This is a genomic window from Cupriavidus sp. 30B13 (genome assembly GCF_049059565.2).
GTDB lineage: Bacteria > Pseudomonadota > Gammaproteobacteria > Burkholderiales > Burkholderiaceae > Cupriavidus.
Genome location: NZ_CP188224.1, coordinates 283,066 through 396,176, shown reverse-complemented (window position 1 = coordinate 396,176; position 113,111 = coordinate 283,066). Strand labels below are relative to the sequence as shown.

The window sequence follows — 113,111 nt, the reverse complement described above, 5'->3', positions numbered from 1 at the left end:
AGCGCTCCACTCGGCGGATGCCGGCCTGCTGCGCGGCATGCCAGGCTTCGGGCGAGCCCAGCAGGCCGATGGCCTTCTGCGCCAGCGCGGCCGGGTCGGCGATGCGCACCACGTCGCCCGCGGCGCCCAGCGCGGCGTCCTCGCCGGGCAGGCCGAAGATGAGCTGGCGGCACGAGCCCACGTCGGTGGTCACGCACGGCACGCCGGCGGCGAAGCCTTCGAGCACCACCAGCGGCAGCGCCTCGGAGATCGAGCTCAGCACCAGCACGCCCACCTTGGGCAGCAGGTCGTCGATGCGCTGGAAGCCGAGGAACTTGACGCGCTCGCCCAGCCCCAGGCTCTCGGCCAGGCTGCGGCATTCGCGCGCGTATTCGGGATCCTCGTCCTCGGGGCCGGCGATCCAGCCTTCGGCGTCCGGGTACTGGCGCACCACCGTCAGCATGGCGCGGATGAAGGTCTTGATGTCCTTGATCGGCACCACCCGCCCGATCAGGCACAGCACCGGCGGCACGCCCGGCGCGCGCCTGGCGCGCAGCGCGGACAGGCGCGGCAGGTTGATGCCGTTGGGAATGTTGCAGGTGCGCTCGTCCGCGGCGCCGTCGGTGACCTGGCGCAGGCGGTTGCCTTCGTAGAGCGCCACGATGGTGTCGCCGGCGTCATAGCACACGCGGCCCAGCGTTTCGAAGAAGCGCACCCACAGCTCGCGGAAATAGCTGATCTGCGAGATGTCGCGCTCGAACACGTTGCGGTTGTCGCGGATCCACTGGCTCTGGAACAGGTCGATCTTGCGTTCCTTGGTGTAGATGCCGTGCTCGGACACCAGCAGCGGGCGCCCGGTCTGGTAGTGCAGCATGGCGCCGAGGAAGCCGGCATAACCGGTCGACACGGTGTGGTAGACCTTGGCCGGCGGCAGGTTCCCGGCGATGCGCGCAAGCTGCCACAGCGGCTTGTGCATGATGCGCACGGTCCAGAAGTAATCCGTGAACGACGGGTCCGTGCAGTACTGGCGGTACTGGTCGGTGATGGTCTGCCATGCGTGGCGGCTGTACAGGAAAGCATCCTCGGAGAGGCTGCCGCCGTCGTCGAGCTCGGGCATCAGCTCGCGGATCAGCTCGCCGGCCTCGGCCTCGCGCCCGGGCTGGCGCAGCACCTCGTGCAGGCGCGCCGAGGCGGCGAAGGTGATGGCGTCGCCCTCGCTGCCCTGCACCAGCGGCGGCGGCGCGAAGTCGTAGAGGAAATGGGTCTCCAGGTGCACGACGTTGTCGGGCAGCGCGTAGACCATGCCGCCGTAGTCTTCGCGGCGGCTGCCGATGAAGACGATGCCGAAGCGGATCTCGGGGAAGGCGCGGATCATCTGGTTGACCCAGCTCGACACCCCGCCGCTCACATAGGGAAAGGTGCCTTCGAGCAGCAGGCAGACGTCGGCCGAGTCGGCGCGGGGCAGAGGGGTATCGCTCATGATTGCCAGTAACGCAGCATGGGCCGCACCAGGGGCAGCGGCGATGGACTGTCGAACGACAGCAGGATGGCGCGCACGGCGGCGTAGTCGCGCTCCAGGTACGCGGCTTCGGCCAGCAGCGGCAGCGTGCGCTCGCGCGCGAAGCCGAGCCGCTCGGCGCGCTCCAGCCACTCGCGCGCCTGCGCGGGCTCGTTGCGGGTCAGCGCCAGGCGGCCGCGCATGTACCACAGGCCGGCCTGGCTGGCGTCCACCTGCAGCGCCGCGCGCGCATGGTGCTCGACCTGGTCGGCGGTGTAGCGGTAGACGTCGCCCTGCACCAGGTTCTGGTAGATCAGCTCCCAGTACAGGTCGGCCACGCGCTTGTGGATCTCGGCGCGCTCGGCGTCGTCGCGGGCTTCGTCCAGGCGCGGCAGCTCGGCCAGGATGCGCTGCGTGAGCTGCTTCTCGGCGCCGTCGAGCATGCCGTAGGCCAGCAGGCGCACGTCGTCGGCGCTGTCGGCCAGCAGGTCGCGCAGCACCGGGCTGGAGGTGCGCGCCGGCATCGACTGCATCGCCACCAGCGCGGTCATGCGCTCGGGCAGCGGCGCGCGCGTGTTGCCGAGCTGGGCGCGCAGGCGCGCGCCGCCGCCGTGCGTGACGCGCGAGATCAGGTGGGTGACGAACACCGGCAGGTCGACCGTGCCGATGCCGGTCTCGCCGTGGCGGGCCGGGAACAGGCGCGCGATCAGCAGGCTGCCCAGGCAGACGATGGAGCCCGCCAGCGGCACCAGGAAGCAGAACGCGAACAGGTAGCCGTAGGTCCACGCGAACGGCACGCGGAAGCGCCGCGGCAGCAGGCGCCACAGCACCATCGCGATCATCGCGGCGGACAGCGCCTGCGCCCCCAGGAAGGCAAGCAGCATCACGTTGCTGTCGCCGGCGCGCGCCAGCAGCGCCAGGGCGGCGATCTGCGCGGCGAGGCCGCCGATGCCGAGCTTAAACACGGCCAGCCTCGCCCAGCGCGACCGGCACCGGTACCGGCGCCGGCTGCACGTCCACGTGGCAGCGGTGCAGCAGCCGCTCGAGCGGCTCCACCGGCGCGCTGGCGGGCACCGCCAGCGTATGCACGCCGATGCGCGCGGCCTCGAAGTCGGTGCCGAACTGGGCGCGCAGCATGTCTTCGATGCGCACCAGGTAGGCCGAGGCCGCCTCGCTGCCGGACAGCGGCATCAGCGTGAGCAGCGCGCGCTGGTGCGTGCTGGTCAGCGGCCATGCCACGTCGAGCGCGCGGCGGCTGCGGATGACCTGCTCGAACAGCGCGTCGCGCGATTCGTCGAGATCGAACACCAGCGCCACGATCGTGCTTTCGATGCCGCTGTCGCGGCGCAGGCGCGACAGCCGCGCGTAGTCGAGCGCGAAGTCGTACGGCACGCCCGGAATCCCCGCTTCGATGGCGCGCGTGGAGGCGGCATGCTCGATGCCGTCGGCGTAGTAGCCCATCAGCACCATGAGCAGTTGCAGGTTCTCATAGTTGAGCGACAGGAACGGCATGCGCTCGACCACCAGCAGGCCGACCAGCTTGTCGGCGCCGGACAGCACCGGCGCGACCGCCAGGTAGCGCGTCTGCGGGTGGTCCGGCGACTGGCCCGCCAGGCCGCCGGCCCGCAGGTGCGCGAGCTGGCGCGTTTCCAGGCAATGGCGCACCAGCACGTCGCCGGCGTCGAACTCGAAGTCCGCGCCGATCTGCGCCGATGCCGCGCCGGCGACCGTGCCGCCATGCACCGCGTAGAGCGCGGCCGCCTCGAGCTGGCAGGCCTGCGCCACCACCTGCAGCATCGGGCGCGCGCCGACCAGCTGGCCGCTGGCGGCGCTGCTGTCTTCCAGCGACACCGCGCGCATCTGCGAGAGCGTGTCGCGCAGCGTGGTGGGCTTGGCCAGCAGGTCGTTCTCCAGCCGCGCGTGGGACACGCGCAGCAGGTAGTGGTTCTTGGTAAGCGCGGCCAGGCGCTCTTCCAGGTAGCGGTTGACCGCGCGCGCGCGCGCCAGCCGCGTGCCCCACACGTCGCCGAACTGGCCGGCCACCAGCACCGTCAGCAGGCCGCCGAGGAAAAACAGGCGCGGGAACCCGCCCGGCTGCGCGCCGATCTCGTGGAAGAAGAACCAGCCGCCGAGCATCATCAGCACGCTGCCCACGCCGATCAGCGTGCCATAGCGCAGCGCCAGGATCAGCGGCAGCAGCCAGGCCCAGGGAAAACCCAGCCCGAGCAGCAGCGGGTTGTCGGGCAGGACCAGGTAGCCCAGCCCCATCGCCACGATCATGGTCGCCACCAGCTCGACCAGCGATACCGGTCCGCTCGTGGCGGGCGCGATCAGCCGCAGATAGCGGCCGCCTGCGCCAATGCCCTGTCCTTCCCGTATCTTGTCGGCTGTATTGGCCACGATCACACCCTCCCCCGGCTCAACCCTGGCGCAGCGGCGCCAGCAGGCGGCGCAGCAGCTTCTGCGCCGTGCCCGACAGCGACTCGCGGCTCCAGCCGCTGTCGCTGCCGGTGGCGGACCACACCACTTCGCCGGTGCTCACGTCCAGCAACTGCAGCGAGATGCCCACCGCCGGCTCGCCGTCCACGCCGACCTTGTAGCGCCATTCCTGCACCGCGCCGGTCAGCGCGTAGCGCAGCTTCTGCGTGCGCGCCCATTCCAGCGCCTTGCCCACCGATTCGCGCTCGGCCGGCTCGAACAGCGTTTCCGGGTTCAGGTTGGCCGGATAGCGGCGCACGTTGGCGATGCCGCCGGTCTTGAGCAGGCTCTCGGCGATGGCCTCGGCGCGCAGGCCGGCCTGCGGCGTCTCGGTGTAGTTGACGATCGGCAGCACCGCCAGCGCTTCGCCGGCGGGCAGCGCGGGCGCGCGGCCCACGTCGGTCACCGCGCAGCCTGCCAGCCACAGGGCCGCGCCCAGCGCGCCGCACCAGCCCAGCAGCCGTGCCGCGCGACGCGGCTTCTTGCTCGTTGTTTCCATGATGCTTCTCCCCTTCTCGATTGAATCCGATTTCATGCGATGGACCGGCACACCGTGCCTGCCCGGATCAAAAAAGCCATTTGTAACGCACCCCCACTTCGGTCAGCGGCGTACCGCCGTTGCGCGCGGCGGTTTCGTGCTGCAGATACATGGACAGGTGATCGTTGCCGAAGACCGTGCCCGCGATGCCCAGTTGCGCGCGGAAGTTCTGCCCCGCGCGGGTGTCGTGCAGCAGGCCGAGCTCGGCGAACGGCCGCCATTTGTGCGTATAGTCGTCGAGCAGTTCGGTGCCGAAGCCGACCGTCACGCCGGCCTGCGTGAAGCCTTCCGGCATGTAGAACGCCGGGGTGGCCTCGTCGTCGGCGGGGACCAGCGTGGCCAGCTTGCCGCTGAGCGTGCCGCCGCGCGTGTTGTAGCGCGCGTGGGTGCCGACCAGGCGCACCGTGTAGTCCGGGTACGCGGTGCGGATGCGGTAGCCGAGCTCGAAGTCGTACACCATGCCGTTGCCCAGCGACGAGCCGTCCTGGCCGCGGAAGCGGTTGTACTCGACGCGCGCGCCGGCGAACTCGCGCAGGCTGAAGTTCCAGGTGGCGCCCAGGCCGAGCACATCCTTGGCGCCGCCCACGCGCAGCGCCGCGGAATCGTCGGCGTTCTGGTTGAGGCCGGCCACGGTGGTGATGCTCAGGCGGCTGTCCTCGCGCCACTCGCCGGTGAAGCGCGCGGTGGTCATGCTGTCGAGGCCGTCGCGCCGCCCCACCGCGAGACGCCAGCGCTTGTGCTGGTCGCGGTAGCCCAGCGACAGCTCGCCGCGCTGGTCCGAACCCGGCACGCCGGTCAGTTGGGTCTGGTCGGTGCTGTGCTGGCTGCGCCAGACACCGCGCAGGTTGAGGTCGTAGCCGTCCCACAGGCGCACGCCGCCGGACAGGCTGTAGTCGAAGTAGCTCAGCGGGCTCTGGCGCTGGTAGGTCACGCGCGGCTCGATGGCCTGCGCGTTGAACAGCAGCGTGTCCTGCACGGTTTCCTGCAGGCTGTCGTCGGTGCGCGCGATGTCCTGGGTCTCGAAGGCCTGGGTCTGCGCCGCGCCGAGGCGGCCGAGCTGCACGTTGGCCTCGATCTGGTTGTCCACCGGGATGCGGCCGGCCTGGCGCTCCAGCACGCGGTCGAGCGCGTTCAGGTCGCCGCTGGCCAGCGCCAGCGTGACCTCGGCATAGGCCGGGCGCAGCAGCTGGCGGGCGTACTGGCGGGCCAGCCAGGCGCGCGCGAGCGCGTTGGATTCGTTCGACAAGGCCCACGCCAGCGCCACTTCCTTGGCGGCGGCGGACACCACCGCCTGCTGGCGCGCCTCGCGCTGCGCCATGTCCCCGGGCAGCTTGAGCTCGAGCGGCGGCAGGCCCGGAATCTCGCCCAGGCGCGACCTGGGCGCGGCCGGGCCGGTCCAGTCGGCGGCGCGGGTGCCGGCCATCACGGTGCGGTCTGCGCGCAGCATCTCCATCACCAGGCGCCGCGAGACGTCGCCCGAGGCGAAGATCTGGCCCAGCGCCACGGTCTGGCGCTGCAGCTCGGCCGGGGCCGGGCCGCCCTGCGCGTCTTCCTCCTCGGAGGCCGGGCCCAGCGCGCGCGGGTCGGAGGCGCGACGCCCGCCCGGGCTCTTGTCGCTGTGCAGGTCGACCCAGGCCTGGCGGCGCAGGCGCCAGCCGACGTCGGTCTGGCCGATGGCGTCGTAGGCGTCGGCGGTCAGGCCCAGCCAGAGCGGGTCGGCATTCTTGCCGCTGGCCATCTTGCGCAGGTAATGCAGCGCGCCGCGGCCGTCCTGGAAGCGCATGCTGCCGGCGGCGAACGCGCCCCACAGGTCGGGGTTGCCTTCGGCCTCGCCCTTCAGGCGCAGCATCATGGCGCGCACTTCGGTGTCCGAGCCGAGGTCCACCAGCGACCACATCAGCGCGGCCAGCGTTTCGCTGCCGGCGTCGGGCAGGCCGGCGGCGCGGCGCAGGTCGGCCAGCGCCTGGTCGCGCTCGCCGCGCGCGCGCAGGTACTCGGCGCGCATGGCGAGGAAGCGGCTGGCCTGCTCGGCCTGCCGCAACTGCGCGGGCGTCATGGCCTGCAACAGGCTGGCGATGCGGCCGTAGGCGCGGGCGCGGGTGTAGTAATTGATGGCGAGCTCGAGCGACTCGATCTTGCCGCTCTTGCGCCAGCCCGCTTCGGCGATGCGCCCGGCGTCGATGGGCGAGCTGTCGTAGAAGTCGATCAGGTTGGAGAAGTCCGATTCCTCGGTGTCGCGCACTTCGGCCAGGCAGTCGTTGCGCCCGGCGCCCGGCGGCATCTTCAGGCAGTGGTCGTCGTGCGTCTCGGCCATGGCCAGCATCAGTTGCCGGTAGCCTTGCTCGAGCAGGTCGTCGCGCTGGTTCAGGCGCGCCAGCTCGGTCAGCGTGCGCCAGAACTCGATGTCGGTCGGGCGCGCGGCGCGCATGGACGGCACCATGGCCCGCAGCGCCTCGCGCAGCGCGCCGCGCACATAGAGCAGGTTGGCCTGCTTGAGCGCGTATTGCGGGCGCGGGCCGAAGCGGTCCTGCAGCGCCGTGTACAGCTCGAAGGCGCGCGCGTCCTTGCCGGCGCGCTCGGCCAGCTCGGCCTCGCGCTCCATGACCTGGCGCGCGTTGGGGCCGTGGCTGAGGCTCTGCAGGAACGCCATGGCGTCCTCGGGCTCGCCGAGCCGCTCGTAGGTGGCGACCACCTCGTCCACGGTGGCGAGGTCGCCGGTGCCGGCGCGATGGCGCAGCGCGGCCAGGTAGGCGCGGTCGTCGTTCAGGGCCGGCGCCAGGCGCAGCACCGCCTTCCACGCGGCCTCGTCGTTGCTGGCCTGCGCATATTCGAGCCAGCTCTTGAGCGCCACCGTGGGCTGGCGGTTCCATTCCGCGACCTGGGCCAGGCGCTCGCGCCAGCGCGCGGAGCCCGGCAGGCGCCTGACCGCGGTCTCGGCGACGCGCTGGGCGTCGTTCAGCTTGCCGGCGGACAGGAAGACCTGGAAGGCGAGTTCGTAGTCGTCCGCGTTGAAGGCGCGGTCGCCCGCGGCGGGATCGGCGGCGGGCGTGGCGGCGGCGGGCGCCGGGGCAGCCGATGGAGCCGACGGGGCCGATGCAGCCGGCGTGTCGGCCACGCGGCGCAGGCGCGGCATGCCCGCCTCGCCCATGGCGCGGCGCAGGGCCAGCCCGCGCGGGCCGTCGAGGAACACCACGCCCTGCGCGGCCCAGGGCTGCATCGCGGCGACGCGCCGCGCCTCGGCGCGCTGCGCGGCGGCGGACGGCGGCATGCCTTGCACGCTGGGCGGCTGGCGCAGCAGGCGCTCGACATAGCGCGCGGCCAGCTCGGGCCGGTTGGCGGCCAGCGCCAGCCGGGTCAGGTAGCGCAGGACTTCCGCGTTGTCGAGCAGCTTGCCGCCGCGCTGCTCGGCCTGGGCCAGCGCCTGGTCCAGCAGGTTGCCGGACTGCAGCGTCTTCAGGCCGGCCAGGAACAGCCGGCGCTGCTCGGCCGGGTCGGTGGCGCGCGCCTGGGCGGTAAACAGCGCCTCGGCGGCCTGCTGGTAGTCGCCGCCGGCCAGCGCGGCCGAGGCGGCCTGCGCATTCCACAGCTCGGCGCGGGCCGGATCGCTCTTGGCCAGCGCCCGGTAGAACGCCTGCGCCGGCTTGAGCGCGTTCACCGCGCGCGCGGTGGTGGCCAGGTCTTCGAGGTCGCCGCGCGACCACTGCATCTGCGCGGCCTGGTCCAGCAGGCCGGCGAGCCGTTCCACGTACTGCTGGCGCTCCGGCGTGTCCGGCAACGCGGCGAAGGCGCGCTGCTGCATGATCTCGATGCGGGTGCGCAGGACCTGGCCGGGCAGGTCGGCATCGGCAGGATTGCGCACCGGGCCCCGACGCGCGGCGTCGTAGCGCGCCTCGAGGCGGCCGAGCATGCTTTCGGCCTCGTCCAGGCGGCCGGTGCGCGCGTACTGCTCGGCCAGCACCGCCATGAAGCCGCTGTCGTCGGGCGTGGCGCGCCACCAGGCTTCCAGGTAGGCCATGCTCAGCCCGTCGACCGCGCGGGCCTCGCCCAGCAGGCGCTCGCGCAAGGTCTCGCGCGGGAACATCAGCGCCAGGCCGATCCCCACCATGGCGGTGAAGGTCAGCACGAACGCGGGCGGCAGCAGCCGCTCGCGCTCAGGCCGCGCAGGTGATTTCGACACTTTGCTTGGCATTGTTCGGATCGGAAACTGGAGTGGTATCGATACGCAGCGTGCCGCGCTCGCGCACGCCCTGGACCGCCTTGCCGTCGATGGCGACCCGGCAGCGGTCCGCGCCTGCGAGGCGGAAGAAGGGCTTGGTGTAGCCGCTGAAGTCAAAACGGATGTGCTCGGCGTTGCGCTGCCAGCCGCGCACGAAGCCGTTGGCCTCGACGATCTGCGGCACCGCCGGCGCCTGGGCCGCGCCGTCGCGCATCACGATGCGCGAGTCGCCGTCGGCCAGGTGCACGTAGACCCCGCCGCCGGGCGCCGGCGAGGTGCCGGTCACGTTCAGCGAGCTGCCCACGTCGGGCACGCCGGCGCCGGTCCAGCGCACGTTGCGCAGGTTGCCGTTGCCGCGCACGATCCAGGCGGCGGGCTGCTTGCCGTCGCCGTTGCCGACCTCGCGCGCCACCGCCATGCCTTGCCAGTCGATCACCTTGCGCACGTAGTCGCTGGAATGCACCGGCATCAGCGGCTGGCTCAGCACGTAGTCGTAGACCTTGCGCAGCGCCTTGAGGGAGGCGGCCTTGGTGCCGGAATAGTTGTGGTAGTAGATGTTGACCGACTTGAAGCGGTACGGCCGGTCGGTCAGCTCGTAGGTCTCGATCACGCGCTCGAAGCCGTAGAACGGGCCGTGCCACAGGTTGGTGTAGATGTTCTCGTTCTGGTTGGGCGCGAACACCTGGAAGGTGTGGTCGCCCTTGTTCACGCCGAGCGGCGAGATCGCGGTCCAGGTCGGGTTGCTGCGCGTGATCAGCGTGTCGCCGCCGTTCATGTTGAGCACGCCGGCCTGGTCGGTCAGCTTGATGGCCTCGGGCGGGGCCTGGCAGTCGCCCGACCACAGCAGCATGCTGACCGGCTTGTTGGCCGGGGCGAGCGTGCGGTTGATGTAGTCGATCGAGCCGCCGATCTCGCGCCGCAGGTCCATCTGGTAGCCGGGAATCGCCAGGTGGTAATCGTCGTCGCCTTCGGTGGGGTTCTCGGCGTGCGTGCCGTTGGGCACGGTGCGGCCCCAGTCGAACGGGTGCGAGAAGGTGTGGCTGGCCACCTCCACGTAAGGCTGCGCGAAAACCTTGCGCGCGATCGGCTCGAGTTGCGCGGTCAGGTTGGGGTACATGCCGTCGCTGGACACCTCGCCCTGGATGATGGACATCGTCATCGGCAGGCGGTAGCGGTCCCAGATCTCGCGGAACAGCACCTCGCCGGAGAAGCCGCCGCCGGGAATCTCGGCGCGCGAGGCAAAGCCGTCGCCGTCGACGTGGATGGTGAGCAGGCGGCGCCCGTTCTCGGTGGTGACGTCCGGCACCGGCATGGCGGGCAGGCGCAGCGCGGCGCGCAGGAAATCCAGCGGCTGCACCACCCAGCGGTCCTGGTCGTTGGCGCTCTGGCGCACGGCGTAGGGGCCGAGCACGTAGCCGCCCCACGGCGTGATGGCCGCGGCGTCGTAGGTCAGCGTGCCCGAGCGCAGGCGCAGCAGCGAGCGGAAGCCCGGGCCGTCGCCGACCTGCACGGGGGCGGCCTGGGCGCGGTCCGGCGCCACCGGCATCTCGAAGCCCATCATGGGGTCCTTCGACACGATCTCCGCGCTCTTGCCGACCTTGCCCTTGACCGGCTCGAGCTGCAGCGACGCCGCCAGCGAGCCGCCGATGCGCGCGCCGAAATCGTTCAGGAACGCCACCGGGATGCCCTGGTCGATATTGCGCTGGATCCAGTTGAAGAAGCGGCCCGGCTGGTCGCGCACGTTGCCGCCCATCCACACCACCACGCCGGCGTAGCGGTCCGGCCCGATCTCCGGCAGCGGCTGGCTGGCCTCGGCGAAATCCACGCGGTAGCCGAGGTAGTTCAGCGGCATGGAGACGAAGCGCACGCCGGCGGAATCGTCGATCGACACGCCGGCCTCGCGGTCCTGCACCACCAGCACGCGGCGCGGCATGACCTCGATGCTGCCGATGCCGACCGTCTGCAGGCCGGGATCGGCCACGTAGGGAATGATGTCCAGCGCGCGGATGCGCGCCGCGGTGTCGCGCGCGCACTTGCGGTCGGCGGGCGGACAGTAGTCGATGGAGATCACCGGCAGGCGGTACTGCTCGCGGATGGTGCGGGCCTGGCCGAGCAGCCAGTCGCGGTCGGCGCCGCTGACCTCGGTGTAGCGCTTGTTGCCCTGGTCCCAGCCGCGGTACAGCGATTCGAACGCCACCGCGTAGGCGAGCTGGCTGACCTGCGGCAGGATCTCGAAGCCGCGGTTGAAGATCAGCCGGGCATCCGGATAGCGTGCCTTGATGGCGCGGATCACGGCGACCATGCCGGCCTCCTGCCGCGCGCGCTCGGCGTCGGTCTTGGCCACCAGCTGGTAGGAGTCGAGCGTATCGAGGAAGAAGCCGCGGTAGCCGCGCTCCCACAGCGGCGCGATGACCTTGTCGACGTAGAACGCGGGCCAGCCCGGCGCGGCCTGGTCCACCACGCGGGCGCCCCAGGCGTCGTTGTTGCCGGTCAGCCAGGCCTTGGGCATGTCCTTGAGGTAGGGGCGCGACGGCTCGACCTCGCCCACGCTGACGTAGGCAAACCAGGCGGTCCCGGGCGTGGCGGCGCGGCGCGGATCGAAGCCGCTGTCGGGCTCGACCACCGCGATGTCGAATGCCTGCAAGGCATCCACCGGCGGCTTGCTGCCGTAGTGGAAGGCGATGTTGGGAGCGCGCGCGCCGTCGAATGCGGACACCTGCGCCTGTGCCGGGCTGACCCAGGCGGCAAGCAGCGCCAGCAACGCGCCGAGCCAGGCCCTCGTCATCGTCGTATCCCGGCTGCCTCCTCGCAAGACCGGCACGCGGCGCAAGACGCCGTCCAATCGCAACAATTTCACCTGTTGGCCCCTATTTTTTTCTGGCTTTTCTTATGCCCGTCCCGGCAACGCTCGCTTCGTCTGCCTTGAGGCACCGCTGGCGGTGCCGGAGCGGCGATGCGTCCCGGTATGACTGCTTCCGTCTACTGCGCCGCGCTGCCCGGCATCGGCCGGTCAGTCCCCCGCGGTCAAACCAAAGTGCAGATTCAAGCACTATGGCCGCAAATTCTGAGGCATGCGGATGGTCATGCCTATAAGCATTTCGGACTAGGGATTACGCACGATAGGCGAATGTAGTCCGTTGTCACAGTTGGCGGCGCTTCCGTTTTCAAGCGGAAAACCGCGGCGCGCAAAACTACCGTGCGCGAGTGCGATACGTTGATAAACCAAGGCGCGCAGGCCATGTCGCCTGTCTCTGGCGCCTGTCTCCCGGCACCGGCATGTCGCTTGCCGGACGGCTTCCGGGCCGCGATCGAAGGGCTATGCCAGTCCGAATATTTTCTGCATTTTTGTTGTTTTCGGCACCGACAACCATAGCACAGTGCTGTAGCGCCAAACGTGCGGATGGACGATAAACGACACATCAAACGCAGTCCGCAAGCCGGAGGCAACCGCCGGCGTCAGCGGGCGGCGCGACGAAGCGAATGTTAAGTCGTCCGTTTCAAACCCAATGTCAACAATTGTCATACTTCGTGACGACCGGTTTTTTACGGACCGACGCTGTGTAGAATTTTCCCAAACAAGAAAACGACTTCATGGCGGCCACATCGCCCCGGACCACGCTCCGGCCGCGCGCCGCACTCGGGAATGTCCCAGACCAGGTCACGGTGCAGACCAGCCGTGCGCGGACACGCACGGCTACCTTCGAAGGCAAACTCCGGCGCATCGGCGATGCGCCGCATCCGATGGGAATCTCATGCTGTCAGATGAGAGCGCCGCCATGATGGCGCTGCTGGTCCTGTTTACTGCCGTGCAGTGCATCCTGGCGGCACTGATGCTGGCCCTGCGCCGCAGCGCCGCGGGGCGGGCCTGGGTGGTGGGCCTGGCGCTGGCGTGCGCCGCCGGCCTGCTGGTGGCCAACGGGCGCGGCGCCCCCGCCTGGCTCCTGCTGGTGGCGCCGGCACTCGGACTGGCCGCCCAGTTGCTGATCCACCGCGGCATCGTGCTGACCGGCGGCAGCCACGCGGCCGCGCCGGGCGCCGGCGCCGCGGGCGCGGCCGCCATGCTGGCCGTGCTCGGCGCCGCCGCGCTGGGCGAAGGCAGCCGCCCGGCGGAAGCGGCCGGCTACGCCGCCGCCGTGGCCGCCGCCTTCACGCTGGCCTGGCTGCTGCCGCGGCCGCAGGCGCCGGGCCCGCGCGCGCGCCCGCTGGTGCTGGCCGCCTGCGCCCTGCAATTGCTGGCGCAATGCTGCGGCCTCTACGCGGTGTGGGGCGTGAGCGGCGCCGTGGCCGCCCGGCATGCCGAGGCGCTGCTGCTGCTGCGCCTGCTGCCGTCGTTCGTGGCGATCCTCGCGGGGCTGGCCGCCTTCACCCTGATGACCATGGACGCCATGCTCGCCGCGCAGGAAAGGCGGGCCCGGCTCGACGCCCTCACCGGCCTGCTCAACCGCGGCGCCATCGACAGCGCGGCCCGGGTGCTGGCGGCCGAGTACGCCCGCCATGGCCACCCGATGAGCTGCCTGGTGATCGATATCGACCGTTTCAAGCGCATCAACGACAGCGGCGGGCACCGCGCCGGCGACCTCGTGCTGCGGCAAATCGCCGCGGTGGTGGAGCGCACCCACCGCGCCACCGACCTGGCCGGGCGCTATGGCGGCGAGGAGTTCTGCGTGCTGTGCCCGCATACCGGCGAGGCCGATGCCGTGCTGCTGGCCAACCGCATCCTGCACGGCATCCGCGCCATCGCGCTGCCGCCGGAGATGGGCGGCTTCGCCAGCGCCAGCATCGGCATTGCCGAGATCCGCGATGGCGCGGGCGGCGGCGCGGCGGCCTGGGACCGCCTGTTCGGCAGCGCCGACCGCGCCTTGTACGAGGCCAAGCGGCGCGGGCGCGGGCGCGTGGTGAGTGCGTCCTCGCTGGAGGTCCGGGCGCCGGCGCCCAGGCCCGCGCCGCGCGTGCCGGCGCGCGCCGAGGCATGCCATTGAGCAGGGTCATGTGAATCCGCAGGCACGGCACGGAAATCCCGATGCCGGCCCGGCGGCCAGCTAGAATCCTCCCGTGCATGTGTGCGGACCCGCCCGCCGGCCCGCATCGAAACCATCCCTGGAGATCCTGAATGAAGGCCGACAACATCCTGCAGACCATTGGCAACACGCCGCATATCCGCATCCAGCGCCTGTTCGGCGATACCCACCAGGTCTGGATCAAGTCCGAGCGCGCCAACCCGGGCGGCTCGATCAAGGACCGCATCGCGCTGTCGATGGTCGAGGCGGCCGAGCAGTCCGGCCTGCTCAAGCCCGGCGGCACCATCATCGAGCCCACCTCCGGCAATACCGGCATCGGGCTGGCCATGGTGGCCGCGGTCAAGGGCTACAAGCTGGTGCTGGTGATGCCCGACAGCATGTCGGTGGAACGCCGCCGCCTGATGCTGGCCTACGGCGCCACCTTCGACCTGACCCCGCGCGAGAAGGGCATGAAGGGCGCGATCGCCCGCGCCGAGGAACTGGTGGCGGCCACGCCGGGCGCCTGGATGCCGCAGCAGTTCGAGAATCCCGCCAACATCGACATCCATGAGAAGACCACCGCGCAGGAAATCCTGGCGGATTTCCCGCAAGGCATCGACGCGCTGATCACCGGCGTGGGCACCGGCGGCCACATCACCGGCTGCGCCCGCGTGCTCAAGCAGAAATGGCCGCAGCTGAAGGTCTTCGCGGTGGAACCGGTGGCTTCGCCGGTGATCTCCGGCGGCGCGCCCGCGCCGCACCCGATCCAGGGCATCGGCGCCGGCTTCATCCCGCGCAACCTCGACACCACGCTGCTCGACGGCGTGATCCAGGTCGATGCCGAGCCGGCGCGCGAGATGGCGCGCCGCGCCGCGCGCGAGGAGGGCATGCTGGTGGGCATTTCCTCGGGCGCCACGCTGGCCGCCATCGCGCAGAAGCTACCCGACCTGCCGGCCGGCGCCACCGTGCTCGGCTTCAACTACGACACCGGCGAGCGCTACCTGACGGTGGAGGGTTTTCTGCCCGCCTGAGCGGAATCATCCGCAGGCGGCAAGGCGCGCGGTGAACCATACTAAGACGGACGCCATTCTTCACCGGCCCTTCCAACCATCCCATTACAAGCGGCACGTCCGCGGCCCGCGGGCTGCGACGTGCCGGAACCAGGAGCAGAGATGACCATTCCCAGTTATGAAGTTGCCCGGCTCGCGTCGCTCGCGGTGCGGCTGGCCCTGTCCTCGGGGCTGACGCACGAAGAGATGCAGGCGGCGCTTAGCCTCGCGGCCACGATGATCGAGCAGGACGAGGATGCCACTCCCGGCGGCAGCGCCGCGGCCAAGGCGGCACACACCAAAGTGACGCGCACGATCCACTGACCTCCCCCGCCAGCCCGCGCGGGGTCCCGTCCGGCCGCGCGCCTCTTACGCCAGCGCGCCTCCCCAATAGAGTTCCGCCGCCGCCAGCACCGTGCGCATCTGCGTGGTGTGGGCCAGGCGGAAGGCATCGTCGTAGATGGTCTGGTCCGGGAACTCCGTGACCAGCATGAACGGCACGGTGGAACGATGGTCCTCCACGATCATGCACGGAATGCCGTTGATCACCGGGAACGGCACCGCGCCCGCGTGCGCGCCCCAGGTGGCAAGCTGCCGCGCGTTGAAAGCGGCCAGTTCGGGCGAGGCCGCGATCTGCGCCGTCAGCGCCTGCATGAATGCCAGCGCCTTGTCCTCGACCCCGCCGTGATGGCGCAGGATCAGGAAAAACCCCTTGGGAATGGTCCAGGTCTCGAAGCCCGGCGGCACGTAGCCGGTGAGCGGCCGTGTCCATTCGTGGGCGGGATAGCCGTGCAGGCTCATGTGCAGGCCCGCGCCGGTGCGCTCGGCCGCTTCCAGCCGCGCCCCCTTCTCGACGAACGGCGCCGCGGTGCGCGCCTCGAGGTCGTCGCCCAGCGCGGTGTAGCGCGCGGCGTGCGACATATGGCGCGGATTGTCCTCGCGCAGTTGCGCGTGCAGCGCGGCGCCGTCCGGGTTCTCCAGCGCGATCACGGCGAAGTTGGCCTGCGGGCGCTGGCGCAGCGCATGCGCTGCGCGCAGCGCGCCGACCACGCCCGAGCTTTCGTTGGCATGCTGGCCGCCGGAGATCACCAGCCCGGGCAGCGTGCCCTCGATATGCGTGCCGTGCACCACGCGCCCTTGCGTGGACACCACGCTGAAGCGCCGGCCGCCTAGCGCCTCCATCTCGGTGGCGGCCTGCTCCGGCGTGAGCGGTTGCGCGAGCGCTGCCAGCCCCGCCGCGGACAACGGCGCGGCGCTCGCGCCCGGCGCCGGCCGCGGATGCGGCAGCACCTCCACGCGCACGTGCGTGGCGCCTTCGCTTGCGCCCGAATGCACGTCCGGCACGATCTGGCCGGGCTGCAAGGTGCGGTCGCCGCGCGGCAGGCCGGCACGGTCCTGGAAATATTCCAGCACGGAAAAATACAGGTCTTCGTGCAGCGCTTCGCGCGTGCTGATGCATTCGTCCTGGTACGCCAGCCGGCGCTCGATGCCGCCGGTGCCGATGGCGATGCGCAACACGTCGAAATACGGCGTGCGCGCGCCCCAGTCGTGCGCGCGGATCGCGTCCATCGCCGCGGCGAAGGCAAGCTCGTATTCGGTGGCCAGCGGCCCGTCCTCGGCCAGGGTCTCGCCTTGCCACAGGCGCAGCCATCCGCACGGCGCGCCCGAGGCCGCGAGCGGCACGAACACGCGGCGGGCCTCGCCGCCGGCCTCGACCACGTAGTGCGCCGCGTCGTCGCCGTCGACCAGGCTCAGGCCGCCCGCGGGCAGCAGGCCGGCGAGCGGATAAGCCTCCAGGCGGAAGCGCTGCGCCTCCTTGGCCGTGGCGGCCGCGGGCAGGCGCACCGTCGCGCCGTGGACGGCGGCGCGCTGCGCCACGCCCGCTTCGTCGAGGAAGAAATGCACCAGCGGCTTGTACGCGCTGCGGATCTCCGCCTGCACGCCGGCGGCGGCCAGCCGCTGCTCGGCCGCATGGCGCGCGTCGGCGTCCTCGAACACCCACGCCTGGGCCCGCGCGCCGGGCATGGCCGCGAGGCGTTCGACCAGGGTGTCGAGGGTGCGGGCGAAGGTGGTGTCGAGCAGGATCGTCATGGCGTGGGCGGAGCGTGAAGGCGATTGGAAGGCAGGGCGCGATGCCGGGCCGGGCGGGCCCCGAAGCGGGAGCGGCCATTATAGGGAAGGCCGCCGAAACGCGCCGGCGCCCCCCGCCGGCACTTCCGCGGCCGTGCACATTTCCTTACAACCCGGACACACGGCGGCGCCGCGCGCTCGCTAAGCTGCACCGTTGTGCAAGCGCCGTCTTGCCCGTCTGAGGAAGTCCGCATGAATGAGCTCCGTCCACAGTCCCCGCCATGGCACCCGGCAGCGGCCCCGGCGCACCGCCGCGCCACCCCTGCCGCGCCGCGCGCAGCCCTTGCGGCGCCGCGGCGGCAGCCCCGATGAAGTGGACCACCATCGTGCTGGTCCTGCTCGGATGGCTGGGAGCCTGCGCCGCGGCGGGATGGCTGCTGATGGCATGTTCCAGCCTGCTCGCGCGATGAATGCCCGCGGCGGCATGCATGCGGCCCGCGCCTCATGCGCGCGCCGCGCCGGGACCGATCGGGCACCGGCGCCCGCCCAATTCGTAACCGCGTATTTCAGCCGTCCCGCGCCGGCCCGGCCCGGACGCGCACGCAGACGCGCCTGCGCGCCGGCCCGCCGCCGGCCAGTTTGCGCCTGGTAAGGAGAAACCATGTACGACCACGCCACCGCACACCAGCACCCGCCCGCCTCGTCGCATACGGGCCATACGGGCCATACCGGCCACGCGGGCCACGCCGCCCATCCCACGCATGCCGCCGGCGACGTGCTGATGTCCGATATCGGCCCCCTCAAGCTGTGCCGCAACTGCGCCGAGTACTGGCCCGCCGACGGCGAGTTCTTCTCGCGCGACGGGCGCCGCCGCGGCGGCCTCGAGCATGTCTGCAAGGCCTGCCGCAAGGAGCAGCGCGTGACGCGCTGAAGCGGCACGGCCCCGTCTATCCGCCATCGGGATGGACGGCGCGCCCGCTTGGTTCGCTGCCCCACATACCCTGCGGCACCCCGGGCCGGAAACGGCGGCGCCGGCCTTGCCTGGCGCGAGCGCGCGCTTACCATGCAGGAACACGCCCGGCGACAGGGCGGAAGCACCGAGAGAAATCGTGGCAAGGCGGGGACATTTTGGCGAACTATCTGGAAGAGTATTGCTCGCGCATCCGTCGCGGGACGGCGGCGGCCGTGATCGACAAGCCGGTACTGGTTGATCGCGATCGCTTCTATGCAATGCGCTACGTGCCGTTCGAGCACACGCACGCGGACGCACGGCTGGTGCTGGTGAGCACCACGCCCGGACATACCCACGTGCAGCTCGCCGCGGAACTGACCGAGCGCCTGCTGCAAAGGCACGCGCCCGGGCGCGCCATCCAGCGCGAGAACAAGCGCCAGGTGGAGCTGGGCGGCCGGCTGGTGCGGCCCAACCTGATCCGCATGCTGGACCATTTCGGCATCGCGCAACTGGTGGGCCTGCCCAATGCGGCATCGCTGTGGGGCGACGGCTTCGCGCGGCTGCAGCCGCTGGCCCTGCTGCCCTACGCCACCACGCGGCGCGGCCTGGCCTTCGACGGCGACCTGGAAGAACTGATGGCGGTGCCGATGCTGCGCAACGTGTTCGAGGCGCTCTTCCTGGAGCGGCTCGGCCAGGGCGGCGACGAAGTCCTGTACGTGGCGCTGGGCCGCACGGCGTGGTCCGCGCTCGGCCACGCGGTCGGCCTGGGCCTGCTGCAGCGGTGGCAGTTGCTCGGCATGCTGCCGGTGCCCGCGCGCGCCGGCAGCATGGTGAAGTATTTCCTGCGGCAGGTCGGCGCGGAAGCGCTCTCGCCGCGCGACCCGGTACGCCACCGCACCGCGTGGCTCGACGCCGCCCATGCCGAGATGACCCTCGGCGTGCGGCGCCAGCGGCAGCGCCAGAGCGCCAGCGAAGCCGGTCCGCAAAATGCGCCGCTGAGCTGCCTGGAAGCCTGAGGCGCGAAACAGTCGGCGCGGCGCGTATGCGCTGGAAATCACCCCACCTCGGAGGGGTGAATGTGGCACTTTTGCCGGCCGTTAGTCATCCCTGAGGGAATTGCCTCCCTCGTATTCCCGATCGGCGGCCCCTCGTGGCCGCCTCTTTTTTGCGCGGCGCCGGTGCGCCGATGCACTCACGCGCGCAGGTGCCAGGCGCGCAGGTAATGCAGCAGGTCCAGGCCGTGCGTGCCATGGAACCACACATGGCGCGACAGCGTGAGCGCCCCCGCCCAGGACGCCGCCACCACCAGCAGGTCGCAGCGTCCGCTCTTCCACCAGTTCAGCGAATGCCGCCGGAAGATCCACGGCACGCCGAGCGGATTGGGCCAGTCCGCCAGCAAGTGCATGAGGCCGCCGCAGGCAAAGCCGAACGCCGGCGCGGCCAGCGCATGGCTGCCCAGCGCGCGCTGCGACAGCACCAGCAGGGCGAGCCACGCCACGCCCCAGTGCGTCCAGGTCCGATGGGTAATCCACAGGCGGCGCGACCTCGACCACCACGCCACTTCCAGCCAGTCGGGCGCGCCCCCGCCGGCCACGCCCGCGGCGAAGGCGAGCGCGGCGCCAAGCTGGCAAGGACCGCCCGCGCCGGCGCGGGCGACGATCGCCGCCGCGATCAGTCCCGCCGCCCATCCGGTGGCGTGGTGTGCTTTGCTGGAAGCCATGAGTGGAGCGCGCTGCAATGCCGTGAAAACGAAGGGGCGCAATGGTGGCAGATCGGCGCGCGGTTGAACAGCGGGAAGCAGGCGCGGCGAGCGGCGGGGCGAGCGGCGGGGTGAGCGGCAAGACCGAGCGTGGCGGCGGCCGGAAAAGCGCGCCGCCGAGGATGGCAGTCCCGCGCGGTTCTTTTTGCATTTCGATAAATTAACGCTTCACAGCCGCAATGAAGGGCGCTACAATTGCGCCCCTCGCGACATAAAACCGCAAGGTGTTGCAAGCAGGTTTATGTCCCCTTCGTCTAGAGGCCTAGGACATCACCCTTTCACGGTGAGTACAGGGGTTCGAATCCCCTAGGGGACGCCAGTTTCGAAGGCATGCCAGTCAGTCATGGCAGCTTCGGCAAGCGTCGGAGCCGGTCGCACCGGTTCCTGCAGCAGCCAATGTGGAGCGGTAGTTCAGTTGGTTAGAATACCGGCCTGTCACGCCGGGGGTCGCGGGTTCGAGCCCCGTCCGCTCCGCCACAGAAAAATGCCCGCCGCCAGGCGGGCTTTTTTTCGCCTTCCGCTTTCCTCCGTTTCCCCGTTGCGCCGTTGCGCGTTCCCTGCGCGGCCTCACGCGCCCGCGCCATCCAGCCCGCGCGGCAGCCTGACGTCGAAGCACGAACCCTGTCCTTCCTTGCTGCTGACGCGGATCTCGCCGCGGTGCAGGTCCACCGCCAGCTTGACCAGATACAGGCCCACGCCCGCCCCGGCCGTGCCGGCCACGTTGGCGCCGCGCACGAAGCGCTCGAAGATATGGCCGCGGTCCTTGTCCGGGATGCCCATGCCGCGGTCCGCCACCGACACGCTGACGGTGTCGGCGTCGCCGCGCACATGCACGGTGACCGGCATGCCGGCGGCCGAGTACTTGATGGCGTTGCCGATCAGGTTGCTGAAGGCCTGGAACAGCAGCTTGGCGTCGCCGTGGAAGATCTCGGCCACGCCGGGGTCGACGATCTCCTCGATCACGGCCGCCGGCGAGCTCTCGCGGTGCATCTCGCAGACTTCGTGCACCAGCAGGCCGAGCGAGAAATCCACGCCGCGCAGCGAGGCCAGGCGCCCGCCGTCGAGCCATTGCGAGGAGTCGAGCAGGTGGTCGATCAGGCTGGTCATGCGCCGCACCGCGCCGCGGATGCGTCCGCAGCGCTCGCCCAGCACTTCGGCCGACGGGCTTTCCTTCATGCGCATGAGACGCTGCGCGTGGCCGTCGATGACGTTGAGCGGGGTGCGGAATTCGTGCGAGGCCATCGAGACGAAATTGCGCTGGAGCATGGCCATGCGGCGCTCGTTTTCCAGCGTGTCCTGCAGCATGGTGGTCTGCGCGGCCAGCGCGGCCTTGCTGCGCTCCAGCTCCAGCGTGTTGTCGCGAAAGCGCACCACCGCGCGCGCGATCTCGCCGATCTCGTCGCGGCGCCCGGCACCCGGTATGTCGACGTGCGGATCGTTGTCGGTGATGCGGTGCATGCGCTCGACCAGCGCCGCGATCGGGTTGGACACCGCCCGGACCAGGTAGGCCACCGCGGCGATCACCAGGCAGCACGACACCAGGATGGCCCCGGTGATCAGGCGCTGCGCCTCGCGATAGGCGAGCGCCTCGCGCTCGGTTGCCGCGGCCGCGCCGGCCACGTTGCGCTCGGTCAGCACGCCGAGCGTGCCGTTGGCCTGCTCGAACGCGCGCCGCGATTCGCCCCGGTACAGCGCCACCGCCTGCGTGGTGTCCTTGCGGCCGGCCAGCGCCACCACGTCGTCCACGCGCTGGCGGTAGGCGGACCATTGCGCCATGAACTGCTCGTAGAGCGCCTGCTCGCCGGCGTCGTGCGCGATCTTGCCATAGCGCCCTTCCACCTCCTTGATCACGTCGTCCAGCCTGGCGATCTGCTCCTGCGCCGCGCGCAGGTCGGCGCCCGTGGTGGCGATCAGCGCATCGCCTTCGAAGGCGCGGTAGTCGGAAATATAATTGTTGAGGTCGCCGAGGATGCGGTTGCTCTGCAGCCAGCGCCCGCTGATCTGCGCCGACACGCTGTGGAAGTTGCTCAGGCGGTTGAGGCCGAACAGGCCCACGCCGGCCACCAGCAGCAGGAACAGCACGAACACGAGCGACAGGCGCACGCGGATCGGCCGCAGCATCGGCACCGAATCGGGCAGCCCGGCCAGGCGCCGTCCGAGCCCGCGGCGCACGCGCCGGGTGCCCGGCGCCGGGTGAGTCGGGTGATTCATAAGACTTTTATCCTGGAATTCGCTACGCTCTGCCTGTGGGGCCCGCCGCCCCGCCCGCCACCCAGGAACATCATGAACGACGCCAGCCGCAAGATCCTTTGCATCGAGGACGATGCCGAAACGGCCGCCCTGATCGCCGAGGAGCTGGTCGAGCGCGGCTTCGCGGTGCGCATCGCGCATGACGGCCAGCAGGGCCTGGCCAGCATCCTGCGCGACGCCCCGGACCTGGTGCTCTGCGACGTGAGTATGCCAGTGATGACCGGCTTCGAACTGCTGGAGAAGATCGTCGCGCTGGCGCCGCGCTTTGCCGACATGCCGTTCGTCTTCCTCACCGCGCTGGCCCAGCGCGAGGCCGAGCTCAAGGGCCGCCGGCTGGGCGCCGACGACTACGTGACCAAGCCGGTGGATTTCGACATCCTCACCAGCATCGTCGAGACGCGGCTGGCCCGCGTGGCGCGCACCCGGCACGGCCTGCCCGACGTGCAGTTGAGCGAGCGCGAGGTGCAGGCGCTGGTCTGGTCCGCGCGCGGCAAGACCTCCGGCGAGATCGCCACCATTCTCGGGCTGTCCAAGCGCACGGTGGACTTCCACATCGACAACGCCCGCCAGAAGCTCGGCGTGGCCACGCGCATCGAGGCGGTGGTGAAAGCAGCCTCGGCCGGCATCATCAAACCTTAAGCCGGGCCCGTCCCGGGCCCCGTCCGCGCAACCCACTGTGATCAATCACAGTTTCGGGCTTGCCCCATCGCCCCTAGAATCTGCCCACTTTCATCGCTCCCGGAGCCTGGGCCGGTTAGCCCGCGCCGACGTTATGAGCAGATTCGCCCCTTCCCGGCCGGCGCTGGCCGGGCACGATTCCGGCGGCACGCAGCCGCTCGCCCGCGAGCCGCGCCGCGCGACCACGCTGATCCATATCGGCGCGCGCGCCGCCAACGCCGCCGGCGACGAAGGCCTGGCCGACTACCTGATGTCCGCCTGGCGCCGCCTGCACGTGGCCAGCCGCCGCGCGCCGCGCTGCCCGCGCTGCGGCGCGGGCGCCGCCTTCCACAGCACCGACGAGAGCGGCTTGCCGCAATTCCAGTGTGCCGGCTGCCGCCAGCCGTTCACCCGCCTGACCGGCACGCCGATGGGGCGCCTGCGGCTGGGGGACAAGGCGCAGACCTTCTTCCAGCTGGTGTCGCACCAGATCACCACGGCGGAAGCCGCGCGGCGGCTCCTCATCAAGAGCGAGACCGTCAGGCACTGGTCGCTGCAGACCCGCCTGTGGCTGCTGGCGCTCGATCCGACGGGCGCGTGGGAAAGCCGCGTGCTGCTGGGCGTGCGCTACGCGGTGCTGCCCGAAGGCGCGCCCGTGAAACCGCTGGCCGCCTCGCCCGCATGCCGCTGCGCGATGGCATCGGACGACAGCGATGCGCTCGCGGAAATGGAAAATCCGCCCTTGCTGGTGCGGGTGTGTCCGTTGTGCGAACTCAAGGCGCACTGAACGAAGGCGCACTGACTTTCTCGCCGTCCTCGCCGGCATCCGCCGCCCGCTGAACCTGCGGCGCTGCGCGCGGCGCTAGCCGCCGGCGTTCTCGAACACTTCGCGCAGCCACTGCACGAACACGCGCACGCGCGAGGAAAGCTGCCGGTTCTGCGAATACAGCACCGACACCGGCATCGGCGGCGGCGGCAGTTGCGGCAGCACGATGCGCAGCCGCCCGTCGGCCAGTTCGCTGCCCACGCGGTAGCGCGGCACCTGCACCAGCCCCAGCCCCGCCACCGACGCGCCCGTGTAGAGATCGGCCCCCGTGACCGACACCGCGCCCGGCAGCTGCACGGCGCTCACGCGGCCGTCCACGGTGAACTCCAGCGGCACCGCCTTGCCGGTGGCACTCGATATGTAGTTGACCGCGCGATGCGCCGCGAGCGCTTCCAGGCCATCCGGCTCGCCATGCCTGGCCAGGTAGGCGGGGCTGGCCACGGTGACCTGCTCGAGCAGCGCCACGCGCCGGCCCACCATCGACGAATCCTGCAGGTTGCCCGCGCGCAGCACGCAGTCCACGCCTTCGCGCACGAGGTCGACCAGGCGGTCGTCCTCGCCGATGTGCACTTCCAGGTCCGGGTACTGCGCCAGGAAATCCGGCAACGCCGGCACCACGAAATGCCGCGCCAGCGTGCCTTGCAGGTTCACGCGCAGCATCCCCTTCGGCGCGGTGTCGCGGAACGACCCTTCCGCTTCCTCCAGGTCGGCTATCAGGCGCACGCAGCGGCGGTAGTAAGCCTCGCCGTCATGCGTGAGGCGCACCGTGCGCGTGGTGCGCTCCAGCAGCCGCGCGCCGATGCGCGACTCCATGCGCTTGATCAGGTTGGTGATGGTGGCGCGCGGAATCTGCAGGTCCTCGGCGGCCTGGGTAAAGCTCTGGCGCTCGGCGATGCGCACGAACGCCTGCATTTCCTGGAAGCGATCCATCTGGATAGCCGACCTATTGTTAAAGAAAACGGAGCAATGATACCAATAAAGCGCCAATTATCTATCCATAGGAATGGTCCATGATTCGTCTCACCAACCCGCGTCACTCACCACCGCAAGGAGAACGAATCATGAGCACCACCAACACCACCCTCGGCAACGGCAACGGCGGAAGCAAGGGCAAGGTCGCCATCGTCACCGGCGCCTCGCGCGGCATCGGTGCCGCCATCGCGCGGCGCCTGGCCCGCGACGGCTTCGCGGTCGCCGTCAACTACGCTTCCGGCGCGGCCCCGGCCGAAGCGCTCGCGGCGGAACTGAAGGCAGCCGGCGCGGCGGCCATCGCCGTGCAGGCCGATGTCGCCAAGGCCGAGGACGTGCGCCGCATGTTCGAGCTCACCGAACAGCAGCTGGGCAAGGTCGACGTGCTGGTCAACAACGCCGGCGTGCTCAAGACCCTGCCGCTGGCCGACACCAGCGACGCCCTCTACGACCAGACCTTCGACATCAACGTGCGCGGCACCTTCAACACGCTGCGCGAAGCCGCCGCGCGCCTGAACGAAGGCGGGCGCATCGTCAACTTCTCCAGCACCACGCTGGCGCTGAACATGCCCGGCTACGCCATCTACAACGCCACCAAGGCGGCGGTGGAATCGTTCACCCACGTGTTCGCCAAGGAACTGCGCGGACGCGACATCACCGTAAACGCGGTGGCCCCCGGCCCGATCGCCACCTCGCTGTTCCTCGACGGCAAGACCGAAGAGCAGATCCAGGCTTTCGCCAGGATGCCCCCGCTGCAACGCCTCGGCCAGCCCGACGACATCGCCGCCGTGGTGAGCTTCCTCGCCGGCCCCGATGCGGGCTGGGTCAACGGCCAGATCCTGCGCGCCAACGGCGGCCTCGCCTGAGCGCCATCGCGCGCGCACGTACGGAGAAAACACCATGCACAACACCAGCCAGCAAGTCATCCTCGTCACCGGTGCCGGCACCGGCATCGGCAAGCTCAGCGCCCAGGCGCTGGCCGAAGCAGGCCACATCGTCTACGCCACCATGCGCGACGTGGAAGGCCGCAACCGCGAGCGCGCGCAAGCACTGCGCGCGCTCGCCGCCCGGCGCGGCATCGCGCTGCATCCGCTCGAGCTCGACGTGCTGTCGCAGGAATCGGCCGATGCCGCCGCCGCCCGCGTGGTGCGTGAACAGGGCCGCATCGACGTGGTGATGCAGAACGCCGGGCACCTCGTGGTCGGCCCCACCGAGGCCTTCACGCCCGAGGACATGATGCGCGTGTTCGACACCAACCTGTTCGGCGCGCAGCGCGTGAACCGCGCGGTGCTGCCTTACCTGCGCCAGCGGGAAGCCGGGCTGATGCTGTGGATCAGCAGCACCACGACCAAGGGCGGCTTTCCCCCGTTCATGGGGCCGTACGGGGCGGCCAAGGCGGCCATGGATTCGCTGGCCGTCACGCTGGCCTACGAAGTGGCGCGCTTCGGCATCGAGACCTCCATCGTGGTGCCGGGCGCCTTCACCCGCGGCACCGCGCACTTCCCCAGCGCGGGCAAGCCGGCCGACGCGGCCACGGCGGCGCAATACAGCCGCTACGACGGCGTGATGGACCAGATCGGCGCGCGCCTGAGCGCGCTCACGCCCGACGACGCGGATCCGCAGGCAGTGGCCGATGAAATCGTGCGCATCGTGGGGCTCGCCGCCGGCACGCGGCCGATGCGCTCGGTGATCGACTTCGTCGGCGACGGCGCGCGCGAAGTGCTGGCCGTGTCGGAACGCGTGCGCATCGCCTTCGCGCAGCGCATCGGCATGGGCGACCTGCTCGAGGCGCGCGTCTCGCGCTAAACCTGCGCGCTCCCGGGAGGCATGATGAAACGATGGATCCGGCTCGCCTTCGCCATGCTGCTGCCGGCCCTGCTCGCCGCGTGCGAAGCCGGCCCCGCCGCGCCGGCCAATGCCGCGCTCACCCAGGGCAAACCCATGAAAGCCTCGAAGACCTACCTCTACCTGCTGCGCAAGACGCCGTTCTTCACCGGCCTGGACACCGCGCAGCTGCGCTGGACCATCGGCCATTCGCGCGAGTGGGAAGTCGACGCCGGCACCGTCATCGCGCAGTGCCAGGGCACGGGCGCCGCCAGCACGGACATGTGGGTCCTGCTCGACGGCGGCTGGCAGCTCGAACATGCCGGCCACGCCTATCCGGCCGGCCACGCCGCCCCCGGCAAGTGGTTCAGCGCGGACCGCGGCGCGGGCGGTTGCCGCGTGGTCGCCACCGGGCACAGCTACGTCATGCAGATCGCCCGCGCCGAGTTCGACGCCATGGTGGCGCAAGGCTTCGCGTTCGGCCCGCACCTCGATGCCGGACGGCGCTACTACGACGGGATCTTCAGCGCCGCGATGACAGCGCGCGCGGACAACGCCGGCCACGCCGGCCGCGCCGGCCGCGCCGCCCCGTAGCGCCCCGATCCACCGCGCCAGGCAAACCCCGGGCCGCCTGCCTACAATGGAATCCCCGTCACACCGCCGGCAGGCCTCCACACATGACCATGCTCCGCGCTTCGAGGTGGCTTTCCCGGACCCGCCGGCTGGCGGGCCTGCTGGCTTGCGGGCTGCCGCTGTGGGCCGCGGCCCAGGGCGCGCCGCCCGGCGTCGCGTTCTCCACGGACACGCCGGGCGGCGCGCTGCCGGCCGGCTGGAAAAACCTGCCGGTGGCGCACGGCAAGATGAGCACGCGCTACAGCCTGGTGGCCGACGGCAGCACCACGGTACTGGAAGCGGATGCCGACGCCTCCGCCTCGGCGCTGATGCACGACGGCGACATCGATCTCGCCGCCACGCCGCAGGCAAGCTGGCGCTGGAAGATCGAACAGCCCATCGAAAACGCCGACAACCGCGTGGCCGCGCAGGAAGACGCGCCCGCGCGGCTGGTCTTCCTGTTCGACGGAGACAAGGAAAAACTCTCGCTCGGCGAGCGTGCCGCCATGCAGCTCGCGCACACGCTGGCCGGCGAGGACCTGCCCTATGCCACGCTGATGTACATCTGGTCCGACAGCGCGCCGGTGGGCACCATCATCGACAACCCGCACACCTCGCGCGTCAAGATGATCGTGGCCTCGGGCGGCCCCGGCGACGTCGGCAAGTGGCTGTCCCTGAGCCGCAACGTGGCGCAGGACTACGAGCGCGCCTTCAAGGAAGCACCGGGCCGGCTCACCGCCTACGGCCTGCTCACCGATACCGACAACACCGGCGCGGTCGCGCGGGCGTGGTACGGGGATATTCGCTTTTCGGCGGGGAAATAGGGCAGCAGGCGAAAGCGGGGGGATTTACGCGAAGGGGTTCAGCAAGCGAGCGCCGCAGCCCGCGAAGTCATCGACATTGCGGGTCATGAAAATACATGGACGGCCCCGGACGATGGATCGGGCCGCTCGAAATCGCTGTCCTCGCCGACAGGGCCTGCGCGAGGATCTCGCGGTGTTCCGCCTCTGCGCTGCGCCCGTGCGCGGCGGCGCGCTCGCGCAGCCGCTGCACCAGTGCCTCGTCAATCCCGCGAACCAGGAGAGTGGCCATGATTTCCCCTTCCGATACTGTCACGCAAGAACGATGGCACTGCTATCGGCAAGGGGCAATCGGCGCACCGCCAGGAAACACGGTACCCGCCGAGAAGAGGCGGCAGCGACACTCAAATGATCAATCCGCGTGAATCCCCCGCTCGCGGATCAGCTTGCCCCACTTCTGCGTTTCCTCGGCCAGGTGCTTGCCCAGTTGCGCGGGCGTGCTGCCGATCGGCTCGGCGCCGATGCCGGCCAGGCGGGTACGCACCGACGGCTTGGCCAGCGCCGCCACCATCGCCTGGTTCAGGCGCGCGACCACGGCGGGCGGGGTCCTGGCGGGCACGAAGGCGGCGAACCACGGCGACAGGTCGTAGCCCTTGACGCCGGCCTCGGCCATGGTGGGAACGTTGGGCAGCGTGGTGGAGCGCCGGGCCGTGGTGACGGCGATGGCCGTGAGCTTGCCGGAATCGATATGCGGCTTGGCCGAAGTGATGCTGTCGAACATGTAGTCGACCTGGCCGCCGAGCAGGTCGGTCATGGCCGGGCCGCTGCCCTTGTAGGGCACGTGCAGCATCTTGACGTCGGCAAGCGAGGTAAACAGTTCGCCGGCCAGGTGGATCGAGGTGCCGTTGCCGGCCGAGGCGTAGGTGTACTTGTCCGGGTTGGCGCGCGCCGCGGCAATCAGGTCCGGCACCGTGGCGGGCAGCTTCCTGGCCTTGTTGGTGACCAGCACGTTGGGCACCACCGCCAGCAGCGAGACGGGCGCGAAGTCCTTGACCGGGTCATAGCTCAGGCGCCCGTACAGCGCCGGGTTCACCGCCATGCCGTTGGCCACGATGATCAGCGTGTAGCCGTCCGCGGGCGAGCGCGCCACCATTTCGGCGCCGATGTTGCCGCCCGCGCCGGGACGGTTTTCCACCACGATGGCCTGGCCGAGCGAGGCCGACATCTCCTCGCCCAGCGTGCGGGCGATATTGTCCATCGCGCCGCCGGCCGGGAACGGCACGACCCAGCGGATCGGCTTGTCCGGATAGTCGCCGGCGTGGGCCGCGGGGACGGCGGCCAGGGTAGCCAGTGCGCAGGCAGCGCCGACGGCGAGGTTGCGCAGGAATGGCAGGCGCATCGAAGTCTCCTCTTGGGATTTATTGAATTTATCGGGTCCGGCGCGCGGCGGCGCTACCTGATCGACGACGGATGTTGCGCCAGCGGCGTGACATGGATCGCCATGTACGGGAACAGCGGCAGGCCGGACAGCATGGCGTGCAGCGCGTCGTTGCTTTCGGCATCGAACACGCTGTAGTTGGCGTACTCGCCCACCACGCGCCAGAGATGCGGCCACTTGCCCTGCCGCTGCAGGTCCTGCGAATAGGCCTTCTCGCGCGCCTTGATCTCGTCCGCCAGCGCGGCGGGCATGTCGGCCGGCAGCTTCACGTCCATTCTCACCAGGAAAAGCATGTTGTCGTCCTCGTTGTACCGATGGGCCGCGCGGCGCGCTCAGGCGCGGCGGTAGTGTGCCAGCTTGTCCTCGTCCAGCGTCAGGCCCAGGCCCGGGCCCGCCGGCAGGTGCAGCGCGAAATCGCGGTATTCCGGGCGCGCGGTCACGATGTCGTCCTTGAGCAGCAGCGGGCCGAACAGCTCCGTGCCCCAGGCCAGCCGCGGCAGCGTGCAGAAGCCGTGCGCGGCGGCGATGGTGCCCACGCTGCCTTCGAGCATGGTGCCGCCATACAGCGCGATGCCGGCGGCGTCGCCCACCGCGGCGGTGCGCAGCATCTCGTAGATGCCGCCGGACTTGGAGATCTTCAGCGCGAACACGTCGGCCGCGGCCTGGCGCGCCAGGTCCATGGCGTCCTCGGGGCCGCACACGGCCTCGTCGGCCATCACCGGCACCACGAAGCGGGCCGCCAGGCGCGCCAGCGCGCCGCGCTGCTCGCGCGGCACCGGCTGCTCCACCAGGTCGATGCCGGCGGCTTCCAGCATGGCGATGCCGGTGGCCGCCTCGGCCTCGTTCCAGGCCTGGTTGACGTCCACCGTCACGCGCGCGCGGTCGCCCAGCGCGCGCTTGATGGCCGAGACGTGCGCCACGTCGTCACGCACCGGGCGGCGTCCGATCTTGAGCTTGAAGGTATTGTGGCGGCGCGCGGCCAGCAGCGATTCGGCCTCTTCGATATCCCGGCCGGTGTCGCCGCTGGCCAGGGTCCACAGGCAGGCCAGGTTGGGACGGACCGCGCCGCCCAGCAGCGCCGACAGCGGCAGGCCCAGGCGCTTGCCCTGCGCGTCGAGCAGCGCCGACTCCAGCGCCGACTTGGCGAAGCGGTTGCCGCGCGCCACCGAGCCCAGGCGCTGCATGGCGGCGTGGACGTTGCTCGCGTCGAGCCCGGCCAGCGCGGGCGCCAGGTAAGTGTCGATGGTCAGCTTGATGCCTTCGGGGCTTTCGTCGCCGTAGCTCAGGCCGCCGATGGTGGTGGCTTCGCCGATGCCTTCGATGCCGTCGCTGCAGCGCAGCCGCACGATCACCAGGGTCTGGCGCTGCATGGTGGTCATGGCCAGCTGGTGGGCCCGGATGGTGGGCAGGTCGACCAGGATGGCTTCGACGGAGGTGACGGTGGCTTTCATGCTTGAGTGACTACCTTGATGTCTGCCGGGCCCGCGGGTGTGGAATAGCCCGGATTCGCTGCGTGCAGTATCCAGCTTGACAGCGGGGGTGTCCAAGACCGAGTATGTCCCGATCCATACCTTTAAAGTATAGAAGGAGGCGCCGTGGAGCTTCGCCACCTGCGCTATTTCCAGGCCGTCGCGGAAGAGCTCAACTTCACCCGTGCCGCCGAGCGCCTGCATATCGCCCAGCCGCCGCTGTCGCGCCAGATCCGCCAGCTCGAAGACGAGATCGGCACGGTGCTGCTGGACCGCTCCTCGCGCGCGGTGCGGCTCACGGAAGCGGGCCGCTTCCTGCTGGAGCAGTCGCTGCAGCTCGGCCAGCGCATCGACGAAATCGTGGAGGGCACGCGGCGCATCGGCCGCAACGAGAAGCGCTGGTTCGGCATCGGCTTCGTGCCGTCGGTGCTGTACGGCTTCCTGCCCGAGCTGATCCGGCTGGTGCGCGGCTCCGACGCGGCGCTGGAGGTAGGCCTGTCCGAACTCACCACGGTGCAGCAGCTCGAAGCGCTCAAGGCCGGCCGCATCGACATCGGCTTCGGCCGCATCGTGCTGGACGACCCCGCCATCACCCGCACCGTGGTGATGGCCGAGCCGCTGATGGTGGCGGTGCCCGGCGGCCACCCCGCGCTGGACCGCCCGCCCATGACACCCGACCAGCTCGCCGCCCACCCGTTCGTGCTCTACCCGGCGCGGCCGCGGCCCAGCTACGCCGACCACGTGCTGGCGCTGTTCCGCACGCGCGGCCTGCAACTGCGCGTGGCGCAGGAAGCCAACGAGCTGCAGACCGCCATCGGGCTGGTGGCCGCCGGGCTGGGCATCTGCCTGGTGCCGGCATCGGTGCAGCGGCTGCACCGCGACGACGTGGCCTATATGCCCATCAACGCGCCCGGGTTCACCTCGCCGGTGATGATGAGCTACCGCACCGACGACCGCTCCGCGCTACTGGCCGAAGTGATCGCTCGCGTGGGCAAGCTGGCGGCGCACGGCGCCGATACTGCTGCGGCGCGCAAAAAACCCCCCATTTATCCCATGAATGGGTGATGCGCGGCCGCCGGCCGGTTTGTACAGTGTTTACATAAAAAAGATACGGGGGAATCATGCCGCTGCACTCAGCGCTGGTGCCGGGCCAGGGCGCCGGCCTAAGGGGATGGCACCTGGCCGCCGCGCTCGTCCAGGCCAGCCTGCATGCGCTGCGCCAAGGCTGGCAAGACATGCAGGGTAAGGCAGCGCTCACCACGGCGCCGGCGCCGGACAGTCGCGCCGCACTGGCTCGCCACAGCGCCCCGCGCCTGCACCTGCGCTACAGCGACGTGCCGCTGACGCCCGGCACCCCGCGCCTGACCGTCACCGCCGCCCTGCTGCGCGAAGATGGCACCGACATCACCGACACCCTGCCCCCCGCGGCATGGTCCTGGCGCCCGGCCTCCGGCATCGCGATGCGGGCCGGCTACGGCGCCGTCACCGTCGACCCCGAAGGCGAAGCACACGCCATCTCCGTCTGCCCGCGCGGCACCAGCCTGTCGCTCTCCGGCACCAGCCACGCCGACTGCCGCAGCCCAGTCGCCGGCATCGAGGTCACGGTGCAACTGCCCGGCGGCGAACGCCTGAGCCAGCGCGTCCAGCCAGCGCTGGCGGGGCTGGAATAGGAAGAGAGAAAAGAGAGAAGAAGCCAGAACAGCAGGCACCCGGGACAAGCACGATGTCCCCAAAACACCCGTACGCCCGTACGCCCGTACGCCCGTACCCGCGCACCCGCGCACCCGCGCACCCGCGCCCCGGTCCACCACGCCCACCACGAAACCACAAAGGCGCTACGCCGTGGCCGCCAAAACCGGTAACGGCAGATGGCCGGACAAGCAGTGCACCCGCCATCATAGGTCTGGCCCCGAAACCAATACCACCAGCAAGATCGCGGACGCCCGCACCGGTAACGGCAGGATGCCAGCAGAACCACAGGCCCCACCACGAAACCACCAACAACCAGAAACCCCAACGTTTCTGCCCCTGCCGGCCAGGCAGTCCGCTTTCTTTGCCTACTTTCTTTTCGGAAAAAAGAAAGTAGGTCGCTCCGGGGGAGCGAAAGCCTTTGACTTTGAAGTTGACTTTGACTTTGAAGTTAAAGCCTTCAACCTGGAACCCCCTCACCCCTTCAAATACATATTCAACCTCTTAGCCGCATTCCGCAGATGCGTCTCCGCCGCCTCCGCCGCGCGCTCCGCATCGCCCGCCACGATCGCCTCGTAGATCGCCTTGTGCTCGTCCTGCACCGCCTCGACGAGATTGGCGTGGTGGCTCTTGGTATTGCTCCTGGCCTGCCGGATCACGCGCCGCGCGCCGTGTTCGAGATGCTCGCTGAGCGCCTGGAAATGCGGGTTGTGGGTGGCCTCGACGATGGCCTGGTGGAAGGCGAAATCCTCCTCGTCGCCCAGCCGGTCGTTGGCGATCTCGTACTCCATGCCGATCAGCGCGCGCCGGATCCGCTTGAGGTCCTCCGGCGTGCGGCGCATGGCCGCGAACTTGGTGGCGGCCACTTCGATGGTCACCAGCAGTTCCATCACCATCGCCAGCGAGTCTTTCTCGTCGATGGCCACGTCCTGCATGCGGAACGCCTGGCGCTGGCTGCGCTCGGTCACGAACACGCCGCTGCCGGCCTTGGGCGCGACCAGGCCTTCTGACTTTAGCTGCGAGAGCGCTTCGCGCACCACCGCGCGGCTCACGGAAAACTGCTCGCACAGCACGCGCTCGCTGGGCAGGCGGTCGCCCACGGCGAACTCGCCCGACTGGATCGCATGGATCAGGCGCCTGGCGATTTCGTCGGGCAGATGCTTGGGCTCCGGATGGAACATGGTTCCCTCCGGGCGCTGGATCAACGGTGGCGAGGCACCGGTCATGGTCTTGTTCACTGCTTGCTCCCTGGCGTCGGCCGCCCCGCGGCTGCGCGTGATGCTTGGATTCTTGAATTGGCCTTACAGGTCAATGTAGCACGTCTTGAGCGGGGTGAAACGTGCGGAATGCCCGGATACGGCACATGCAATGTTTCCTTTGATCTCCCGCAGATTCAATCCACGTATAGGGAAACGGCGAGGATGCCGTTTTCTTGAGTCACGCGCCCGCGGCGCTCTTGGTAGAAACCCTCGCACCGCGCACTTCGTCGTTGACGGCTTCCGCACATCTCCCTATAGTAAACCTGTCAGACCACTTTATACACAGGTCAGACCGCCATGGCGAGCCCGTATCAGCGGCGCCAGACGACCCCAACAAAGTAAGGAGACACACATGAGCGGTAGCCGTATCACCCGTCCTTTGTTCGCAGCCGCGGCACTTTCCCTGCTGGCCGGCGCGGCATCGGCGGCGCCGGTAAAGATCGCGCTGGTCGAAACGCTGTCCGGGCCGCAGGCCTCCACCGGCCTGATGTTCCGCGCGGCGGCGCGCTATGCGATCGACAAGATCAACGCCACCGGCGGCTGGAACGGCGAGCCGCTGCAACTGGTCGAGTACGACAACCAGGGCGGCCCGGCCGGCGCGGCCGACAAGCTCAAGGCCGCGGTGGCGGACGGCGCGCAGATCGTCATGCAGGGCTCGTCGTCGGCGGTGTCGGGCCAGATCACCGAGGACGTGCGCAAGTACAACCTGCGCAATCCCGGCAAGGAAATCCTGTTCATGAACGTCGGTGGCGAAGCCATGGAGCTGACCGGCGAGAAGTGCCACTTCTACCATTTCAAGTTCGCCACCAACGCGCAGATCCGCGTCAAGGCGCTGGTCGGCGCCATGAAGCCGCTGCACGCGCTGGGCACGCGCGTGTACTCGATCGACCAGAACTATTCCTGGGGCGTCGACATGGAAAAGGCGACCACCGACTACGCCGGCCCCGGCGGCTACACGGTGGTCGAGAAAACCCTGCACGACGTCAACAAGGTGCAGGACTTCTCCCCCTACGTGGCCAAGATCTCCGCGGCCAGGGCCGACAGTGTCATCACCGGCAACTGGTCCAACGACCTGCTGCTGCTGATGAAGGCCAGCAAGGCCGCCGGGCTGAAGACGCGCTTCGCCACGGTGTTCCTCGACCAGCCCGGCAACATCGGCAACGCCGCCGACGTGGCGCTCGGCCACTTCGTCGCTCACCCCTTCAATGCCGAGGCGGGCGGCGCCGACAGCGAGCGCTTCGCCAACGACTTCAAGGCCAGGCAGGGCCATATGCCCGCCTACATCGAGCCGCAGACCGTGTTCGCGGTGGAAATGCTGGGCGAGGCCCTCAAGACGGTCAGGCCCGAAGGCGGCAAGCTCAACACCAGCACGCTGGCCAAGGCACTCGAAGCGGCCAGGGTCAAGACCTCGATGGGCGAGATGAGCATGCGTGCGGCCGACCACCAGGTGCTGCTGCCGATGGTGGTATCGGAAGTCTCCAAGGACGCGAAGTTCAAGGTAGACGGCACCGACATGGGCTTCAAGCCGGTCAAGACCTTCTCCGCGGCCGAGGCCGCCACGCCGCCGCAGGCCAGCTGCAAGATGCTGCGCCCCACCTGATCCGCCGCGCGGGCCACGCGCCCGCTTTCGGCTAGCACCCCGCTAGCACCGCGCCAGCAAGTCCGACCCGGTTCCCGCCGCCACCGAGCGGACCGGGCCGGGCGCGGCCGGCCGGACTCCGACGGGATTCCGGCCGCCGCGCGCCGTACCGGCTCGTTCCAAGGAAAGCCTTCATGGAATACCTCATCGTCTCACTGCTCAACGGCGCCATCTACGGCCTGCTGCTGTTCATGGTGTCGGCAGGGCTGACGCTCATCTTCGGCATGATGGGCGTGCTCAACTTCGCCCACGCCTCGTTCTACATGCTGGGCGCCTACTTCGCCTACACGCTGCAGGGCACGCTCGGCTTCTGGCCGGCCATCGTGGTCTCGCCGGTCCTGGTCGGCCTGGTCGGGGTGGCGGTGGAGCGCTTCTTCCTGCGCCGCGTGCACCACCACGGCCACGCGCACGAGCTGCTGCTGACCTTCGGCCTGTCGTTCATCATCGCCGAGCTGATCAAGCTGTTCTTCGGCAATTTCCCGGTGGACTACCGCATCCCGGCGGCGCTGGATTTCCCCGCGTTCCAGCTGGGCGCCTCGGCCTACCCTGTCTACCGCGTGTTCATGGGCGCCGTCGCGCTGGCCATGTTCGCCGTCATCTACCTGCTGCTCACGCGCACGCGGGTCGGCATCGTGGTGCGCTCGGCCATCTACAAGCCGCGCATGGCCGAAGCGCTCGGCCACAACGTGCCGCTGGTCTTCATGGGCGTGTTCGGCATCGGCGCGGCGCTGGCCGGCCTGGCCGGCGCGGTGGCCGGCGCGTTCTACACCACCAACCCCAACATGGCGCTGGAGCTTGGCGTGATGGTCTTCGTGGTGGTGGTGGTGGGCGGCCTCGGCTCGCTCGGCGGCGCCATGCTGGCGTCGCTGCTGATCGGGCTGATCACGTCGTTCTCGGTGGGCATCGACCGCAGCCTTGCCGACCTGCTCGCGCTGTTCGGCGCGGGTGCCTGGGCCGAGCACGTCGGCGGCCTGTTGACCCTCAAGCTCTCCAGCCTGGCCGGAACCATCCCGTTCGCGCTGATGCTGCTGATTCTGCTGGTGCGTCCGTCCGGGCTGATGGGCGAGAAGGAGTAAGCATGACCCACGTTCCCCACGCTTCCCCCACGCGGAAGATCCTGCTGCTGCTCGGCACCGCCGCGCTGGTGGCGCTGCCGCTGGTGCTGTCGCCGTCGCTGGTCAACGCCTCGATCCAGATGCTGATCGCCGTGCTGTTCGCCGCCGCCTTCAACCTGCTCAGCGGCCAGGGCGGCATGCTCTCGTTCGGCCACGCGGCCTACTTCGGCATCGGCAGCTTCGCCACCGTGCACGCCATGAACGCCTTCGGCGGCAACGGCCTGCTGCCCACCCCGCTGCTGCCGCTGGCCGGCGGCGCCATGGGCCTGCTGGCCGGGCTGGCCGCGGGCTGGTTCGCCACCAAGCGCACCGGCGTCTACTTCGCCATGATCACGCTGGCGCTGGCCGAGCTGCTGCATTCGCTGGCGCCGCACCTGAAGGGCTGGTTCGGCGGCGAAGCCGGCCTGTCCACCATGCGCATGCCGGCGTGGGGCCTGAGCTTCGGCGACAGCAACCAGGTCTACTACCTGACGCTGGCCTGGGTGCTGCTGTCGCTGGCGCTGCTGTACCTGCTCACGCTCACGCCGGTGGGCCGCCTGACGCTGGGCCTGCGCGAGAACGCCAACCGCCTGCGCTTCCTCGGCTACGACACGCACCGCCTGGGCGTGCTGGTGTTCGCCGTCTCGGCCATGTTCGCCGGCATCGCCGGCGCGCTGCAGGCCATCAACATGGAGGCGGCCAACTACGTGGTGTTCGAGTCCTCGGCCTCGGCCGCGGTGGTGCTCAACAGCTATATCGGCGGCGTGAAGCTCTTCCTCGGGCCGGCGCTGGGCGCGGCGGTGATGACCTTCTTCGGCTACGCGGTATCGGACCTGACGCGTTCGTGGCTGCTGTACCAGGGCATCGTCTTCGTGCTGGTGATGCTGTTCATGCCCGCCGGCCTGGCCGGACTGATCCAGTCCTTCGTCGCCCATGGCAAGACCTACGGACTGCGCGCGCTGCTGCCCGTCACGCTGGCCTTTCTCATCGGCACGCTGCTGCTGGCCTGCGGCACGGTGTTCACGGTGGAGATGCTGCAACGCTTCTTCTCGCAGGACTACCGCTCGATGGCCGCTCTCGACGGCAGCGGCGGCGGCTGGCCCGCGATCCCGCTGTTCGGCCGCGACTGGAATCCGGTCGCGCCGCTGACCTGGCTGGTGCCCGCGGCGCTGCTGCTGGCCGGCGTCGCCACGGCGCGGCTGGCCAACCGCCGCTGGCTGCGGCTGAAGGAGGCCGCGCCGGCCGCGGAGGCCGGGTCCGAAGCCGCCGGCTCCGTCACCACCGCCCGGAGGAATCCGGCATGAGCACCCACATGCACACCCAACCGATCCTTTCCCTGCGCGGACTGCGCAAGTCCTTCGGCGACATCGACATCATCCGCGGCGTGGACCTCGACCTCATCGGCGGCGAGCGGCATGCGCTGATCGGCCCCAACGGCGCCGGCAAGTCCACGCTGTTCCACCTGATCTCCGGGCGCCTGCCGCTCACGCACGGCGAGATCGTGCTCAACGGCGAGCCGATCCAGGGGCTGTCGCCGCAGCAGATCAACCACCGCGGCCTGGCGCGCTCGTTCCAGATCACCAACATCTTCGCGGGCCTGAGCGTGTACGAGAACCTGCGGCTGGCGGTGATGCGGCGCCACGGCCTGCAGTACACGCTGTGGAAGTTCGCCCACAAGCTGCGCGCGGTGCGCGAGGAAACCATGAACCTGCTCGATCAGGCGAGGCTGGCCGCGCGCGCGCAGGCCATCGCGGGGGAGCTGTCGTACTCGGAGCAGCGCTCGCTGGAGATCGCCATGACGCTGGCCTCGGACCCCAAGGTCATCATGCTCGACGAGCCCATGGCCGGCATGTCGCAGGAAGAAACCGACTACACCGCCGGCCTGATCCGCGAGATCGCGCACGGCCGCACGCTGCTGATCGTGGAGCACGACATGGACGTGGTGTTCTCGCTCAGCGACCGCATCAGCGTGCTGGTCTACGGCGAGATCGTTGCCACCGGCACGCCCGACGAGATCCGCAACGACGCCCGCGTCAAGGAAGCCTACCTGGGCGAGGAGGTCAGCGTATGAGCAGCAGCATCGGCAATATCGAGGCCATGCGGGGCGGCGCCCCGCTGCTCGCGGTGCAGGGCCTGCACGCACACTACGGCAAGAGCCACATCCTGCACGGCGTGGATTTCCACGTCGGGCACGGCGAGGTGGTCAGCCTGCTGGGCCGCAACGGCTCGGGCCGCTCCACCACGCTCAAGGCCATCATGGGCCTGGTGCCGCCGAGCGCCGGCCAGGTCAGGCTGCGCGGGCGCGACCTGGCCGGCGCGCAGTCCCATGCGATCTGCCGCCGCGGCATCGCCTACGTGCCGGAAGAGCGCGAGGTGTTCGCCAACCTGACCGTCGACGAAAACCTGCGCATGGGCGAGCAGCGCGCCACCGACGGCGCGCCGCAGTGGACGCTCGAGCAGATGTTCGACTACTTCCCGCGCCTCAAGGAGCGCCGCAACACCAAGGCCGGCAGCCTCTCCGGCGGCGAGCAGCAGATGCTGACCATGTGCCGCTCGCTGCTGGGCAACCCGCTGGTGATCCTGATCGACGAACCCACCGAGGGCCTGGCGCCCAGGATCGTGGCCGTGGTCGGCGAAGCCATCCAGGACATCCACCGCCGCGGCGTCTCGGTGGTGCTGGTGGAGCAGAAGCTCGCCATCGCGCTGAAGGTCTCCAGCCGCGTCTGCGTGATGGGCCACGGCCGCATCGTCTACGAAGGCACGCCCGCGCAACTCACTTCCAATACCCAACTTCTGAAGGACTGGCTAGCCGTATGAGCACCTCTTTGCCGACTGGATATCCCAACGCGCAACCGTTCGCGCGCGCCACCTACCCCGGCCTGGCCGGCAAGGCCGTGCTCAACACCGGCGGCGCCAGCGGCATCGGCCGCGCGATGGCGCACGGCTTCGCCCGCCACGGCGCGCGGCTGATGCTGCTGGACCTGGACGCGGCCGGGCTGGCCGCCACCCGCGCCGAGCTGGAGGCGGCGTATCCGGAAGCCCAGGTCGATACGGTGGTCGCCTCCATCACCGACCCCGACGCCGTCGAGCAAGCGTGCGCGGCCACCGAGGCGCGCTTCGGCCGCATCGACATCCTGCTCAACAACGCCGGCATCTCGATGAACAAGCCCGCGCTGGAGCTCACGCCCGAGGACTGGCGCCGCGCCATCGACATCGACCTGTCCGGCGTCTTCTACTGCGCGCAGGCGGCGGCGCGCCGCATGGTGCGCCAGGGCGGCGGCAACATCCTGAGCACCGCCTCGATGTGGGGCCTGGCCTCGTCGGCGCGGCGCCTGGCCTACTGCGCGGCCAAGGCGGGCGTGGTCTCGCTCACCAGGTCGCTGGCCGCCGAATGGGCCGAGTACAACATCCGCGTCAACGCGGTCTGCCCGGGCTACACCAGCACCGCGCTGATGGAAACGCTGCTGGCGCGCGGCGCCATCGACGGCGCCGCGCTGCTCGCGCGCACGCCGCTGCGGCGCTTCGGCACGCCCGACGAGATGGCCGAGGTGGCGCTGTTCCTGGCCTCGGACTCGGCCGCCTTCATCACCGGCCACGCGCTGGTGTCCGACGGCGGCTGGACCGCGGACGGCTTCTGAGCCGCAACCCATCCCGCACACGACACCGAACACAACATGGCCGGCCACGACCGGCAACCGAGGATTCTCAAATGTCTGAACGTAGCGCCCTGCGCCCCGCCGCCGAATGGGTGGAACTGCGAGCCACCGACGAAGACTGGGCCCGCGCGGACCCGGCCCTGCTCGGCACGCTGCTGAGCCACCTGCACCTGATCCGCGGCTTCGAGGAAGCCGTGCTCGAGCTTGCCGCCGAAGGCCTGGTCCACGGCCCGGCGCATTCCAGCATCGGGCAGGAAGGCGGTGCCGCGGGCTCCATCGTGCCGCTGACCGGCGCCGACCAGATCAACGGCTCGCACCGCGGCCACCACCAGTTCCTGTCCAAGGCGCTGGGCTACCTCGCGCCCGGCGGCATCGACCCGCGCGCGCCGCTGGCGGACGGCGTGCAGACGCTGCTGCAACGCACGCTGGCGGAAATCCTCGGCCTCGCGCAGGGCTACTGCAAGGGCCGCGGCGGCTCCATGCACCTGCAGTGGGCCGAGGCCGGGGCGCTGGGCACCAATGCCATCGTCGGCGGCGGCGTGCCGATGGCGGCCGGCGCGGCGTGGTCCCACCGCCATGCCGGCACCGACGCGGTGGCCATCACCTACTTCGGCGACGGCGCGGTCAACATCGGCTCGGTGCTGGAGACCATGAACCTGGCCGCGGCGTGGAAGCTGCCGCTGTGCTTCTTCATCGAGAACAACCGTTACGCGGTTTCCACCACGGTGGAAGAATCCACCGCCGAGCCGCGCCTGTCGGCGCGCGGCATGGGCTTCAACATCCCGAGCTGGAAGGTCGACGGCATGGACCCGCTGGCGGTCTGGCTGGCCACGCAGGAAGCGCTGGCGCACATGCGCGCCGGCCGCGGCCCGACCGTGATCGAGGCGGACCTGTACCGCTTCTTCCACCAGAACGGCCCGTTCCCGGGCAGCGCCTTCGGCTACCGCAGCAAGGAAGAAGAGCAGCAATGGCGCGCGCGCGACCCCCTCGATCTGATGGCGCGCCGCATGCAGGAGCGCAAGCTGATCAGCGCCGACGAGATCGCCGCGCTGCGCGAGCGCGTCAGGCAGGCCATGCGCGAGGCCGCCGCCGCGCTGACCGAGGCCGACCCGTCCGGCAAGGCCGGCAAGCGCCGCATCCGCCCCGAGCTGTGGCCGAGCCCCGATTTCCGCGACGTGGGCATCCGTGGCGACCTGTCCGAGCTCGACGGCCTGCGCTGCGAGGAGGAAGCGGGCTTTGCCGGCAAGCTCGCGCCGCGCAAGTTCATCGACGTGGTGGCCGACGTCATGCACCGCCGCATGGAGACCGACTCGTCGGTGGTGGTGATGGGCGAGGACGTGCACCGCCTCAAGGGCGGCACCAACGGCGCCACGCGCGGCCTGCGCGACAGCTTCCCCGACCGCGTGCTGGGCACGCCGATCAGCGAGAACGCCTTCGTCGGCCTCGGTGGCGGGCTGGCGCTGGACGGCCGCTACAAGCCGGTGGTGGAGTTCATGTACCCGGACTTCATGTGGGTGGCGGCGGACCAGGTCTTCAACCAGATCGGCAAGGCGCGCCACATGTTCGGCGGCCAGAGCGACGTGCCGCTGGTGCTGCGCACCAAGGTGGCGATGGGCACCGGCTACGGCTCGCAGCACTCGATGGACCCGGCCGGCATCTTCGCCACCAGCCCGGGCTGGCGCATCGTGGCGCCTTCCACGCCGTTCGACTACGTTGGCCTGATGAACACCGCGCTGGCCTGCAAGGACCCGGTGCTGGTGATCGAGCACGTCGACCTGTACAACGCCACCGGCGTGGGCCCGGTCGAGGACTTCGACTACCACCTGCCGGTGGGCAAGGCAGCCGTGCGCCGTGCCGGCGCCGAACTCACCGTGCTCACCTACCTGTCGATGGTCGGCCACACGCTGGAAGCGGTGGAACAGACCGGCATCGACGCCGAGGTCATCGACCTGCGCTGGCTGGACCGCGCCAGCCTGGATTGGGACACCATCGGCCGGAGCATCCGCAAGACCAACAACGTGCTGATCGCCGAGCAGGGCGCGCGCGGCACCTCCTACGGCGGCTGGCTGGCCGACGAGATCCAGCGCCGCTTCTTCGACTGGCTGGACCAGCCGGTGCAGCGCGTGAGCGGCGCGGAAGCCGCGCCCAGCATCTCCCGCGTGCTGGAGCGCGCCGCCGCCGCCCGCACCGAGGAAGTGGCCGAGGGCCTGCGCCAGGCCATGCGCGACAAGGGCGCGGCCTGAGCGCCGCCGCCGGATACATCGAACACGCCAGATACAGCAAAGGAACCCCGATGAGCCTGAACATGATCGTCCCCCTGGAGGTCGGCATCGCCGTGCGCGACCTGCCGCGCATGCGCCGCTTCTACGAGCAGGTGCTGGGCCTGACCTTCGTCAGCGAAGTCGCCGTGCCCGCCGACAAGGCCGCGCAGGCCGCCATGCACGCCGCCGGCTACACCGCGGTGCGCCTGCAGACGCCCTACGGCGAGCGCATCAAGCTGCTCGCGCCGGCCCGGGCGCCGGCGCCCGAGGCCGCGCCCGCCTACATCCTCGACAAGGCCAACGCCACCTACCTGACCTTCATCGTGGCGGACATCCAGGCCGTGGTCGACAAGCTGCTGGCCGCCGAAGTGGAGTTCCTCACCGGCCCGCAGCGCGTGGAGGTCCGCCCCGGCACCTACCTGGCCTTCTGCCGCGACCCCGAGGGCAACGTGCTAGAGATCGTGCAATACGCCGACATCGCCGCCTACCGCCCCGACCTGCAACAAGCGAGGACCGCCTGACATGGCCACCCTGTTGCGCATGCCCGAGGTGGCGGCCAATGCCACCCATGCCACGCTGCAAGCGTGGACCAGGAACGAAGGCGATGCCGTGGCCGTGGGCGACTGCATCGCCGAGATCGAGACCGACAAGGCCGTGGTCGAGCTCAACGCCGATGCCGCCGGCGTGCTGGGCCGCCGCCTGGTCGCGGCCGGGCAGGAGGTGGAGGTCGGCGCGCCGATCGGCGTGCTGCTCGCCGATGGCGAGACCGGCGTGGACGTGGATGCGCTGATCGCCGCGGCTGGCGGTGCGCCGGCATCGCAGACGGAAGCGCAGGCAGAAGCGCAGACCGTGTCGTCCGTCGCCATCGACGTTGCTGGCGGCAACGCAACGCAGGCCGCCCGCGTCTTCGCCAGCCCGCTGGCGCGCCGGCTGGCCGCGCAGCGCGGCCTCGACCTCGCCGCGCTGCGCGGCAGCGGGCCGAACGGCCGCATCGTCAAGCGCGATGTCGAGCAGGCCGCGGCGGCTCCCGCGCCCGCGAGCGCGCCCCCGCTCGCGCCGCGAGCGCAGGCCAACACGCCGGCCACCGCCGCGTTCACCGAGATCCCGCACAGCAATATGCGCCGCACCATCGCGCGCCGGCTGGGCGAGAGCAAGTCCACCATCCCGCATTTCTACCTGACCGCCGACTGCCGCATGGAGCGCCTGCTGGCGCTGCGCGCGGAGATCAACGCCGCCGCGCCGCGCAAGATCTCGGTCAACGATTTCATCGTGCGCGCCGTGGCCGTGGCGCTGCGCGAGGTGCCCGCCGCCAACGTGGGCTGGACCGACGCGGCCATGCGCCAGTACCACCAGGCCGACATCGCCGTGGCGGTCTCCACCGACGCCGGGCTGATCACGCCCATCGTGCGCGCGGCCGACCAGAAGCCGCTGTCGCGCATCAGCGAGGAAATCGCCGACCTCGCCGCGCGCGCCCGCGCCTCGCAACTGCGCCCCGAGGAATACCAGGGCGGCAGCTTCAGCGTGAGCAACCTCGGCATGTTCGGCGTGTCCGAATTCTCCGCCATCATCAACCCGCCGCAGGCCGCCATCCTGGCCGTGGGCGCCACGCAGGCGGTGCCGGTGGTCGAGGACGGGGAGTTGCGCGCGGGGCAGGTGATGCGTTGCACGCTGTCGGTGGACCACCGCGCCATCGACGGCGCGCTGGCCGCGCAGTGGCTGGCCGCGTTCAAGCGCCTGCTGGAAAACCCCCTGGCGATGCTGATCTGAGGACCGCGACGTGGACAATGCCTCGTTTGACATGATCGTGGTCGGCGGCGGGCCGGGCGGCTACGTGGCCGCCATCCGCGCCGCGCAGCTCGGCATGAAGACCGCGCTGGTGGAGAAGGCGCAACTGGGCGGCATCTGCCTGAACTGGGGCTGCATCCCGACCAAGGCGCTGCTGCGCTCGGCCGACGTGCTGCGGCTGGTCAGGGACGCGGCCGCCTACGGCGTCAAGGTGGCGGCGCCCGCCGCCGACCTGCCCGCGATGGTGGCGCGCTCGCGCGCGGTGGCCGCGCAGCTCAACAAGGGCGTGACGGGCCTGATGAAGAAGAACGGCGTGACCGTGCTCGCCGGCCACGGCCGCCTCGCCGGCAAAGGCCGGCTGGACATCGCCGCGCCGGATGGCAGGACGCGCACGGTGTCGTCCGCGCACATCGTGCTCGCCACCGGCGCGCGCGCGCGCCAGTTGCCCGCGCTGCCCGCCGACGGCAAGACCGTGTGGAGCTACCGCGAGGCGCTGGCGCCGCCGGCGTTGCCGCGGCGCATGCTGATCGTGGGCGCCGGCGCCATCGGCATCGAGTTCGCCAGCTTCTACCACGCGGTCGGCGCGCACGTGACGGTGATCGAAATGGCGGACCGCATCCTGCCGGTGGAAGACGCCGACATCTCCGCGCAAGTGGCCGGCAGCCTGGCGCGCGACGGCATCGTGCTGCATACCTCGACGGGCATCGCGCACGCCGAACGCACCGGGGCCGGCTGGACGGTCACGCTGCAAGGCGGCAAGCCGGACGGCGCGAAGATCGAGGCCGACGTGGTGCTGGTAGCCGCCGGCATCGTCGGCAACGTGGAGGACATCGGGCTGGAGAACACCGCGGTCAAGGTCGAGAAGACGCACATCGTCACCGACGGTTTCGGCCGCACGGCGGAGCCCGGCGTCTACGCCATCGGCGACGTGGCCGGCCCACCGTGGCTCGCGCACAAGGCCAGCCACGAAGGCGTGATCTGCGTGGAGCGCATCGCCGGGCTGCAGCCGCACGCGCTCGATGCGGCGCGCATCCCGGCCTGCACCTACAGCCATCCGCAGGTGGCCAGCGTGGGCCTGACCGAGGCGCAGGCGCGCGGACGCGGCCACAAGGTCAAGGTCGGCAAGTTCCCGTTTTCCGCCAACGGCAAGGCCATCGCCATGGGCGGCACCGCGGGGCTGGTCAAGGTGGTGTTCGACGAAGGCAGCGGCGAATTGCTCGGCGCCCACATGGTCGGCGACGAAGTCACCGAGATGATCCAGGGCTACGCCATCGCGCAGACGCTGGAAACCACCGAGGCCGACCTGATGGCCGCCGTGCTGCCCCACCCCACCATGTCCGAGGCCATGCACGAAGCCGTGCTGGCGGCCTACGGGCGCGCGCTGCACATCTGAGGCGCCGCGCGCCGAACTCCCGGAGAAACAAGAGCATGTACAACTTCGACCAACGCACCCTGCTGCTGACCGGCGCCAATGGCGGCATCGGCCGCGAGACGGCCCGGCTGTTCCTCGCGCACGGCGCCAACCTCGTGCTGGCCGACCTGGACGAAGCCGGCCTGGCCGCCTTCGCGCGCGAGCTGGATCCCGCCGGCGAACGCGTCGCCACGCTGCGCATGGACGCCGCCAGCCCCGACGACTGCGCGCGCGCCGTGGCGCTGGCGCAGGACCGCTTCGGCGGCATCGATTTCCTGGTGCCCTCGGCCGGCCTGTACCAGGCGCAGCCGGTCGGCGAGATGAGCGACGCGCAATGGCGCCAGACGCTGTCCATCAACCTCGACGGCGTGTTCTACCTTGTGCGCCGCGCCATTCCCGCGCTGCGCGAGAACAGCGCCATCGTCAACCTGACCTCGGTGGCGGCGCACCGGGGCGCTTACTACAATGCGCACTATTCGGCCTCCAAGGGCGGCCTGCTCAGCCTCACCCGCAGCCTGGCGCGGGAACTCGGGCCGCGCACGCGCGTCAACGCTGTATCGCCCGGCGTGATCGAGACCCCGATGACCACCGAGTTGATCCAGAAGCGCGGCGCCGACTCCATCGGGCAGACGCCGCTCAAGCGCCTTGGCCATCCGCGCGAGATCGCCACCGTGATCGGCTTCCTGTGCAGCGACGCGGCCAGCTTCGTCACCGGCGAAGTGCTGCACGTCAACGGCGGCCTGTACATCGCAGGCTAGGAAGTCGTCTCAAAAAGATCCTGGCGTCGTTGCGCGGCCTTGTCGTACTACTTGTACTGCCTGCGGCCGCGCGCCTAGCCAGGACCGCTTCGCTTCATTTTGAAACAACTTCCCGGTCGGACGCCGCCGCATGCGCCAGCGCGTTCGTGCGCATCCTGCTAACCTGCCGCTTGTGGCTCGCCGCCCATCCTCCAACACCGCTACGGAACCAGACCATGCTGAACCTCCAAGACCCCTCCCTGCTGCGCCAGCAGTGCTATGTCGACGGCCGCTGGATCGACGGCGAGCGCCATATCGACGTCACCAACCCCGCCACCGGCGCGCGCGTGGCCCAGGTGCCGCAGCTGGGCGCCGATGAAACGCGCCAGGCCATCGAAGCCGCCAACCGCGCGCTGCCGGCGTGGCGCGCGCGCACCGCCAAGGACCGCTCGGCGCTGCTGCGCAAGTGGTTCGAGCTGCTGCTGGCCAACCAGGACGACCTGGCCCGCATCATGACCGCCGAGCAGGGCAAGCCGTTCGCCGAGGCGCGCGGCGAGATCGCCTACGCGGCTTCGTTCATCGAGTGGTTCGCCGAGGAAGGCAAGCGCGTCTACGGCGAGACCATTCCCGCGCCGGTCAGCAACCAGCGCATCGTCGTCACCAAGGAACCGGTCGGCGTGTGCGCGGCCATCACGCCGTGGAATTTCCCCGCTGCCATGATCACGCGCAAGGCCGGCCCCGCGCTGGCGGCGGGCTGCACGATGGTGGTCAAGCCCGCCTCGCAGACGCCGCTGACCGCGCTGGCGATGGCGGTGCTGGCCGAGCGCGCCGGCATCCCCGCCGGCGTGCTGTCGGTCATCACCGGCTCGGCCGGCGCCATCGGCGGCGAGCTCAGCACCAACCCGCTGGTGCGCAAGCTCACCTTCACCGGCTCCACCGAAGTGGGCCGCACGCTGATGGCGCAGACCGCCTCCACCATCAAGAAGGTGTCGATGGAGCTGGGCGGCAACGCGCCCTTCATCGTGTTCGACGATGCCGACCTCGACGCCGCCGTGGAAGGCGCCATCGTCTCCAAGTACCGCAACGCCGGCCAGACCTGCGTCTGCGCCAACCGCCTGTACGTGCACAGCAAGGTCTATGACGCCTTCGCCGAGAAACTGGTGGCCGCGGTGCGCGCGCTCAAGGTCGGCGACGGCATGGACGACGGCGTGCGCATCGGCCCGCTGATCGACGGCAAGGCCGTGGCCAAGGTCGAGGAACACATCGCCGACGCCCTTTCCAAGGGCGCGCGCGTGCTGGAGGGCGGCAAGCGCCACGCGCTGGGCCAGTCGTTCTTCGAGCCCACCGTGCTGGCCGACGTCAAGCCCGACATGCTGGTCGCGCGCGAGGAGACCTTCGGCCCGCTCGCGCCGCTGTTCCGCTTCGAGACCGAGGACGAAGTGGTGGCCATGGCCAACGACACCGAGTTCGGCCTGGCCAGCTACTTCTATGCCCGCGACCTGGGCCGCGTGTGGCGCGTGTCCGAGCGGCTGGAGTACGGCATGGTGGGCGTCAACACCGGCCTGATCTCCAACGAGGTCGCGCCGTTCGGCGGCGTCAAGCAGTCGGGCGTGGGCCGCGAGGGCTCGCACTACGGCATCGAGGACTACCTCGTCATCAAATACACGTGCATGGCCGGCATCTGAGCCGGCCACGCGCGGCGGGAGGGAACGCATCCCTCCCGCTTTCCCCCTTCCCTCTCCCCCTTTCCCTTCCCGCATCCGCCATGCAGATCGACGGCCATACCCGCCTTGTCGGCATCATCGCCGCGCCCGTCGCGCACGTGCGCACGCCGCAGCTATTCAACGCCTCCGTCGCCCGCCAGGGCCTGAACGCGGCCTGCGTGCCTTTCCACGTCGAGCCCGCGCAATTGCCGGCCTTCCTGGCCGGCGTGGCCGGGGCGCAGAACTTCGACGGCCTGGTGGTCACCATCCCCCACAAGGAAGCCGTGGTCGCCGCCTGCGGCGCGCTGACCGAAACCGCCCGCCTGGTCGGCTCCGTCAACGCCATGCGCTTCGACCGCGCGCAAGGCCACTGGCTCGGCGGCAACTTCGACGGCGACGGCTTCGTGGCCGGCCTGCGCGAACGCGGCCACCGCCTCGCCGGCAAGCGCGTGCTGCAGCTCGGCGCCGGCGGCGCCGGCAAGTCGATGGCCTATGCCATCGCCCGCGAGCAGCCGGCCGAGCTGGTCATCCACAACCGCTCCGCCGCCAAAGCCGCCGAACTCGCGGCCAGCCTGCAAGCCATCCTCCCCGCGCTGACCATCCGCGCCGGCGACGGCGATCCCGCCGGCTTCGACGTGGTGGTCAACGCCACCGCGCTCGGCCTGCGCGATACCGACGCGCTGCCGCTGCCGGCAGCCCGGCTGGGTGCCGGCACGCTGGTCTGCGAAGCCGTGGTGCGCGACGGCGACACGCCCCTGCTCAAGGCCGCGCGCGAGCAAGGCTGCGCGGTGCACCACGGGCAGTGGATGCTGTATGGGCAGATCGTGGAGATCGCGCGCTTCCTGGGGGTCGGGCTGGAAGCGGCGTTCGTCGAGCGCATCCTGGGACCGGCGGCCTGACTGCCCTGTATTGCGCTCATCCGGCGGCCTGAAGCCTTGCCGCCGGTGCCCGACTACAGCGCCAGTTCAAGAATCTCCAGGACATCGGCTTCCCGCCGGATCGGACGTGGATTGGCCTGTACCGGCGCATACCCGAGCGAGCGGCGCGCGATCTCCTGGAAGTCGCCGCGGCCAATACCCAGGTCCCGCAGCCTGCCGGGCAACCCCAGCGATGCGACCAGTTCCGCGACCAGCACGTCCGCCGGAACGGCCGGACATCCCATGGCGGCGGACAGCCGTTGCTGGCGTGCTTCGTTGACGCTGGCGTTCCAGCGCAGCACCGCAGGCAGCATCACGCACGAGGTGTGGCCATGGGCCACGTCGAACGTGGCGCCGATGGCGTAGCCGATGCCGTGGCTCGCGCCCGATCCGGCGCCGGTGGATAGCGCCGAGATCGCCTGCCACATGCCGAGCTGCGCCTGCGCCCGCGGGCCGCTGCGCCCGGGATGCGTCCTGATCGCGCGCAGCCCGTCGTGGAGCAGGCGCAATCCCTCGAGGGCATGGAAGTCCGTCATGGGATTCGCGCGCGGGGAACAGAACGCCTCGATCGCGTGGTCGACCGAGCGCATGCCTGTCGACAGCAGCAGATCCATGGGCGTCAGGCGCGTGGCGGCGGCGTCCAGGATCGCCGTTCGCGCCACCAGGAGCTCGTGCGCGAAGACCTGCTTGGCTCTGGCGGTCATTTCGGTCACGCCGGCCACGGCGGTGAATTCGGCCGCCGACAGCGTGGTCGACACCGAGACCAGGCGCACGGGGTTGGCCGGCGGCGAGATCGCGGCCGGGTCGAGCAGGGCGTCCATGGCGGCGACATCCCGCACGTCCATCCATTGGCACATCAGGGCCGCCTTGCAGCCGTCGATGACCGAGCCGCCGCCCACCGCGACGAGCAGGTCGGCGCGTGTGCGCCGCATCGCTTCCGCGATCGCCAGTACGTCTTCGCGCGGGGTGTGCCCGCGCATGGTGGCGATCGTGCCGGCATGCCGTTTCCCGAGCGCGTGCTCGACCTGCTGCAACGGCCCGTCGGCCATGCGCGCCAGCGACCTGCCCGACGCGACCAGGACGCGCCCGGCGCCGCAGCGCTCCGCCTCGTCCAGCACCGCGCGTCCCGCCGGCATCGCAAAGCTCACGCGCGCGGGCAGGGTATTCCGATAGACGAAGGGGACGGGCTCGGCATCGTGGTCTTGCGCGGTCGCCGGCGGCGGTTGCTGGGTCATCTGGTTTCCCGTCATTGCCTGGCGTCGGCAAGGATGAGGTCCGCGCCCTTCTCCGCCACCATCATCACGGCGCCCTGGATATTGCCGGAGATCATCTTCGGCATGACCGACGCGTCGACGACGCGCAGGCCCGCCAGGCCCCGCACCGACAGTCGCAGGTCGACCACCGATGCGTCGTCGCTGCCCATGCGGCAAGTGCCGAGCGGGTGGTAGATGGTCTGGCCGTTGTCGCGCGCGAAGTCGAGCCATGCCTCGTCGCTGGCGCACGCGTCGCCCGGACTGAGCTCCTGCACCACGTACGGCCGCATGGCGCTTCGCGACACGATCCGGCGCGCGACCTTCATGGCGCCGACCATGCAGTCGCGGTCGACCTGCGCGTCGAGGAAGTTGGGGCGAATCGACGGACACGCGAGCGGATCGGGCGACTTCACATGAATGCTGCCGACCGATTCGGGCCGCAGCTGCGTCACGCCGATCGTCATGCCGGGCGCGCGGTCGAGGATCCGCTTGGACGCGTCGGCGTAGCTCGCGTGCACGAAGAAGTACTGCGCGTCGGGCGTGGCGAGGTCGGGGCGCGATTTCACGAAGCCGTTCACCAGGCCCGTGCCGAGCGTCAGGATGCCGGTCCTGCGGGTGAAGTATTCCGCCACGGCCAGCCCCAGGCGCCATCCGCGCGACATCTCGTTCAACGTGACCGTGTTGCGCACGCGCCAGTTCATGCGCGTGGCGAAGTGATCGACGTAGTTCTCGCCGACGCCCGGCAGCGCGTGCCTGAGCGGGATGCCCAACCGTTGCAGCAGGGCAGGCTGGCCGACGCCGGACAGCTCCAGGAGCTGCGGCGACTGGATCGCGCCGGCGCACAGGATGACCTCGCCAGCCGCGCGCGTGGTGGTCTCGGCGCCGCCGCGCCGCCAGGTCACCCCGGTGCAGCGGGCGCCCTCGATCTCCAGCCTGGTGACGAGGGCGTCTGTCACGACCTGCAGGTTGGGCCGGCCGAGCGCGGGCCGCAGATACCCCTCGTAGGCGCTCCAGCGCCGCCCTGCGGATTGGACGACCTGGTAGTAGCCGACGCCCTCCTGGCTCTCGCCGTTGTAGTCTTCGTTGTACGCCCAGCCGTCCTCGCGGGCGGCGTCGATGAACGCCTGCGCGATCGGATAGCGCTCGCGCACCTGCGAGAGCTTCATCGGGCCGTCATGCCCTCGCCCGGGTCCGCCGGGCGGGTAATTCTCGAGCTTGCGGAAATAGGGCTCCACGTCGCGCCAGCCCCAGCCGTGCGCGCCGCCGGCCGCCCACGCATCGTAGTCGGCGCTCTGGCCGCGCACGTAGATCATGCCGTTGATCAGCGAGGAACCGCCCAGGCCCTTGCCGCGCGGCACCGAGATCACCCGGTTGCGGGTGCCCGGCTCCGCCTCGGTCTGGAAACGCCAGTTGTACCGCTGGTCGACGAGGAGCTTGCTGAAGCCCGCCGGAATGCCGATCCAGCGGCTCGCGGGCTTGCCGCCGGCCTCCAGCATGAGCACGCGGTGGCGGCCGGAGGCGCTCAGGCGGTTGGCGAGGATGCATCCCGCCGTGCCGCCGCCGACGATGACGTAGTCCCAGGGGCCGTCCATCCCGCGTTGTTCGCGGGCAAGCGCTCCTTCGCTCATGGGGCGGCCTGCAGCATGAAGTCCGCCATCATCTCGATCTGGCTCACGAGCATGGGCTTGCCATGGTGGATGCGGCAGCCTCGGTTCCGGGCGGCCACGAGCAGCGCCGTCTCGACCGGCTTCATGATGACTTCGGCCACCACCTGATCCGGGGTCAGCCGCTCGGCGTCGAGCGGCAGCGCGTCGCCGGGCCGCATGCCGAGCGACGTGCAGTTGATCACCAGGTCATGTCCCGACGGGTCGCTCGTGCCGACCGCGACGGCGACGGCCGGAAACTCCGCCCGCAGGCGCGCGGCCAGTTCCTCCGCCTTGGCGGCGCTGCGGTTGGCGATCGTGATCGCGGCGGCGCCGGCGTCGCCGAGCGCATACGTGATGGCCGTCGACGCGCCGCCGGCGCCGGCGACGTAGACGCGCATTCCGGCGGGATCGATGCCGTTGCCGCGCAGTCCGCCGACGAAGCCCAGGCCGTCCAGGATGCCGCCCCGCAGCCGCCCGTCGGGCAGGCGCCTGACGATGTTGACCGCGCCCACGCGGGCGGCCTCCGGGGTGAGTTCGTCGCACAGGGCGACGAATGCGTTCTTGTGCGGCACGGTGACGATGACGCCTTCGAGGTTCGACATCTGCCGCAGGCCGTCGGCGGCCTTTTCGAGGCCGGCGACCGGCACCTGCATGGGCACCAGCACCGCGTCGATGCCGCGCGCGGCCATCAGGCGGTTGATCTCCTGCGGCGCGAGGACCTGCTGGATGGGATCTCCGATGGTGGCCATCAGACGCGTGGTGCCGGTGATCTCGTTCATCTTGTCTCGGGTTGGGTTGGGAGATTGGAAGTGCGGACGGCGACGCTCAGGTCATCAGCCATCCGCCCGCAACGTCGATGACCTGGCCGGTGATGAAACCGGCCCCGGTCGAGGTGAGAAAGGCACACGCATGCGCGACTTCATGCGGGGTGCCGAGCCGGCGCAGCGGCGTGGCATCCACCACGGCGGCGTTCGCCGCGGCCGGCGCTCCCGCGACCATCGGCGTATCGATGCGCCCCGGCGCGAGCGCGTTCACGGTGATGCCGTGCGGCCCCAGCTCGCCGGCCAGATGCCGGGTCAGGCCGATCAGCCCGGCCTTCGTCGCCGCGTAGTGGGCCGCGACGATGTCGAGGTAGGCCTTGCCGGCGACGGACGACATCGCGACGATGCGGCCGAACCGGCGCTCGACCATGCCCGGCGCGAGCAGCCGGCACAGGTTGAACACGCCGTTCAGGTTGACGTCGACCACGCGGCGCCACTCCGCCGGGTCCATGCGCCAGACCGGCGCCGGCTTGCCCGCGTGCTTCGGAGAGATGCCCGCGTTCGCGACCAGCGTGTCGACGGGCCCGAGCGCGCCGGCGACCGACGCGCAGGCGCGCTCGCAGTCCGCGTACGATCCGACGTCGGCCTGCGCGAAGGCGACCCGGCCGCCCGCGTCCGCCAGCCGCTGCGCGAGACGCTCGCCGGCGGCGGCGTCGAAGTCCACCAGGCCGACCGCCGCGCCCTGCGCGAGATAGGCCTCGGCGATGGCGCTGCCGATCCCGCCGGCCGCGCCGGAGACGAGGACCACGCGCCCGGCGTGTTGTAGCGTGCTCATGCGGCCAGCTCCTCAGACGCCCTGGAACCGGGGCTTGCGCTTGTCCATGAAGGCAGCCGCGCCCTCCCGGTAGTCGGCGCTGGCGAAGCAGGCCGCGATGGCGGCCTCGGCCGAGGCGATGTCGCGCTCGCCGGGATCGCGGATGAGCGCGTTGACCGTCTTCTTGAGCGCCCGCAGCGTGAGCGGCGCGTTCTCGGCCGTGGCCGCGCACCACTCGTCGCACATCGCGTCGAACGTCTCGCGCGGCGCCACCTGGCTCACGAAACCCATGCGCAAGGCCTCCTGCGCGTCGAAGATGCGGGCGGAGAAGAACATGTCGAAGGTATTGGCCACGCCGACCACGGCCATGAACCGGCGCACGCCGGGGACGTTGTAGCCCAGGCCCATGCGGCCGGCCGGCATGCGAAAGCGCGCGTCGTCGCGGCAGAAGCGCAGGTCGCACGCGGCGGCGATGCCGAGGCCGCCGCCCATGCAGATGCCGCGGATCTTGGCGACCACCGGCTTGCTGCATTTCACGGGCGCGAGGTAAGCCTTCTCCACCGCCGCGTTGTATTCCGCCTGCACCGCGGGGTCCGCCTGCGACGCCCCGAACTGCGAGATGTCGGCGCCGGAAACGAACGCGCTGTCGCCGTCGCCCTCCAGCACGATCAGCCGGACCTCGGGATCGGCATCGAGCGCGTCGAGCGCCGTCGGCAAGGCCAGCCACATGTCCCGCGACATCGCGTTGTACTTGCTCGGATTGGAGAATACGACGCGGCCGACGGCCCCGTCGCGCTTCACGATCAGTTCAGGCATGGCTCTTTTTCCTCAGCTCAGATAACCAGTTGTTCGCGCAGACCGGCGATCTCCGCGGCGTCGAAGTCGCACTCCGCCAGGATCTCGGCCGTGTGCTCGCCCCAGGCGGGCGCGGCGGTCACGATGCTCGCCGGCGTGCGCGACAGGGTCACCGGCTGGCTGATCACCTTGATCGGCTCGCCCTTGCCGGTGCGCGTGTCGATCACCACGCCGAGGTGCTTCACCTGGGCGTCCTCGAGCATCTCCGGGACGTCGTAGACCGGGCCGGCCGGCACACCCGCGTCGTTCAGCAACGCGACCCAGTGCTGCACGCCGTGCGCCCCGAAGACTTCGTTGAGCTGGCTGTTCAGGCGCGCGCGGTTCTTCACGCGCAAGGGCTCGGTGGCGAATTCGGCGTCGGCGACCCATTCAGGATGCGCGATGGCCTTGCACAGCCTCACCCACGTTCCCTGCCCGGCGGCCCCCAGGTTGAGCAGCCCGTCGGCCGCGTTGAACACGCCCATCGGCGCGCTCGTCGGATGATCGTTGCCCGCGGCGCGCGGGATGTCGCCCTCGTTCAGAAAACGCGCCACCTGGAAATCCATCATCGCAATCTGCGAGTGCAGCAACGACGCCTGCACCCATTGCCCCTCGCCGGACTGGTCGCGCTCGCGCAGGGCGACAAGAATGCCGATGGCCGCGTAGAGACCCGTGCTGGAGTCGGCGACGGCGATGCCGGCGCGCAGCGGTCCGGTCTCGGGGTAGCCCGTCACCGACATGAGCCCGCCCATGCCCTGCACGATCTGGTCGAAGCCCGGACGCCCCGCATAGGGCCCGTCCTGCCCGAATCCCGAGATGCTCGCCAGGATGATGCGCGGGTTGATGGCGCGCAGGGATGCGTAGTCGACACCGAGGCGCGCCTTGACGTCCGGCCGCCAGTTCTCCACCACGACGTCGGCGGTCTCGACCATGCGCTTGAGGATGGCGAGGCCTTCGGGCTTCTTGAGGTTCAGGGTCATCGACCGCTTGTTGCGGTTGAGGTTCTGGAAATCCCCGCCGAGGCGGTTGACGGCGAATATGTCCTCGTTCGGGTCGACGCCGGCCGGCGGCTCGACGCGAATCACGTCGGCGCCGAAGTCGGCCAGCATCCGCACGCAGGTGGGACCGGCGCGGACCCGGGACAGGTCGATTACCTTGATGCCCTGAAGGGCCGAGGATGCGCAGATGCGGGACATTCGTACTCCAGATGTATTTATGTTCACGCAAGACCCGCTTGTGGAAACGGGCGCAAGCGAGCCCGGCAGGGCTTTCGAGGCTCGCGGAATTCGGGGGGCCGGCGAAGAAAAGGTCTCAGCGCAGCATGTCCTTCGGCAGCGATTGCAGCAGGTTGATCAACGTCGCCCCCTCAGGGCGCAGATGCGCCCTCATGAGGCGCACCGCCGTCTCGGCGTCGCGCTCCAGGATCGCCTTCGCAATCTGGCCATGCTCGAGGTGCGCGTGCATGGCATCGCCCACGGCGCCGAACGAATGGGAACGGTAGGCGACCGTGCGGGTGCGCATGCGCAGGATCTCCTGGCGCAGGAACGTATTGCGCGAGCCGGCATAGAGCACCTCGTGGAACGCCATGTTGGCCTGCTGCCAGCCGACCTGGTCGTCGGCCTCGGCAGCGGCTTCGCCGGCGAGATGGGCGTCCATCAGGGCCTGCCGCTCCGGCCGCGTCATGCGCTCGCACGCATAACCCGCGCAGAGCCCTTCCAGGTCGGACAGCAGCTCCCAGACCGAGACGAGCTGCTGCACGTCCATCTTCGAGACGATCGAGCCGCCGCGGGAAATGCTGCTGACGAGACCTTCCGACTTGAGCCGCACCAGCGCCTCGCGCACCGGGGTACGGGAAACGCCGAACTGCGTCATCAGGCTCTCCTCGTCGATCGAATCGCCGGGCAACAGCATGCGCTGGCTGATCTGCGACTCGACCGCTCTGTAGATTTGGTCGCTCGTCGTCATGGCACTTGCCTGTATCGGAAGGTCACCGCGGAGCGCGGGCGCTCAAAGGCGCGGTGACCTGGACGGCATTCCTGCCGGTTGCCGGCCCGCCATGCCCCCGCGTCCGCTCGGAACGTGGGGCATGGGTGCACGGAGTGGAAAAGCACGAAAGTATCTCTCACTGTGGATGGGCCGGAAAATCGCACGAAGTCGTCAAGCAGCAGCCGGGTCAGATCGTCAGGTTGACGGTCACGGTCTTGAGCCGCGAGAAGCCTTCGGTCAGGGAAGACAGCGACTGCTCCTTGCCCTGGCCGCTCTGCTTGAAGCCGCCGTAGGGCTGGCCGAATAGCTGGCCCTTGCCCTGATTGACCTGCACCCAGCCCGAGTCTATCTCATGGGCCATGCGGATCGCACGCGCCGTGTTGTTCGAGAACACGTAGCCGGCCAGCCCGTAGTGGCTGTCGTTGGCCATCTTCAGCACCTGCGCGTCGTCCTTCCAGGGAATGACGACGAGCACCGGCCCGAAGATCTCCTCCTTGGCCAGGCGCCACGCATTCGAGCTGCCGCCGAACAGCGTCGGCACGGTGAAGTACCCCTCGGCCAGCGGGCCGGAGGTCGGCGGCAGGCCACCGGTCAGCAGCTTGACGTCCGGATTCTTCAGCCCCTCCTCGATATAGCTGCAGACGCGCCCGTACTGCTTGCTGCTGATGAGGCTGCCCATGTCGGTCGCCTCGTCCAGCGGGTTGCCGATCTTGTAGCTGTTCATGAGCTTGACCAGCTTCTCGAGGAACGAATCGTAGATGGACTCGTGGAGGAACAGGCGCGAGCCCGCGGTGCAGGACTGGCTCTGGCGCGTGAAGCGCATGGCCGTGCCCACGTTCTGCACGACCCACTCTTCGTCCGCGTCGTCGCACACGATGGTCGGGCTCTTGCCGCCCAGCTCCAGCGAGACCGGGCCGATGCGCTCCGCCGCCGCGGCCATGATGCTCTTGCCGACCGCCGTGGAGCCGGTGAAGGACATCTTGTGGATGCGCGGATGCGACGCCAGCGCCGCGCCGCACTCCGCGCCGAGCCCGGTGACCACGTTGAGCACGCCCGGCGGGAGGAAGCGCTGGCAGATCTCCGCGAGGAACAGGCCCGCGAAGGGCGCGTCTTCCGCGAGCTTGAGCACCATCGCATTGCCGGCCACCAGCGCCGGCGCGATCTTGATCGAGCAGAGCACCGCGGGCGCGTTCCACGGCACGATCGCGCCGACGATCCCGAGCGGCTCGCGGCGCGTGTAGCTGAGGATGTCGTCGCCCAGCGGCAGCATCTCGCCCTTGAGCTCGCTGGCCAGGCCGCCGAAATAGCGGAAGGCGTCGACGCACAGCTGCGCCTCGGGCCGCGCCTGCGTGCGCAGCGCGTTGCCGGTCTCGTGCGCGATGATCCGCGCGAAGTCCTCCAGCTGCGCCTCGAGCGCGTCGGCGATCTTCTGCATCGCGCGGCCGCGTTGCGACGGCGTCACCTTCTTCCACGCCGTGAACGCCCGCTCGGCCGCCTGCACCGCGCGCTCGACGTCTTCCGCCCCGGCGCGCGGGATCTCGGCGATGAGCTTCTTGTTGGCGGGGCACTCGACCGGCAGCGTGCGGCCGTCGGCGCTGCCCACCCACTCGCCGTTGAGCAGTTGCATGACGGGGCCGAGCCGGACCGAGGGTTCGGCCTGGCTTTGCAGACCATGAAATTCGTTGGACACGATCACTCCTATGGATTGGGGCGGCTGGAGACCGGGACGCCCTGGTTTGACGGATGCTTGCTGGCTTCGCGCCGCGCGTCGAGCAGCTTGATCAGCGAGCCGGTGATGCCGCGCGGCATCAGGAACATGCAGACGATCAGGATGCCGCCGTAGACGGCGCCGGCGAACGCCTGGCTGATGTCCGACGCATAGGACGGCACGAACTGCAGGAACAGGCCGGCCACCACCGCGCCGCTGATCGTGCCCAGGCCGCCCACGACGATCGACGCCAGGAAGCCGATCGACAGCATGAGGGTGAACGAATCGGGGCCGATGAAGCCGATCGTGTAGGCCGCGAGCGCGCCGCCGACGCCGCCGAGCATCGATCCCGTGCCGAACACGACGACCTTGAGGTGGTTTACGTCCACGCCCATCGACGAGGCCGCCAGCTCGCCCTCGCGGATGCCGGCGAGCGCCCGCCCGGTGCTGCCCGCGACGAAGTTGCGCACCGCCCAGAAGATCACGATGGCGAACAGGAGCACGAAGTAGTAGAGCCACGCGTCCTGGCCCAGCGTGAACCATGCGGGCGGCTCCGGCTTGTCGAACGTCAGGCCGGCCGCCCCGCCCGTGTACGACTTGAAATGCTTGACCAGCGGCACGACCGACACGGCGAGGATCAGGGTGATGAGCGCCAGGTACAGGCCGCGCAGGCGCTTTGCCGGGAATCCGGCGAGATAGCCGGCGCCGAAGCAGACGAGCGCGGCGATGCACACGGAAAGCGGCGGGTTCACGCCCAGCAGGGTATGCGTGAGGATGGCCGTGTACGCGCCGAGCGCGAAGAACATGTTGTGGCCCAGCGAGACCTGGCCCACGTAGCCGGTGATCAGGTTCAGGCCCAGCGCCGCGATCGCATAGGTGAGCACGCCGGTGAACTGGAACGTGCGGTAGCCGGGAAAGACCAGCGGCACCAGGAACAGCAGCGCCGCGAACGCGAGCCAGCCGAGGGTCGACGTCTTGCGCACGGGCCGGGGGCCGGCCACGGCCGGCGCGGGGAGAATGCTCACCTTGTTCATACGCGCACCATCACGGTACTGCCGAAGAGACCTTCGGGCTTGACGATCAGGACCGCCACGATCAGCAGCAGCGGCAGGAGGATCTGCAGGTCGGCGCCCAGCCACGGCAGGTAGGCCATGGACAGGGACTGGGAGATACCGACCACGGCGCCGCCGACCACGGCGCCGCGATAACTCGTGAGGCCGCCGACCACGGCGGCCGCGAACGCATAGATGATGATCGAGCCCATCATGTTCGGGTCGATCGTGACGCGCGGCGCGACCAGCAATCCCGAGACCGCGCCCAGCACGGCCGCGAGGCCCCAGCCGATGGCCATCATCGCGGTGAAGGGAATCCCGACGAGCTTGGCCGAGGATCCGTTGGAGGCGGCGGCGCGCAGGGCCATGCCCAGCCGTGTCTTCTGGAACAGCAGGAACATGCCTCCGGAGATCGCGATCAGGACGGCGACCGTGCCGAGCAGCTCGACACTGATCCGGAACGAGCCGATCGAGAAATACTTCTCGGGGAAAGGCGAGTCGAGCGGCATCTGCATGAAGCCCCAGGTTGCGCCGCTGAGGCTGTTGAACGCGAGGAAGAGGCCCAGCGTGACGATGATGATGGTGAGCTCGTCCTTGTTCTGCACCGGCCGCACGAAGATCAGGTAGGTAGCCATGCCCACGAACAGCGAGACGACGATGGCCACCACGATCGCCCAGCCCAGGGGCAAGCCCCAGGCCACGCACTGCCAGGCGACGTAGGCCGACACCGTGGCCATCTCGCCCTGCGCGAAATTGGCGATGTTGGTGGTGCGATAGATCAGCACCAGCGCGAGGCCCAGCGACGCGTAGATCGCCCCGTCGCCGATGCCGTTGATGATCTGCTGGAGAAAATACTGCATGTCTGTCCTTCTCGTTAGCGTCTCGTTGGCGTCTCGTTAGCGTCCCGTTGGCGCCTCAGTGGCCCAGGTAGGCGGCGCGGATGCTGTCGTTGGCGGCGACCTCCGCCGCGCTTCCCGACAGCACCACCCGGCCGATCTCGAGGACGTAGGCGCGGTGCGCGATCTCGAGTGCGAGATTGGCGTTCTGCTCGACGATGAGCATCGAGGTGCCGAGTGTCCGGTTGACCGTCTGCAGCGCCGCGAACAGGTGGTCGATGATGACCGGCGCGAGGCCCAGGGACGGCTCGTCGAGCAGCATCACGCGCGGCTTGAGCATCAGCGCCCGGCTCACCGCGAGCATCTGCTGCTCGCCGCCGGACAGGCTGCCCGCCTTCTGCTTGTGGCGTTCGCGCAGGCGCGGGAAGAGCGTGTACATCTGCTCGATGTCGGCGTCGATCCCGCCCTTGTCCTTGCGGCGGTAGGCGCCGACCTGGAGGTTTTCCTCCACGGTCAGGTCCGCGAACGTCCCGCGCCCTTCCATTGCGTGCGCCACCCCCGTGCGCGCGATGCGATCCGGCCCCATGCCCTTGAGCGGCTTGCCATCGAGCAGCACCTGGCCTTCGCGCTTGATCATCCCGGTGATCGACTTGAGCGTGGTCGTCTTGCCGGCGCCGTTGGCGCCGAGCAGCACGACGATGTTGCCCTCGGGCACCGCCAGGTCGACCCCGTGCAGCACCGCCGTCCTGCCGTAGCCTGCGGTCAGGCCCTTGATCTCAAGAACGTCCACGCTTCTTCCCCAGGTAGGCTTCGATCACGCGCGGGTCGGACTTCACGGCCTGCGGCTTGCCCTCGGCGATCTTGTTGCCGAAGTCGAGCACCACGATGTCGTCGGAGATGTTCATCACCATGCCCATGTGGTGCTCGACCAGCAGGATGGTCACGTTGAAGTCCTGCCGCACGCGCAGCAAGGTCTGCGCAAGCTCGTCCACCTCCGAATGCGAGAGGCCGCCCGCGGGCTCGTCCAGCATCAGGAACGACGGGTTGGCGGCCAGCGCGCGCGCAAGCTCGATGCGCTTGAGCGTCGGATAGGGCAGGCTGTCGACGCGCTCGTCGTGAAGATGGTCCAGCCCCAGCCGCTCCAGCAGCAGCATGGCGTCGCGCCGCAACGCGATCTCCTCGGCGCGCCGCGACACGGGCACGCACGGCGCCATGAACAGGCGCGTGCGGCCATGGTGGTAGCCGCCCAGCATCACGTTCTCGAGCACCGTCAGGCTGTTGATCAGCGCGAGGTTCTGGAACGTGCGGGCAATGCCACGCCTGGCCATGTCCTTGGACTTCAGCCCCGTGATGTCCTCGCCGTCGAACAGGATGCGCCCCGACGACGGGTTGTAGAGGCGGCTGACGCAGTTGAACAAGCTGGTCTTGCCCGCGCCGTTCGGACCGATCAGGCCGCAGATCACGTCCCGGCGCACCTCGAACGTCAGCTCGTTGATCGCGACGATGCCGCCGAACCGCAGCGACAGCTTGTCGACCGCGAGCTTCGGCGAGGAGGTGGCCGGCAACGCCTCGACGGTTTCCCGGGGCGCTTCCATCAGCACGGCGCTCATGCCCGCACGGCCTCGCCCGGCTGCGGCTGCTGGGGCGCGCTACCCAGCCCGAGTTCCTGCTGCGCCTGCTGCGCCATGACCGACATGTCGGCGCCGGGCGCGGCCGCGCGCAGCGACTGCGCGCACGAGGCGGCCACGCTGCGCGAGACCGTGCCCTTGGCGCCCATCGCGTCGTAGAGCGACATCGCCACGCGCACGTCCTTCTCCAGCAGCTGCATGGTGAAACCGCAGGCGAACTTGCGGTCGACGATCTGCGGCTGCCAGTGCGTCGTGGACACCCAGTTCTGGCCGCTCGAGGCGTTGACCACCTTGAGCATCATCGCCGGGTCCAGCCCGAACTTCTCGCCGACCGCGAAGGCCTCGCTGTTGACCGCGAGCGCGGTGGCCGACATCAGGTTGTTCAGCGCCTTGACCGCGTGGCCGGCCCCGACCCGGCCGACGTGGAACACGTTCGGTCCCATCTTCAGCAGCAGCGGGCGGGCCGCTTCGTAGTCGGCGGCGTCGCCGCCGACCATGATCGCGAGCGTGCCCTTTTCCGCGCCGATGGCGCCGCCCGACACCGGCGCGTCGACGAAGCGCAGGCCGCGGCGCCTGGCCTCTTCGGCATTCGCGACCGAGTTGGTCGGCGCGGACGAGCTCATGTCGATGATCAGGGCGCCCGGCTTGAGCGCGTCGAACAGGCCCTTGCCGCCCTCGCCGCGCAGCACGGCGTCGACCACCTGGCTGGTGGGCAGCATCAGGATCACCGCGTCCGCCGCGGCCATGTCGGCCACGGCCACCGCGCGGCCGCCGACCGCCTCGGCGGCCGCCGCGGCCGCGGCGGCGTTGGCGTCGCTGACCAGCAGGGTGGCCGAGCCCTTGAGATGCCGGACCATGCGGTGGCCCATGGTGCCGAGACCGATGAAGCCGACCGTGGCGAACGCGTGTTCTTTCACTTGTGTCATTTCAAATCGCTCCTCTGTGCTGTGCTGTGCTGTGCTGTGCTGTGCTGTGCTGTGCTGTGCTGTCTTGGGGTTGGGATCAGTTCGACTTGGCCCGCGGTTCCCACGCGGGCGTGCGGCCCTCGTAGTTGAGGACGCCGCCGACCGGCACGAACTTCACGCCATCGAACTGGGCGATCTGCACGGACTCGATCGGGTAGCCGTCGGTCGTCCCTTTGGTGTTCAGCCTGATGCCTTCGAGCAGGATCGGCACCTTCACGTTGTCCAGGCTGCGGATGGACGTCATGAACGCCTCGCGCGTCGGCGCCTTCATCCGCTCCAGCACGGCCTTGGTGGCCATGCAGTCGTACCAGCCCATCGTCGCGTTCTGGTCCGCCACGTTCGCACCCGGCGCGTACTGCTTGAGCTTGGTGAGGTAGGTCTTCATGTCCTCGTCGTTCGCGAACGCCGGGTTGGTCGCGTCCTTGATGTAGAGGCCGCTGTAGATGCCCTTGGAGATGTCGGCGCCGGCGGGCACGAGCGTGCCGCCGATGCTGGCGCCCACGTTCCAGACGATGTGCACCGGCTTCCAGTTGATGGCGGCGGTCTGCTTGATGGCCTGCACGACGAACTTCGGCGTGGTCGCCTCGACGAAGACGTCGGCACCCGACTCCTTCAGGCGGCTGATCTTCGCATTGATGGTCGGCTCGCTGTAGCTGTGCTCCTCGTGGGCCACGATGTTCAGGCCGAGCGCCTTGGCGGTCTTGACGAAGGTGTCGGCGAAGAACGGGCCGCCGCTGTCGTCGTTGATCAGCGCGATCTTGGCGTTCGGCCACTTCTGCTTGATGAACTCCGCGTACATGGCCGCCTCGGTGTTGTACGAGAGATAGCCGAGCATCGTCCAGGGGAACTTCTCGACTTCCGCCTTGGCGCCGAACATCGGGCCGCCCGAGCCGACGAAGGCCTGCGGTATCTTCTCGGCGTTGTAGTACGAGCGCGTCCCGAGGTTGGCGCCGGTGCCGTTGTTGCCGATCACGGCGAAGACCTTCGACTGCTCCACGAAGCGGCGCGCGTTCTGCAGCGCGCGGGCCGGCTCCATGGCGTCGTCGAGCGTCTCGATCTTGATCTTGCGCGTCTTGCCGTCGCCGACCTTGACGCCGCCCTGCTCGGCGTTGAGGTAATCGAAGCAGCCCTTGACCCCCACCCCGATGGCGCCGTAGGCGGCGTTCGGGCCGGACTGCGCCACGGAGACCCCGAACACGATCTCGGAGTCAGAGATGCCCGCGTCGGCAGCGCGCGCCGGGGCGGACGAGACGATGAGCGCAGGCGCCACCGCGCATAACATGAGGCGACGGCCCAGGGGGCTCCGACCATAGAACATTCGCTGTCTCCTAGTTGTTTTGTTGAGAGTTCCGCCCTCAATCGGCCGGTGTCGCAGCGTGCCGCTGGTCATTGCTGTGTCTTTTTACACACCGCCACCGTATATTTATAGAATCTATCTAAATTCTGTAGAGCGCCTTAGGGATATTCCCGTAGCTGCACCGCCGCAAATTTTCGTCGCCGGCGGACGGCCGGGAGCAGTGGCACCAACATCGACAACACAACAGGAGGCAGGATCGATGGCAAATGGAAACGTGTCAGACGCAGAACCGGCGACGCAAACGCCGGCGGCCAACGCGCTGAGCGACGCGCTGCGCGCGCGCTTCGGCGTCGAGGGAGAATGGTCGTTCGGGGTTACCTTCCGGGCGCGGTGGAGCGAACTGGACGCCTACCAGCACGTCAGCAACCGCACGCATTTCGTCTGGCTGGAGGAAACGCGCAATCGCTATCTGGAAGCCGCCGGCTATCCCCTGAGCGGCCCGGACGCGCCCGGCCCGGTCATCCGCGAGACGACCTGCACCTACGAGCAGCCCGTGTCGTTCGGCGACGAAGTGCTCGTGACTTGCCGCACGCCGTGGGTCGGCCGGACCAGCCTGCGGATGGACTACGCGGTATGGCACGACGGCCTTGCGGCGACCGCGCATGCGATCGTGATCTGGTATCGCAACGCTACCCGGGAACGGGTGCCGGTACCGCCGGAATTGATTGCCTATATGGAAAAACTCGACGGCACGACGCGGCGCTGAGGCCGCCGGCGCGCATCTGCGGGTGGGAACGCTGCTCGCGCAGGGTGCTTCGCAGGCGAACTTATCGCGCCCGCGGGCCGGTCTTCCGCAAATGGCCCGTCACGCCGCCACCGTGATGCCGCGGGCCTGCGCACGGCGCGCGGGCCGCACGACGATCTCGACATGCTGGTCGAGCGACACCAGCGCCTGCATCAGCCGCTCCAGCGAAATGTTCTGGAGCTTGTAGCGGCGGACCTGGGATACCTTGGGCTGGGTCATGCCGGTGATGGCGGCGGCCTCCGTCTGGCTCAGGCCGCGCTTGTCGAGCAGCGCATTGAACTTGAACGCGAGCGCGGCCTTTGCGGACAGGTCTTCGGCGTCGTCGAAACCGAGGTCTGCCAGTACGTTGTCGGTGCCCTGGAGTTGGCGCTTGCGATGCATCGTGTTCTCCCACTCTGCCCGTGGCGGGCGAGCACTGCCGCCGATTTTCTGGATGGAACAGGAAATGCCTTGAAGTTTCTTCTTCGAGGAATTCTGCCCGATGCAAGACCGGGTGTTGTCCGGCCGTCAATTATATCCGTTCGGATATGATAAGCAAGATCCGGAGTTGCCCGACGCGCGTGCATCGAACCGCCAAGGCTGCGGTAAGACTGGCGCTGATCATGGAGTCGGAGCACCCGCCACTTCTGGCGTCATCAAGGGCATAGGCGCCAGTTGCAGCGCGCAGAACGGATTCTGCATGAACAAGCGAACCGCGTTCGTGGTGCAAAGCGTGCTGAACAGCCGCGCACCGTAGCTCGCCTGATAGACCAGCGGCGTAGCAGGACAGCACCAGCCCATGACACCCAGGATCGTCGCATGAACATGCCTCAGACTCCGAACCGATCGTGCCCAATTCGTTTCCGTGCCCGTCAGCCTGTGCGGCTTCCAGATCGGCTCATAGTGAGCAATGTGATTGCGCAAGTCCTGAATCGACTTGAGCGCGCCGATGAGTTGCTGTACGCGCGTCTCCTGTCCCCAGTGCTTTGGCGTGCTATGCGGGTGATGGGCAAAGATGTCGGTCAACAACCGGGGCTGCTCGCGCTTGCCGAGGCCTTCGAGGAAGTTCGGCCAGAAGCCGAATGACAGCGTGGCGACCACCTGGTCCGGGGCTGGCTGAACCGACTTCCTGACGCCGGTACGCTCGCACAGCAGCGCCGCGATCTTGTCGCGCGATTTGCCTCGCGTAGGCAGCGCGTCCTTGCGCGCGTAGTCGTACCACGGATGAGAGTCGGTTGCGCCCTTCGAACTGAACAAGGATGCACGGCGATGGATCGCGTTGCGCATCACGATCTCATAGCTCGAAACCAGAGGAATGAACGCGCCTGCGATGGCTTGCCCCCAAAGATACGCGCCCAGGACTTCGGTATCGGAGGCACACGCAAAGAAGATGCGATACGACTCAAGTCGTGGTTTGCCGATGCTTCCCAGATATGCGCGCACAACTTCCGGCGTAAGGACGCTGGCCGCATTCGTCGCAAGCGTTGGCCGAGAGGCGGCAACGTGCTCATCCACATCCACCGCGCGTTTAGGTGATGAATTTGTCACGCCAGATTGAGTAGAAGAAGTACTTTTTTACTTGATTGAAGATCCGCTAAGCGCTACCATTTCGCTCGTAGGCAACTGCGATCCCACTCCCGCCCCTCATAGAGGGCCCTAAGCCGGTGACGCCGCAGTCTGCGATAGAGTCGAAGCCACCCTAGCGGTCAATGCCAGTCAGTTAGCCCGCTGACTGGCATTTTTTGTTGGGAACTTGCTGCGAGAGCGCTTAACCTCGCGCGGGAATGAGCGCCCGGTGCGGCGAGGCGGGAGCACGAAGTAGCGGGCTTGCTCCAGCAGCCGCTGCAAGAGTTCAGGCAAGGCACCAGCGCGCGCCAGATGGACCGTGTTGATCGCCCCCGTGATGGCGTGGCGCGCCGTGTGGAAGCTGATGCGGCTCGGCTCGACACCCGCGTGCTGGGCCATCAGGCGCATCCATCGGCGCAGCAGTGTGTAGGCAATCAGCACGCCCCAGACTTCCTGCTTGACCAACTCGGGCTGTTTGCTGCGCAACACGGCTCGACCTTGTTGCAGTGATTGCTTGATTTCCCGAAACCCCAACTCGACCTCCCAGCGCTGGCGGTACAACTGCGCCAGTGGCACGGCGGCAAACCGCTCAGAATCCAGCATCGAGGTGATGAAGCGCCTGATCTTGCCACCAACGCTCACCTCGATCAGCCGGGCCTGCCAATGGCTGGGCAGTTCTGGATGCATCTTCCTGGCGCGTGGCGACACGGGCATGCGGATCAGCCAATCACCCTGGCCCAATACCTGCACCACCTCGTGGCGCAGATTGTCCTTGGCGCGCATGAGCCAGTGGCGCTGCTCGCCCACTTGCTGCCAGCGCAGCAGGAACGCGGCGCTGAAGTAGGCACGGTCGAACAAGGTGATCGAGTGATCCAGGCCGCGCAGATCGGCCGCCAACGTCAGCTCGCCACAGCCGTAGCCCCCCAATTGGGCATCGAGCAGTTCATGGCTGTCGGTGTCCAGCAGGCATACGGCGCGCACCATGGGCCAGGGCTGGGGGCCATATTGCGTCTGGCCGCTGCCCAACTCCTGGCGGTTGTCCTTGCTGTCCGGGGCTGACCAGACCACGCCATCGGCCGCCAGCACGCGCAACTTTCCCGCGTGCACCGCATGGGCGCGGCCCCAGGCGTTGGCGAGCAGGGCAAACAAGTGCGCCATGGGCTGCGCCCCCAACCGCTGGCGAACCTGCACGCTGGCGCTGGGCGCGGGCAGTTCCTTGCTGTCCAGCGTCAGCGCCATCTCCTGCACCACTTGCCACAGCGGCATGTGACGAAACAGCGCCAGACCGATTACCAGCCACACGGCGTGTTCGGCGGGCAGCTTGCGTCGGCGTATCGATGCCTTGCCCGTGGCTTCAAGCGCTTGTTCTATCCAGGCCGGATCCAGCAGCGCGCTCAACTCGGCTATCCCGTTGGCAGGCAGTGCTTCCAACGTCTCGTTCAGGGTGGTCTGCAGCAGGTTCAAAGCAAAAAAGGGAGCGTGGTCAACACGCTCCCTTTTTACTCCAAGTCACATTCGCTCTGGCTTAACTAACTGGCATTGCCCTAGCGGTGGCTTTTGGCTTTCTGGCGCTCTCGAACGGTAGCGTCGGTACCCTGTGCCGCATATTGCTGGTCCTCATTTGGAAACAGGCCACCTCAATGGAAAGGCCCGGCAAGCGCAAGCGCTTGCCGGGCCTTTTCACGCAGATCAACAGTGCGCGAAAACGTGCCGGGGCACCAGCCTCATTCCGCCAAAGCGATCCCCTGCTTCTGCAGCGCTGCCAGTTCGCTCAGCACAAGCGTCTCATGCGCGAGCCCCGCTGCCAGTGAGAAAATTCCGCTTTGTACTTCCTGATTCAACGCCCCGCACGCATTGCCTGACGCGGCGTAGTCGCCGGTCATGCAGAGCAGCGCGTAAAGCTGACCTGCTTTCTCTGTCGCGAGGCTCAGGGGCGTTTCGGATGGCGCGTGGGACGTGACGAACAGGTCGGCGCCGGTATGTTCGGCGGTGATGCCGTAGCGAGTGTGTTTAGGCATGGCACACCCTCCTGAACGATGCGGACGCGCATGGGAGGGTGAGGATGGAGATTGCGATTTGCCCGGAATGGGCGAGCGAAGACCGTTGCATGGAGCATGCCTCCTTCTTTAGCGGATTCGATCCCGCTCCCCGCTGTCAGTCGGGGTGGGCGGGCGCAAGGCAAGGTGACAGACCGACAAGAAGGCGCCGGCGAGCCCGAGGGCTCCCCTGCCCAGGCCCGCCCGTATAGGCGTGCAAAGGCACGACGGACGCAATCATACCGCCTTGCGGCGGGCGTCCACCTTCTTGTTCGAGCTGTCAACTCGGTCGCCACAATCGCAGCGACCCTGCCAGTATAGATTCCTGTGCATCGCTCAAACGCATCGGCAACAACTTTTAACCCTTGTTGCCGAACCCGTCGCCTCAGACCGCGCCATCCGCACGCAACGCGGCAATCGCCTCGGCGCCGATGCCCCAATCCCACAGGATCGCCTCGCTGTCCGCCCCCGGTTCCACCGGCGCGCTCGGCACGCCGGCCGGCGTGCGGCTGAAGCGCGGGGCCGGGGCCGGCTGCACCACGCCGTCGATTTCCAGGAAGGTCTCGCGCGCGCGGTTGTGCGGGTGCCGGGTGGCCTCGTCCCAGTCCAGCACGGGCGCGAAGCAGGCATCGCTGCCTTCGAGCAGCTCGCACCATTGGTCGCGCGTGCGGGTGAGGAACATCTGCGCCATGCGGGCCTTGAGGGCGGGCCACTGGCGCTTGTCCAGCTGCGCGTCGAAGGCGGGGTCGTCCAGCCCGCAGCGCTCGCGCAGCAGCGCGTAGAACTGCGGCTCGATGGCGCCCACGGCCACGTATTTGCCGTCGGCGCAGGTGTAGGTGTCGTAGAAGTGCGCGGCGCCGTCGAGCAGGTTGTCGCCGCGCTGGTTGCTCCAGCGCCCGCCGGCCTTGAAGCCGTACATCATGGCGCCGAGCAGCGCGGTGCCGTCGGTCATGGCGGCGTCCACCACCTGTCCCTTGCCGGACTGGCGCGCCTCGGTGAGCGCGCACATCACGCCGAACGCCAGCAGCATGCCGCCGCCGCCGAAATCGCCGATGTAGTTGAGCGGCACCGCCGGCGGCCGGTCCGGGCGGCCGATGGCGTGCAGCGCGCCGGCGATGGCGATGTAGTTGATGTCGTGGCCGGCGGCCTGCGCGAGCGGTCCGTGCTGGCCCCAGCCGGTCATGCGGCCGTACACCAGCGCGGGGTTGCGCGCCAGGCAAGCGTCGGGGCCCAGGCCCAGGCGCTCCATCACGCCGGGGCGGAAGCCTTCGATCAGCACGTCGGCGCGGGCGATCAGGTCCAGCACGGTCTGCGCCGCGCCGGGCTTGCGCAGGTCGATGGCCAGCGAGCGGCGGCCGCGCGCGGTCACGTCGCAGCGGGCCTTGCCGGCGCTGGTGGCGGCCGGCGCGCCAGGCGGCCGCGGCCGGTCGACGCGGATCACCTCGGCGCCCTGGTCCGCCAGCATCATCGCGCAGAACGGCGCCGGGCCGAGCCCTACCATCTCCACCACCTTCAGTCCCGCCAACGGTCCCGCCATGTCTTGTCTCCGGTTGTCCGCGCTGCGCCGGGCCCATCCCCGGATGCGTCTTGCCGGACAGTTTGCCACGGCCGCCGCCGCGGGAAATCGTCAATACCGACGAATCCCGGCCCGCCTCACGCGGCGGGCACCGCGAAGGCGGGCGGGTTGGCGGCCAGCGCGCGCCGCAGCGCGGCGGCGGTCAGTTCCACCAGGGATGGCGGCACGGCCTGCCCGCTGTGCGCCAGCGCGCCGGCCACGCTCACCACCTTGTCGGCGCGGTAGTGGCGGCCGCTGCCGATGGCGGCCTCGAAATCGTTGGCGCGCCGGTTGATCTCCTCCGGGTCGGCCGTCACCAGCAGCACGGCGTGGGCCAGCACCACGTGCAGCGTGGCATCGGCGGCGCCGGCCGCCCTGCGCCAGTATTGCGCCGTGCCGGCGATCTTGCGCGCGTCCGTCCGCGCCCCCCACGCGAGATTGAAACGGCCGTCGCAGAAAGAGCCATCCACGGCCTGCCAGTGCGTGCGCAACCCGAGTTCGGCCAGCGCGCCAGCCAGCACTTCGCACAGGTGCAGGTAGACACCTTCGGCGTGCGTGCCCGCGCCGCCGCGCACCGGATAGGCCAGGCTCAGGTTGAGGATGCCCGGCCCCTGCGGCACCAGCCCGCCGCCGGACAACCGCAGCCACACCGGACAGCCGCGCGTGGCGAAGTCACGGCGCGCGGCTTCCAGTTGCGCATGGCGCAGGTAGCTGCGCGGCACCACCAGCGACACCGGCGCCTGCCACAGGTGCGCCAGCCAGCGGCCGGCGGCGGCCTGTTCCAGCATGGCGTGCTCGGCGTGGAGGGGATCGGGGTCGGTGGGGTCGGGGGTGAAGGAGGTGAAGGGAGCGAAGGGCATGGGTTGCGCCGTAGTGTGGTGACGTTGCACGGGTACCGCTGTTCAATACCGCCTCGCCCTCGCCAAAGCGGCGCTTCGTCTTCAGGCCAGCCGTTCGAGTTGCCGGCCGACGTCGTCCAGCCATGCCTGCTGCCGGCCGGCAATCGCGGCGAATCCCGCGCTGGCCAGCGGATGCCCGGCGAGCCGCTGCCAGTAAGCGCGGGCCGGCGGCAGCATCTCGTGCCAGACCGCGGCCGGCGGCTGCGCGGGTGGCGTCAGCGGGTCGAGGTCGTCGCGCATGGCGCCGCTGTCGTGGGGCCGCAGGCCCATCGGCAGCATGTCGTAGGCCGGCGTCAGCGGAAACGGCAGCGCGCCGTCATGCAGGAAGGTCAGGTTGCCGAAATGCATGTCCGTGTTGCCGATCAGCCGGCCGAAGGCATAGAGCCGGCCGGCATCATGATGCGCCTGCTGCGTGATCACGCCCTGCGCGAACAGCGCGTCCGTCACGGCCGGCCACGCACTGCTGCCGCGCCCGACGAACTCCGCGTCCAGCGCGGCCAGCGACACCACGCCGCGCCGGCCGCCCTGCTCGGTGCGGTCGAAGCGGGCGACCTGCAAGAAGCGCTGGCCGCCGGCATCCAGCAATTCGCTCTGCGCCGCGGGCAAGCCGTGCCCGGCCAACTGCTGCAGGGCCAGGTGCTCGGCCAGCAGCAGATCCCGCCAGCGCTGGCTGATCGCGCTGTCCTGCGCGGCGCTGAACTTGACCAGCACATCCCGCCCGTCCACCTGGACCGCGAACTTCGGCTGCTCGCCGCCGGCGCTGGAGCCGATCCGCTCGCCCGCCATCGAGCGCGCCGCCAGTTCCGGAAAGCGCTGCGCGCGCTCGCCGGCGGCGATGCCTTCGGGCCGGTGCGCGAGCCAGGCGTCGCGGCTCAGGTCGCCCAGCAGCAGATTGCCGGTCACGTCATGCTGCCCCGCCGCCAGCGCGACCAGCACGTGGTCGTCGGTCCAGTTGCGCAGATCGTCGGGCAGGCCGAGGCCGGCAGCGCGCTGGCGCGCCCAGTGCCGGCCTAGAAAGCCCTGCGGGCGCATGTCCTGCAGCCACCACGGCAGGCCCTCGAAGTAGCGATCGGGCTGGCCCGCCTCGCGCACGACAAAGCCCGGACGGACAGGCAACAGTTCGCCCCACTGCGCCAGCCTGCCGGCGGCCGTGACGCGGTACAACGCCAGTTGGGCCTGCCCCACCACGCTGCGGCGCGCCAGATACCGCGCGGCCTTGGCCTGGCCGATGCGCAGAACGCGGTCGCCAGCGGCCGCGATGCGGCGCGACAACGTAGGCTGGCTGATCCCCAGCCGCTCGCACAGGTACCCCGCGTTGGCGGGGCCACTGCCAAGCGCGTCGAGCAGCGCGGTGATGTGGGCATGCATGAATAGATACTGAATTGATCGACATACGGAAAAATTATTATATATCAATCGCTTAGTATCGACTTCCCCAATCCTACAGGCAGAAAATGAATGGATATTGAATAGATTGAAAAGTGTCTTTCACGCTGCGCGGCCGCCTTCACCCTCCCAAATGCGCCTTCAACAGCGCGTTGAACTCACTGGCCCGCTCCATCTGGCTCATATGCCCGGCGTCTTCAAGAACCCTGACGGTCGCCCCGGCCGGCGCGTTCTGCGCATGGGCGGCCGGAATGACGCGGTCCTGCGCGCCCCACACCACCAGCACCGGCTTGCCGCCTAGCCTGCGGCCCGGCTGTTCGGTCTGCCGGCCGCCGCCGAACAGGCTGTTGCCGAGGCTGGCCAGGGCCTCGGCCACGCCGTCGAGGCGCTTGTACTTGAGCAGGTCGTCCAGCATCTGGCGGCTGACCAGGCCGGTGTCGGCGAACAGTAGTTCTATCACCGGCTTGAGGTCGCGCCGCGATTGCGCGTTGACGAAGCCTTCGGTGTAGCCGTGGTTGATCTCGTCGCCGAGGCCGACCGGCGAGACCAGCGCCAGCGAGCGCACGCGCTGCGGCGCGTCCACGGCCAGTTGCGCGGCCACGCCGCCGCCCATCGAGTGGCCCACCAGGTGCGCCTGGTCGATATCGAGCGCGTCCATGAACTGCGCGACGAAGCCGGCCAGCGCGGCCAGCGTGGTGCCGGGCAGCTTCGGCGTGGACTGGCCGTGCGCGGGCAGGTCCAGCGCGACCACGGTGTGCGCGTCGGCCAGCGCGTCGAGGTTGAACAGCCAGTTGTCGAGGTCGCCGCCGAAGCCGTGCAGGAACAGCACGGTCTCGGCGCCTTCGCCGCGCCTGGCGTAGCGCACGCGGATGCCGCCGATGTCGATGAACTGGTACGCGGCGGCACCCGCTTCGGCGTCGTCTTCGTCGGCGGCCGGGGTTTCGTAGGCGGCCACGTAGACGTCGATCTCGGCGTCGCTGACCTCGGGCGGGGCCAGCACGCCGAGCAGCGCCTTGACGGGCAGCACGTCGCCCACGGCGGCGACCTTGCGGCGCAGCGTGCCGGCGTCGGGCGCTTCCACGGCATTGGCGATCTTGTCGGTCTCCACGTCGAGGATGGGCATGCCCACCGTGATCTGCGCGCCCTCTTCCACCAGCCAGTCGTTGACGGTGCCTTCTTTCATCGACAGGCCCCACTTGGGCATGACGATCGGGGTGATCTCGGCCATCAGTGTTTTCCTCCTTTCACGGTCTTGCGCGCGGCCTCGGCGATCTGCGCCGCGCTGGGGATGTAGAGATCTTCCAGCGCGGGCGAGAACGGCACCGGCGTGTGCGGCGGGCACACCATCTCGATGCCGGACTTGAGCGCGCCGAAAGCCCGCTGCGCGACCTGCGCGGCGATGTCGGTGGCGATGTTGCAGCGCGGGCTGGCCTCGTCCACCACCACCAGGCGGCCGGTGTTTTCCACGGTCTCCAGCACGGTGTCGATATCGAGCGGCGAGAGCGAGCGCAGGTCCACCACCTCGGCCTCGATGCCTTCCTTGGCCAGCGTGGCGGCGGCTTCGAGCGCGCGGTGCACCATCAGGCCATAGGTGACGATGGACACGTCCTTGCCGTCGCGCACAATGTTGGCCTCGCCGAACGGAATCGCATACGAGTTCTCCGGCACCTCGCCTTCGAAGCCGTACAGGTTCTTGTGCTCGCAGAAGATCACCGGGTCGTTGTCGCGGATGGCCTGGATCAGCAGACCCTTGGTGTCGTACGGCGTGGACGGGCACACCACCTTGAGCCCCGGGATATGCGTGAACAGCGGCGTGAGCATCTGGCTGTGCTGGGCCGCCGCGCGAAAGCCCGCGCCCACCATCGCGCGGATCACCACCGGGGTCTCGGCCTTGCCGCCGAACATGTAGCGGAACTTGGCGGCCTGGTTGAAGATCTGGTCGAAGCACACGCCCATGAAGTCGATGAACATCAGCTCGGCGATGGGGCGCATGCCGCAGGCCGCCGCGCCGATGGCCGCGCCGACGTAGGCGGACTCGGACAGCGGCGTGTCGAGCAGGCGGTCGCCGTGCTTGGCGTAGAGGCCCTTGGTGACGCCGAGCACGCCGCCCCAGGCGTCCTTCTCGCCGTCCGCGCCGGCGCCGCCGACGATATCCTCGCCGAGCATGATCACGCTCGGGTCACGGGTCATTTCCTGGTCGATCGCTTCGTTGATCGCCAGCTTCATGCTGAGTTTGCGGGACATGGTGTGGTCTCCTGTCTGTGCTGTTCGTGCGGTCCGGTCTGCGGCGCGCTCAGTAGCTGACGTACACGTCGGTCAGCAGGTCGGCGGCGGTGGGGAACGGCGCGGCCTTGGCCTGCTGCACGGCGTCCTCGATCAGCGCGGCGACCTGCTCGTCGATGGCCTTCAGTTCCTCCGGCGCGATCACGCCGGCCTGCGTCACGGTGACGGCGAACTTCTTCAGGCAATCCTTGTTGGCGCGGATGTCGTCGAGCTCGCCGCTGGCGCGGTAGGTCTGCGCGTCGCCCTCGAAATGGCCGTAGAAGCGCACCATCTTGCATTCGAGCAGCGCGGGGCCGCCGCCTTCGCGGGCGCGCCTGATGACTTCGCCGGCGGCCTCGTGCACGGCGAAGAAGTCGGTGCCGTCCACCGTCACGCCGGGAATGCCGAAGCCGGCGGCGCGGTCGACGTAGCTGTCCACGGCGGTGCCGTACTCGCGCGCGGTGGACTCGGCGTAGCCGTTGTTCTCGATCACGAAGATCACCGGCAGGTTCCACACGGCGGCCAGATTCAGGCTCTCCAGGAAGGTGCCCTGGTTGGAGGCGCCGTCGCCGGCAAACGTGATGCCGACCTCGCCCTTGCCGCGGAACTTGGCGGCCAGCGCGGCGCCGCAGATCAGCGGCGCGCCCGCGCCGAGGATGCCGTTGGCGCCCATCATGCCCTTGGACAGGTCGGCGATATGCATGGAGCCGCCCTTGCCGTTGCACGAGCCGCCCTTGCGGCCGTAGATCTCCTTCATCATCGCCACCGGGTCCACGCCCTTGGCGATGCAGTGGCCGTGGCCGCGGTGCGTGCTGGCGATGCGGTCGCCGTCGCCGAGGTGATGCAGGATGCCGACGCCGGCGGCTTCCTCGCCGGCGTAGAGGTGAACGAAGCCGGGAATGTCGCCGCGCCCGAAGTCCACGTGCAGGCGTTCTTCGAAATCGCGGATGGTGCGCATGCGGCGGTACACGGCGAGCAGGTCTTCCTTGCCGAGCGGCAAGGTGTTCTGGCTGGCTGGGGTGGTCATGTCTGTCTCCTTCACGGTTTTGTGGTGGCGGTAAGGCTCTCGGCAAGCGTGGGCGGGCGGGAAGCGGGCGGCGGCGCGCGCCCGCAGCGCATCAGTCCGGCGGCGGCGGCGTAGCGCATGCAGGCGGCCACGTCGAGGCTGAGGAAGGCGCGCTCGCGCAGCGTCACGGTGACTTCGTCGTGCGCGCCGAACACCAGCTCGCGCTCGCCGTCCAGCGCGACGATGCCGCTGCGCTGGCGCACGCGGTGCGGCACGCCGTCGGCCAGGCGCTCCCAGCCGGCGATGGGCACCGTGCTCAGCAGCCCCGGCGCGATCGGCGCGCGCAGCTCGAAGCGGCCTGCGCCGGCGGCGGCGAGTTCGATGGCAAGGCCGCCGGCCTCATGCCGGCCCACCGGCTCGAGCAGCCCGCCGATGGCGGACAGGCCGACGGCCTGCGGATCGGCGAAGGCGAGGTACACGGCGCCGAGCGTCTCGGTCTTCCACAGCGCGCGCGCGCCGATGAAATGCTCGTGGGAGATCACGGCGTCCACCAGCGCGATGTCGTGGCGCACTTCGCGTTCGCCGGCGATGCGGACGTCGAGCCGCTTGTTGGCGGCCAGCGCCTGCGCGGCGGGAATGCGCCCGCTGGCGAACAGGCCGGTGGCAAGGCCGGTGATGGTGGCCTCGCGCATTTCGGGATAGGCGTTGTTGGTGCCGGTGGAGATGCCGGCAATCGGCACGCTGGCGCATTCGCGCACCACGGCGCGGTGGGTGCCGTCGCCGCCGAGCACGATGATGGCGGCCACGCCCGCCTCGCGCATCATGCGCGCGGCCAGGAAGGTGTCGTCCACGCGCGCGGTGACGGGCATGTCGAGGTATTCCACCTCGGGCAGCGCGGCGTCCGGCCCCTGGCGGCGCGTCAGATGGCGCGCCAGCAGCACGCGCATGCCCTCGCGGTCCGGCATCATCAGCACGCGGCCCACGCCGCAGGCGGCCAGCGCTGCCAGCAGGCGCAGCACGATATTGACGCGGTCGGCCAGTTGCAGCGTATTGGCGTTGGCGATCACGCGGCGGATGTCGCGCGCCGAGATCGGATTGGCGATGATGCCCACCAGCGGCCGCGCGGCCAGCGTCTGCTCACCCATGCCTGGTCTCCTGCCGTTTTATCTTGTGGCAGGGATATCGCAATGGGCGTGCCACCCGGCGCACACGCAGGCAAGGCGGCAAAAGCGCGGAAAAAAACCGGGATTACCCGCAAAAAAAGCGGCCGCCCGCGAGACAGCCGGGGCCGCGGCGTGACAGGTGTCACAGCATCAGGTGTACCGCCGCGCGACAGGTGTCGCGCGCTCAGTGCGGCGCGTCGCGCCGGTTCGGCGAGGCGATGCCATAGCGCGCCATGCGGCGATACAGCGTCATGCGGCTCACGCCGATCTGGCGCGCCACCGCGCTCAGGTTCCAGCCCGCGGCGCGCAGGTACTGCATCAGCAGCATGCCCTCGGGCGGGAGCTGGTGCGGATCGAAGGGCGGATCGGTGCCGATGGCCGGCGCCGGCTGGACCGCTGGCGCCGCCGCGCTGGCAGGCGGCAGCGCCGGCGCCAGCAAGCCCGCTTGGTGCGGTGCGGCGCCAATGCCTTCGGGCAGGTCTTCCACTTCGATATGGCCGCCGGTGCAGACCGCGCGCGCGTATTCGAGCGCGTTGCGCAACTCGCGCAGGTTGCCAGGCCAGGCGTGCGCATGCAGGCGCGCGCGCGCCGCCGGCGACAGGCTGACGGCGGAGTCGGCGGAGTCGGCGCCGACGACGCCCGCGCCGAGCATCTTGCCGATCAGCCAGTCCAGGTCGGTGCGCTCGCGCAGCGGCGGCAGCGCGAGGCGCGCGCCGTTGAGGCGGTAGTACAGGTCTTCGCGGAAGCGCCCGCTGCTGACCAGTTGATCCAGCGGGTGGTGCGTGGCGGAAATCACGCGCACGTTGACCGGCACCGGGCGCGCGGCGCCGATGGCCAGCACCTCGCCTTCGGCCAGCACGCGCAGCAGGCGCGATTGCAGCTCGCGCGGCATGTCGCCGATCTCGTCGAGGAACAGGGTGCCGCCGTCCGCTTCCTGGATCAGGCCGCGCTTGGCGCGCGAGCCGGCGCCGGAGAAGCTGTTGGGCAGGTGGCCGAACAGTTCGCTCTCGATCAGCGTCTCGGGGATCGCCGCGCAGTTGACCGCCACGAACGGCCCGCCGCGGCGCGCGCTGGCCTGGTGCAGCGCCTTGGCCAGGTATTCCTTGCCGCTGCCGGTCTCGCCGTTGATCAGCAGGTTGATCGGCGAATCCACCAGCCTGGCGGCGCGCTGCAATTGCTGCTGCAGCGCGGCATCGCCGCCGCACAGGGCCGCCAGCGGCGCCTGCAGCGGCGCGCCGCGCTCGGCCACGGCCGGCTGCCAGCGCGGCGCCGGCGGCATCACGCTCAGGTAGAGCCGCGTGCCGCTGCGCGACAAGGCCAGCGCGCGCTGCTCGCTCGGGCGCGAATGGACGAAGCGGCCAAGTTCGCCCAGGCGCGCGTCGAACAGCGCCTCGAAGGCCATGCCCAGCACCGGCGCGCCTGGTATGCCCGATACACTCGATACGCCGCCGCCCGCGCCCAGCTCGGCCTCCAGCATCTGCTGCGCGCGCCGGTTGTGGCCGGTCACGCGGCCGGCGGCGTCGAGCGCGAGCAGGTATTCCGGGTTCACGTCGACGAATTCCGGCGCGGCGTCGAGCTTGAGGATCCAGTCCTCGCGATGGCTGCGCAGGAAGCTGGCGTTCTCGATATGGCTGGCGTAGATGCGCACCATCTGCAGCGCCAGGCCCTGGCTGTCCTTGGCCTGCGGCGAGGTCAGCGCGGAGATGTCGAGGATGGCGCAGAGGCTGCCGTGCGAGTCGAACAGCGGCGCGGCGGTACAGGTCAGCGGGATGTGGGTGGCGTCGAAATGGTCGGCCTGGTGCACGGTCAGCGCCTGGCCGGTGGCCAGCGCGGTGCCCACCGCGCAGGTACCGGCGCCGGCTTCGCTCCACTGCGCGCCCAGGTACAGGCCGGCGCGGCGCAGGCGCGCGTCGGCGCTGGCGTCGCCGAGGTAGTCCACGGTCACGCCCTGCGCGTCGGTGAGCAGCACCACGTAGCCCATGCCGGCCACCTGGCTGTAGAGCGTCTGCAGGCCGTGGCGCGCGATGCGGGTGAAATCGTCGATGCGCTGCTGGTGCTCGCGCAGCCGCGTCTGCGGCAGGATGCAGGCCTGCTGCATGCGCGCGGGGTCGAGCCCGTACTGGTGCACGCAGCGCCGCCAGGAATTCTGGATGATGGTCTCGGGCGCGCGCGGCAGGCGCGGCAACAGCGCGCCGGCGTGCGTGGTGAGCTGGACTACCGTGTCGATGTGCTCGCGTTGCCGCAGGTCCATCGTCGTCTCCTTGTCGTCTCCCGGCGTGGCCGCCGTCCGGCTCTGCGTGCCTCTGGAATGACGGGCGGCCGTGAATCCTAATGTATCCGACAGGGAGCGGCTTGGGCAAACCTCTTGACGCAATGTGCGGCGCGCAGTGCATGCGCGGCGCCGCCCGCGGGGGATGTGCGCGGGCGGGCGCATGGGCCTGCCCGCGCGGGACGGCTTCAGCAGAGCCGGTCGGCCAGCTCGGTCATGCTGCTCACCACCACGTCCCAGTCGGACTCGGCGGCGCGGTCCTTGGACTGCTTCGGCCCGTATTCGGTGGGCCGGTTGACGTAGGCCGTGCGCATGCCGTGCGAGCGGCCGTGGCGCAGGTCGCCGTTGTGCGCCGCAACCAGCATCACCTCGTGCGGATGCAGGCCGAGGAAGCCGATCACGCCGCGGTAGATGCGCGGGTCGGGCTTGAAGTGGCGCACCACGTCCGCGCTGTAGATGGCGTCCCACGGCAGGCCGGCGTGCCGGGCCATGCCGATCAGGCACGGCACGCTGCCGTTGGAAAACGTGCTGAGGATGTAGCGCTGCTTCAGGCGCGTGAGGCCCGGCACGGTGTCGGGCCAGCCCGAGAGCCGGTGCCAGGCGCGGTTGAGGTAATCCTTCTCCGCCTCGTCCAGGCCTTCGATGCCGAACTCGTCGAGCAGCACGTCGAGCCGCTCGCGGTGCAACACGTCGATGTTGGCCCACGGCCGCGCGCCCTCGCGCACGCGGTCCATGCCGGGCACGTAGCCGGCGCGCCAGGCGTCCGCGAACGCCACCCAGTCCGCCTCGATGCCCTTGCGCTGGCCGAAGGCGGCGAGGTCGGCGCTGACGCTGCTGCGCCAGTCGACCACCGTGCCGAACACGTCGAACACCAGCGCCTTGACGTCGCCGAGGCCGTGCTTGCCGGCGTCCTTCGCCTGGCCGTGATTGCTGTCCATGTCTGCTCCCGGTGCGGCCGCGCTCAGGCGCTGGCCTTGTCGAGCAGGGCGATGTCGTCGGCGCCGAGCTGCAGGCGCGTGGCGGCGATCAGGTCGTCGAGCTGCGCCACCGAAGTGGCGCTGGCGATGGGCGAGGTGATGCCGGGACGCGCGATCAGCCACGCCAGCGCGACCTGCGTGGGATTGGCGCCGCGGCGTGCCGCCACTTCGTCGAGCGCGGCCAGGATGCCCAGGCCGCGCTCGTTCAGGTAGGCCTTGACGGTCTGCCCGCGCGCGCTGCTCTTGTCGAGGTCGGCCTCGGAGCGGTACTTGCCGCTCAGGAAGCCGCTGGCCAGCGCATAGTAGTTGAGCACGCCCAGCCCTTCGCGCAGCACCAGCGGTTCGAGCTCGGCCTCGTAGGCCGCGCGGGTGTAGAGATTGTAGTTCGGCTGCAGGCTTTCGTAGCGCGGCAGGCCGAGGCGGGCGCTGGTTTCCAGCGCTTCGGCCAGGCGCGCGGCGCCGTAGTTGGAAGCGCCGATGGCGCGCACCTTGCCGGCCTTGATGAGGCGGTCGTAGGCGTCCAGCGTTTCTTCCAGCGGCGTGTCCTGGTCGTCGGTGTGCGACTGGTAGAGATCGATGTAGTCGGTCTGCAGGCGCTGCAGCGAGGCATCGACGGCGCGCTCGATATAGGCACGCGACAGGCCCTTGCGGCCTTCGCCCATGTCCATGCCGACCTTGGTCGCCAGCACCACGTCGGCGCGCTTGCCGCTGCGCTTGAACCACTTGCCGAGGATGGTCTCGGATTCGCCGCCCTGGTTGCCGGGCACCCAGCGGGAATAGACGTCGGCGGTATCGATGAAATTGAGCCCGGCGCCGACGAAGGCATCGAGCAGCTTGAAGGAGGTGGCCTCGTCGGCACTCCAGCCGAACACGTTGCCGCCGAATGCCAGGGGCGAGACTTCCAGCCCGGACCTGCCCAGTTTGCGCTTGGTGATGCTTGAGGTCATCCGTTTTGCTCCGCGAGTTGCATGTGCCCCCGTCAAGCCGCGCCCGCGGCGGCAGGGTGCCGCGCCGGTGTCCGGCGCGGCGGAAAGCACATTGTAGGCAGGGAACGGAAAGCTTGCTGGCGGGCGCGCGGGGCGTGGCCACCCGTTTCTCCCTTTTTCCCTTTCTCCTCTTTCCGGCTTTCAGCCGGGCCGGCTCACAGCGCGGCGCGCGCGGCGGGCGCGAGATCCCGCATGGCCTGCGCGGCGATCTCGAACGAGCGCAGCCGGGCCTCGTGGTCGTAGATCTGCGCAGTGAGCATCAGCTCGTCCGGGCGCAGGTCGTCGACGAAGCGCTGCAGGCCGGCGCGCACGCCGGCCGCGTCGCCCACCACCGAGCAGGCCAGCGAGCGGCGGATGTGCGTGGCCTCGGTCTCGCTCCACAGCGACTCGATATCGTCCACCGGCGGGCGGATCGGGCCGGGCGTGCCGCGCACCAGCGCCAGGAACTGCTGCTGCAGCGAGCTGAACAGGCGCCGCGCCTGCGCCTCGGTATCCGCCGCGAAGACGTTGAGCCCGAGCATGACGTGCGGCCGGTCGAGCTGCTCGGACGGGCGGAAGGTCTGGCGGTAGAGATCCACCGCCTGGCGCATGAAGCCCGGCGCGAAGTGCGAGGCAAACGCGAACGGCAGGCCCATCGCGGCAGCCAGCTGCGCGCTGAACAGGCTGGAGCCGAGCAGCCACAGCGGCACCTTCAGGCCCGCGCCGGGCACCGCGCGCAGGCGCTGGCCGGGGCGCGGCGCGTCGAAGTACGCCTGCAGCTCTTCCACGTCCTGCGGGAAGGCGTCGGCGGTATCCTGCGTGGCGCTGCGGCGCAGCGCGCGCGCGGTGGACTGGTCGGTGCCGGGCGCGCGGCCCAGGCCGAGGTCGATGCGGCCCGGGAACAGCGCTTCGAGCGTGCCGAACTGCTCGGCCACCACCAGCGGCGAGTGATTCGGCAGCATGATGCCCCCCGAGCCCACGCGGATGGTGGAAGTGCCGTTGGCGACATGGCCGATCAGCACCGCGGTGGCGGCGCTGGCGATGCCGGGCATGTTGTGGTGTTCGGCCAGCCAGAAGCGGTGGTAGCCGAGGCGCTCGGCGTGCTGGGCGAGCGCAAGCGTATTGCGCATGGCCTGGCCGGCGTCGCCGCCTTCCACGATGGGGGACAGGTCAAGCAGGGAATAGGGAATCATGGCGGCGAATAAGGGACATCGAGGGAGACGGCGGGCTGCGGCCCCGCAGGCGGCAGGCGGCAGGCGGCCTGATGCCGGCTCGACGATTTATTGAACGATCGCTATATTAATCACAGGCTGGTGCGACTGGCAACGGAAAAATATAATGACCACTATGAAAAAGAGTGTTTCCGGCGCGGGCCGCGGACGGCCCCGGCAATTCGATCGCGACACGGCGCTGGGCCAGGCCCTGGCGCTGTTCTGGCGTCACGGCTACGAGTCCACCTCGGTCGCCGCGCTCACCGAGGCGATGGCGATCACCGCCCCCAGCCTGTACGCCGCCTTCGGCAGCAAGGAGCAATTGTTCTACGAAGCCGTGGACCGCTACGCGGAGACCCACGGCGCGCTGCTGTACGGCCCGCTGGAAGCCGGCGGCAGCGCGCGCGAGGCCGTGTCCGGCCTGCTGACCGGCGCGGCCGCGCTGTTCAGCGCCAAGGGCAGCCCGGCCGGCTGCTTCCTGATGAGCGGCACCAGCTGCTCGGCCGACTGCGCCTACATCGAAGACACGCTGCGCCTGCGCCGCCGGGAAAAGGAACAGGCCATGCAGGCGCGCATCGAGGCCGGCATCGCCCAGGGCGAACTGCCCGCGGACACCGATGCCGCGGCGCTGGCGCGCTTCTTCAATGCGGTGATGCAGGGCATGTCGATGCAGGCGCGCGACGGCGCCACGCGCGCCGCGCTGGAAGGACTGGCGGAGATGGCGATGCTGGCGTGGCCGGAAAAGGCCGCCAGGGCCGCCAGGGCGACCAGGACTAAGGTGCCGCAGGCGGCTTAGAAGCTGTTTCAAAATGAAGCGAAACGGTCCTGGCCAGGGCGTAGCAGGGAATTCGGATCGCGCGGTGATCCGCCTGCGCAGCGGCGCGCGCCTGCAAGGGCGCGGCCGCAGGCAGTACGGACAGTACGAGTAGTACGGCAAGACCGCGCAACGACGCCAGGATCTTTTTGAAACGACGTCTCAGGAAGCAGGCGGCTCGGGCCGCCGCCACAGCCACGCCAGCACGCAGGCCATGCAAGCGATGGCGGCGTAGGCCAGCCAGGGCCGGTGCATGCCGTACAGCAGCACGCCGGCGCACACCGCCATCGCCGCCGTGGCGCTCCACTTGGCGCGGCGGCTGACCATGCGGCCGTGGTGCCAGTTGTAGAGCATGGGGCCGAACACGCGATGGCCGAGCAGCCACGCGTGCAGGCGCGGCGAGCCCTTCGCCGCGGCCCAGGCGGCCAGCAGCACGAACTCCGTGCTGGGCAGCCCCGGTATGAACAGGCCAAGGATGGCCACGCCCAGGCTGAGCAGCGCCAGCGCGGTCAGCAGCGTGCGGGCCGTGCGCGTGCGCGCCAGCCGCAGCGGGGCATCGTCGGCGTCCGCCGCGCCGGCTGCCCGGGGCGGCGGCACCGCGTCGCGCGCGCAGGCGTCGGCGTCATCCACGGCGGTTCACCTAAGCGGGAAGCCGCGCTGCGGCAATGCGGGCGCGCGCGAAAGCGGCAACGGCAGGAGGCATGTCGTGGTTTCTCTCGGTTCGGCGCCGCGGCCCGGTCGCGGCATGGCGGCGCACAACTGTGCTCCATTGTCCGCGCCGCCATGCCGGACGGCAAGGCGTGACCCTGACGGCGGCGCTGGCTTTCACCGATGCGAAAAACCGGATTCCTGCGTGGGGCGCAGCGCGCGGCACGGCATATGGTAGCGCTTTGGCGGCAGGCGCCGCCGCCCTTCCCTTGCGGACAGGGAAGCCGTGCCGTTGACGCACCGCACCTCCGATGCAGACCTTGGGCGACCTCGATCCCACTGGGCGCGTAACAATCACCCACCTGTTGCGCACGATGAGCAGGGTCGACGAGCGCGCGGTGCATGGCGCGATGCACGACGAAGACTAGCAAGCCCCCCGCAACGTCAAGCCGGCGGGCGGCCGGCCGCAGCGTTCCTCAAGCGTGCATCGTGCCACTGGCGCGGCGGCAGCAGCAGCGCGAGCGCATCGGCGTATTGACCGGCCACCGCCAGCCGTTCGTGATCCCGCAGGAAAGCCGACACGGCCGGCTCGCGGCGCATGGACCGCCCGGCCAGGACCTCGCTCATGGCGTCATGAATGGCATCCGCGCTGGCGTCCACGATCCAGCCGAAGCCGCCGGTGGCCTCGGGCAGCCCGCCGCGCCGGGTGACGATCATCTCGCAGCCGGCCGCCAGCCCCTCCAGCGCCACAATGCCGAACGGCTCCTCGCTGACCGAGGGCACCACTTGGCACTGATGACGCGAGAGCAGCCGCGCTACCTCCTCCGAGGGCTGCCCGCCCGCGAACACGATCGCGTCATCGCAGCCGAGTGTCGCGGCAAGTTGCACGAGAGCGGCACGCTCCGGCCCTTCCCCGACGATGGTCAGCCGCGCCTGCGGCCGCGCGGCATGCAACCTGGCAAAGCCGCGCACCAGCAGCTCCGCGCCCTTGTCCGACACCAGCCGCCCCACGAAGATAAAGCTGCCGGGCGGGCGCGCGGCGTTGCCCGGCACGAACAGGTCGTCGCGATAGCCATTGTGGATGACTGTGTGCCTGCCGGCTAGGCAGCTGGCCAGGTAGTGGCTGACGCTGATGTTGGCGAAGAAGCGGGGCATCCAGCGCTTGACCGTGCCCTTCGAAAAGCGCCGCGTGTCTCCGTGCAGCGAATAGACGCCATGATGGGTCACCACGAACCGGCGCAACAGCAGCATGGCCAGCATGACATCGAGCACGGTCAGGCCAACGAACAGCGTGAGGTCGTTGCGCAGCATCGCCGCCGCCAGTTCGCGCGCGCGGGCGATACGCAGCACGCGGAAGCTGAAGCGGTCCGCATCGGCCTGCGGTCCGGGCGGCGTGCGGGTGGCAAGCTGCACGTCATAACCGAGTTCCGCCAGGCCGCTGGCGAGGTCTTCGGCATAGCGCTCCATGCCGCCCAGCAGCGGATAGAAGGGCGCGCTATAGATCAGGATGCGGGGCGCATCTGCAAACATGAGTGACTCTCCTCCGAAGCGCCGCGCGCGCCATGGCAGGGGCACCGCGGCTCAGGCATCCGACGATCGTCAGCGGAAAAACGGCCAAGGTCCGTGCGCCCGCGCACATTGGCGCGGCGGGGCCGGCCGGAGAATCGGGCCGCGCAGCCACGCGGCGCGCACGGCGGCCGCCGTGCCGCCGCAAGCGATGCGCGCCAGGGCACGCGCAGCCCGGCCGACCGCGTCAGCGCGCCCAGAGCGCCCGCGCCACCGCGTCGCCGGCCGCGCCGCCGCCGAACACGCGCTGGCCGATGGCGAAGCCGAGCTCGCGATAGCTCTCCCACTGCGCCTCGTCGAAGAACTGATCGCTGGTGGGCTCCTGGGGGAAGGCGGGATGGCCGGCGCCGTATTGCCGAACGTCGGCCGGCGCGCTGGCGAGCGGGCACGGCTTGAGCAGCACGATGCGCGTCACCGGGCTGCGCGCGGCGGCGGGCTCGCCGGCGCGATAGACGTTGAGCAGCAGCGCGCATTTGTCGCTGGCCGCGCCGCGCGCCTGCGGCGGGAAATCCGCGGGCGTGCCGAACACGCTGCCGAGCAGGGGGTCTTCCGCGGCGGCGCTGTCGACCACGATCTCTAGCCCCATGTCGATGCGCGCCAGCCGGATCAGGTTGGCAAGGTCGCCGAACTGGTAATGCGGGTCCGCCCCGCAATCGCACAGCACGATCAGCGACACCGCGCGCTCCGGGCGCAGCAGCTCGTACACGGCGGTGTTCTCGAAATGGCCGCCGTCCGACAGGTACTGCCAGCCGCGGTGGGTGCCATGGAAACGCGCGCTCAGTTCGCAGGCCAGGTAGTACTGCGTGCGCAACAGCGAGATGCCGGCGCCGAGCCACGGCTTGCCGGGCCGGTCGGCCTGCACGCGGTCGCGCTCGGCGCCGCCGGCGCGCGGCGCGCTGCCCGCATCGAGCGGATAGGACGGCCACCACGTGCCCAGGCGCAGGTTGGCCAGGCCCAGCAGCAGCGAAGTGCCGAGCGTGGTGGCGCGTCCCAGCCCGGTGGAAATCGCCGCGCCCGAGGTGGCAATCCAGTCGCCCAGCGTGCGCGACTGCGCAAGCTCGCTGCCGCCGGCCTTGTGTGTCTCCGGGAAGAAGCGCTGCCCGTCCACCGTGAAGCGCACGAAGGCGTCGGGCGGCAGCCCGCGCGCCATGGTGGGCGGCAGCGTGAACGGCCCGGGCGCGATGCACAGCGGCTTGCCTTTGCGGTCGCGCTGCACCAGTTGCTCGCCCGGATCCACGGTCAGGTTGAGCGTGACGTTGATCAGGTGCAGCGGCGCCAGCATGGCGGGATCGTAGTAGGCATTGAGGCTCAGCGCGTCGCCCTCGGCCGGCTCGGCCACGCTGAGGCGCGCGCGCTGCGCGGCGTGCTGCCGCGCGGCGGACCCGGCGCCGGCGGGCGGCGCGAAACGCTGGCCGTTGGAGCCGCCCAGGTAAGCGCGCGTCAGCCGCGCCGAGTAGAACTGCTGCAGCGTGGAGAGATTGAGAAAGCCGGCGAAGCGCCCGGCGATCAGCGTGAGCCCGAGCGCCAGCATGCTCAGCATGCCCAGCACGGGCGTGGTGTAGGCATTGCCGAACACCAGCCAGTCGACCGGCTCGGCGCCGTTCCAGCGTACCCACAGCACCAGCCACGACCACAGCATGAAGACCAGCAGCGCCAGCACGGCGGCGGCGATGCCGGCGAGCAGCGAGACCGGCAGCCCCGCCAGCCACGCCACGATGCCGCCGCTGCCTTTGCCGCCCTCGCCCTTGCCGTCGAGCATGCCGGCGCCGTAGCGCACCAGCCAGACTAGGCCGCCCAGCGCGCCGGCCGGCCCGAGCGCGCCCCACGGATGTCCGCTGGACTGCGTGTACAGGTAGAACGTGCGCGCCACCGTGTCCGCCACGCCCAGCGCCGCCAGCCACAGCACGATGCCCGCTGCGTTGCTCAGCGCGCGCGTGGCGCGCACGCGGTACGCCTGCACGGTGGCGGGCTGCTGGCGGCACAGGACGAAACAGCAGGCCACGCCGAGCAGGGCCAGCACCCCCGCGCCCAGCAGCAGGCTGGACAAGACGAGGCCCGGCCCGAGCCAGCGCAGCCACGCCGCCAGCGCCAGCATCGCCACGCCCGCCAGCACGGCCAGCCGCGTGGCCAGGCTGTCGAAGCGCAGCGCCGGCCGCGCGTCGCCGGCGTCCGGGTAGACCAGCCAGTACGCTATCGCGGGCGGCACCGCGAGCAACAGCAGCGCGGCCAGCGGCAGCCATAGCAGCTCGCTCCACCAGATCGCCAGGCCGCCTTCGTTGAATACCTGGCGCGCGTCGTGCAGCAGGTCCATCTGATGCCGGCCCAGGCCGATCCAGCAGCCCACGGCAAGATGGCGCAGCAACGCCAGCACGGCCAGCAGTAACAGCAGCGCGCTGCCGATCACGTACTGCATGGCGAACCAGTTGCGCACCACCAGCGCGGCCGCGTAGAGCGAATCGCCGCCGCCGGCCGGCGTCAGGTAGCGACCGTTCTCGCGCAGCCACGCCAGCGCGGCGCGGCCTGGCTCGGCGGCGTAGGACACCGAGGAACGGATGCGCCCGGGCGGTTCCTGCTCCAGCGCGCGGTAGGCCAGCGCCGCGGCCTCGGTGTTGCTGGTGCCGGGCTTCAGGCGCCCGGGCACGAACAGGCTGCAAAAGAAGGCGCCGAGGTAGCCGCCGCCGCTGACGGTGGAAAGGTAGTCAAACTGGCCCAGCAGCGCGGCGGTGGCCGGCGCGGGAGCCGGCTCGATGGCGTCGGGGCCATCACCCTCCTGCACGTCGGCGGGGACGGCATCCGGCGGGCGCGCCCGCCCGGCCAGCTGCGGCGGCGGCGCCTTGGCCAGCGCCTGCATCACGCCCAGGCAGAAGGTGGCGCTGCGGATGCCGCCGCCCGACAGCGCCAGCGCCCAGTTGCCCTCGCCGTCGCGCGCGCGCCGGGGAATGCCGAGTTGCCGGCGCCGCCGCGCAATGCGGGCGGGCTCATCTCCGGAAGGCTGGTCTTCGGCAGGCATGCGGCTCTCCCTCGCAGATGTCCGCCCAAGTATAGGCGGCGCCACGGACGGCAGCGAAGCGGGCGGGGAGGCAAGCAGGGAAGCGGGCAGGGAGGCGGACAGCAAAGCGGCCGCCGGGGGCCATGGCGGCCGGCTTCGGTTCGGCAACCCACCAAGCGGGCATGTTCAGCGCGCCGGCTTCGGTGTATGGTTGCGCACCTGACGCGGTCCCTGCCCTAGCGGCTATTCTTTTTGCATGAAGTCCTGCCTGAACACCCCCGCCGGCACGGCGCTGTTGCCGCGCTGCCTGTCGATCCTCGCCGCTTGCTCCGCGCTGGCGGCACTGCCCGGCTGCGAGCGCGAGACGCCGGCACCGGCTGCACCGGCGCCGGCCTCCGGCACGCCGGCCGCGCGCGCCGGCGATGCCGCGCCGCCCGATGACGCGCCCCCCTTCGCCCCCGCGCCGCTGGCGCGCCCGCTGGTGGCCCTGCGCGGGCTGTCGAGCATGGCGGACGTGCAGGCGGCCTGGGGCAAGCCGCCCGACATCACGCCCAACCAGGAAGAATGCGGCACGGCGCTCGACGAAGAGCACCTCATGGACTACCGCTACCCGGACGCGCTGATCGAGGTGGGCCGCAGCGGCGACGCCGTGATCCGCGCCCTGCACGGCATTCCGGCCGGCCTGACGCTCAAGCTCGAAGGCCGCGACATCACCGCCGCGACAACGCTGGCCCAGCTCGACGCGGCGCTGCGCAAGAACCCGCGCTGGAAGATGGCGGAAGCGCCGGGCAAGGTGCGCAGCCCGTCCGACCGCGACGAGGGCGATCCGCTCGAGCACCTGGCCTACACCGCGTTGTACACGCTGGACGGCGACGGCGACCAGTACCGCCTGTATTTCCTCGGCGAGCGGCTGGTGGGATACGCCTACTGGGTCGGCTGCTAGGGCCGCTGCCAGGGCGGCGGCAAGCCCCGCGAGAGCGCTTGAAGCGCGCGCGCTCAGGAAGCGCGCGGCGCGGGTTCCTGTGCCAGGTCTTCCACGGCCGAGGCGTTGTCGTGCAGGCGCTTCCATTCGTCGAAGCCGCCGGCCAGCGCCCAGGTGTTGAGGTAGCCCGCGCCCTGCAGCCGCTCGGCGAGGATCGCCGCGGACACTTCGTTCGGGCACGCGCAGTAGATGACGATCTCGGTGGTCACCGGATGGGCCGCCAGCAGCTCCAGCGGCGCGTGCAGGTCCATGGTCACGGCGCCGGGAATCCGTTCGTCGGCGCTGCTGCGCACGTCGAGCACCAGCGGGACGCGCTCGCCGGTGCGGCGCGACTCCAGTTCTTCGACCGTCATGCGGCGCACCCGGCGCGTGCGGCGCAGCAGCCGCACGCGCCGCACGAACTTGTACGCCACGAAGGCCGCGAAGGCGGCCAGCACCGCCATGACCGCCAGCGGGCCGTAGGTGCTGAAGGCGAGCAGGATCACCTCGACGAAATCGGTAAACACGATGCCGATCAGCAGCGCGCCGCCAGCCCACACCAGCGCGCCCAGCGCATCGTAGAACAGGAATACCGCGAACGGCGTGGCGGTCATGCCGGCCATGGCGGTGGACAGCGCGCCGGCGCCCGGCAGCAGCTTGGCGAACACCAGCGAGCGCGGGCCCACGCGCAGGTAAAGCGACTGGGTCTGGCGGATGCAGCTGTCGGGCGAGATCGAAACGCGGCAGATGGTGCGCAGCATCGGCTGGCCCAGCCGCTTGCCGGCGAAATACCACGCGGTGTCGGCAATCAGGCAGGCCACGATGACCGCCGCCAGCACCACGCCGATCGACGGGCCGGTCTCGCGCATGCCGAGCGCCCCCGCCACGAACAGCATGGGCACGGCCGGCACCGGCAGCCCGGCCTGCTCGGCCAGCACGTTGAGAAACACCAGCACCACGCCGTGGTTCTCAAGCAAGGTTTTCAGTTCGCCCACACCGCCCACGCCACTCTCCGCGTCATTGCCTGCCCGGGATCTCTGGCGGCGCGCACGGGATGTCCGCGCCGGCGGGCATAAGCGCTAGTGTGCCACCACGGCGCCCGTCATGCGGGCACAGTCTTGCACGGCAGCCTCAAAATCCTTCAAGCAACGCCGCGCGCGCGGCACGCTGACTTTTCCGCGGGCAGCAGGCATCATGTCGGCTGCCTGTTCCTGTCCACTTTTCCTGCCCGCACCCGGAGCCACGCATGCCCGCCGACCCCGCCCTGCAAGACAAGCTGATCGCGCGCTTCGGCCTGCAGGCGCATCCCGAAGGCGGTTATTACCGCGAGACCCATCGCGACGGCGCGCGCGTGGCGCGCGAAGGGGCCGGCGGCGTGGCCACGCATGCCGCCTCCACTGCGATCTACTACCTGCTGTGCGACCGGGCGTACTCGGCATGGCACCGCATCCGCGCCGACGAGGTGTGGCACTTCTACGCCGGCTGCCCGCTCCACGTGCACGTGCTGGAGGCGGACGGCAGCCTGACCACGCACCGGCTCGGCGACGCGCTGGCTGACGACAGCGCGGTATTCCAGGCGGTGGTGAAGGCGGGCTGCTGGTTCGCCGCCGAGCGCAGCGATCCGGACGGGTTCTCGCTGGTCGGCTGCACGGTGGCGCCCGGGTTCGAGTTCGGCGAGTTCGAGCTGGCCGACGCCGCCCGCCTGCAGGCCGCGCACCCGCGCCACGCGGCGCTGATCGCGCGGCTGGCGCCGGCCGCGGCGGACTGAGCCGCCACCCCCGCCGGCGACGATTTCCGGCGACGATTTTCCCCGACGATTCCCAACCCCGCCGTACTTTCCCGAGAGCCTTGTCCATGAAATGGTTGTCCCTTGCAGCAGTCGCGCTGGTGGCGCTGGAACACGTCTACATCATGGTGCTTGAGATGTTCCTGTGGGACAAACCCCGCGGCCTGCGCGCGTTCGGGCTGACGCAGGAGTTCGCCACCGCCAGCCGGGCGCTGGCGGCCAACCAGGGGCTCTACAACGGCTTCCTCGCCGCCGGCCTGCTGTGGGGTCTGGCCGGCGACGCGGTGCCGGTGCAGCTGTTCTTCCTCGGCTGCGTGCTGGTGGCCGGCGTGTTCGGCGCCTGCACGGCCGGCAGGCGGATCCTGTGGGTGCAGGCCGCGCCGGCGGCGGTGGCCATCGCGCTGGTGCTGCTGGCGCGCGGCTGAAGACACACGAACCCGGCGCAGGGCCTCAGTTCGGGCGGCGGTATTCGTTCTCGATCCAGGCCGCGGCGCTGGCCTTGCTCAGCCTGAAGGCGGGCGACACGCGCACCTGGGCCAGTTCCTCGCCGAGCTCGTCGCGGGCGCGCAGCACCGCGTAGGGATTGTCTTCGTCCGGCACGATGTCGAGCGTGACCGCAATGCGCGCCGTGTCGGTGTCCACCAGCACGCTCTTGTGCAGCATGGCGTGCAATTGCTGCTCGTGGCGGCGCAGCACCTCGGATGCGGTCTTGACCAGCGTGGAGAACGCGCCGGCATCGAGCGGCTTGGGGTTCTTCTTGTCGCGGCCCATGGTCCACGGGCCGACCAGGGCGGGCTCCGGCTCGCCGTCCTTGATCATGGCCACGGCCCAGCCGTCGTCGTCCTCGTTCTTGATCACGCGGGCGGTCCAGCCGTCGGCGCGCCACAGGCGGGCTTCCTGGATCTTTTCGGCGTCATCCCCGGCTGGGTCGGCGGACAGTTCGGGCTGGTCGGTCATGGCAGGATCGGCATGGGAAACAAGGGCGCGATTCTACCCGCCCCGGCGCGGGGCGGCAGTGAGCCTTTTCCCATACTTTTATCCCCTCCGAAGTTGTATGTAATGTCTTCGTGTGACGTCCTATGCTGGAAACGCCGCCAAGACCCCCGTCTTGATGGCACCCTTCGATGTCGCCGCCACCTTGGGACGGCGACGTTTTTTTGTCCGCGGCGCGGGCGCTGGCACCAGAACGAGGCGGCGCGCACAAGAAAAGCGCTGGCCCGGTGGGCCGAGGGGGTTTAAGATGCGCGATTATCGAACGACATGCGCGCACCGCCCAATGGACGCCTCCCTTCCCAGCAGCCCTGGCCAGGCACCGGCCGCCACTGTCCGCGTCGCCCGTCCCCAGGCCGACCTTCTCAACAGCTTCTCCGGCGACCCGAACTTCATGCTGTCGCTGGCGCGCGGCCTGAGCGTGCTCGAGGCCTTCTCCGAGCGCAAGCGTCCGCTGACCATCTCCCAGGTAGCGCAGCGCACGCAGTTGTCGCGCGCCTCCGTGCGGCGTTGCCTGTACACGCTCGAGCAGCTCGGCTACGTCAGCCAGCAGGGCGGCCAGTTCGCGCTGCGCCCGCGCGTGCTGCACCTGGGCCACGCGTATTTCTCGTCCACGGCGCTGGTGTCGCTGGCCCAGCCCATCCTCGACGGCCTCAGCGCGCGGATCCAGCAGACCTCGGCGCTGGCCATCCTCGACGACACCGACATCCTTTACCTGGTGCGCTCGGAAGTGCAGCGCGTGCTCACTTATTCGCTCGGCATGGGCAGCCGGCTGCCGGCGTATTGCACCTCGATCGGGCGCCTGCTGCTGGCACACCTGGCCGAGCCGGCGCTGGAAGATTTCTTCGACCGCGTGGACCTGCGCCCGCGCACCTTGCAGACCAAGATCTCGCGGCCCGAGCTGGAAACCAGCTTCGCCAATGCGCGCGAGCTGGACTACGTGGTGGTGGACGAGGAACTGGAGCCCGGCCTGCGCGCCATCGCGGTGCCGGTGCGGGGGATGTCCGGCAGCGTGATGGCCGGCATCAGCGTCAGCATGAAGGCGACGCAGGTATCGGAGGCGGAGATGGTCGCGCGGCTGCTGCCGCCGATGCGCGAGGCCGCCGTGGCCATCGGCAAGCTGATCGCCGCGTAGGCGAGCCGCAGGCCTTGCGCCTGCCGCATGGCGCGGGCCGGCGCGGGCCGCCGCCACGCTCAGCCGCGGCTGGCCAGCTCCAGCGAGAACACCAGGCGCTGCAGGAAGTTTTCCATGCGGCCGTCGAGATTGGAGAAGGCGCAGCCGAAATGGTGGATGGCGCTGTCGTCGCGTCCTGCCAGCCAGTGGCCCACCACCTGCAGGCTCAGTTCGACCTTGCCCAGCGAGCCGAAGTCCAGCTTGGCGCCGGCCACCGTGGTGCCGACCGGCAGGCGCGTGGCGTCCACCGTCTTCGAGCGCAGCCCCACGCCGGACAGCGACAAGTCGGCGATGTCGAGCTTGAGCTGGGCGCCGTCCGGCGTCTTGATGCTGCAGACATAACCCTTGGTGAGCAGCGTGCGCGCGCGGAAATGGCGGCGGCGCTGGAGGTGGTACATCTTCTCGGGGAACGGCGCGACGAACGCGGGCGCGCCCTGGAACTCGGTGGCTTCGGGCGCGCCGATCACGAAGTTCACGGGCACGCCGCGCAGCGAGGCGGAAAACGCATTCTCGCTGGAGGCCAGCAGGGCCTCGCGCTCCGGTTCGGTGCGGCACCAGTCGAACACGAAGGTGCGGCTGGCCGGATCCACGTGCAGGACGGTGGTGACCATCTCGTGCGCGCTGCGCGCGCGCACGTTGAGGATGCATTTCTGCCACGCCAGGTCGCGCAGCACGGTGCCGATCTGCGAGGAATGGGTGAGGCGGTAGCGGTCGTCTGGCGACGCACCCGCGTCCTGATCGGATTGCTCCGGGGAATCTTGGAGACTCATGAAATCACGCAAACGTCTTGAGAGGCCTGCGTCGCGCCAGACTGGCTTGCGACGGGAAAACGGGCTGGACCGCGCACGGAGGGTGCGGGCGGCCAGCGCCGCAGCATGTTAAGCGCGGCGCCTGTCGCTGCGCAAGCTCTTGTTTGGTCTACGGCAACGTGTGGCAAATCTTGAGCCAGACTTCCGTGGGGTGGCCGTCCGGCGGAGGTCAAATGTCTGCCCCGCGAGTTGCCCGCGCGGCCCTGCCCCGCCGCGCGCGCGGAGCCTCGCCGCGTGCGCGCGGCGAGGGTGCCGGCGCGGTCACCCCGGACGGCTGCGCATCGAGCGACGCCCGCGCCTCGCGGCACAGCCAGTCGCGCACCGCGCGGCGCCGCTCGTCGCGCTCGAAGGCCACCGGCGAGAGCAGGTGGTAGGAAGAGCCGTCGCGCACGAAGCCGAACGGCGCGGCGAGGCGGCCGTCGGCCATCTCGTCGGCCACCATCAGGCGCGAGGCGATGGCGCAGCCGAGCCCGGCGGCGGCGGCCTGGATGGTCAGGTAGAAATGTTCATACCAGGCGTCGGCCCCGAAGCGCTGCCTCACGCCGGCCGCCTGCGCCCAGCGCTGCCAGGCCTGCGGGCGCGAGCGCGTATGCAGGCGCGGCAGCGTGGCCAGGCCGGTGGTACCCGCGCGGCACACCACGCCCACCCATTCCTCGGCGACTTCCTGCGCATGCAGTTGCGGGCCGAACGGGAAGTCGTTGCGGCGCAGCGCCAGGTCGACGCCGCCGCGCGCGAAATCGAGCGGGCCGCCGGCGGCCATCAGGTGCAGCGCGATGTCCGGGTGCGCCTCGGCAAAGCGCGGCAGGCGCGGGATCAGCCAGCGCATGGCGATGGTGGGTTCGCACGACAGCACCAGCGCCTGCTGCCGGCCCTGCGCGCGGATGCGGTCGGCCGCGCCGGCCAGCAGCTCGAGCGACTGCGAGGCCGCCGCGTGCAGGATGTGGCCGGCCTCGGTCAGGAACACGGCGCGGTTGCGCCGCTCGAACAGCGCCACGCCGAGCGCGTCCTCCAGCTGGCGGATCTGGCGGCTGACCGCGCCGTGGGTCAGGTGCAGCTCGTCGGCCGCGCGCATGAAGCTCTGGTGCCGCGCCGCGGCCTCGAAGAAACGGATCCAGCCAAGCCAGTGCATGCGGCCTCTCTCTCGTGGGATCGGATATGCGATGAAATGCGTGAGTTTTCCTGACGTGTCGGCCGCAGTATAAATCGGTTGTGAGGCGGCGGCGCCGGCGGGAGAATCGCTCCGTCGATGCGGAAAAACTCTGCAAGACCCGCCACAGCCGCGACCGGCGCCATCCGCCCGCGGCCAGCCCCCACTGTCAGGCAATCTCACCGAACCATGCACCCGCTCCCCGAATTGCTGGCCGTCGCGGCCATCACCGTGCTGGCCGTCGTCAGCCCCGGCCCCGATTTCGCCATGGTCATGCGCAACAGCTACCTGCATGGCCGCCGCGCGGGCCTGCTCAGCGCGCTGGGCATTGCGCTGGGCGTGCAGGTGCATGTGTTCTACACGATGTTCGGCGTGGCCCTGCTGATGGAACATGCGCACGGATTGCTGAACGTGGTCAAGGTGGTGGGTGCCGCCTACCTGGTCTGGGTCGGCATCCAGACCTTGCGCAAGCGCGCGCCGCCTGCGCCGGGCACTGCGGCCGGCATGCCCGGCGCGGACCTGGCCTGGGCCGCCGCGTTCAAGATGGGCTTTCTCACCAACGCGCTTAACCCCAAGACGACCCTGTTCGTGGTCAGCACCTACACGCAGGTGGTGAACGCGCGGACGCCGCTGCCGGTGCAGTTCGGCTACGGCCTGTTCATGTCGCTCGCGCACCTGGCGTGGTTCGCGCTGGTGGCCTGCTGCTTCACCACGCCCGCGCTGCGCGCCGCCATGCAGCGCCGCCAGCGCATGCTCGACCGCGTCATCGGCGGCGCGCTGCTGGGGCTCGGGCTGGCGCTGGGGCTCGGCAACCTGGCCTGAGACGCGTCGCCGGCGCGCTTTCAGGCCGCGGCCAGCGCGTAGGCGCGGCGGCAGGCATGCTGCGCGCCGCCGGGCAGCAGGTGGCTCTGGTAAAGGACGAAGCGCTCGACCGCGAACGGCGTGCCAGCCTGCTCCGCCTGCGCGGCACGCCATGCCTGCAGCACGGCATCCGGCACCGCCTGCATGCTGCGCGCGAGCGTGATGTGGGGCAGGAAGCCGGCATGCCGGCGGTGCTCCGCCGCCTGTGCCGGCGGGGGCGCGGCGGCAGCGCCATCGCAGCCGTCCAGCACGCGTTCGACGGCGGCGTGAAGCGCATCGAGCGCGGCGCTGCGCGCAACGCCCGCCCACAGCACGCTGGCGCGGCGGCCGCGAAAACAGCCGGCCTGCTGCACGTTCAGCGTGAACGCGGCGCACGCCACTTGCGCCAGCGCCTGTTCGATGCGCAGCGCGGCGGCCGCGTCGCGCTCGCCGAGGAAACGCAGCGTCAGGTGGACCTGGTGCGGCGGCGCCAGGCGGATGCCCGCCGCGCGCGGCACGCGCGCGAGCAGCGCGCCGGCCAGCGCCACGGGAACCTCGATTGCCACGAACAGTCGCGCCATCAGCTCTACCTTTCCCGGGCACCCCGCGGCGCGCCCTGCCGGCGCCGCGGCCCGGCTCACTAGCCGGCCATCATGCGCGGCTCGCCGCCGGCGGGCACGAAGCGCCGCTGCCGCATCCACTTGGTGACGACCCATTTCTCGCCGGCCTGCACCGGCGCTCCCGCGTGCAGCGTCCTGCCGTCGAGCTGGCCGGCCGCGTCGCAATACTCAAAATACACCGCATTGCCCTTGCGCGGCGACACCGCGAAGCCGATCTCGGGAAAGGCGGTCTCGCCGCCGGCCTCGACATCGTTGAGATACACCACCAGCGTGCTCACGCGCTGCCCGCTGCGCGCCAGCGAAGCCTGGTTGGCCGCGTTGGTCGGCATCAGGAAGTCGTAGTGCGGCGAGCTTTGCGCGCCCACGCCGTAGCGCAGCACCTGCAGGCCTTCGCCGTTCTCCACCGGCAGCCGCATCAGCGCGGAGATGCGCTGGTCGAGGCGCGCCACCAGTGCGTTTTCCTGCAGGCGGAAGAACATGCCGTGGCTGGTGCGGTCGTCGCTCACCACGGTGAAGCCGGTCGAGGGATCGACCGTGGTGGAAGGCGCCAGGCGCGGCCGCGCCAGCGCCACCAGGGCGTCGCACTCGTCGTGGCTCAGCACGCCTTCGAGCACGGCGATCAGCGGCTTGTCCATGCGCGACAGCACGTGCACGTCGCGGTCGGCCGCGCGCAGCAGCGTGCCTTGCGCCAGGCGCGCGCCGGATGCCGGCGCTGCGCTGCGGGTCACCGTGATGCTGTCCTGCGGCGCGGGCGTGCCCTCGCGCCGCGCGCGCTCGAAGGCCGCCACCAGCTCGCGCGCGAGCAGCGGATCGTAGCCCTGCGCTGCCAGCGCTCCCGCCATCTGGTCCGGCGCGCCGCCGCGCTGCAGCCCCTGCGTGATCCAGTCGCGCAGTGCGGGAGGGAAGTGGATGGTGGCGAGCGTGGTGTCTGGCATGGCGGCGAGCGAAGTCGGTCACGTAAGGAAAAAGGCGCCGCGCAGTATGGCGCGCCGACACTCATGTACGCAACTAAATACATTAATGCATGGCACTGTCACATAGTTTCATTTGAAATTAAATTGTCACTTAAGAGCCTTAGTATCCGCCCTGCCGCAACCTTGGCGTGGCGCGTAACCCATTTCCGCTCACCCGGCGGGGGGCGCGCGACCATGGCGACGGATGCATCCGGCCGGCCCGTCAAGAGCGGGCGCGCCGGCATCCGGCGCGCCTTCACTGCAGATGCCACGGACGCGCCAGCCGCCACGCCATGCACAGCATGCCGGCGCCGGTTCCACCCTCCTTGCTACAGCCCCCTCGAGGTCAACAATGAAGAAAAACGCAAGTCCCCATCGCCTTATTCCCGCCGTCACGGCGCTCGCCGCGGCCGCCATGCTGGCGGCCTGCGGCAGCGATGGCACCTCTGCCGGCAACGCCGGCACGCCGGGCGGCGCCGCGCCGACGCAATCCGCCGTGCAGGGCACGGTGATCGGCGCCGCGGTGAAGAACCCCACGGGCGCCGCCAACTCGAGCAGCAGCGGCGTCGACTACGCCAAGAGCACCACCGGCGACCCCGTGTCGCAGACCTTCCAGCGCGTGGCCTACGGCAACGCCAAGGTGTGCGCCGACACCAACGGCAACGGCCTGTGCGACGGCGGCGAAGTCTCCACGCTCAGCGCGACCGACGGCAGCTTCACGCTGCCGGCCGGCACCACCGGCAGCCTGGTCGCGGTGGTGGGCACCGACGCCACCTTCACCGATCCGAACACCGGCAGCAGCGCCAAGGTGGCGCAGAAGATGATCCTGCGCAGCGCGGCCGAGCAGAACGCGGACGGCGCCAAGGTGGTGATCAGCCCGCTGTCGACCGAGATCGTGCGCAACATGGAGGCCGGCAAGCAGTCGTTCGCCGACGCCAAGACCGCGCTGGCCGGCCGCCTGAGCTGGAACAGCACGCCGGCGCTGCCGACCGACGTCACCGTGCAGCCGGACAGCGTGGTCGCCGACACCACTGCCGTGACCGACGCCGGCGCGCAGTCCGCGCTGCTGGGCGAAGCCAACACGCTGGCGAGCCGCTTCGCGCTGGCCAGCACCTTCCTCGACCGCGGCTATGTCACCAACGCCGCCACCGACCCAGTGCAGACGCTGCAGGTGGCGCAGGACAACGCCTTCAACCCGGAAGGCATCCCGCGCTATGACCACCTGTTCGTGGTGGTGTTCGAGAACCACAGCAACCAGACCGTCGACAACCCGGCCTACCCCAACTTCTACAAGTACCTGAACGTCGAAGGCAACAAGGCGGCCAACTACTTCTCCACCGGCAACCCCAGCGAGCCGAACTACATCTCGCTGGCCAGCGCCGACGACTGGGGCGTGGCCGACGACAATGCCTGGAACTGCCTGCCGCCGGGCGACACCGCCAACCAGCCGACCGACGCCTACAACCCGCTGACCGCCTGCAACAACGACACCAAGGTGCACAACCTGAAGGGCCGCCGCAACATGTTCACGGCCCTGTACAAGGGCGGCATGGGCGCGCGCGTCTACAGCGAATCGATGGACCCGGGCCAGGATCCGCGCAAGGACGGCATCGGCAACCCCGCCATCACCGCGGTCAACAACACCTCGGGCGCCGGCGCGACCGAGCCGATGATCGGCGCCCTGTACAAGACCAAGCACAACCCGGCGGTGAACTTCGACGAAGTGCGCAACCGCCCTGACTTCTTCAAGAACCTGAGCCGCACCGTCGGCGGCGGCCAGTGGGATACGGCCATCGCCAACTACGCCAAGGCCAACAACATCACCTGGAACACGCACCAGTTCGAGGATGACCTGAAGAGCGGCGACGTCGGCGCGCTCAACTACATCGCGCCCGACCAGTGCGACGACATCCACGGCACCGGCACCGCGGTGGCCGACTGCGTGAACACCGCCACCGGCATCGCGCGCGGCGACAAGTACGCCAAGTACCTGGTGGAATCCATCAAGGCCTCGCCGGTCTGGAAGAACACCAACCGCCGCACCGCCATCGTGCTGCTGTTCGACGAAGGCACCAGCTTCTTCGGCAGCTCCTCGTGCTGCGGCTGGAACGTGGGCGGCGGCGCCACCAGCGGCGCGCCGCTGGGCGAAGGCATCACTAGCGCGGTGCCGAGGTACAACGGCAGCAACAAGGGCGACGGCCCCACCATCTTCGCCGTGCTGTCCAACCAGCCGAACGCGCCCAAGGGCGTGGTCGATTCCGACTCCTATAGCCACTTCTCCTTCGTGCGCACGCTGCAGGACATGTTCGCGCTGGCCGATCCCGGCGTGGACACGTCCTACATGAACCGCTCCAAGTACACGGAGTCGTACATCGCCGCCAACCTGGCCAACCTGGCCGAGTACTCGGGCAGCGCCGACACCCACTTCGACTCGGTGCGCCCGATGAACCACCGCTACGTGGTGAAGGCCGGCGACCGTGCCTCGGGCGGCGCGGCGATGGGCTCGGGCGGCAGCGGCAGCTTCAACAACGGCAACCTGGCCACCGGCCCGGACACCACCCAGATCAACATCTGGGCGCAGCACTCGTAATGGCAGGCGGAGCGGCGCCGCGGCGCCGCTCCTTCCCGCTTCCCGCAATCTTCTGACGGGCGCGCGGCGGTGACGCCGCGCGCCGCTTCCATGCGCAACTCCCTCATCGCCGCCTGCCTGCTTGCCGCCGCCCTGGCAGGCTGCAAGGACCAGCAGGCCACCGGCGCCAGCGCGCCGGCCGCGCAGCCCCCGGCGGCGGCCACGGCCGTGGCCTCGCAGACGCTCGCTCCGCCGCCGCCGCTCACGCTCGCGGCCCAGGTCGGCGCCAGGATGTTCTTCGACCCCACGCTGTCGGGCTCGGGCAAGATGTCGTGCGCGACCTGCCACGACCCCGCGCACGCCTACGGCCCGCCCAACGACCTCGCGGTGCAGCTCGGCGGCCACGATCTCAAGCAGGCCGGCACGCGCGCCGTGCCGACGCTGATGTACAAGGACTACACCAAGCCGTATTCCGACACCTACGAAAACCCCGACATGATCAGCCCCCCCGGACCGGGCGGCGGCTTTGCCTGGGACGGGCGCGCCGACACGCTGGCCGAGCAGGCCGCGATCCCGCTGATGGCGCCCAACGAGATGGCCAACGACAGCCCCGCCGCGCTGACGGAGGCCATCCGCCACGCACCCTACGCCGAGCTGTTCCGCCAGGCCTTCGGCGCCGATGCGCTGGAGCGGCCCGAGCGCGCCGTCGAACTGGCGGGCGCCGCGCTGCAGGCCTTCCAGGTGGAGGACAAGAGCTTCCACCCCTACAGCAGCAAGTTCGACCGCTACCGCAACAACAAGATCGGCGGCACGCTGACCGCGGCCGAAGCGCACGGCCTGCGCGTGTTCCTGGACCCGCAGAAAGGCAACTGCATGGCCTGCCACCTGCTCGGCGGCGGCAACGACGGCAGCCTGGACATCACCAGCGACTACTCCTTCGCCGCCATCGGCGTGCCGCGCAACAAGGAAATCCCGGCCAACGCGGACCCGGCCTATTTCGACCTCGGCCTGTGCGGGCCGCTGCGCACCGACCACCAGCCCGGCAAAGGCAAGGGCAAGGACGCGGCCGGCGGCTGCGGCATGTTCAAGACGCCGATCCTGCGCAACGTCGCCACGCGCCACGTCTTCATGCACAACGGCGTGTTCAAGTCGCTCGAGGACGTGGTGAAGTTCTACAACACGCGCGACACCCAGCCCGAGCTGTGGTACCCCAGGGACGCGCACGGCAAGGTGCGCAAGTTCGACGACCTGCCCGCGCGCTACCGCGCCAACCTCGACGACCAGATGCCGCTGGACCAGCGCCGCGCCGGCAGCAAGCCGCCGATGACCGACCAGGAAATGGCGGACCTGCTCACCTTCCTCGCCACGCTGAACGACGGCTACCAGCCGCCTGCGCAGCCCGCGCAGGCCGGCCCCCCGGCCACCGCGCCTGCCTCAACCACCCACGCCTCACGATGACAAGACCCTTCCGCCCCGCCCCCGCGCTCCTCGCCTGCGCCCTGCCGCTTGCGCTGCTGGCCGCCTGCCAGCAGGCGGCCACGCCCAGCGAACGCAATTTCGGCGCGGCGCTGAGCAAGCATTTCGAAACCCACGGCGAGCTGTGCGTCGGCCGCCACGAGTGGCCGGTGGACGTGCCCGACACGCCCGCGGCCACCGGCCTGCGCGACGGCATCCAGATGCCGGCGCTGGAGCAGGCCGGCCTCGTCGCGCACACCGCGGCCGAGATGACGCTGCACCACCAGGACGGCAGCAGCGAGACCGTCAAGGCGCGCCGCTACGCGCTCACCGACAAGGGCCGCGCGTATTTCCACGACAAGCCGCAGACCAGCGCGGCCACGGCCGACGCGGCGAAGGCCGACCTCTGCTACGGCAAGGTCACCCTCGCGCGCGTGCTCGACTGGGAGCCGCCGCGCTCCGGCCAGGGCACGCCGCCGCACCAGGTCACCACGGTGCGCTACACCTACGTCATCGACGCCGCGCCGTGGACGCGCGAGCCCGCCGTGCAGAAGGCCTTCCCGGTGCTGGCGCGGGTGGTGAACGGCAGCGGCACCATGCCGCTCACGCAAACGCTGACGCTGACTGACGCAGGATGGGCAGTGCAGTAGCCGCGGCGGTGCCTTCAAGCCGCAGCAGCGCGCGCTTGCGGTCGGTGCCGCCGGCGTAGCCGGTGAGGTCGCCGCCGGCGCCCAGCACGCGGTGGCACGGCACGATCACCGAAAGCGGATTGCGGCCCACCGCGCCGCCCACGGCACGCGCATGCGTGGGCGGCAGGCCCAGCTCCGCGGCGAGTTCGCCGTAGGACACGGTCTCGCCGAACGGGATCGCGCACAGGGCCTGCCAGACCGCGTGCTGGAACGCGCTGCCGCCCAGCGCCAGCGGCACCGTGAACACCTGCAGGCGTTCGGCGAAATAATCGTCCAGCTCGCTGGCGGCGTGCTCGAAGATGGTCCGCGCGGCGGCGGGCACGGCCGCGGCCGGCGTGGCCGCCGCGGGATAGTATTTCTGCCCGGCGAAGAACAGCCCGTTCAGGCGGGCCTCGTCGGCGCGCAGCAGCACGTCGCCAAGCGGGCTGGGGATGATGCGGTAGGCAATCATGGCGTGTCCTTTTTCCTTTCCTTGCCGTTCGACTCTTTCGACTCTTTCGACTCTTTCGACTCTTTCGATTCTTTCGACTCTTTCGGTTCTCGTTCCTTGCCTTCTTCGTAGCGCCGCCACAGATGGAGGGCGGCGTAGGCCCGCCACGGGGCCCACCGGGCGGCGTGCTGCTTCATGGCTCCCACGGTGGTAATGCCGAGCACCTTGCGCAGCGCATAGTCGGTGCCGGGAAACGCGTCCGGCCAGCCCAGCGCGCGCATGGCCACGTATTGCGCGGTCCAGTCGCCCACGCCTTCGATCGCGCACAGGCGCGCGATGGTTTCCTCGGGCGCGGCGCTCGGCTCCAGCTTCAGTTCGCCCGCGGCCACGCGGGTGGCGATGGCACGGATGGCGCGCCCCTTGGCCAGCGGGATGCCGATCTCGCGCAGCGTTTCGGGCGCCACCTGCGCCAGCGCGGCCGCGCCCGGGAAGCCGTGGCGCAAACCCGCCACGGGCCGCGCCAGCGCTGGGCCGTGATGCTGCGCGAGCCGCGCCAGCAGCGTGCGGGCGTGCCGGACCGAGATCACCTGGCCCACCACCGCGCGCACGGCGATCTCGAAGCCGTCCACCGCGCCGGGCAGGCGCATGCCGGGCGCCTCGGCGGCAAGCGGCCCCAGGTGCTGGTCCACCACGTCGGGCCGGCAGCCCAGGTCGCACAGCCGGCGCACGCGCCCCAGCGCTTGCGGAATCACGTGCGCCAGCGAACCGGACAGCGTCACGCGGATCACGTGGCGGCGCGCCACGTGTTCGAGCCGCAGCCAGCCCAGGTGCGTGCCGCCGCCGCTGTCGATGGCCAGGGTGCGCGCATAGGTGCCGTCGCCGATCTGCTCGACGCCGTCCACCGCTCGCACGCCGACGAACTGCAGCCACGCGGCCCAGGCCAGCGGCGGGCGGTATCCCAGCTCGAACACGAGTTCGTCGGCCACGTTGTCGGCGGCGCGCTTGCGCATGGCCAGCGGCGTCAGGCCGTAGCGCGTCTTGAGCACGTCGTTGAAGCGCCGCACGCTGCCGAAGCCCGCGGCATGCGCCACGTCGGTCACCGTGAGCGCGGTGTCGGTCAGCAGGCGCTTGGCCAGCAGCAGCCGCTGCGTCTGCGCGTATTCCAGCACCGAGACGCCGAACTGCGCGTCGAACAGCCGGCGCAGGTGGCGCTCGGTGATGCCGATGCGCGCGGCCAGCGCGGCCACTCCGGCGTCGGCCATGAAGCCTTCGTCGATCAGCGTGGCGGCGGCCTGGGCCAGCCGCCCGGACAGGTCCGACAGGCCATGCCCCGGCGCCAGCTCCGGCCGGCAGCGCAGGCAGGGGCGAAAGCCGCGCTTCTCGGCCGCCGCGGCGGTCTCGTAGAAGGTGCAGTTCTCGCGCTTGGGCGTGCGCACCGCACACACGGGCCGGCAATAGACGCCCGTGGACGACACGCCTACGAAGAAGCGTCCGTCGAAACGGCGGTCGTGCGAGGCCACGGCCTTGTAGCAGGTGTCCGGATCGAGTTTCATAGCCAGCATGCTACCCCGGCGCGGGCGCCGCATTAGCCGGATTCGGACATTTGCCTCGGCCTGCTGCGGCGCCGCAAGGCGCGGAAATTTCGGAAAACGCGGCACGCCGCCGCCACGCCGCGCGGCAACGGCTAGAATCGGCCTCCTGGCCGGCCTTGCCGCGCGTCCCGCAGCCTGTCCCGCGGCCGCGGCCCGGCACCCCGGGCAACCTCTTCCAAGCCGAACTCCGCATGCGTCTTATCCTCAAGCGCCTTACCTGCCTGCTGGCCCTGGCCTTCAGCTTCAGCGTTTCCACGCCGGCATTCCCCGCTGCCGCCACCGCGGCGCCGGTGCAGGTGGCCAGCGCCGAAGGCATCACCGAGTACCGGCTGCCCAACGGCCTGCGCGTGCTGCTGGCGCCCGACGCGGCCCAGCCGGTGACCACGGTCAACCTGACCTACCTGGTCGGCAGCCGCCACGAGAACTACGGCGAGACCGGCATGGCGCACCTGCTCGAGCACCTGCTGTTCAAGGGCACGCCGGCCCTGCCCGGCAACGCCATCGCGCAGGAACTCACGCGCCGCGGCATGCAGTTCAACGGCACCACCAGCTTCGACCGCACCAACTACTTCGAGAGCTTCTCCGCCAGCGAGGAGAACCTGGACTGGGCGCTGAAGATGGAAGCGGACCGCATGGTCAACAGCTTCATCGCGCGCGCATCGCTCGACAGCGAAATGACCGTGGTGCGCAACGAGATGGAACGCTCGGAGAACGAGCCCGGCGCCATGCTGGCGCAGCAGATGCGCGCGGCGGCCTACCGCTGGCACAACTACGGCAAGGTGCCGATCGGCGCGCGCAGCGACGTGGAGCATGTCGCCATCGGCAACCTGCAGGATTTCTACCGCCGCTACTACCAGCCCGACAATGCGGTGCTGGTGGTGGCCGGCAAGTTCGACGCGGCAGCCACGCTGGCGCGCATCGGCGCCTATTTCGGCCCGATCCCGAAGCCGGCGCGCGTGCTGCCGGCACAGTACACCGTGGAGCCGCCGCAGGAAGGCACGCGGGAGATCACGCTGCGCCGCGCGGACGACGCGCAGATGGTGGCCGTGCAGTACCACATCGCGCCGGGCGCGCACCCCGATGCGGCGGCCATGCAGCTGCTGGCGGACATCCTTTCCGACAGCGCGGGCGGGCGCCTGTACAAGGCGCTGGTCGAGACCGGCAAGGCAAACTGGCAGTTCGGCTCGGCATCGTCGATGCGCGATCCGGGCTCGGCGATGTTCGGCGCGGGCCTGAGCAAGACACAGGACCTGGAAGCCGCGCGCGCGATATTGGTGGCGCAGGTGGAAGGCTTTGCCGCGCGGCCGGTGACACAGGTGGAGCTGGACCGTGCGCGCACCCGCCTGCTCAACGCCTACGAGCGCCTGCTGGAGAACCCTTCCGGCTACGCGGTGGCGCTGTCGGAGGCCATCGCCAAGGGCGACTGGCGCCTGCTGCTGATCGCGCGCGACCAGGCCGCGCAAGTCACGCTGGCCGACCTGCAGCGCGTGGCGCAGAACTACCTGCGCCCGAGCAACCGCACGCTTGGCCGTTTTATCCCGCTCGACATGCCCGGCGAGACCGCCACGGCCGGGCTGGCCCCGGCCGCCATGCCCGCCGCGCCGGACGTGGCCGCCCTGGTGGCGGGTTTCCGGCCCAGGCCGGCCAAGGCGGCGGTGGCCGCCTTCGACCCCAGCCCGGAGAATATCGAGGCCCACACGCTGCGCGGCACGCTGGCCAACGGCATGCAGTTTGCGTTACTGCCCAAACCCAGCCGCGGACAGACCGTAAGCGGCCGGGTGGTGCTGCGCATGGGCGACCTGGGCAGCCTGCACGGGCTGGACGCGGCCGGCGACGTCACCGCCGCCATGCTGATGCGGGGCACCGCCAGCCTGGACCGGCAACAGATCTCGGACCGCCTGGCCGCGCTCAAGGCCTCGGTTTCGGTGCAGGGCGACGAGGAAACGGTCACGGTGCGCTTCGAGGCGCGGCGCGACACCCTGGCGCAGACCCTGGCGCTGATCCGCGACGTGCTGCGCGAGCCGAGCCTGCCCGCGGCCGAGTTCGAGACGCTGCGCGCCAACGCCATCGCCGGCATCGAAAGCGGACTGGGGCGCCCGGAAACGCTCGCCTCGACCGCGCTGGGGCGGCACGGCAACCCCTATCCCGCCGGCGATCCGCGCTACGTGGCCACGCCCGAAGAGGACATCGCCGCGCTCAGGCGCCTGAAGCTGGAGGACGTGCGCGCCTTCCACGCACGCTTCTACGGCGCCGCCAGCGGGCAGGTCACGCTGGTGGGCGACTTCGACCAGCCGGCCGCCCGCGCCCAGCTGGCCAGCCTGTTCGGCGACTGGCGCGCGCAGGTGCCCTATGCCCGTATCCCCCGCCCGTTCGTGGCGCTGCCGCCGGCCAGCCTGACCCGCGAGACCGCCGGCAAGGCCAATGCCGTCTACCTGGCGGCGCTGGCGGTGGAACTGACCAGCGACGCGCCCGACTATCCGGCGCTGGTGATCGCCAGCCGCGTCTTCGGCGGCAACCCGCTCAAGAGCCGGCTGGCCGACCGCCTGCGCCAGCGGGACGGCATCAGTTACAGTGTGGGCAGCTTCGTGCAGGTCGGCGCGCTGGACAGCAACGGGCGCTTCGGCATGCAAGCGGCCTATGCGCCGCAGAACCTGGACAAGCTCAAGCGCGGCGTGGCGGAGGAACTGGCCCGGCTGGCGGCACAGGGCATCACGCCGGAGGAACTGGCGCAGGCCCGCAACGGCCTGCTGCAGCAAGGCGCGCTGGCGCGCACCGGCGACGCTTCCCTGGCTGGCACGCTGGCCAGCCAGCTGTTCCTGGGCCGCACCATGCGCTATGTCACGGAGTTCGAGCACAGTATCGCCACGGCGAGCGTGGAGCAGGTCAACGCCGCGATCCGCAAGTACCTGGACCCGGCCAGGGTGGTCCAGGTATACGCCGGGGATTTTTCTGTCACGGCGGCGCAAAACGCCGGGACCACCATGACGACGGGTAACACGACGGAAGCCACCGCGGAAGCCGCAACGCCGTCCCCCTGAAACGGCCAGACTGGAGGAAAATGGAGTCCGCCCGGGCATCGCTGGCCGCCCGCGGCGCGGCAACGTGCGTGGCCGGGGGGCAACCCCTTGCCGCAATAGCGCGTTGACTGTATATTCGTACAGTATAAGTCGAGATAAGAGGTGTGGATGTCAATAGTGCGAGCTAGCAGCAAAGCAGAAGCGCTTCGGCTTCTCGCATCGAAAGATGTGCTGGCCCTTGAGCTGGACTATGAGACCGGATGGCAGGATGCCGTCGAACTGGGCCGGCTCGGAGAGAAACGCGGCATTAAAGTGCAGTACCGGGGACAGGAAAGCATCGCTGTCCATTCACGCGAAGCCCTCATCGAAGGGCTGGCCAAGACCAAGACCACCTTCCGCCAACGCAACCTGTATTGCCAGTTCGACCTCGGCACGCTGGCCGATCACGAACTGCTCGATCTGGAGGCCAAGGCCACCCGGCTGGGCGACTATATCCTGGCAGGCCACCTGCTGCGGGACGTGGACGCCGTATGGCCGCAGGATGCGCAAGACGCGCAGGAGCCGCGCCAGGAATCGCGGCAGGAACCGCAGTAAAGCACCACGGTAGGCACCGCCGCAAGGCACCGCGGTCGCGCCGGGCGCCCGCCAGTCCGCGAAATGCGTGCGCGGCAATACCGGGCGACATGCCGTCGCCGTGCAAAGCGCGCAGCAGCGCGCGGTCATTCGTCAAGCTCTCGCACGCGCGGCGCCCGCAGGCTTCGCGCGGCAGGCGCATGCCCCCGGCGTGCGCCGCATTCGGCGGCGGCCCTCACGTGCCCCCGCCCCCATCCTTCCGTCTTGTCCTTCCGTCTGGTCGTTCCCCCGCTGCCCTTCGCCGGTGACCGGTCACCGTGCGCGCGTGGCGCCTCATGCCTGGGCAATCGCAGTACACTGGCAACCTGCATGCCTGCTTCGCCCTGCAGCCGTCCTCGGCGCAGCGGCATGATGAAAGGAGAAGGCATAACATGACCGATCTGTCCGCCCCCGTTTTCACCGCTCCCCCGACTGCAGAAGAAAAGCGCAAGCGCATCTACGCCATCGTCGCCGCGTCTTCCGGCAACCTCGTCGAGTGGTTCGATTTCTACGTCTACGCGTTCTGCGCCATCTATTTCGCGGGATCGTTCTTCCCCAAATCCGATCCCACCGCGCAACTGCTCAACACCGCGGGCGTGTTTGCCGCCGGCTTCCTCATGCGGCCGATCGGCGGGTGGCTGTTCGGGCGCATCGCCGACCGCCATGGCCGCAAGAACTCGCTGCTGCTGTCGGTGACGATGATGTGCGGCGGCTCGCTGCTGATCGCCTGCCTGCCCACCTACGCCAGCATCGGCGCCTGGGCGCCGGCGCTGCTACTGGTGGCGCGGCTGCTGCAGGGCCTCTCGGTGGGCGGGGAATACGGCACCACCGCGACCTATATGAGCGAGGTGGCGCTCAAGGGCCAGCGCGGCTTCTTTTCCTCGTTCCAGTACGTCACGCTGATCGGCGGCCAGTTGCTGGCGGTGCTGGTGGTAGTGGCGCTGCAGCAGTTCCTCGACGAGCCGGAACTCAAGGCCTGGGGCTGGCGCATTCCGTTCGTGGTCGGCGCCGTCACCGCCGTGATCGCGCTGTTCCTGCGCCGCACGCTGCACGAGACCACGTCGGCCGCCACGCGCTCGAGCAAGGAGGCCGGCACGCTCACCGAGCTGTTCCGCAACCACAAGGCGGCCTTCTTCACGGTGCTCGGCTATACCGCGGGCGGCTCGCTGATCTTCTACACGTTCACCACGTACATGCAGAAGTACCTGGTCAACACGGCCGGCATGTCGATCAAGACCGCCAGCTACGTGATGACGGGCTGCCTGTTCTTCTACATGTGCATGCAGCCGTTCTTCGGCATGCTGTCGGATCGCATCGGGCGGCGCAACAACATGCTGCTGTTCGGCGCGCTGGGCGCGCTCGGCACGGTGCCGGTGATGACGGCGCTCAAGGGCGTGCACAGCCCGTTCGCCGCCTTCGTGCTGATCTCGGTGGCGCTGGCCATCGTCAGCCTCTATACCTCGATCAGCGGCATCGTGAAGGCCGAGATGTTCCCGACCGAGGTCCGCGCGCTGGGCGTGGGGCTGGCGTACGCGGTGGCCAACGCGGTGTTCGGCGGCTCGGCCGAGTACGTGGCGCTGGACCTGAAGTCGCTGGGCCACGAGTCGAGCTTCTACTGGTACGTGACGGTGATGATGGTGATCGTGTTCATCGTCAGCTTCCGGCTGCCGCGCCAGGCGAAGTACCTGCATCACGAACACTGAGGCGGCGGTAGCCGCGCCCGCCCCGCGCGCCGGCGCCGAAGCGCCGCAGCACTAGCGCGGGAACGCCGCGTGCCGTTGCTGCGAGGCACGCACGGCCGCACGCCGGGGCCCGAGGGCCAGGGCGATGCCGGTGCCGTCCTCGAGCGCCTGGCGCGCGCCGGCCAGGTCGCACGCGCGCAGGCCGAAGGCGGTCTCGCTGGTCCACGTGCCGAGCGGGCGGCCGTCGCGCTCGAGCGTGAGCACGGCCTGCTGCGCGGTATAGGACAGCCAGCGCCGCGCCACGTGCGGCAGCGGCAGGCCGAAGCGCTGCGCCAGCGCGGCCAGCGCGTCCAGGTCCACCGCGCCGGGCAGGTTGCGGCGGCAGGCTTCCAGCGGCATCAGCAGCCGGGCCGCGAACGAATAGGCCAGGCCACCGGCCGATTCGTCGTCCGGCATCGCCATCAGCGCCTGCGCGGTGCATTCCACGAACGCCAGGCCGGGCCCGCCGAGCAACTGGCGGCCGAGCAGGTACGCAATCATGAAGCGCGCGTGAGACGCGGGCAGGCGGTCGCCGTAGAGGATGGTCCAGGCGCCGGTGCCGGTGCGGTAGAGCGCGCCATCGAAACTCTGCAGCGGCGCCGCCTGGACCGAAGACACCGGGTCGGAGCGGCCCAGCGCGCCGGCGGCGCCGAGCGCGAGGCGCACGGCGTCGGGCGGGGCATCGGCCTGCGGCGCGGCAGCCATCAGCGCGGCGATGAGCGCATAGCACGGCGCGTGGCCGGGCCGCGCGGGACCGTCGTCGGCACCCGGCGGCAGGTCACCGCCGGGCGCGGGAACACGGGAAGCGGCGAACGCCATCATGGGTGGTCTCCGTCGGGGGCAGCAGGAGCGCGCAGGCGGGGCCGCGAAGGCGGCCTCCGCGCGCGCCGGCGGCACGGGCCGCCAGGGATGGCTGCGCGCGGCGGGACGGGGCCAGGCCCGCGCCCGCCTGGCGCACGGCCGGATCAGTCGCGCAGCAATTGCTTGGCGATGATCAGTTGCTGGATCTGCGTGGTGCCTTCGTACAGGCGCAGCAGGCGCACGTCGCGGTAGAAGCGCTCGGCCTTGTACTCGGCGATGTAGCCGGCGCCGCCGTGGATCTGCACCGCGCGGTCGGCCACGCGGCCCACCATCTCGGTACAGAACATCTTGGTGCACGAGGCCAGCATGCTGACTTCCGGGTCGCTCTTGCCGGGCGTCTTGGCGTCATAGCGCTGCGCGCAGTCGCGCACCATCGACAGACCCGCGTAGAGCTCGGCCTGGCTGTCGGCCAGCATCGCCTGGATCAGCTGGAAATCGCCGATCGGCTGGCCGAACTGCTTGCGCTCCCTGGCATAGGCCACCGCGTCGGTGATCAGCCGGTGCGCCATGCCGCAGGCCAGCGCCGAGATATGCAGGCGGCCGCGGTCGAGCACCTTCATGGCGGTCTTGAAGCCCACGCCCGGCACGCCGCCGATGATGTTGGCCGCCGGCACGCGCACGTTCTCCAGCACCACGTCGCAGGTCTTGGTGCCGCGCTGGCCCATCTTCTTGTCCGGCTTGCCCAGCGAAATGCCCGGGGTGTCGGCCGGCACGATGAACGACGAGATGCCCGAGGCGCCGGCGCCGCCGGTGCGGGCCATCAGCGTGAAGGCCCCCGCGCGCGGCGCGTTGGTGATGAAGCGCTTGGTGCCGTTGATGACGTAGTGGTCGCCGTCGAGCTCGGCCCTGGTCTGCAGCGAGGCCGCGTCGGAGCCGGCGTTCGGCTCGGTCAGCGCGAACGAGATGATGAGCTCGCCGCTGGCGATCTTGGGCAGGTAGGCCTGCTTCTGCGCCTCGGTGCCGTCCATCAGGATGCCCTGCGAGCCGATGCCGACATTGGTGCCGAACACCGAGCGGAAGGCGAAGGCGGTGTGGCCGAGGTCGTACACCACATCGCACTCCTGCGACATCGACAGGCCGATGCCGCCGTAGTTCTCGGGGATGGAGATGCCGAACAGGCCCATCTCCTTCATGTCGGCGACGATCTCGGCCGGCACGTCGTCGGTTTCCTCGAGCGTGTCTTCGGCCGGCTTCAGGCGTTCGTCGATAAAGCGCTGCACCGACGCGCGCAGCAGCGAAAAGGATTCGGCATCCAGGCTCATGGGGGAAATCTCCGGTCAAGGCAAACAACGATGTGGCCAACATGTTACGCCGTCATCGAATTTTGACAATCCCACACATCTTGGACAGACTGGATAGCCATATTTTACAATCCGCCTGATATTAGCCTTGCATCACATCGCAGAAATTTCAGGGGAATGGAAAAGCGGAAAGCGGGGGGGATGAAGCGAGGAAGAACCGGGACCGGCGCGGGGGAAAAGGCGGGGACGCACCCGCCGCAGGCTCGCGGCGGGTGGCGCGATGGCAAAGCCCGGCGGCGCCCAGGCGCCGCCCTCGATCAGGCTTCGGCGATCAGGAAGCGCGCGCGGTTCTTGCCCAGCCATGCCGGGGCGCGGCCGCGGCCGGTCCAGGTGGCGCCGGTCTTCGGGTCGCGGTACTTCGGGGGCAGGGTGCTCTTGGGCTTGGCGGCCTTGCCGTTGGCACCGGCGGCCGGACGGCCGCGGCGGCGCTTGGGCGCGATGTCGTCGACCGTCAGTTCATATTCCGTCATCAGGCCCTGGATCTGGGCAATGACGCCAGCCACTTCGCTGGCGCGCATTTCCGCCAGTTTTGCTTCGAGCGCTTCCTTCTCCGCAATCAGTTGCTTGTACGTCGCCATTTGGATTCTCCTGGGGAGGGTTAATTGAATGATAGGGGGAAAATCGGATGCCGTAGCCTACCACGTTTGATTAATGAAAATATAGCTGCGTAAGAACTTGATACACCCGAGTGAATTTTTCCGGCCTATTGCCGAGACCCGCCACAGTGCCGATTGGTTCGATTGCGCGCGATTGGCGCGATTGGCCGCAGCCCCAATGCGCAGCACGAAAAGGCGAATTCACGTATTAGTCGAGGGGATATTTCGCATTTCCGTCCCGGCTGTGGCTGTTGTTGCGCCGCTGGCTTCAGGCAATCCGGGGCGCAATCGAAAGGCATTCGAAAGCTGAATGGCGTCAATTGCCGCGACCGATGCCCGCCGGCCGCGCCCGGCAAGGCGCGCAGGCCGGCGACGGCGTGGATCAATGTGGGGCCACGATCCATTGCACACAATTGGCAAACCCGGCAAGGGTTTTGTCCAAGGCAGGCAAAGCCGGAGCTAAGCAATATCCACTTTCCCGTAGCGCCGGCTATCGGCAAGCGCCGCCGGAGCGGCGCCGGAATACGGCCGGGAAATCGGCATGCAAAGAAGCGGGCCGGCCCGCGGGACTTGAATCGCAATGCATTGCCTGCTTTGATTCAAACGCACCCGGCACGCGCCAATGCGAATTGGCGCGGCCGCATTGCATGCGTTGGCATGCATCCATTCTTTGCTTCCCGGAGCCTGGCGATGGTACCGTGCAAATCGCATGATCCACGCGAACCGGACCGGATTCAATTCGGGGGAATACAGATGCCGCCGCTTGCGCCGCGAAATAAACCCGCCCCTCCCGCCCTCCCCGCCCTCCCCGTCCAGCCCGCACCGCCCGTGCCGCCCATGAGCAATGCCGGCGGACGCGGCAAGGCCACCGGGGCGGGCCGGCTCGCCGCGCGCGCCGCCGCGGCGCTGGCGCTGGTCTTGCTGGCCGCCTGCGCCAGCCTGCCGCAGCCGCCCGGCGGCACGCCCTCGCAGGCGCTCGCCGACACCGCCGGCACGCGCCTGGGGCAGGTGCTGGCGCCCGGACAGTCCCGGCATCCGGGCGAATCGGTGTTCTACCCGCTGTCGTCCGGCCCGGACGCGCTGGTGGCGCGGCTGGCGCTGGCGCGCGGCGCCGAGCGCAGCCTGGACCTGCAGTACTACATCTTCGACGCCGACCTCACCGGCAAGTCCCTGCTGGGCGCCGTGGTCGCGGCGGCGGACCGCGGCGTGCGCGTGCGCGTGCTGCTCGACGACCTGCACCTGTCGGGGCAGGACCGCGCGCTGGCGGCCATCGACGCCCATCCCAACATCGAGGTGCGGCTGTTCAACCCGTTCGCCAACCGCGGCGCGCGCTGGTTCGACTTCGCCACGAGCTTCCGGCGCCTGGACCGGCGCATGCACAACAAGTCGATGACCGCCGACAACCAGCTCGCGGTGGTGGGCGGGCGCAATATCGGCGACGCCTATTTCTCCGCCGACACCGCCAGCGACTTCACCGACTTCGACGTGCTGGCCGGCGGCCCGGTGGTGCGGCAGGTATCCGCCGTGTTCGACGATTACTGGAACAGCGCGTCGAGCTACCCTGCGGCCGGGCTGCTGCC

Annotated in this window: 98 protein-coding genes and 2 tRNA genes (2 of these 100 only partly in view); 42 read left to right on the top strand and 58 right to left on the bottom strand. The window is 69.9% G+C overall.

Annotated elements, in window-relative coordinates:
- The 6 genes from pelF to ACKI2N_RS21080 form a co-directional block, all read right to left on the bottom strand.
- A protein-coding gene (gene pelF, locus ACKI2N_RS21105) for a GT4 family glycosyltransferase PelF (RefSeq protein ID WP_420994806.1) crosses the window boundary here: on the bottom strand, positions 1–1,459 show its 5' portion. The gene continues 143 nt to the left of window position 1, outside the view; 1,459 of the gene's 1,602 nt are visible here — the first part of the coding sequence; its start codon is at positions 1,457–1,459; its stop codon lies beyond the left edge, outside the window.
- A complete protein-coding gene (locus ACKI2N_RS21100; RefSeq protein ID WP_420994807.1) occupies positions 1,456–2,442 on the bottom strand; it encodes a tetratricopeptide repeat protein in 987 nt (328 codons plus the stop codon). The genes pelF and ACKI2N_RS21100 overlap by 4 nt, the downstream gene beginning before the upstream one ends.
- The gene (locus tag ACKI2N_RS21095; protein WP_420994808.1) at positions 2,435–3,883 is read right to left on the bottom strand and encodes a PelD GGDEF domain-containing protein; all 1,449 of its coding nucleotides are present in this window, start codon (positions 3,881–3,883) and stop codon (positions 2,435–2,437) included. Before ACKI2N_RS21095 ends, ACKI2N_RS21100 begins: the two co-directional genes overlap by 8 nt.
- Positions 3,884–3,896: 13 nt before the next feature.
- The gene (locus ACKI2N_RS21090) at positions 3,897–4,454 is read right to left on the bottom strand and encodes a penicillin-binding protein activator LpoB (RefSeq protein ID WP_420994809.1); all 558 of its coding nucleotides are present in this window, start codon (positions 4,452–4,454) and stop codon (positions 3,897–3,899) included.
- 67 nt (positions 4,455–4,521) lie between these two features.
- The gene (locus tag ACKI2N_RS21085; protein ID WP_420994811.1) at positions 4,522–8,682 is read right to left on the bottom strand and encodes a tetratricopeptide repeat protein; all 4,161 of its coding nucleotides are present in this window, start codon (positions 8,680–8,682) and stop codon (positions 4,522–4,524) included.
- Positions 8,645–11,494, bottom strand: coding sequence for a bifunctional glycoside hydrolase 114/ polysaccharide deacetylase family protein (locus ACKI2N_RS21080; RefSeq protein ID WP_420994813.1), 2,850 nt, complete (start codon positions 11,492–11,494; stop codon positions 8,645–8,647). Before ACKI2N_RS21080 ends, ACKI2N_RS21085 begins: the two co-directional genes overlap by 38 nt.
- Positions 11,495–12,461: 967 nt before the next feature.
- Between ACKI2N_RS21080 and ACKI2N_RS21075 the strand changes: the two genes are divergently transcribed.
- From ACKI2N_RS21075 to ACKI2N_RS21065, 3 genes are all read left to right on the top strand, one after another.
- Positions 12,462–13,688, top strand: coding sequence for a diguanylate cyclase (locus tag ACKI2N_RS21075; RefSeq protein WP_420994815.1), 1,227 nt, complete (start codon positions 12,462–12,464; stop codon positions 13,686–13,688).
- A gap of 131 nt (positions 13,689–13,819) precedes the next feature.
- On the top strand, positions 13,820–14,737 hold the full coding sequence (cysK, locus tag ACKI2N_RS21070; protein ID WP_420994817.1) for a cysteine synthase A: 918 nt from the start codon (positions 13,820–13,822) through the stop codon (positions 14,735–14,737).
- Between the two features lie 141 nt (positions 14,738–14,878).
- A complete protein-coding gene (locus ACKI2N_RS21065) occupies positions 14,879–15,079 on the top strand; it encodes a hypothetical protein (RefSeq protein ID WP_420994819.1) in 201 nt (66 codons plus the stop codon).
- 45 nt (positions 15,080–15,124) lie between these two features.
- Here the strand turns inward: ACKI2N_RS21065 and ACKI2N_RS21060 are convergent, their stop codons facing one another.
- Positions 15,125–16,846, bottom strand: a complete 1,722-nt coding sequence (locus ACKI2N_RS21060) for a hypothetical protein (protein WP_420994821.1) — start codon at positions 16,844–16,846, stop codon at positions 15,125–15,127.
- Positions 16,847–17,486: 640 nt separating this feature from the next.
- Between ACKI2N_RS21060 and ACKI2N_RS21055 the strand changes: the two genes are divergently transcribed.
- Both ACKI2N_RS21055 and ACKI2N_RS21050 read left to right on the top strand, forming a co-directional pair.
- On the top strand, positions 17,487–17,756 hold the full coding sequence (locus ACKI2N_RS21055) for a hypothetical protein (RefSeq protein ID WP_420994823.1): 270 nt from the start codon (positions 17,487–17,489) through the stop codon (positions 17,754–17,756).
- 197 nt (positions 17,757–17,953) lie between these two features.
- Positions 17,954–18,793 carry a hypothetical protein gene (locus ACKI2N_RS21050; protein WP_420994824.1) on the top strand — a complete coding sequence of 280 codons (840 nt, stop codon included), beginning with the start codon at positions 17,954–17,956 and terminating at the stop codon, positions 18,791–18,793.
- 176 nt (positions 18,794–18,969) lie between these two features.
- On the opposite strand, the gene ACKI2N_RS21045 is transcribed toward ACKI2N_RS21050, so the two are convergent.
- Positions 18,970–19,497, bottom strand: coding sequence for a metal-dependent hydrolase (locus tag ACKI2N_RS21045; RefSeq protein WP_420994826.1), 528 nt, complete (start codon positions 19,495–19,497; stop codon positions 18,970–18,972).
- A 282-nt stretch (positions 19,498–19,779) separates the two neighbouring features.
- On the opposite strand from ACKI2N_RS21045, the gene ACKI2N_RS21040 reads away from it, so the two are divergent.
- Both ACKI2N_RS21040 and ACKI2N_RS21035 read left to right on the top strand, forming a co-directional pair.
- A tRNA-Glu gene (locus ACKI2N_RS21040) sits at positions 19,780–19,855 on the top strand.
- 81 nt (positions 19,856–19,936) lie between these two features.
- Positions 19,937–20,013 (top strand) — tRNA-Asp (locus tag ACKI2N_RS21035).
- 90 nt (positions 20,014–20,103) lie between these two features.
- On the opposite strand, the gene ACKI2N_RS21030 is transcribed toward ACKI2N_RS21035, so the two are convergent.
- Positions 20,104–21,747 (bottom strand): ATP-binding protein, encoded by a 1,644-nt coding sequence (locus ACKI2N_RS21030; protein ID WP_420994828.1) that lies wholly within the window; start codon positions 21,745–21,747, stop codon positions 20,104–20,106.
- A 72-nt stretch (positions 21,748–21,819) separates the two neighbouring features.
- Here ACKI2N_RS21030 and ACKI2N_RS21025 point away from each other — a divergent pair, with 72 nt between their 5' ends.
- Positions 21,820–22,425: a response regulator transcription factor gene (locus ACKI2N_RS21025; RefSeq protein ID WP_420994830.1), complete on the top strand. Its 606-nt coding sequence runs from the start codon at positions 21,820–21,822 to the stop codon at positions 22,423–22,425.
- A gap of 133 nt (positions 22,426–22,558) precedes the next feature.
- On the top strand, positions 22,559–23,230 hold the full coding sequence (locus tag ACKI2N_RS21020; RefSeq protein ID WP_420994833.1) for a DUF746 domain-containing protein: 672 nt from the start codon (positions 22,559–22,561) through the stop codon (positions 23,228–23,230).
- A 75-nt stretch (positions 23,231–23,305) separates the two neighbouring features.
- Here ACKI2N_RS21020 and ACKI2N_RS21015 read toward each other — a convergent pair whose 3' ends face one another.
- Complete coding sequence (locus ACKI2N_RS21015) at positions 23,306–24,199, bottom strand: LysR family transcriptional regulator (protein ID WP_420994835.1); 894 nt, start codon at positions 24,197–24,199, stop codon at positions 23,306–23,308.
- A 131-nt stretch (positions 24,200–24,330) separates the two neighbouring features.
- On the opposite strand from ACKI2N_RS21015, the gene ACKI2N_RS21010 reads away from it, so the two are divergent.
- The 4 genes from ACKI2N_RS21010 to ACKI2N_RS20995 all read left to right on the top strand — a co-directional run bounded on the left by ACKI2N_RS21010 (position 24,331) and on the right by ACKI2N_RS20995 (position 27,498).
- Complete coding sequence (locus ACKI2N_RS21010; RefSeq protein ID WP_420994837.1) at positions 24,331–25,104, top strand: SDR family oxidoreductase; 774 nt, start codon at positions 24,331–24,333, stop codon at positions 25,102–25,104.
- A gap of 34 nt (positions 25,105–25,138) precedes the next feature.
- Complete coding sequence (locus ACKI2N_RS21005) at positions 25,139–26,044, top strand: SDR family oxidoreductase (protein WP_420994839.1); 906 nt, start codon at positions 25,139–25,141, stop codon at positions 26,042–26,044.
- Positions 26,045–26,065: 21 nt separating this feature from the next.
- Positions 26,066–26,656, top strand: coding sequence for a hypothetical protein (locus tag ACKI2N_RS21000; RefSeq protein WP_420994841.1), 591 nt, complete (start codon positions 26,066–26,068; stop codon positions 26,654–26,656).
- Between the two features lie 83 nt (positions 26,657–26,739).
- On the top strand, positions 26,740–27,498 hold the full coding sequence (locus ACKI2N_RS20995; protein WP_426990927.1) for a DUF3047 domain-containing protein: 759 nt from the start codon (positions 26,740–26,742) through the stop codon (positions 27,496–27,498).
- A gap of 67 nt (positions 27,499–27,565) precedes the next feature.
- Here the strand turns inward: ACKI2N_RS20995 and ACKI2N_RS20990 are convergent, their stop codons facing one another.
- From ACKI2N_RS20990 to ACKI2N_RS20975, 4 genes are all read right to left on the bottom strand, one after another.
- Entirely contained in the window at positions 27,566–27,766 is a 201-nt protein-coding gene (locus tag ACKI2N_RS20990) for a FitA-like ribbon-helix-helix domain-containing protein (protein ID WP_420994845.1), read from the bottom strand.
- Positions 27,767–27,886: 120 nt separating this feature from the next.
- Positions 27,887–28,873 carry a tripartite tricarboxylate transporter substrate binding protein gene (locus ACKI2N_RS20985; protein ID WP_420994847.1) on the bottom strand — a complete coding sequence of 329 codons (987 nt, stop codon included), beginning with the start codon at positions 28,871–28,873 and terminating at the stop codon, positions 27,887–27,889.
- Between the two features lie 53 nt (positions 28,874–28,926).
- Positions 28,927–29,205 (bottom strand): muconolactone Delta-isomerase, encoded by a 279-nt coding sequence (gene catC, locus ACKI2N_RS20980; protein ID WP_420994849.1) that lies wholly within the window; start codon positions 29,203–29,205, stop codon positions 28,927–28,929.
- Positions 29,206–29,244: 39 nt separating this feature from the next.
- Positions 29,245–30,363: a muconate/chloromuconate family cycloisomerase gene (locus tag ACKI2N_RS20975; RefSeq protein ID WP_420994852.1), complete on the bottom strand. Its 1,119-nt coding sequence runs from the start codon at positions 30,361–30,363 to the stop codon at positions 29,245–29,247.
- 144 nt (positions 30,364–30,507) lie between these two features.
- Between ACKI2N_RS20975 and ACKI2N_RS20970 the strand changes: the two genes are divergently transcribed.
- Positions 30,508–31,446 carry a LysR family transcriptional regulator gene (locus ACKI2N_RS20970; protein ID WP_420994854.1) on the top strand — a complete coding sequence of 313 codons (939 nt, stop codon included), beginning with the start codon at positions 30,508–30,510 and terminating at the stop codon, positions 31,444–31,446.
- A 56-nt stretch (positions 31,447–31,502) separates the two neighbouring features.
- Positions 31,503–32,051, top strand: coding sequence for a hypothetical protein (locus ACKI2N_RS20965; RefSeq protein WP_420994856.1), 549 nt, complete (start codon positions 31,503–31,505; stop codon positions 32,049–32,051).
- Between the two features lie 495 nt (positions 32,052–32,546).
- On the opposite strand, the gene ACKI2N_RS20960 is transcribed toward ACKI2N_RS20965, so the two are convergent.
- Entirely contained in the window at positions 32,547–33,251 is a 705-nt protein-coding gene (locus tag ACKI2N_RS20960; protein ID WP_420994859.1) for a FadR/GntR family transcriptional regulator, read from the bottom strand.
- Positions 33,252–33,681: 430 nt separating this feature from the next.
- Between ACKI2N_RS20960 and ACKI2N_RS20955 the strand changes: the two genes are divergently transcribed.
- From ACKI2N_RS20955 to ACKI2N_RS20895, 13 genes are all read left to right on the top strand, one after another.
- Positions 33,682–34,929: a branched-chain amino acid ABC transporter substrate-binding protein gene (locus ACKI2N_RS20955; RefSeq protein WP_420994861.1), complete on the top strand. Its 1,248-nt coding sequence runs from the start codon at positions 33,682–33,684 to the stop codon at positions 34,927–34,929.
- Between the two features lie 173 nt (positions 34,930–35,102).
- Positions 35,103–36,044 carry a branched-chain amino acid ABC transporter permease gene (locus ACKI2N_RS20950; protein WP_420994864.1) on the top strand — a complete coding sequence of 314 codons (942 nt, stop codon included), beginning with the start codon at positions 35,103–35,105 and terminating at the stop codon, positions 36,042–36,044.
- Between the two features lie 2 nt (positions 36,045–36,046).
- Positions 36,047–37,366, top strand: a complete 1,320-nt coding sequence (locus ACKI2N_RS20945) for a branched-chain amino acid ABC transporter permease (RefSeq protein ID WP_420994866.1) — start codon at positions 36,047–36,049, stop codon at positions 37,364–37,366.
- On the top strand, positions 37,363–38,133 hold the full coding sequence (locus ACKI2N_RS20940; RefSeq protein WP_420994868.1) for an ABC transporter ATP-binding protein: 771 nt from the start codon (positions 37,363–37,365) through the stop codon (positions 38,131–38,133). The genes ACKI2N_RS20945 and ACKI2N_RS20940 overlap by 4 nt, the downstream gene beginning before the upstream one ends.
- A 26-nt stretch (positions 38,134–38,159) precedes the next feature.
- Complete coding sequence (locus tag ACKI2N_RS20935) at positions 38,160–38,879, top strand: ABC transporter ATP-binding protein (protein WP_420994935.1); 720 nt, start codon at positions 38,160–38,162, stop codon at positions 38,877–38,879.
- Entirely contained in the window at positions 38,876–39,700 is an 825-nt protein-coding gene (locus tag ACKI2N_RS20930) for an SDR family NAD(P)-dependent oxidoreductase (RefSeq protein ID WP_420994870.1), read from the top strand. Before ACKI2N_RS20935 ends, ACKI2N_RS20930 begins: the two co-directional genes overlap by 4 nt.
- A 71-nt stretch (positions 39,701–39,771) precedes the next feature.
- Positions 39,772–41,961, top strand: coding sequence for an alpha-ketoacid dehydrogenase subunit alpha/beta (locus ACKI2N_RS20925; protein ID WP_420994872.1), 2,190 nt, complete (start codon positions 39,772–39,774; stop codon positions 41,959–41,961).
- A 50-nt stretch (positions 41,962–42,011) separates the two neighbouring features.
- Positions 42,012–42,500 (top strand): VOC family protein, encoded by a 489-nt coding sequence (locus ACKI2N_RS20920; protein WP_420994874.1) that lies wholly within the window; start codon positions 42,012–42,014, stop codon positions 42,498–42,500.
- A gap of 1 nt (position 42,501) precedes the next feature.
- Positions 42,502–43,746, top strand: coding sequence for a pyruvate dehydrogenase complex dihydrolipoamide acetyltransferase (locus ACKI2N_RS20915; RefSeq protein ID WP_426990926.1), 1,245 nt, complete (start codon positions 42,502–42,504; stop codon positions 43,744–43,746).
- A gap of 31 nt (positions 43,747–43,777) precedes the next feature.
- Positions 43,778–45,157 carry a dihydrolipoyl dehydrogenase gene (gene lpdA, locus ACKI2N_RS20910; RefSeq protein ID WP_420994937.1) on the top strand — a complete coding sequence of 460 codons (1,380 nt, stop codon included), beginning with the start codon at positions 43,778–43,780 and terminating at the stop codon, positions 45,155–45,157.
- Positions 45,158–45,192: 35 nt separating this feature from the next.
- Positions 45,193–45,933, top strand: a complete 741-nt coding sequence (locus ACKI2N_RS20905) for an SDR family NAD(P)-dependent oxidoreductase (protein WP_420994878.1) — start codon at positions 45,193–45,195, stop codon at positions 45,931–45,933.
- A 215-nt stretch (positions 45,934–46,148) separates the two neighbouring features.
- Positions 46,149–47,597 (top strand): NADP-dependent succinate-semialdehyde dehydrogenase, encoded by a 1,449-nt coding sequence (gabD, locus tag ACKI2N_RS20900; RefSeq protein ID WP_420994880.1) that lies wholly within the window; start codon positions 46,149–46,151, stop codon positions 47,595–47,597.
- Between the two features lie 80 nt (positions 47,598–47,677).
- Positions 47,678–48,514, top strand: a complete 837-nt coding sequence (locus ACKI2N_RS20895) for a shikimate dehydrogenase family protein (protein WP_420994882.1) — start codon at positions 47,678–47,680, stop codon at positions 48,512–48,514.
- 53 nt (positions 48,515–48,567) lie between these two features.
- Here the strand turns inward: ACKI2N_RS20895 and ACKI2N_RS20890 are convergent, their stop codons facing one another.
- The 14 genes from ACKI2N_RS20890 to ACKI2N_RS20825 all read right to left on the bottom strand — a co-directional run bounded on the left by ACKI2N_RS20890 (position 48,568) and on the right by ACKI2N_RS20825 (position 63,285).
- Positions 48,568–49,767 (bottom strand): iron-containing alcohol dehydrogenase, encoded by a 1,200-nt coding sequence (locus ACKI2N_RS20890; RefSeq protein WP_420994884.1) that lies wholly within the window; start codon positions 49,765–49,767, stop codon positions 48,568–48,570.
- A gap of 11 nt (positions 49,768–49,778) precedes the next feature.
- On the bottom strand, positions 49,779–51,413 hold the full coding sequence (locus ACKI2N_RS20885) for a GMC family oxidoreductase (protein WP_420994886.1): 1,635 nt from the start codon (positions 51,411–51,413) through the stop codon (positions 49,779–49,781).
- On the bottom strand, positions 51,410–52,210 hold the full coding sequence (locus ACKI2N_RS20880; protein ID WP_420994888.1) for a shikimate dehydrogenase family protein: 801 nt from the start codon (positions 52,208–52,210) through the stop codon (positions 51,410–51,412). Before ACKI2N_RS20880 ends, ACKI2N_RS20885 begins: the two co-directional genes overlap by 4 nt.
- Positions 52,211–52,256: 46 nt before the next feature.
- A complete protein-coding gene (locus ACKI2N_RS20875) occupies positions 52,257–53,027 on the bottom strand; it encodes an SDR family oxidoreductase (protein WP_420994890.1) in 771 nt (256 codons plus the stop codon).
- A gap of 12 nt (positions 53,028–53,039) precedes the next feature.
- Positions 53,040–53,822 carry an enoyl-CoA hydratase gene (locus tag ACKI2N_RS20870; RefSeq protein WP_420994892.1) on the bottom strand — a complete coding sequence of 261 codons (783 nt, stop codon included), beginning with the start codon at positions 53,820–53,822 and terminating at the stop codon, positions 53,040–53,042.
- Positions 53,823–53,839: 17 nt separating this feature from the next.
- Entirely contained in the window at positions 53,840–55,036 is a 1,197-nt protein-coding gene (locus tag ACKI2N_RS20865) for a CaiB/BaiF CoA transferase family protein (protein WP_420994894.1), read from the bottom strand.
- Between the two features lie 115 nt (positions 55,037–55,151).
- Complete coding sequence (locus tag ACKI2N_RS20860) at positions 55,152–55,805, bottom strand: GntR family transcriptional regulator (RefSeq protein ID WP_420994896.1); 654 nt, start codon at positions 55,803–55,805, stop codon at positions 55,152–55,154.
- A 208-nt stretch (positions 55,806–56,013) separates the two neighbouring features.
- Positions 56,014–57,516, bottom strand: a complete 1,503-nt coding sequence (locus ACKI2N_RS20855) for an aldehyde dehydrogenase family protein (protein WP_420994898.1) — start codon at positions 57,514–57,516, stop codon at positions 56,014–56,016.
- A gap of 8 nt (positions 57,517–57,524) precedes the next feature.
- Entirely contained in the window at positions 57,525–58,568 is a 1,044-nt protein-coding gene (locus tag ACKI2N_RS20850) for a branched-chain amino acid ABC transporter permease (protein WP_420994900.1), read from the bottom strand.
- Positions 58,565–59,446, bottom strand: a complete 882-nt coding sequence (locus ACKI2N_RS20845) for a branched-chain amino acid ABC transporter permease (RefSeq protein WP_420994902.1) — start codon at positions 59,444–59,446, stop codon at positions 58,565–58,567. The genes ACKI2N_RS20850 and ACKI2N_RS20845 overlap by 4 nt, the downstream gene beginning before the upstream one ends.
- A gap of 55 nt (positions 59,447–59,501) precedes the next feature.
- The gene (locus tag ACKI2N_RS20840; RefSeq protein WP_420994904.1) at positions 59,502–60,212 is read right to left on the bottom strand and encodes an ABC transporter ATP-binding protein; all 711 of its coding nucleotides are present in this window, start codon (positions 60,210–60,212) and stop codon (positions 59,502–59,504) included.
- Entirely contained in the window at positions 60,199–61,032 is an 834-nt protein-coding gene (locus tag ACKI2N_RS20835) for an ABC transporter ATP-binding protein (RefSeq protein WP_420994906.1), read from the bottom strand. Before ACKI2N_RS20835 ends, ACKI2N_RS20840 begins: the two co-directional genes overlap by 14 nt.
- Positions 61,029–61,976: an NAD(P)-dependent oxidoreductase gene (locus tag ACKI2N_RS20830; RefSeq protein ID WP_426990925.1), complete on the bottom strand. Its 948-nt coding sequence runs from the start codon at positions 61,974–61,976 to the stop codon at positions 61,029–61,031. The genes ACKI2N_RS20835 and ACKI2N_RS20830 overlap by 4 nt, the downstream gene beginning before the upstream one ends.
- A 76-nt stretch (positions 61,977–62,052) precedes the next feature.
- A complete protein-coding gene (locus ACKI2N_RS20825; protein WP_420994911.1) occupies positions 62,053–63,285 on the bottom strand; it encodes an ABC transporter substrate-binding protein in 1,233 nt (410 codons plus the stop codon).
- Between the two features lie 286 nt (positions 63,286–63,571).
- Here ACKI2N_RS20825 and ACKI2N_RS20820 point away from each other — a divergent pair, with 286 nt between their 5' ends.
- Entirely contained in the window at positions 63,572–64,078 is a 507-nt protein-coding gene (locus ACKI2N_RS20820; RefSeq protein WP_420994913.1) for an acyl-CoA thioesterase, read from the top strand.
- A gap of 99 nt (positions 64,079–64,177) precedes the next feature.
- On the opposite strand, the gene ACKI2N_RS20815 is transcribed toward ACKI2N_RS20820, so the two are convergent.
- The 15 genes from ACKI2N_RS20815 to ACKI2N_RS20745 form a co-directional block, all read right to left on the bottom strand.
- Positions 64,178–64,498 (bottom strand): helix-turn-helix domain-containing protein, encoded by a 321-nt coding sequence (locus tag ACKI2N_RS20815; protein ID WP_420994915.1) that lies wholly within the window; start codon positions 64,496–64,498, stop codon positions 64,178–64,180.
- 219 nt (positions 64,499–64,717) lie between these two features.
- Complete coding sequence (locus tag ACKI2N_RS20810; RefSeq protein ID WP_420994917.1) at positions 64,718–65,644, bottom strand: hypothetical protein; 927 nt, start codon at positions 65,642–65,644, stop codon at positions 64,718–64,720.
- Positions 65,645–65,812: 168 nt separating this feature from the next.
- On the bottom strand, positions 65,813–67,126 hold the full coding sequence (locus ACKI2N_RS20805; protein WP_426989789.1) for an IS4 family transposase: 1,314 nt from the start codon (positions 67,124–67,126) through the stop codon (positions 65,813–65,815).
- Between the two features lie 260 nt (positions 67,127–67,386).
- Positions 67,387–67,680 carry a hypothetical protein gene (locus ACKI2N_RS20800; protein WP_420997774.1) on the bottom strand — a complete coding sequence of 98 codons (294 nt, stop codon included), beginning with the start codon at positions 67,678–67,680 and terminating at the stop codon, positions 67,387–67,389.
- A 403-nt stretch (positions 67,681–68,083) separates the two neighbouring features.
- Positions 68,084–69,235: a CaiB/BaiF CoA transferase family protein gene (locus ACKI2N_RS20795; RefSeq protein WP_420997775.1), complete on the bottom strand. Its 1,152-nt coding sequence runs from the start codon at positions 69,233–69,235 to the stop codon at positions 68,084–68,086.
- A 116-nt stretch (positions 69,236–69,351) separates the two neighbouring features.
- Positions 69,352–70,113, bottom strand: a complete 762-nt coding sequence (locus ACKI2N_RS20790) for a lipoyl protein ligase domain-containing protein (protein ID WP_420997776.1) — start codon at positions 70,111–70,113, stop codon at positions 69,352–69,354.
- Positions 70,114–70,194: 81 nt separating this feature from the next.
- The gene (gene yjjJ / locus ACKI2N_RS20785; RefSeq protein ID WP_420997777.1) at positions 70,195–71,520 is read right to left on the bottom strand and encodes a type II toxin-antitoxin system HipA family toxin YjjJ; all 1,326 of its coding nucleotides are present in this window, start codon (positions 71,518–71,520) and stop codon (positions 70,195–70,197) included.
- Positions 71,521–71,659: 139 nt separating this feature from the next.
- A complete protein-coding gene (locus ACKI2N_RS20780) occupies positions 71,660–72,766 on the bottom strand; it encodes an acetoin dehydrogenase dihydrolipoyllysine-residue acetyltransferase subunit (RefSeq protein ID WP_420997778.1) in 1,107 nt (368 codons plus the stop codon).
- On the bottom strand, positions 72,766–73,782 hold the full coding sequence (locus ACKI2N_RS20775) for an alpha-ketoacid dehydrogenase subunit beta (protein WP_420997779.1): 1,017 nt from the start codon (positions 73,780–73,782) through the stop codon (positions 72,766–72,768). Before ACKI2N_RS20775 ends, ACKI2N_RS20780 begins: the two co-directional genes overlap by 1 nt.
- A gap of 49 nt (positions 73,783–73,831) precedes the next feature.
- On the bottom strand, positions 73,832–74,827 hold the full coding sequence (locus tag ACKI2N_RS20770; RefSeq protein WP_420997780.1) for a thiamine pyrophosphate-dependent dehydrogenase E1 component subunit alpha: 996 nt from the start codon (positions 74,825–74,827) through the stop codon (positions 73,832–73,834).
- A gap of 11 nt (positions 74,828–74,838) precedes the next feature.
- On the bottom strand, positions 74,839–75,951 hold the full coding sequence (locus tag ACKI2N_RS20765) for an ATP-NAD kinase family protein (protein ID WP_420997781.1): 1,113 nt from the start codon (positions 75,949–75,951) through the stop codon (positions 74,839–74,841).
- Between the two features lie 202 nt (positions 75,952–76,153).
- Positions 76,154–78,220 (bottom strand): sigma-54-dependent Fis family transcriptional regulator, encoded by a 2,067-nt coding sequence (locus tag ACKI2N_RS20760; RefSeq protein ID WP_420997782.1) that lies wholly within the window; start codon positions 78,218–78,220, stop codon positions 76,154–76,156.
- 206 nt (positions 78,221–78,426) lie between these two features.
- Positions 78,427–79,176: a haloacid dehalogenase type II gene (locus ACKI2N_RS20755; protein WP_420997783.1), complete on the bottom strand. Its 750-nt coding sequence runs from the start codon at positions 79,174–79,176 to the stop codon at positions 78,427–78,429.
- Positions 79,177–79,199: 23 nt separating this feature from the next.
- Entirely contained in the window at positions 79,200–80,162 is a 963-nt protein-coding gene (locus tag ACKI2N_RS20750; RefSeq protein WP_420997784.1) for an aldo/keto reductase, read from the bottom strand.
- Positions 80,163–80,356: 194 nt separating this feature from the next.
- Positions 80,357–81,373 (bottom strand): LLM class flavin-dependent oxidoreductase, encoded by a 1,017-nt coding sequence (locus tag ACKI2N_RS20745; protein WP_420997785.1) that lies wholly within the window; start codon positions 81,371–81,373, stop codon positions 80,357–80,359.
- Positions 81,374–81,518: 145 nt separating this feature from the next.
- Between ACKI2N_RS20745 and ACKI2N_RS20740 the strand changes: the two genes are divergently transcribed.
- Positions 81,519–82,187, top strand: a complete 669-nt coding sequence (locus ACKI2N_RS20740; RefSeq protein WP_420997786.1) for a TetR/AcrR family transcriptional regulator — start codon at positions 81,519–81,521, stop codon at positions 82,185–82,187.
- A gap of 180 nt (positions 82,188–82,367) precedes the next feature.
- Here ACKI2N_RS20740 and ACKI2N_RS20735 read toward each other — a convergent pair whose 3' ends face one another.
- The 3 genes from ACKI2N_RS20735 to ACKI2N_RS20725 form a co-directional block, all read right to left on the bottom strand.
- The gene (locus ACKI2N_RS20735; RefSeq protein WP_420997787.1) at positions 82,368–82,835 is read right to left on the bottom strand and encodes a YbaN family protein; all 468 of its coding nucleotides are present in this window, start codon (positions 82,833–82,835) and stop codon (positions 82,368–82,370) included.
- Positions 82,836–83,297: 462 nt separating this feature from the next.
- Positions 83,298–84,383 carry a glycosyltransferase family 4 protein gene (locus ACKI2N_RS20730; protein ID WP_420997788.1) on the bottom strand — a complete coding sequence of 362 codons (1,086 nt, stop codon included), beginning with the start codon at positions 84,381–84,383 and terminating at the stop codon, positions 83,298–83,300.
- Positions 84,384–84,606: 223 nt separating this feature from the next.
- Positions 84,607–87,429 (bottom strand): hypothetical protein, encoded by a 2,823-nt coding sequence (locus ACKI2N_RS20725; protein ID WP_426990924.1) that lies wholly within the window; start codon positions 87,427–87,429, stop codon positions 84,607–84,609.
- Positions 87,430–87,664: 235 nt separating this feature from the next.
- Here ACKI2N_RS20725 and ACKI2N_RS20720 point away from each other — a divergent pair, with 235 nt between their 5' ends.
- Positions 87,665–88,351 (top strand): hypothetical protein, encoded by a 687-nt coding sequence (locus tag ACKI2N_RS20720; RefSeq protein ID WP_420997790.1) that lies wholly within the window; start codon positions 87,665–87,667, stop codon positions 88,349–88,351.
- Positions 88,352–88,404: 53 nt separating this feature from the next.
- Here ACKI2N_RS20720 and ACKI2N_RS20715 read toward each other — a convergent pair whose 3' ends face one another.
- The gene (locus tag ACKI2N_RS20715; RefSeq protein WP_420997791.1) at positions 88,405–89,364 is read right to left on the bottom strand and encodes a VTT domain-containing protein; all 960 of its coding nucleotides are present in this window, start codon (positions 89,362–89,364) and stop codon (positions 88,405–88,407) included.
- A 251-nt stretch (positions 89,365–89,615) separates the two neighbouring features.
- Here ACKI2N_RS20715 and ACKI2N_RS20710 point away from each other — a divergent pair, with 251 nt between their 5' ends.
- Together ACKI2N_RS20710 and ACKI2N_RS20705 are read left to right on the top strand one after the other, a co-directional pair.
- The gene (locus tag ACKI2N_RS20710; protein ID WP_420997792.1) at positions 89,616–90,137 is read left to right on the top strand and encodes a cupin domain-containing protein; all 522 of its coding nucleotides are present in this window, start codon (positions 89,616–89,618) and stop codon (positions 90,135–90,137) included.
- An 86-nt stretch (positions 90,138–90,223) separates the two neighbouring features.
- Entirely contained in the window at positions 90,224–90,580 is a 357-nt protein-coding gene (locus ACKI2N_RS20705) for a DUF1304 domain-containing protein (protein WP_420997793.1), read from the top strand.
- Between the two features lie 25 nt (positions 90,581–90,605).
- On the opposite strand, the gene ACKI2N_RS20700 is transcribed toward ACKI2N_RS20705, so the two are convergent.
- A complete protein-coding gene (locus ACKI2N_RS20700) occupies positions 90,606–91,112 on the bottom strand; it encodes a hypothetical protein (RefSeq protein WP_420997794.1) in 507 nt (168 codons plus the stop codon).
- Between the two features lie 319 nt (positions 91,113–91,431).
- Between ACKI2N_RS20700 and ACKI2N_RS20695 the strand changes: the two genes are divergently transcribed.
- Positions 91,432–92,280 carry an IclR family transcriptional regulator domain-containing protein gene (locus ACKI2N_RS20695; protein ID WP_420997795.1) on the top strand — a complete coding sequence of 283 codons (849 nt, stop codon included), beginning with the start codon at positions 91,432–91,434 and terminating at the stop codon, positions 92,278–92,280.
- Positions 92,281–92,339: 59 nt separating this feature from the next.
- On the opposite strand, the gene ACKI2N_RS20690 is transcribed toward ACKI2N_RS20695, so the two are convergent.
- Entirely contained in the window at positions 92,340–93,089 is a 750-nt protein-coding gene (locus tag ACKI2N_RS20690) for a flagellar brake protein (protein ID WP_420997796.1), read from the bottom strand.
- 208 nt (positions 93,090–93,297) lie between these two features.
- The gene (locus ACKI2N_RS20685; protein ID WP_420997797.1) at positions 93,298–94,257 is read right to left on the bottom strand and encodes a LysR substrate-binding domain-containing protein; all 960 of its coding nucleotides are present in this window, start codon (positions 94,255–94,257) and stop codon (positions 93,298–93,300) included.
- Positions 94,258–94,464: 207 nt separating this feature from the next.
- On the opposite strand from ACKI2N_RS20685, the gene ACKI2N_RS20680 reads away from it, so the two are divergent.
- On the top strand, positions 94,465–95,097 hold the full coding sequence (locus tag ACKI2N_RS20680) for a LysE family transporter (RefSeq protein ID WP_420997798.1): 633 nt from the start codon (positions 94,465–94,467) through the stop codon (positions 95,095–95,097).
- Positions 95,098–95,117: 20 nt separating this feature from the next.
- On the opposite strand, the gene thpR is transcribed toward ACKI2N_RS20680, so the two are convergent.
- On the bottom strand, positions 95,118–95,696 hold the full coding sequence (gene thpR, locus ACKI2N_RS20675; protein WP_420997799.1) for an RNA 2',3'-cyclic phosphodiesterase: 579 nt from the start codon (positions 95,694–95,696) through the stop codon (positions 95,118–95,120).
- A 59-nt stretch (positions 95,697–95,755) separates the two neighbouring features.
- Complete coding sequence (locus ACKI2N_RS20670; protein ID WP_420997800.1) at positions 95,756–96,670, bottom strand: 2OG-Fe(II) oxygenase; 915 nt, start codon at positions 96,668–96,670, stop codon at positions 95,756–95,758.
- 370 nt (positions 96,671–97,040) lie between these two features.
- On the opposite strand from ACKI2N_RS20670, the gene ACKI2N_RS20665 reads away from it, so the two are divergent.
- From ACKI2N_RS20665 to ACKI2N_RS20655, 3 genes are all read left to right on the top strand, one after another.
- The gene (locus ACKI2N_RS20665; protein ID WP_420997801.1) at positions 97,041–99,278 is read left to right on the top strand and encodes an alkaline phosphatase family protein; all 2,238 of its coding nucleotides are present in this window, start codon (positions 97,041–97,043) and stop codon (positions 99,276–99,278) included.
- A gap of 90 nt (positions 99,279–99,368) precedes the next feature.
- Positions 99,369–100,715 (top strand): cytochrome-c peroxidase, encoded by a 1,347-nt coding sequence (locus tag ACKI2N_RS20660; protein ID WP_420997802.1) that lies wholly within the window; start codon positions 99,369–99,371, stop codon positions 100,713–100,715.
- Positions 100,712–101,362 (top strand): hypothetical protein, encoded by a 651-nt coding sequence (locus tag ACKI2N_RS20655; protein WP_420997803.1) that lies wholly within the window; start codon positions 100,712–100,714, stop codon positions 101,360–101,362. Before ACKI2N_RS20660 ends, ACKI2N_RS20655 begins: the two co-directional genes overlap by 4 nt.
- On the opposite strand, the gene ACKI2N_RS20650 is transcribed toward ACKI2N_RS20655, so the two are convergent.
- A complete protein-coding gene (locus ACKI2N_RS20650; RefSeq protein ID WP_420997804.1) occupies positions 101,316–101,852 on the bottom strand; it encodes a methylated-DNA--[protein]-cysteine S-methyltransferase in 537 nt (178 codons plus the stop codon). The genes ACKI2N_RS20655 and ACKI2N_RS20650 overlap by 47 nt on opposite strands.
- Entirely contained in the window at positions 101,849–103,384 is a 1,536-nt protein-coding gene (locus ACKI2N_RS20645; RefSeq protein ID WP_420997805.1) for an AlkA N-terminal domain-containing protein, read from the bottom strand. The genes ACKI2N_RS20650 and ACKI2N_RS20645 overlap by 4 nt, the downstream gene beginning before the upstream one ends.
- Before the next feature lie 230 nt (positions 103,385–103,614).
- Here ACKI2N_RS20645 and ACKI2N_RS20640 point away from each other — a divergent pair, with 230 nt between their 5' ends.
- From ACKI2N_RS20640 to ACKI2N_RS20630, 3 genes are all read left to right on the top strand, one after another.
- The gene (locus ACKI2N_RS20640; protein WP_420997806.1) at positions 103,615–106,461 is read left to right on the top strand and encodes a M16 family metallopeptidase; all 2,847 of its coding nucleotides are present in this window, start codon (positions 103,615–103,617) and stop codon (positions 106,459–106,461) included.
- A 147-nt stretch (positions 106,462–106,608) separates the two neighbouring features.
- On the top strand, positions 106,609–107,034 hold the full coding sequence (locus tag ACKI2N_RS20635; protein ID WP_420997807.1) for a PHA-granule associated protein 4: 426 nt from the start codon (positions 106,609–106,611) through the stop codon (positions 107,032–107,034).
- A gap of 410 nt (positions 107,035–107,444) precedes the next feature.
- A complete protein-coding gene (locus ACKI2N_RS20630) occupies positions 107,445–108,755 on the top strand; it encodes an MFS family transporter (RefSeq protein ID WP_420997808.1) in 1,311 nt (436 codons plus the stop codon).
- Between the two features lie 51 nt (positions 108,756–108,806).
- On the opposite strand, the gene ACKI2N_RS20625 is transcribed toward ACKI2N_RS20630, so the two are convergent.
- The 3 genes from ACKI2N_RS20625 to ACKI2N_RS20615 all read right to left on the bottom strand — a co-directional run bounded on the left by ACKI2N_RS20625 (position 108,807) and on the right by ACKI2N_RS20615 (position 111,513).
- Positions 108,807–109,595: an ImmA/IrrE family metallo-endopeptidase gene (locus ACKI2N_RS20625; protein ID WP_420997809.1), complete on the bottom strand. Its 789-nt coding sequence runs from the start codon at positions 109,593–109,595 to the stop codon at positions 108,807–108,809.
- Between the two features lie 143 nt (positions 109,596–109,738).
- Entirely contained in the window at positions 109,739–110,896 is a 1,158-nt protein-coding gene (locus ACKI2N_RS20620) for an acyl-CoA dehydrogenase family protein (RefSeq protein WP_420997810.1), read from the bottom strand.
- 296 nt (positions 110,897–111,192) lie between these two features.
- On the bottom strand, positions 111,193–111,513 hold the full coding sequence (locus ACKI2N_RS20615) for an H-NS histone family protein (protein ID WP_420997811.1): 321 nt from the start codon (positions 111,511–111,513) through the stop codon (positions 111,193–111,195).
- Positions 111,514–112,368: 855 nt separating this feature from the next.
- Between ACKI2N_RS20615 and ACKI2N_RS20610 the strand changes: the two genes are divergently transcribed.
- Positions 112,369–113,111 carry the start of a phospholipase D family protein gene (locus ACKI2N_RS20610; RefSeq protein ID WP_420997812.1) on the top strand. It continues 862 nt past the right edge of the window, so 743 of the gene's 1,605 nt are visible here — the first part of the coding sequence; its start codon is at positions 112,369–112,371; its stop codon lies beyond the right edge, outside the window.

Excerpts from the sequence above, each read along its gene's own strand:
- ACKI2N_RS21090 (WP_420994809.1), bottom strand. The coding sequence starts at position 4,454 with ATGGAAACAACGAGCAAGAAGCCGCGTCGCGCGGCACGGCTGCTGGGC.
- ACKI2N_RS21085 (WP_420994811.1), bottom strand. The coding sequence starts at position 8,682 with ATGCCAAGCAAAGTGTCGAAATCACCTGCGCGGCCTGAGCGCGAGCGG.
- ACKI2N_RS21080 (WP_420994813.1), bottom strand. The coding sequence starts at position 11,494 with ATGACGAGGGCCTGGCTCGGCGCGTTGCTGGCGCTGCTTGCCGCCTGG.
- ACKI2N_RS21075 (WP_420994815.1), top strand. The coding sequence starts at position 12,462 with ATGCTGTCAGATGAGAGCGCCGCCATGATGGCGCTGCTGGTCCTGTTT.
- cysK (WP_420994817.1), top strand. The coding sequence starts at position 13,820 with ATGAAGGCCGACAACATCCTGCAGACCATTGGCAACACGCCGCATATC.
- ACKI2N_RS21065 (WP_420994819.1), top strand. The coding sequence starts at position 14,879 with ATGACCATTCCCAGTTATGAAGTTGCCCGGCTCGCGTCGCTCGCGGTG.
- ACKI2N_RS21060 (WP_420994821.1), bottom strand. The coding sequence starts at position 16,846 with ATGACGATCCTGCTCGACACCACCTTCGCCCGCACCCTCGACACCCTG.
- ACKI2N_RS21055 (WP_420994823.1), top strand. The coding sequence starts at position 17,487 with ATGTACGACCACGCCACCGCACACCAGCACCCGCCCGCCTCGTCGCAT.
- ACKI2N_RS21045 (WP_420994826.1), bottom strand. The coding sequence starts at position 19,497 with ATGGCTTCCAGCAAAGCACACCACGCCACCGGATGGGCGGCGGGACTG.
- ACKI2N_RS21030 (WP_420994828.1), bottom strand. The coding sequence starts at position 21,747 with ATGAATCACCCGACTCACCCGGCGCCGGGCACCCGGCGCGTGCGCCGC.
- ACKI2N_RS21025 (WP_420994830.1), top strand. The coding sequence starts at position 21,820 with ATGAACGACGCCAGCCGCAAGATCCTTTGCATCGAGGACGATGCCGAA.
- ACKI2N_RS21020 (WP_420994833.1), top strand. The coding sequence starts at position 22,559 with ATGAGCAGATTCGCCCCTTCCCGGCCGGCGCTGGCCGGGCACGATTCC.
- ACKI2N_RS21015 (WP_420994835.1), bottom strand. The coding sequence starts at position 24,199 with ATGGATCGCTTCCAGGAAATGCAGGCGTTCGTGCGCATCGCCGAGCGC.
- ACKI2N_RS21010 (WP_420994837.1), top strand. The coding sequence starts at position 24,331 with ATGAGCACCACCAACACCACCCTCGGCAACGGCAACGGCGGAAGCAAG.
- ACKI2N_RS21005 (WP_420994839.1), top strand. The coding sequence starts at position 25,139 with ATGCACAACACCAGCCAGCAAGTCATCCTCGTCACCGGTGCCGGCACC.
- ACKI2N_RS21000 (WP_420994841.1), top strand. The coding sequence starts at position 26,066 with ATGATGAAACGATGGATCCGGCTCGCCTTCGCCATGCTGCTGCCGGCC.
- ACKI2N_RS20995 (WP_426990927.1), top strand. The coding sequence starts at position 26,740 with ATGACCATGCTCCGCGCTTCGAGGTGGCTTTCCCGGACCCGCCGGCTG.
- ACKI2N_RS20990 (WP_420994845.1), bottom strand. The coding sequence starts at position 27,766 with ATGGCCACTCTCCTGGTTCGCGGGATTGACGAGGCACTGGTGCAGCGG.
- ACKI2N_RS20985 (WP_420994847.1), bottom strand. The coding sequence starts at position 28,873 with ATGCGCCTGCCATTCCTGCGCAACCTCGCCGTCGGCGCTGCCTGCGCA.
- catC (WP_420994849.1), bottom strand. The coding sequence starts at position 29,205 with ATGCTTTTCCTGGTGAGAATGGACGTGAAGCTGCCGGCCGACATGCCC.
- ACKI2N_RS20975 (WP_420994852.1), bottom strand. The coding sequence starts at position 30,363 with ATGAAAGCCACCGTCACCTCCGTCGAAGCCATCCTGGTCGACCTGCCC.
- ACKI2N_RS20965 (WP_420994856.1), top strand. The coding sequence starts at position 31,503 with ATGCCGCTGCACTCAGCGCTGGTGCCGGGCCAGGGCGCCGGCCTAAGG.
- ACKI2N_RS20960 (WP_420994859.1), bottom strand. The coding sequence starts at position 33,251 with ATGTTCCATCCGGAGCCCAAGCATCTGCCCGACGAAATCGCCAGGCGC.
- ACKI2N_RS20955 (WP_420994861.1), top strand. The coding sequence starts at position 33,682 with ATGAGCGGTAGCCGTATCACCCGTCCTTTGTTCGCAGCCGCGGCACTT.
- ACKI2N_RS20950 (WP_420994864.1), top strand. The coding sequence starts at position 35,103 with ATGGAATACCTCATCGTCTCACTGCTCAACGGCGCCATCTACGGCCTG.
- ACKI2N_RS20945 (WP_420994866.1), top strand. The coding sequence starts at position 36,047 with ATGACCCACGTTCCCCACGCTTCCCCCACGCGGAAGATCCTGCTGCTG.
- ACKI2N_RS20940 (WP_420994868.1), top strand. The coding sequence starts at position 37,363 with ATGAGCACCCACATGCACACCCAACCGATCCTTTCCCTGCGCGGACTG.
- ACKI2N_RS20935 (WP_420994935.1), top strand. The coding sequence starts at position 38,160 with ATGCGGGGCGGCGCCCCGCTGCTCGCGGTGCAGGGCCTGCACGCACAC.
- ACKI2N_RS20930 (WP_420994870.1), top strand. The coding sequence starts at position 38,876 with ATGAGCACCTCTTTGCCGACTGGATATCCCAACGCGCAACCGTTCGCG.
- ACKI2N_RS20925 (WP_420994872.1), top strand. The coding sequence starts at position 39,772 with ATGTCTGAACGTAGCGCCCTGCGCCCCGCCGCCGAATGGGTGGAACTG.
- ACKI2N_RS20920 (WP_420994874.1), top strand. The coding sequence starts at position 42,012 with ATGAGCCTGAACATGATCGTCCCCCTGGAGGTCGGCATCGCCGTGCGC.
- ACKI2N_RS20915 (WP_426990926.1), top strand. The coding sequence starts at position 42,502 with ATGGCCACCCTGTTGCGCATGCCCGAGGTGGCGGCCAATGCCACCCAT.
- lpdA (WP_420994937.1), top strand. The coding sequence starts at position 43,778 with ATGATCGTGGTCGGCGGCGGGCCGGGCGGCTACGTGGCCGCCATCCGC.
- ACKI2N_RS20905 (WP_420994878.1), top strand. The coding sequence starts at position 45,193 with ATGTACAACTTCGACCAACGCACCCTGCTGCTGACCGGCGCCAATGGC.
- gabD (WP_420994880.1), top strand. The coding sequence starts at position 46,149 with ATGCTGAACCTCCAAGACCCCTCCCTGCTGCGCCAGCAGTGCTATGTC.
- ACKI2N_RS20895 (WP_420994882.1), top strand. The coding sequence starts at position 47,678 with ATGCAGATCGACGGCCATACCCGCCTTGTCGGCATCATCGCCGCGCCC.
- ACKI2N_RS20890 (WP_420994884.1), bottom strand. The coding sequence starts at position 49,767 with ATGACCCAGCAACCGCCGCCGGCGACCGCGCAAGACCACGATGCCGAG.
- ACKI2N_RS20885 (WP_420994886.1), bottom strand. The coding sequence starts at position 51,413 with ATGAGCGAAGGAGCGCTTGCCCGCGAACAACGCGGGATGGACGGCCCC.
- ACKI2N_RS20880 (WP_420994888.1), bottom strand. The coding sequence starts at position 52,210 with ATGAACGAGATCACCGGCACCACGCGTCTGATGGCCACCATCGGAGAT.
- ACKI2N_RS20875 (WP_420994890.1), bottom strand. The coding sequence starts at position 53,027 with ATGAGCACGCTACAACACGCCGGGCGCGTGGTCCTCGTCTCCGGCGCG.
- ACKI2N_RS20870 (WP_420994892.1), bottom strand. The coding sequence starts at position 53,822 with ATGCCTGAACTGATCGTGAAGCGCGACGGGGCCGTCGGCCGCGTCGTA.
- ACKI2N_RS20865 (WP_420994894.1), bottom strand. The coding sequence starts at position 55,036 with ATGTCCCGCATCTGCGCATCCTCGGCCCTTCAGGGCATCAAGGTAATC.
- ACKI2N_RS20860 (WP_420994896.1), bottom strand. The coding sequence starts at position 55,805 with ATGACGACGAGCGACCAAATCTACAGAGCGGTCGAGTCGCAGATCAGC.
- ACKI2N_RS20850 (WP_420994900.1), bottom strand. The coding sequence starts at position 58,568 with ATGAACAAGGTGAGCATTCTCCCCGCGCCGGCCGTGGCCGGCCCCCGG.
- ACKI2N_RS20845 (WP_420994902.1), bottom strand. The coding sequence starts at position 59,446 with ATGCAGTATTTTCTCCAGCAGATCATCAACGGCATCGGCGACGGGGCG.
- ACKI2N_RS20835 (WP_420994906.1), bottom strand. The coding sequence starts at position 61,032 with ATGAGCGCCGTGCTGATGGAAGCGCCCCGGGAAACCGTCGAGGCGTTG.
- ACKI2N_RS20830 (WP_426990925.1), bottom strand. The coding sequence starts at position 61,976 with ATGACACAAGTGAAAGAACACGCGTTCGCCACGGTCGGCTTCATCGGT.
- ACKI2N_RS20820 (WP_420994913.1), top strand. The coding sequence starts at position 63,572 with ATGGCAAATGGAAACGTGTCAGACGCAGAACCGGCGACGCAAACGCCG.
- ACKI2N_RS20815 (WP_420994915.1), bottom strand. The coding sequence starts at position 64,498 with ATGCATCGCAAGCGCCAACTCCAGGGCACCGACAACGTACTGGCAGAC.
- ACKI2N_RS20800 (WP_420997774.1), bottom strand. The coding sequence starts at position 67,680 with ATGCCTAAACACACTCGCTACGGCATCACCGCCGAACATACCGGCGCC.
- ACKI2N_RS20795 (WP_420997775.1), bottom strand. The coding sequence starts at position 69,235 with ATGGCGGGACCGTTGGCGGGACTGAAGGTGGTGGAGATGGTAGGGCTC.
- ACKI2N_RS20790 (WP_420997776.1), bottom strand. The coding sequence starts at position 70,113 with ATGCCCTTCGCTCCCTTCACCTCCTTCACCCCCGACCCCACCGACCCC.
- yjjJ (WP_420997777.1), bottom strand. The coding sequence starts at position 71,520 with ATGCATGCCCACATCACCGCGCTGCTCGACGCGCTTGGCAGTGGCCCC.
- ACKI2N_RS20780 (WP_420997778.1), bottom strand. The coding sequence starts at position 72,766 with ATGGCCGAGATCACCCCGATCGTCATGCCCAAGTGGGGCCTGTCGATG.
- ACKI2N_RS20775 (WP_420997779.1), bottom strand. The coding sequence starts at position 73,782 with ATGTCCCGCAAACTCAGCATGAAGCTGGCGATCAACGAAGCGATCGAC.
- ACKI2N_RS20770 (WP_420997780.1), bottom strand. The coding sequence starts at position 74,827 with ATGACCACCCCAGCCAGCCAGAACACCTTGCCGCTCGGCAAGGAAGAC.
- ACKI2N_RS20765 (WP_420997781.1), bottom strand. The coding sequence starts at position 75,951 with ATGGGTGAGCAGACGCTGGCCGCGCGGCCGCTGGTGGGCATCATCGCC.
- ACKI2N_RS20760 (WP_420997782.1), bottom strand. The coding sequence starts at position 78,220 with ATGGACCTGCGGCAACGCGAGCACATCGACACGGTAGTCCAGCTCACC.
- ACKI2N_RS20755 (WP_420997783.1), bottom strand. The coding sequence starts at position 79,176 with ATGGACAGCAATCACGGCCAGGCGAAGGACGCCGGCAAGCACGGCCTC.
- ACKI2N_RS20750 (WP_420997784.1), bottom strand. The coding sequence starts at position 80,162 with ATGACCTCAAGCATCACCAAGCGCAAACTGGGCAGGTCCGGGCTGGAA.
- ACKI2N_RS20745 (WP_420997785.1), bottom strand. The coding sequence starts at position 81,373 with ATGATTCCCTATTCCCTGCTTGACCTGTCCCCCATCGTGGAAGGCGGC.
- ACKI2N_RS20740 (WP_420997786.1), top strand. The coding sequence starts at position 81,519 with ATGACCACTATGAAAAAGAGTGTTTCCGGCGCGGGCCGCGGACGGCCC.
- ACKI2N_RS20730 (WP_420997788.1), bottom strand. The coding sequence starts at position 84,383 with ATGTTTGCAGATGCGCCCCGCATCCTGATCTATAGCGCGCCCTTCTAT.
- ACKI2N_RS20725 (WP_426990924.1), bottom strand. The coding sequence starts at position 87,429 with ATGCCTGCCGAAGACCAGCCTTCCGGAGATGAGCCCGCCCGCATTGCG.
- ACKI2N_RS20720 (WP_420997790.1), top strand. The coding sequence starts at position 87,665 with ATGAAGTCCTGCCTGAACACCCCCGCCGGCACGGCGCTGTTGCCGCGC.
- ACKI2N_RS20710 (WP_420997792.1), top strand. The coding sequence starts at position 89,616 with ATGCCCGCCGACCCCGCCCTGCAAGACAAGCTGATCGCGCGCTTCGGC.
- ACKI2N_RS20705 (WP_420997793.1), top strand. The coding sequence starts at position 90,224 with ATGAAATGGTTGTCCCTTGCAGCAGTCGCGCTGGTGGCGCTGGAACAC.
- ACKI2N_RS20700 (WP_420997794.1), bottom strand. The coding sequence starts at position 91,112 with ATGACCGACCAGCCCGAACTGTCCGCCGACCCAGCCGGGGATGACGCC.
- ACKI2N_RS20695 (WP_420997795.1), top strand. The coding sequence starts at position 91,432 with ATGGACGCCTCCCTTCCCAGCAGCCCTGGCCAGGCACCGGCCGCCACT.
- ACKI2N_RS20690 (WP_420997796.1), bottom strand. The coding sequence starts at position 93,089 with ATGAGTCTCCAAGATTCCCCGGAGCAATCCGATCAGGACGCGGGTGCG.
- ACKI2N_RS20685 (WP_420997797.1), bottom strand. The coding sequence starts at position 94,257 with ATGCACTGGCTTGGCTGGATCCGTTTCTTCGAGGCCGCGGCGCGGCAC.
- ACKI2N_RS20680 (WP_420997798.1), top strand. The coding sequence starts at position 94,465 with ATGCACCCGCTCCCCGAATTGCTGGCCGTCGCGGCCATCACCGTGCTG.
- thpR (WP_420997799.1), bottom strand. The coding sequence starts at position 95,696 with ATGGCGCGACTGTTCGTGGCAATCGAGGTTCCCGTGGCGCTGGCCGGC.
- ACKI2N_RS20670 (WP_420997800.1), bottom strand. The coding sequence starts at position 96,670 with ATGCCAGACACCACGCTCGCCACCATCCACTTCCCTCCCGCACTGCGC.
- ACKI2N_RS20665 (WP_420997801.1), top strand. The coding sequence starts at position 97,041 with ATGAAGAAAAACGCAAGTCCCCATCGCCTTATTCCCGCCGTCACGGCG.
- ACKI2N_RS20660 (WP_420997802.1), top strand. The coding sequence starts at position 99,369 with ATGCGCAACTCCCTCATCGCCGCCTGCCTGCTTGCCGCCGCCCTGGCA.
- ACKI2N_RS20655 (WP_420997803.1), top strand. The coding sequence starts at position 100,712 with ATGACAAGACCCTTCCGCCCCGCCCCCGCGCTCCTCGCCTGCGCCCTG.
- ACKI2N_RS20650 (WP_420997804.1), bottom strand. The coding sequence starts at position 101,852 with ATGATTGCCTACCGCATCATCCCCAGCCCGCTTGGCGACGTGCTGCTG.
- ACKI2N_RS20645 (WP_420997805.1), bottom strand. The coding sequence starts at position 103,384 with ATGAAACTCGATCCGGACACCTGCTACAAGGCCGTGGCCTCGCACGAC.
- ACKI2N_RS20640 (WP_420997806.1), top strand. The coding sequence starts at position 103,615 with ATGCGTCTTATCCTCAAGCGCCTTACCTGCCTGCTGGCCCTGGCCTTC.
- ACKI2N_RS20635 (WP_420997807.1), top strand. The coding sequence starts at position 106,609 with ATGTCAATAGTGCGAGCTAGCAGCAAAGCAGAAGCGCTTCGGCTTCTC.
- ACKI2N_RS20630 (WP_420997808.1), top strand. The coding sequence starts at position 107,445 with ATGACCGATCTGTCCGCCCCCGTTTTCACCGCTCCCCCGACTGCAGAA.
- ACKI2N_RS20625 (WP_420997809.1), bottom strand. The coding sequence starts at position 109,595 with ATGATGGCGTTCGCCGCTTCCCGTGTTCCCGCGCCCGGCGGTGACCTG.
- ACKI2N_RS20620 (WP_420997810.1), bottom strand. The coding sequence starts at position 110,896 with ATGAGCCTGGATGCCGAATCCTTTTCGCTGCTGCGCGCGTCGGTGCAG.
- ACKI2N_RS20615 (WP_420997811.1), bottom strand. The coding sequence starts at position 111,513 with ATGGCGACGTACAAGCAACTGATTGCGGAGAAGGAAGCGCTCGAAGCA.